The following is a 106,155-nucleotide window of genomic DNA, read 5'->3' as shown; positions in this document are numbered from 1 at the left end:
TTCCTGCGCCTTGCCTCCTCGCACTGAACAAAATCGCTTCAAACCTCGATCGCGCAATCAATGGGTCCTGACCCTAATATCCGCCGCGCAGCAATTGGTCGCTGACCATCTCGCAGCGCGGGGCGAGGGTTGCGCCTGGGCCATGTCGATAATCGGTTTTCCGCAACCGGTCAGACATTCGGAAATCAAAACCGTCACTGCCCTTTTGGCGGCACAGACTGTGCCCCTTCTTCGCCGGATTTGAGAAGGATTTTCCGTCTATTTCCAGTCTCTCAAGACCGAATTGGAGCCACGATATCACCGTAACCCGCGGGAAGGTGAGTGGCAACTTCTTGCCACTAAGTTATTGTTTTTAAATGTAGAAATTTCTGGAGGCCCGAGCCGGAATCGAACCGGCGTGCGCGGATTTGCAGTCCGCTGCGTCACCACTCCGCCATCGGGCCTCATGCCAAATTGCCGCATCCCTTGCGGGACGGGCCGGGTGTTGGACGGACCGCGCTAGTGATGGGCTTTGCTGCCCTTGTCAAGGATTCGCCGATGCGGACTTGGCGGCGGCGGCCGGGGCAGCTATGCGCGGCGCTGCAGACGTTCATGCTGTATTAGCATTGCAATACAGCATGGCTTGGGCTAGAGCGGGCTGCAATAAGGGTCACTCCAGGAATCGGACAGCGCGGATGGCGAGCAGATTGAACGAGGTAAGTGCCGCGGAGATGCGGGCTGCGATGATCGACAGCCAGCTTCGCACCAACGACGTGATCGACCCCGCGGTGGTCGGCGCGATGGGCGCCGTGCCGCGCGAGGCGCATGTGCCGCCCGCACTGACCAGCGTCGCCTATATGGACCGTGCGATCCCGCTCGGAAACGGGCGCGCACTCAATGCGCCGCTGGTCACGGGGCGCCTGCTCGTCGCGGCGATGATCCGCCCCGGCATGCGCGTGCTGCTCGTCGGCGCCGCGACCGGCTACACCGCCGCCTGCCTCGCGCTGCTCGGCGCCGAGGTCGAGGCGCTCGAGGAAGAGACCGGCCTCATCGAAATGGCGAAGCGCGCCGCGACCAACCCCGCGATCCGCTGGACCGAGGGTCCGCTCGCCGCGGGCACGCCCGGCAAGGGGCTGTTCGACCGCATCGTCGTCGAGGGCGCGATCGAGGCGCTGCCCGCCGCGCTCGCCGACCAGCTCGTCGAGGGCGGCCGGATCGTCGCGGCGCTGCGCGACGGCAGCGTCAGCCGCCTCGTCCAGGGGGTGAAGACCGGCGGAACGATCGCGCTCCGCCCCTTCGCCGACATGGACGTCGCGCCGCTCCCGGGTTTCGCGGTCCCCAAGGGTTTCCAGTTCTAACCGGCTCCTCCCCAGTTTTCAGGCTGATCATGACGATGCTCGATACCAACAAGAAACAGCCCCGCGCCCGCTGGCTTACCGGCCTCGCGCTCGGCGCGCTGACGCTGTCGTCGGCGGCGCAGGCCGAAACGCTGCAGGGGGCGCTCGCCAAGGCCTATGAGAACAACCCGACGCTGACCGCGGCGCGCGCCGGACAGCGCGCGAACGACGAGAATGTGCCGATCCGCAAGGCCGACGGGCTGCCCTCGGTCGGCACCAGCGTCGACTATCAGGAAAATATCGTCATCCCCGGCAACAGTTTTTCGTCGCCGGGCCGCGTGCTCAGCGTGAACGGCCAGTTGTCGGTTCCCATCTATCAGGGCGGCGCGGTCAAGAACGCCGTGAAGGCCGCGAAATATCGCGTCGAAGCCGGCCAGGCCGATTTGCGTGCGACCGAGGCGAGCATTTTTTCGCAGACCGTCGGCGCCTATATGGACGTGATCCGCGACCAGGCGATCGTGCAGTTGAACCAGAAAAATGTTTCGGTGCTTCGCACCAATTTGCAGGCGACGAGCGACCGTTTCGAGATCGGCGACCTGACACGCACCGACGTCGCCCAGTCGCAGGCGCGCCTCGCGCTCGCCGAGGGCGACCTGCGCACCGCCGAATCGAACCTGATCGCCAGCCGCGAAGCCTATATCCGGCTCGTCGGCGACGCGCCCGTCGATCTCGAACAGCCGCCGGTGCTGCCCAATTTGCCGGCGACCGCCGAGGAAGCCGTCGCGATCGCGCTCAACAGCAACCCCGACATCGAGGCGGCGAACGAGCTCGTCAACGCCAGTCGCGCCGATATCGGCGTCGCGCGTGCCGCACGCATGCCGAAGCTGTCGGGCACGGTCGGCGGCGGCTATAATGACTTCCTTGGCTCGATCCGCGGCACCGACCAGGATGGCAACCGCTTCGCGCAAACGACGACGAGCGCTCAGGCGGGCCTGTCGATCACCCTGCCGATCTTCCAGGGCGGGCGCCCCGCGGCGCAGGTCCGCCAGGCACAGGCGCGCACCAGCCAGGCAATCGAAACCTATGTCGAGACCGAGCGCGGGGTCATCGCGCAGACGCGCGGCGCCTATGCCGCGTGGCAGGCCAACGAACGGATCATCGCCGCGACCCAGCAGGCGGTCAGCGCCAATGCGCTCTCGCTCGAGGGCGTTCGCGCCGAGAACAGCGTCGGCACGCGCTCGATCCTCGATATATTGAACGCCGAGCAGGAATATCTGAACACCCAGGTCCAGCTCGTTTCGGCGCGGCGCAACAGCTACGTCGCGGCCTTCTCGGTGCTCGCGGCGATGGGCAAGGCCGAGGCGCGCGACCTCGGGATCGAGGGCGGCGCGCTCTACGACCCCGAGGTCAATTATCGCCGCGTGAAGGGCAAGATCTTCGACTGGGACGACGATCCGAAGCCCCAGCAGGTCGCGACCGACACGCGCGCCGTGCCCGCCGCCGACGCCAGCGTCCCCGCCGGCGATCCGCTGAGCCCGCAATAAGAACTTGTTAACCATCGCCCGGTACCGGTAAGGAGATGGTTAATCGTCCGCTTTCCGGATGATTCACAGGGGGCCATATGGGCGACATGTCGCGTGAACCGTCGATGGAAGACATACTGTCGTCGATCCGGCGCGTCATCGCGCGCGACGAAGCCCCCGGCGCGCGCGAAATCCGCGAGCCCGCGCGCGAGGATGTGCTCGAACTGAGCGACGCCGAAGACGACTACGGAGCCGAAGACGCGCCCGAGTCAGGCGCTGCCGAGGAACTGGTCTCGGCCGCCAGCGCCGACGCGACGCGCCAGTCGCTCGAGGCGCTGACCGCCGCGGTCGCGCCCGCGGTCGCCGCCGCGGTGACCGTCCCGGCCGCGGGCCGGTCGCTCGAGGACGTGGTGCTCGACGCGCTGCGCCCGATGCTCAAGGACTGGCTCGACACCAACCTGCCCCCGCTGGTCGAGGCGATGGTGGCCAAGGAAATCAGTCGGATTACCGGACGGCGGCTCTAATAATCCTCCCTGTCGCGAAGCGATGGGGAGGGGGACCGCTCGCGAAGCGAGTGGTGGAGGGGTGATTGACGCCCGGCCACGAACCGAACCAGATGGTCTACTACAGCTTCGACATCCTCCATTACTTCGCGCGCAGGAAGCCTCACCACGGCGACGCCTCGCTCGACAAGCCATGCTTCACGCATGGCATCCCGTGTGGGCATATTTCCGATGTCGTGCACCGCGCCGTCGATCTCGATCGCAAGCTTTGCGGACGCTACGTAAAAGTCGAGCACATAGGCGCCTATGGGGTGCTGTCGCCGAAACTTGACCCCGCCGGGCCGCGTTCGCAGGCGCTGCCAGAGCTTGGCTTCCGGTGCAGTCATCATCCGCCGCAATCGGCGCGCTCTCGCTATTGTCTCTTTTGAAGTCCGGCGCTGCATGACCCCTCCACCATGCTTTGCATGGTCCCCCTCCCCATCGCTTCGCGACAGGGAGGATTAGGGTAGCCGCATCGCTAGCGGTTTGGCGGCAAGATGGCGCCAAATCGGACCATCTTAATCCTCCCTGCGGCGAAGCCGTGGGGAGGGACCGCCCGCAAAGCGGGTGGTGGAGGGGGACGAAGGCAAAAACCAAGGCCCTCCGTCAGCGCTTTGCGCTGCCAGCTCCCCATCGCTACGCGACGTGGAGAATTACGACCCCGCCCAATCCTCCAGCAAGTACCGCGCGATCGCCAGCGGCGGCGGGGCCATGAACGGCGCGCCCATGTCGCCCGCGAGCGCGGCGCGGACCTCGGCGCGGTCGACCCACATCGCCGCTTCGATCTCGGTCGTGTCGAGCGTCAGCGCGGGGTCGCTCGTCACCGCGCGCGCGCCGATCATCAGCGACGAGGGGAAGGGCCAGGGCTGGCTCGCCACATAAGTGACGTCCGACACGCGGATCCCCGCCTCCTCGAACAATTCGCGCGCCACTGCTTCCTCGAGCGATTCGCCGGGCTCGACGAACCCCGCGAGCGCCGAAAAGAAGCCCGGCGGGAAGCCGGGCTGGCGCCCGACGAGCACGCGGCCCTCGCATTCGGCGAGCATGATCACCACCGGGTCGACGCGCGGAAAATGTTCGGCGTTGCAGCTGCCGCATTGGCGGCCCCAGCCGCCGCGGAACAGCGCGCTCGGGCTGCCGCACACCGCGCAGAAGCGATGCCGCGCGTGCCAGTCGACCAGGCTGCGCGCGCCGCCATAAAGCGCCGCCTCTTCGCCCGACAGCAAGGGCAGCAGCCGCATCACGGTGCGCGAGCGCGCATCGATCCGCTGGCTCGCTACAGGCTCGCGCACGAAATGCGGCACGCCGGCCTCGTCGAGGCCGAGCAGCATCGCCGCGCGGTCGTCGGCGGGGTCGAAGGGCTCCCAGCATAGCCCGCCACCCTCGCCCGGCACGAAGTCGATCCCGTCGAGGACGAGGCACAGCGCGCGCGAATCGGCGGACGCCGCCGCGAAGGCGGCCGCATCTGTGCGGACCTGGTCGGCGCGGTCGAGCCGCGCGCCGGTAAAGCCGAGCGGCAGCGGCATCAGCCGATCACATCCTTGAGCACGGTCTCGCCGAACTTCGCCTGGAAGGGCACGGTTTCCGACGGCATGATCTGCGTATAGCCGCCGACGCGATAGCCGAGCCCCCGGTGCACGAAACCGATCGTTCCCGCGGCGCCCGCCCAGCCGAACAGCCCCTCGCCGCCCGGCGAGGTCGGCAGCGACACGCGCCCGCCCGCGCCGAAGCCCTGGCCGTCGACGAAAGTCCCCTTGCGGTCGACGCTGTCGCCCAGCAGGTTCGACATCGCGAGCCGCGCGGTCTCGGCCTCCATGATCCTCTTGCCGCCGGTCTCACCCTCGCCCAGCAGCATCGCGAGGAAACGGTCGTAGTCGCGCGCGCTCGACACGAGACCGCCGCCGCCGAACGGATAGGGCGGCTTGTCGAGATAGATCGAGCTGGTCGCCGGGTCGAAGGGGATCAGCGCGCCGGCATAGGCCGCATAATTGCTCGTGAAGCGCCCGACATCCTTCTTGTCGACCATGAATCCCGTGCTCGCCATGCCGAGCGGGTCGAACAGCCGTGCCTTCAGGAAGGCGTCGAAAGCCTGCCCCGACACGACCTCGATCACCCGTCCCAAGAGGTCGAGCCCGATCGAATAACTCCATTTCGTCCCGGGTTCGTAGACGAGCGGCAGCGCGGCGAGCCGGTCGGCCATGACCGCGAGGCTCGGCGCGGGGGTGACCGGCGGAAAACCCGGGATCGGCAATTTGCTTGCCTGCCCGCCGACGATCCCGGCATCGTCATAGGCCTTCTTGATCGGCCCCTTCTGGATGATGTTGTAACCGAGCCCGGCGGTGTGGGTGAGCAGGTGGCGCACCGTGATTTGCGTCTTCGCCGGACGCACGTCGGTGATCGAGCCGTCGGGGGTGTTCTGCACCTTCATATTCGCGAAGGCGGGCAGGAAATCGGCGATCGGCTGGTCGAGCTTCATCTTGCCGTCTTCGATCAGCAGCATCGCCGCGATGCCGGTGACCGGCTTGGTCATCGAATAGAGCCGCCACAAGGTGTCGGGGCCGACCGGCACGCCGTCGCTGATCGACTGCACCCCGGCGCCGAAGAAGCTCGCTTCCGCCTGCCCCTTGCCGATCGCGGCGAGCGTACCCGCCAGTTCGCGGCGGTCGACGAAACCTTTGATGAAGGCGTGCGTCGCGGGATAGAGCTGTGCCCCGCCTTCCTTGAAGGCCCAGGCCGTATGGGGCAGCAGCAGCCCGGTTCCGCCCAGCGCCAGCCCGCCGAGCATCGCGCGGCGCGAAACCATCATGTTCATCTTACTCTCTCCAGCATCTTGTCGATCAGTTTCCGGTAGAGCGTCGGCAGGCCCGCCGCGTCAAGCTCGGTGATCGGCCACCACGCGCCTTCCGCTGCGGCATCTTGGGATTTGCGGCGGACCAATGTCAGCGTCAGGTCGAAATGGGTGAAGCCATGGTCGACCGACACGATCCCCGACTCGCGCGGCGGCGTATCGGTCCAGTCGCCCCCGGGCAGCGCGCGCATCCCGCCGAGCATGCCCTTGTCGGGGCGCCGCACCAGCCAGACCCGGCCGTCCTGCTCGATCCAGTAAGCGAGGCCGTGGCGATGCGGCTTCGTCTTTTTGGGCGGCTTGACCGGCAGCCGCTCGATATCGGCACGCCCGCGCGCGCGGCAGTCGGCCATCACCGGGCAGATGCCGCACGCCGGGCTGCGCACCGTGCAGATCGTCGCGCCGAGGTCCATCAGCGCCTGCGCGAAGTCGCCCGGGCGATCCGCCGGGACCAGCGGCGCCAATGCCGCCTTGATCTCGCGTTTCGCCGCGGGCAACGGGATCTCGATCAGCCGGTGGCGCGCGATCACGCGCTCGATATTGGCGTCGACCACGATCGATGGCCGCCCGAAGGCGATCGCCGCCACCGCCGCCGCGGTATAGTCGCCCACCCCCGGCAAGGCGCGCAGCTTCGCATCGCTGTCGGGAAATGTGCCGCCATGATCCGCCACCACCGCACGCGCGCAGGCGAGCAGGTTGCGCGCGCGGGCATAATAGCCGAGCCCGGCCCATGCCGCCATGACGTCGGCATCGTCGGCCGCCGCGAGGTCGGCCACTGTCGGCCAGCGCGCCGTGAAGCGCTCGAAATAGCCCGCGACCGCGGCGACCGTCGTCTGCTGCAGCATGACCTCGGCCATCCACACGCGATAGGGGTCGGGCACCGCGCCGCTCCCCGGCGGCACGCGCCACGGCAGCACGCGCGCGGCACGGTCGTACCAGCCGAGCAGGCGCGCGGCGAAGCCTTCAACGATGTCGGAAGTCTGGACGCTCACCCCCCGCCTATGGCATGGCGCCTCCAATGGCGAAAGAGACGCGAGAGGATGGCCCGGCCGCCAAGCCGAAAGCCAGGGCAAAGGCGAAATCCGCCAAGCCCGCCGCGCGTCCTTACGAGCGCCCGCGCGGCGGCGAGGCGCGCGCTATTTCGGACCTCGTCCCCGAAATCGGCCGCACCGCCTTTCGCAAATTCGGCTTCATCCAGTCGTCGGTGGTCAGCCGCTGGCGCGAGATCGTCGGCGACCGCCTCGCCGACGTCACCCAGCCCGCGATGATCCGCTTTCCCGCCGGACAGAAAGCTGGCGGCACGCTGCACCTCACGATCAGCGGCGCGCATGCGCCGATGCTCCAGCATGTCGCCCCCGACCTGATCGCCGCGGTCAATCGCTTCTTCGGCTATGCCGCGATCGCAAGCGTGCGCATGACCCACGGGCAGGTGACCCCCGCCCCCGCCGTTCAGCCGCCAGCAATGCTCAAACCCGTACCCGCCGAACTGGGGGACAGTTTGCGCGATATCGGCGACCCCGAGCTTCGGACCGTCCTCGAGCGGATGGCCGCCGGGCTCGCGACGCCGCCCAAGCTCCCCCGCATCAGTTGAGGAAGACCCGGCCCCGATGAAGCCATTCCGCCCGCGTTCGATCGCCCTTGCCGCCACCGCCGCGCTCGGCGTCCTCGCGCTCTCGGCCGTCCACGCCGCCCCCGCCAAGAAGGCGGCCGCCGCGCCGCGCTGGTCGTCGACCGTCACCGCGAGCAGCATCGGCGCCTATAGCGTCGGCAATCCCGCCGCGAAGGTCCGGCTGGTCGAATATTTCAGCTATACCTGCCACGTCTGCGGCGATTTCGCCAAGGCGGCGGGGGTGCCGCTCAAGACGCTCTACGTCGACAAGGGCCTCGTCCTTTTCGAATATCGCAACCTCGTGCGCGATCCGATCGACATGACCGCCGCGCTGCTCGCGCGCTGCGGCGGGCCCAAGGCCTTTGCGGGCAATCACGCCGCGATCTTCGCCGGCCAGCCCGCGCTGCTCGACAGGATCACCAAGGCGAGCGACGCCCAGAAGGCGAGCTGGTTCGAGGGCACCACCGGCCAGCGCGCGCGCAAGATCGCCGCCGACACCGGGCTGACCGCGCTGATGAGCGCGCGCGGCTATACGCTCGCGCAGCAGAACGCCTGCCTCGACAACGAGGTCGCGCAGGCCGAGCTCACCGGCATGACCAACATCGGCCGCAACGCCGACCGCGTCGGCGGCACCCCAGCCTTTTTCGTCAACGGCCGCCGCCTCGACGGCGTCGCCTGGCCGGCGGTGAAATCGCAACTCGACCTTGCGCTCAAGGCTTCGTAAAAGCCCGTCCTTCCCCGATTAGTGGAGACAAGACATATGACCCTGCTGCGTACCGCCCTTTTGACCTCGATGGGCGCGCTCGCCCTCGCCGCGTGCGGCGACAGCAAGACCGATCCCGCCAAGGAACAGGCGGCGATCGCCAAGGTCGCGGCGCCCGCGGGCAAGAGCTGGTCGCAGACCGTCGCCGTCACCCCCGAGGGCGGCTATGTGATGGGCAACCCCGATGCGCCGATCAAGGTGCTCGAATATGCCTCGCTCACCTGCTCGCACTGCGCCGATTTCTCGAATAGCAGCCACGAGGAGCTGAAACGCGATTTCGTCGACACCGGCCGCGTGAGCTTCGAAATCCGCAACTATGTCCGCGACCCGATCGACATCACCGCCGCCGCGGTGATCCAGTGCGCGCCGAAGGAACGCTATTTCGCGCTGATGGAAAACACGATGGCCGCGCAGGCCGAAATCTTCAAAAACGCCCAGGGGAACCAGGCGGGTTACGAGGCGGCGATGGCGCTGCCCCCCGCGCAGCGCTTCCCCGCGCTCGCCAAGGCGATCCAGCTCGACACCTTCTTCCAGTCGCGCGGGATGACCGCCGAGCAGATCAACGCCTGCCTCGGCAATGTCGCCAATCTCGAAAAGCTTGAAAAGGGCGTCAACGCCGCGAACGAGGCCTATCCGATCCCCGGGACCCCGGCCTTCATCGTCAACGGCCAGCTGGCCGAGGGCATCGGCACCTGGCCGGTGCTGCGCGACCGCCTGAAAACGCTGGGCGCGCGCTGAGCGCACGTTTGGCCCTCCCCTTCAGGGGAGGGCAGCGAGACTTGGCAGCTTGCTGCCTGGTCGCAGCGGGTGGGGTCTAGCGACCTTGCGCAACACCGACAGACCCCACCCCAACCCCTCCCCTGAAGGGGAGGGGCTTATACCATCCCAACCCCCTTGCGACTCCCCGGCCCGCGCGGCATGACGGGAGCCAAGGGGGATATGTGACAAGCAGGTTGCATCATCTGCGATTCGGTCGACTGCACGGGATGCGCCCGTGCAGATAAAACGCTTGCGCCTGACCGGTTTCAAAAGCTTCGTCGAACCCACCGAACTGCGCATCGAACCCGGGCTGACCGGCGTCGTCGGCCCCAATGGCTGCGGCAAGTCGAACCTGCTCGAGGCGATCCGCTGGGTGATGGGCGAATCCAGCCCCAAGTCGATGCGCGGCGGCGGCATGGAGGACGTCATCTTCGCGGGCACCACGCAGCGCCCGCCACGCGACTTCGCCGAGGTCGCGCTCCATTGCGACAGCGAGGGCGACATCGTCGCGGGCCTGTCCGACGCCAGTGACGGCCATGAGCTCGAGATCATCCGCCGCATCGAACGCGGCGCGGGCAGCGCCTATCGCGCCAACGGCCGCGACGTGCGCGCCAAGGACGTCGCGCTGATCTTCGCCGACGCCGCGACGGGCGCGCACAGCCCGGCGCTGGTCAGCCAGGGCAAGATCGCGGGCGTCATCTCGGCCAAGCCCACCGACCGCCGCGCGATGCTCGAGGAAGCCGCGGGCATCGCGGGGCTGCACGTGCGCCGCAAGGACGCCGAGCAGAAGCTGCGCGCGACCGAGACCAACCTCGGCCGCCTGTCCGAGATCGTCGCCGACATGGAGGTGCGCGCCAATGCGCTGCGCCGTCAGGCACGCGCCGCCGAACGCTACAAGAAATTGAGCGACGAGATCCGCGTCGCGGAAGGCCGGCTGATCTACGCGCGCTGGCGCGATGCCGCCGCCGCCGCCGACCAGGCGCGGCGCGACGCCGACGCCGCCGAGGCGGCGGTGAAGGCCGCGCAGGAAAAGCTCGACACGCTCGCCAGGGCGCAGACCGAGGTCGCGACCCGCGTCGCCGAGGCGCGCAGCGCAGCGCAGGCGCAGCGCGACGCGCTTGCCGAAGCGACCGCGACGCAGGTCCGCCTTGCGGGCGAGGAACGCGCCGCACGCCAGCGGCAGGACGACCTCGCGGTGCAGCAAGCGCGCCTCGCCGACGACCGGAACCGCGAAGGCGAGTTCGCGCGCGAAGCCCATGGCGCGCTCACCGACCTCGATGCCGAGGCCAGGGCGCTAGCCCAGCAACTCGCGACGCACGAGGCCGGCAAGGCCGCGCTCGTCGAGGCGAGCCAAGCGGCGCAGGCTTTGCTCCGCGATGCCGAGGTCGCGCTCGCGCAGGCGCGCGCGCAGGCCGCGAGCGAGGCCGCCGACCGCCGCATCGCCGTCTCGGCGCGCGACAGCGCCGAGGGCGCCGTCCGCCGCCTGACCAACGACAGCGCACGCGTCGAGGCCGAAGTTACCGCGCTCGGCGACAGCGCCGCGCTATCGCAGCGGCAAGCCGAGGCCGCGACCGCCGCCGCCGAGGCCGAAGGCGCAATCGGGGCCGCCGAGGAAGCCCTGCAGGGCGCCGAGGCCGACCGCGAGACCGGTGCCGCGAGCCTAGCCGAAATCGAGGCGGGCCTCGCCGAGGCCCGCGCCGCCTTCGCCGCCTTGGAAGGCGAGGCCGCGACGCTCGCGCGCGCGCTCGCCGCTGCCAAATCCGACGCCAACCCCGTGCTCGACCAGCTCCGCGTCATCCCCGGCTATGAAGCCGCGCTCGCCGCCGCGCTCGGCGACGATCTCGACGCGGGCACCGATGCCGAAGCGCAGCGCAGCTGGCGCGGCGCCGACAGGCACGCGAACGACCCCGCCCTCCCCGCGGGCACGACCGCGGTCGCCGATGTCGTCCAGGCCCCCGCCGCGCTGCTCCGCCGGCTGGCGCAGGTCGCGGTCGCCGACACCGACAGCGGCCAGCCGCTCGCGGTCGGCCAGCGCCTCGTCACCAAGGACGGCGTGATGCGCCGCTGGGACGGTTTTGTCGCGCGCGGCGACGGCGCCACCGCGACCGAGCGCCTCGTCCGCCAGAACCGCCTCGAAGAGCTCGCCGCGCAGCGCCCGCAGGTCGAACTCGGCGTCATGCAGCTCGGCGATCGCCGCGACGCTGCAAGCGCATCGCTGGCCGAGGCCACCGCCGCCGTGTCGGCCACGCGCCGCGCGCTCGCCGACGCCGACGAGCGCCGCCGCACGATGCTGCGCGCCGCCGACCAGGCGCAGGCCGCGCTCGACCGGCACAAGGATGCCGCGAGCCTCTTCGACCGCCGCCGCGACGAACTCGCCGCCGCGACCGCCGAGGCGGCGAAGGACCTCGCCGACCGCGAGGCCGCGCTTGCCGCGCTGCCCGACGACAACATCGCGCGCGACGCGCTCGGCGCGCAGGAGGCCGCCGCCGAGCGCGCCCGCAGCGACGCAAACGCCGCGCGCGACGCGCAGGCCGCGCACGAACGCGCTTTCGCCGCGCTCAGCGAACGCCAGGCCGTGGTCAGCGCCGAGATCAAGAGCTGGAAGGCGCGCGCCGGCGAGGCGGCGCGCCGCGTCACCGAAATGGACAAGCGCGCCGAAGCGCTCGCCGCCGAGGCGGCCAAGCTCGCCGACCTCCCCGAGAGGCTCGCGCAGCAGCGCGTCGAGGCCGAAGCGAAGCAGGCGAGCCTGCGCGATCAGGTTGCCGCCGCCGAGGCGCACGAGCGCGAAGCGGAAACCGCGCTGCGCGAGGCCGAGGCCGCACTCGGCACCATCCGCGAGACGCTCGCCAGCGCGCGCGAGACCCGCGCCGGCGCGGTCGCGCGCTCCGAGAACGCCGAGCTCCGCCGCGTCGAAATGGGCCGCCTGTCGGGCGAGCGCTTCGAATGCCCGCCGCCGCTGCTGCCGCAAAAGGCCGGGTTCGAAAGCGCGAGCGTCGGCGATGCCAATGCCGAATCGGCGCAGCACGACCGGCTGATCGCCGACCGCGAGCGGCTCGGCCCGGTCAACCTCGTCGCCGCCGACGAACTCGCCGAACTCGATTTGGAGCGCGAGAAGAGCGCCGCCGAGATCGAGGAGCTGACGCAGGCGGTGCACCGCCTCCGCGGCTCGATCGGCAATCTGAACCGCGAGGGCCGCGTCCGCCTGCTCGCCGCCTTCGAGACGGTGAACACCCATTTCCAGCGCCTGTTCACGACGCTCTTCAACGGCGGCCAGGCGCATCTCGAGCTCGTCGACTCTGACGATCCGCTCGAGGCCGGGCTCGAAATCATGGCGCAGCCGCCGGGCAAGCGCCTCGGCACGCTCACCCTCCTCTCGGGCGGCGAACAGGCGCTGACCGCGATCGCGCTGATCTTCGGCCTGTTCCTCACCAATCCCGCGCCGATCTGCGTCCTCGACGAAGTCGACGCGCCGCTCGACGACGCCAATATCGAGCGTTTCTGCGACCTGCTCGACCGCATGACGCGCGAGACCAACACCCGCTATCTGATCGTCACCCACAATGCGGTGACGATGGCACGCATGCACCGCCTGTTCGGGGTGACGATGATCGAAAAGGGCGTCAGCCGCCTCGTCTCGGTCGACCTCGGCGGCGCCGAGGAACTGCTCGCGGCGGAATAAGGTTGACTATTTTTGTAACTACGATAAATGAGATGACGCCAACTCCTGAAAATTCGCATCGTCGGCCTCCATTCGCCGAGCGTGCTTAAAGGATGTGGCCATGGAAATTGGTTATGATGAAGCAAAGCGTCAGAGGACTCTTCGTGAACGCGGGCTGGATTTTGCCGATGCCGCTAAACTTTTCGCGGGAGACTATCTCGAATTTGTCGATGATCGGCGCGACTATGGCGAAGATCGCTACATCGTTTACGGCGAGTTGGATGGGCGCGCAGTAGCCGTCGTCTGGACGCCGCGCGAAGATACCCGCCGCATCATTTCGATGAGACATGTGCATGACGAAGAACTCGAAGCCCGCCGAACAGCCCTGGATTGATCCGGATGACGCGCCAGAATGGACGGAGGACCATTTCCGCCGCGCCGCCGTTTACAAAGGCGGCAAGCTGGTCAAACCCGCCGATGGCACTTGGACCAAGCCCGGTCGTCCCAAATCGGCCGACCCCAAGCAGCAGGTGACGCTCCGCCTCGACAGCATCGTGCTCGAAAAATTCCGCGCCACTGGTGCCGGCTGGCAAAGCCGCATCAACGCTGAATTGCGCAAGGTGCTCGGCCTTTAGGGCGCGTTGCCCACCACCAGCATCGCCGCGAAGATCAACAGCCCCGCGAAGCGGTTGCTGCGGAATTTCGCCAGCGCATCCTCGCCCTTCGCGAGGTCGAGCGTCACCACCTGCCCCGCGAAATGCAACGCTGTGGGCAGCAGCGCGACGAACACCAGCGGGTCGGGCCGCACCTGCCACAAGGCGCCCGCCCAGCAGCCCAGCGCGACGCCATAGCAGAGGCCGACTCCCGGCTTCACATGCCGCCCCATCGCGCGCGCGCTCGACTTCACCCCGACCAGCGCATCGTCCTCGATATCCTGCAGCGCATAGATGGTGTCGTAGCCGATCACCCAGGCAATGCAGCCGGCATAGAGCAGGGGCAGCGCGAGCCCCGGCGGGTTCGTCCCCACCGCGGCCCAGCCGACAAGCGCGCCCCAGCTGAAGACGAGGCCCAGCCACGCCTGCGGCCACCAGGTGATGCGCTTCATGAAGGGATAGGCCGCGACCAAAGTCAGGCTGAGCAAGGCGATCAGCTGCGCGCGCAGCGGCAATTGCACGAGCACGAGCAGCCCGACGAGCGACAGCAATATCGTCCACAGCCAGGCATTCCGCAGCGACACCGCGCCGCTCGCCACCGGCCGCGACGCGGTGCGCGCGACCTTGGCGTCGAGGTCGCGGTCGACGATGTCATTATAGACGCAGCCCGCGCCGCGCATCGCGATCGCGCCGAGCAGCATCCACAGGAACAGCGGCCAGCGGCTCGCCGCGCCGCCGGCGAGCGCGAGCCCGAAAGTGCACGGCCAGTAAAGCAGCCACCAGCCGATCGGCCGGTCGAAGCGCGCGAGCAGCGCATAGGGCCGCGCCGCGGCGGGCAGCAGCGCGACGAAGCCGGTGAGTTGGCTGTCGGGAGGAGGAACGGCGGTCATCGGCGCCCGCGCGATAGCAGCGGCCGCGTCCGCGATAAATGATAATTGTCCAGCCGCGCGACGCCGCGGTTCAGCAGGTCGACTTGGTTGCCGTCGGCGCGGGGTTGTAGACACCGTCGCTGTCGGCCGTCGGTCCCTGCAGGTCGCGCGCCTCGCGGATATTGAAAGCCGCGGTCGAGCGGATCGTCCGCGCACCGAGCCATTTGCCGTAGAGCAGGGGCTGATAGCTATAGGTGATCTCAACGAACATGACGGCGGTCCCCTGCGATGCGGCGACCTGGCGGCCCACCGGGCCCATGCCGGCAAGCGCGGTTCCGGTCCTGCCGGCGTCTTGCACGCCGTAACTCGACGGCGCGTTGAGCGTGCCATAGCAGCGCTGCCAGTGAATCCATTGCCCGCCATCGGCGTTGCGTTCGAGGCTCGAGAGGATGATGCGGCCATTGTTGCGGAAATCGAGTCCGCGCGCCTGTTCCTCGACCCCGGTGAACACCGAGTTGATATCGAGCTCGCGCACGCGCGGCAGCGAGAGATTATTGCCATAGGCGATGCGCGACGCATTGTCGGCGGCGCTCAGCGCGATCTGGCTGATCCGCGTGTTGGCGAGCGTCAGATTGGCGATCTCGAGTCCGGCAAAGCCGATCAGGATCAGGAAGGGCAAGGTAAAGGCCATTTCGACCATGATCGTCGCGCGGCTATCGCGCGCGAACCGAAGCAGCCCGGAACCGATTTTGCGGAATGCCGGACGGATCATGTGCAGATGACCGTGTTCGTCGCCGTCGCCGCGGCATAGGGCTGGTTGCGCAAGACGGTCGTCGCGCTGATCGTAGTGTTCTGCGACTGGCCCAGCATCCTCCAGACCGGCAGTATCCGGGTCACTTCCATGTTCGCCGTATAGAGGACGACATCTTCGGCGCCGCCATTGTTCGTCTGGCCGCGGTCGGCGTCCCAGCTGTTGTTGCCGTTGACGTCCTGATAACATTCGCCGGTGTCGTAGCCGCCGTTATTGTTGCTGTCGGTATAATTTTCCGGATCGCCGATTTCGTCGTAGCTTTCATAGGCCTTGCGCGTGAAGGTCACGTTCGCATCCTTGAAGACCTGCTTGACCTGCGTGCGCACCGCCGTGTCGAGTGCCGTCTGGCTGCTCGCATTGCCCTCCAGCGTCGCGGCGCGCGCGGCATGGGCCACCGAACCAGACAGAACCTGCTTCGCGTACATCTGCCACGAATAATCGAAAATCCCCGTGAGGACGAGCAGGAACAACGGCGCCGTCAGTGCGAATTCGGTGACCGCCGTGCCGCGATCGTCGCGGCGCAGCGCACGGACAAGGCGATTGAGTCCGATCATTGCGACAGCCTCAGCTTGGAAATCTGTCGCGCGATCGCCTGGAAATTCTGGTTAAGCTGCGCCGAGTTCGCGGCGGCAAAGGCGTTGCCCGCGGTGGCGCATGTCGTCATCTGGGTGTTGAGCGCCAGGCCAAAGCTCACCACCCAGACGGTGATATTCTTCGCCTTGGCCTTTTCGCACAGCTGCAGGAAGCGGTTGTTGTGGCGCGCAGTCTGCGTGCTGTCGCTGGTTCCGCCGATACGCTGGGTCAGCCACTCATAGCCCTGGAAGGTCAAATTGCCCATGTTCGCAGACATTTCGCCGTCGGTCATGAAGATGATGTGGCGGCTGATCGGCCGGTTGTTCGGCGCGGTCGCATTTTCGTCGGCGAACAGGCCGTCGGGCGACAGCAGGCGGATGCCCCACACCATGCCCGAGTCATGATAGGTGCCGCCGACCGGCTGCAACGACTGGACATAAGTGTTGAAGGTCCCACGATCCGCCGTGGTCTGCGTCGTCAGCTTCATCGCCGCCGCGGGGCACACGCCCCAGCCGTTGCTCCAATATTTGGAGTAACGCTGCCAGCTGCCATTGGTGCTGCTGTCGCTCGTCACGCTGCTGCTGTTCACCTCGATCGCGCCCGTGCTCGATGGCGCATACGAAGGATGGCTCGCCCGTGCGAAGGCGATTTCGGGGATCAGCACCTGCCACTTGGTGGCATCGTCGGTGGTCGGCGCGCTGTCGACATCCATGTCGAGCGCGTCCGACGGCGCGGTCTCGGTCGGCCCGAAGGGCTCCGTCTCGCGCTCCATGACGCAGCCGCCCCAGCTATAGCTGACGTTCGCGCCCGAATCGCCGGTGTCGGTGACGATCGCGGTCGTCCCGTTCTTTACCGCGCTGACGTCGAAGGTGCGGTCCTCGTAGCGATATTTATTGTCGAACGTCTGGGTCGGCGTCTCGGTCACTGTCGTGGTCGAGGTGCGCGTGAAGGTCGCGACCCGGCGCTGTTGCCGGCAGCGATTGGTCTTGCCGCTCGTGTCCCAATAATAGCGGTAGTTGTAGTAGGTATAGGTCTGGCTGTTGTTATAGGTGGTGATGCGATTGCCGTCGCCGTCGACATATTGCCCCGTCTGGTTCGTCGTCGGCGTTCCCGACGCCGAAGGCGAGGTATCGGCGGGCGGCACGGTCGCCGGGCAGGTCGTGGCATTCTTGCCGCTGATCGTGTCGACATTCGACCACGAACCATAGGTCGTCGTGCCGTCGGTGCTCGGCCCCGTCTCGGTCTCGGCATTGCCCCAGGTCACGCGATAGATCGGGGTGCGCGAGGGCAGCAGCACCGAATCGCGGAGCCAGGCGGGATTCTTGGCATTGAGGATCGCGCCGACATTCGCCGCCGAGCTGTAGGGAACGACGCCGAAGCGCAGCCGCCCGTCGCCGGTGTCGGCGGCGGTCAGCGTGTCGAAGAAGGACATGGTCGCGGCCTTCAGGCCCACCATGCGGTTGGCCGAGTCCCCCGGATTGACCGTCGTCATCGAGCCGGTGACGTCGAGCACCATCATCACGTCGACGTTGGAGATTTCGAGCTTCGCGCTGCAGGCCACCGAAAGGTTGAAGACGTCGAAACCGAAAATCTGCATCAGCGCCGTGGGCAGGGTCGCGGTGGCGGTTCCGGTGACCGTCGAGACGCCCTGCGCCGCCGAGTTGAAGGTGACACCGCTGCTGCCATATTGGGTGCTGGGGTAGTTGAAGTTGAACATCTTGTTCGCCTCGGCCTGCGCCGCGGTGGTATAGGTCGTGCCGCTCATTGCGCGGCGGCCCGCGAGCACGCCCGCGTCGCACGCCTGCTGCAGGCGCAACTCGGCCATATAAGCGCGCCCGATATCGACGCCCGAACCCACGATACCGATGATCGGCACGACGGCGGCGGCGGTCAGGAACATGGTGTTGCCGCGCCGGTCGCGCGCGAGCTTGCGGATAGCGCGCCAGATATCGCGGATCGAGGTCCCTCGCATGGTCACAAACCCCTCTTGGCCGCGCAGTTCGCCCCAACGGATGCGTGGCTGGTATCCTGCACCTAGGGCGAGACTGCTTACCAAAACGCTAATCGGGCGAAGCCGCGCCATGGCCGACGGGCCAATTCTGACCCGGACCGGGACAGAATCGCGAATTGCCGCGCGGGATGTGCAAATTTTGTGCGTCTGCTATCGCGGACCCATGCCTGCCGTCCCCGCCTGGCCGCCCGCCAGCACCCCGCGCCTGTTCGTCGAAACCCCGCTCGAGGCGGGTACGAGCGCGGTCATCGATGGCGGCGCGGCGCATTATCTGCTCCATGTCATGCGGACGAAGCCCGGCGATCCGCTGCTGCTCTGCGACAACCGCAGCGGCGAATGGCTCGGCATCGTGGCCGATGTCGCCAAGCGCGCGCTGACCGTGACGATCGAGCGCCGGACGCGGCCACTGGAGGCCGTGCCCGACCTCTGGCTCTGCTTCGCGCCGGTCAAGAAGGCGCGGCTCGACTGGATCATCGAGAAGGCGACCGAACTCGGCGTCGCGCGGCTGCAGCCGGTGATCACCGAACGCACGATCGTCGAGCGCCTCAAGGAGGAGCGCATCCGCGCGCAGATCGTCGAGGCGTGCGAGCAATGCGGCCGCACCACGCTCCCCGAACTCGCCGAACCGGTGAAGCTCCCGGCGCTGCTGAGGGACTGGCCAGCCGACCGCGCGCTGCTCTTCGCCGACGAGGCGGGCGGGGAGCCGATGGCCGAGCTCGCGGCGCCCGCGCCGGCCGCGATCCTGACCGGGCCCGAGGGCGGCTTCACCGACCGCGAGCGCGAGCTGCTGCTCGCCGCCCCCGCCGTTCGCCGCATGGCGCTCGGCCCGCGCATCCTGCGCGCCGAAACCGCGGCGATCGCGGCGACCGCGTTGTGGATGGCGCATTATGGGGATTGGGGCGGATAGGGCTCGGACAGCAGCCTGGGTGGGTTCCAGACCTAAAACCCCTCCTCTTCAGAGGAGGGGCAGTGAGACTTGGTCCGGCGTAGCCGGGCCTTAGTCGAGCGGGGTGGTGGTCGAAGGAGCACGCCCAGCCGAGAGCACCACCCCGCTGCGACTAACGAACAAGTTCGTAAGTCTCGCTGCCCCTCCTCTGAAGAGGAGGGGCGGGGGAACGATTGCTCCCGCCCAAAACCCCGCCGAGCCACCCCATTCTTCTGTCCCCATCCGGCACAACTACGGCCGGAATTCGCCATCCTTAACCCGATGTTAGCCACAGGCGCGCCATAGCGGCGCGATGCAACGGCGGGACCAGAGCCGAAATTGCCGGGGTGGGGCCCGGCGAGCGCAGCTTCTGCGGGCGCTGATGGCGCTCGTCCTGCTGGCGTTTGCGGCGCTCGCCGCGCCGGCGCGCGCGCAGACCAGCACGACCTACAGCAACACGACCACCGGCGCGATCAATGAGACCGCGACGCCGTGCACCGCGCCGCTGACGCGCAATTTCACCGTCGCGGCCAATGCCCAGGTCACCAATGTGACGATCGGCGTCCAGCTGACCCACAGCTATCGCGGCGATCTGCGCGCGACCCTGGTGTCGCCGACCGGCACCGTCGTCAACCTGATCACCAATATCGCGACGAACCCCGACAATCTGAACGTGTTGTTCGACGACGATGCCGCCGCGAGCATCACGACGCACACCAGCAACAATGATTCGACCACCGCCGCGCCCCCCTATCAGCGCACCTTCCGGCCGCAGGGTTCGCTTGCCGATTTCGACGGCGAGGGGTCGGCCGGCACCTGGCAGCTGACGATCTGCGACTCGCTGAACAACGACAGCGGCAATTTCACCCGCGCGGACCTCACGCTCACCACCGTCCCGATCGCGCCGTCCGCCGACCTGTCGCTGACCAAGACGGTCAGCGCCGCTTCGCCTGCCTTCGGCGCCAGCATCAGCTATACCCTCGCCGTCACCAACGCGGGCGGCTCGGCGCTGACCGCGACCGGCGTCACGGTGCAGGATATGCTCCCCGCCGGCTTCACCTTCACCGGCGCATCGGGCTTCGGCAGCTATGATGCGGGAACCGGCGTCTGGACCGTCGGCAGCATCCCGCCCGGCACGACGCGCACGCTGACGATCAGCGGTACCGTCGCGGCGACATCGGGTGCCACCGTCGTCAATGCGGCGGAGGTCAGCGCATCCTCGGCGTTCGACTTCGACTCCACCCCCGGCAATGGCGCGGCGGGCGAAGACGATTATGCCTCGGCCAGTTTCACCGTCTCGGGCACGCGCACCGCAGGCATGCCGCCGGTCTTGCTCTGCCCGGTCGGCGTCACGACCCATGACTGGGACAGCATCACCTGGTCCGCCGGCACCACCAGCGGCAGCTATGCGCTCGCCAATATCGGCACGATGAACTTCAATATCGCGATCAGCGGCGGCAGCTTCCTCAACAATGCGACCTATGGCGGCCAGTCGCCGACGCGGCAGAATGTCGTCACCGGCGGCTTTTCGCCCGCGCAATATTCGATCTTCGAACTGGTCGACATGACCAGCCAGTCGGGCAGCGCGACCAGCACGATCGCTTTGCCCACCGCGGTCCCCGGCGCGCAGTTCCGCCTGTTCGACATCGACTATAACGCGGGCCAGTTCGCCGACCGGGTAACCGTGACCGGCAGCTATAACGGCACGGCGGTCACCCCGACGCTGACCAACGGCGTCAGCAACTATGTCATCGGCAACAGCGCCTATGGCGATGCGACCGCCGCCGACACCAGCATCAACGGCAATGTCGTGGTCACCTTCGCCTCGCCGGTCGACACGATCGTCATCAATTACGGCAACCACAGCGCCGCGCCGGCCGACCCGGGGCAACAGGCGATCGCGATCCACGACATTAGCTTCTGCCGCCCGACCACCAACCTCGTCTTCGCCAAGACCAGCAGCATCGTCAGCGATCCGACGAACGGCACCACCAACCCCAAGGCGATCCCCGGCGCGGTGATCCGCTACTGCCTGCTCGTCACCAACAATGGCAGCGGCACCGCGACGAGCATCAATATCGGCGACGCGATCCCCGCGACGATGACCTATACCCCCGCCTCGCTGCGCAGCGGCACCAGCTGCGCCGGCGCGACGATGGTCGAGGACGATAATGCGGCCGGCGCCGACGAGAGCGATCCCTTCGGCGCGGCCTTCGCGGGCACCACCATGACCGCGACGACCGCCAGCCTCGCGCCGACCGCGGCGATGGCGATCGCCTTCACCGTCACGATGAACTGATCCGACGGCGCGGGCACGCTTTCTCCCGGCGTTGCTCGCAGCGGGATCGAGCCTCACGATCAACCTTGGAGCGATGGTCGAATAGCCCCGATTGCATTCTGTACCGGATAGTCTAGATGGCGCAGCATGAGCACGCGCACCGCTTCCGACAGCAACGATCCCATCGTCGAAAACCGCGACCAACTCGCGGCCCCCATGATCAAGGGCGAAAAGCCCAAGGACCGCTGGCGCATCGGCACCGAGCACGAAAAATTCGTCTATCGCACCGCCGACCACCGTGCGCCCAGCTACGACGAACCCGGCGGCATCCACGACCTCTTGATGGCGCTCACGCGCTTCGGCTGGGAACCGGTGATCGAGGGCGGCAAGGTCATCGCGCTCGCGGGCAGCGACGGCACCGTCAGCCTCGAACCCGCGGGCCAGCTCGAACTGTCGGGTGCGCCGCTCGAAAATCTCCACCAGACCTGCGCCGAAACCGGCCGGCATTTGAAGCAGGTCAAGGAAGTCGGCGCCGAACTCGGGCTCGGTTTCCTGGGGGTCGGCATGTGGCCCGACAAGACGCGCGCCGAGTTGCCGATCATGCCCAAGGGGCGCTACAAGATCATGCTCGAGCATATGCCGCGCGTCGGCACGATGGGGCTCGACATGATGCTGCGCACCTGTACCATCCAGACCAACCTCGACTATATGTCCGAGGCCGACATGGTGCAGAAATTCCGCGTATCGCTGGCGCTGCAGCCGTTCGCCACCGCGCTCTTCGCCAGCTCGCCCTTCACCGAGGGCAAGCCCAACACCTATATGTCGTACCGCAGCCATATCTGGACCGACACCGACCCCGCGCGCACCGGCATGCTGCCCTTCGTGTTCGAGGACGGGTTCGGCTACGACCGCTATGTCGATTACATGCTCGACGTGCCGATGTATTTCGTCTTCCGCGACGGAAAATATATCGACGCCGCGGGGCTCAGCTTCCGCGATTTCATGCGCGGCGAGCTGTCGGTCCTTCCCGGCGAGCTGCCGCGCCTCTCCGACTGGAACGACCATCTTTCGACCGCCTTCCCCGAAGTGCGTTTGAAGAGTTTCCTCGAAATGCGCGGCGCCGACGGCGGTCCGTGGAACCGCATCTGCGCGCTCCCCGCGCTCTGGGTCGGCCTGCTCTACGACCAGGGCGCGCTCGATGCGGCGTGGGACCTGGTCAAGGGCTGGAGCATCGAGGAGCAGCAGGCGCTGCGCGATGCCGTGCCGCGCGACGGCCTTTGCGCGCGCGCGCCTGGCGGCGGCACCGTCGGCGAGCTTGCGCACCGCGTGCTCGACATCGCGGCGGCGGGGCTCGCGGCGCGCGGCGAGGTCAATTCGATGGGTGACAACGAGGTCGGCTTCCTCGAACCGCTGCGCCGCATCGCCAAGAGCGGCAAGTCGCCCGCGCACGACCTGCTCGACCGCTACGCAGGCCCATGGAACCACGACCTGTCGAAGATCTACGACGAACTCAGCTTCTAAGGCCAGCGGCGGCACGCTTTGCGACGCCGGATTTTCGTGATATTATCGGCGCCTAGCCCTTTCAGGGAGCCGATGATGTCGCATCTCAAAGCCTGTCTTCTCGCGATCGCCTTGCTGCCCGCCGCCGCCGCGGCGCAGACAGTCAATTCGGCCGCCGATATCGGTGCCGCCTTCTCGGCCAACTATTATGTCGCCGCGGGCCTTACGCTCCCCGACCGCGCCGCACAGCGGAAGCAGATACTGAAGCGACTCGACGAAGTCTGCGCCAGCAAGCTGCGCTCCGATCAGCGCCGCTGCGACCGCGCCTGGCGCATCATCGCCGACGGCTATGCCGAGCTCCAGGCCCGGCGCGCCGCCGCAGCCGCCGCGGGCGAGGGTGTCGCGACGCCCTGACGCGCCGGCCGGCACCGCCGGCTGTCACAAACTGCAGCAATTCGGCAACAGTGCTGACACGAACGTCAGCGCGGCGTCCGCGCGCGATTGACCGCGCGCGCGGTGCGCGCCAACGACGGGGCCGGATTTTTCTGCCGCCTCTCCCATATCACCCCGTTTCAGGAAGCTTGCCATGCGCCACTTTCCTTCCGCTACCGCTATAACCCTCGTTCTCGCCTCGGCCGGTTGGGCAGCGCCCGCCGCCGCGCAGGATGCACCCGCCGCCGAAGACACCGGCGGGCTGACCGAAATCATCGTCACCGCGCAGCGCCGCGAAGAGAATTTGCAGGACGTGCCGATTTCGATCACCGCAGTGTCGGGCGACAAGCTCGACGCGATCGGCGCGGGCGGCCAGGACGTCCGCGCGCTGTCGGCGCGCGTGCCCAGCCTTGTGGTCGAAAGCTCGTTCGGCCGCACCTTCCCGCGCTTCTACATCCGCGGCCTCGGCAACACCGATTTCGACTTCAATGCGTCGCAGCCGGTCAGTCTGGTCTATGACGACGTCGTGCTCGAAAACCCGATCCTGAAGGGCTTTCCGGTGTTCGACATCGACCGCGTCGAAGTGCTGCGCGGGCCGCAGGGTACCTTGTTCGGGCGCAACACCCCCGCGGGTATCGTCAAATTCGATTCGGTGAAACCCGGCGACGAGTTCGGCGGCTATGGCCGCATCTCCTACGGCCGCTTCAACGCCGTCAACGCGCAAGGCGCGGTCGGCGGGCCGCTCGGCGAACAGGTCGCGCTGCGCCTGTCGGCGATGTACCAGCGCCAGGACAATTATGTCGACAATGTCCTGCCGTCGGGAACGACGAAGGACGCGCTCGAAGGCTTCAATGAATTCGCGCTGCGCCTGCAGGGGCTGATCAAGCCGACCGACACGCTCGACATCCTGCTCACCGGCCAGGTCCGCCGCCTCAACGGCACCGCGCGCCTGTTCCGCGCCAATGTCTTCACCCGCGGCCAGGAGGGGCTCAACGCCAATTTCGATCGCTATCGCGTCTCGACCGACGGCAAGAACCAGCAGCGCGTCAACACCGGCAACGCCTCGGCGCGCATCACCTGGGACGCCGGACCGGTCTCGCTGATTTCGGTGACCAGCTATTGGGACGGCGACGCGACCTCGGTCGGCGACGTCGACGGCGGCTTTGGCGCCAATTTCCTGCCGCCGAACCTCTATGGCCCGGGCGAGATTCCCTTCACCGCCGAAACGCGTGACAGCGTGCCGCACCTGACGCAATTCACCCAGGAACTGCGCCTCGAAAGCAATGGCGACGGGCCGCTCAGCTATCAGGCCGGCTTCTTCTATTTCGACGAAGACCTCGACATCGTCAGCGAGAATTATTCGACGCTGGGCGATCCCAACAATGCCGTGGGCGGCGTCAACATCGTCGTGTCGCAGAGCCAGCAGAGCAAGGCCTATGGCGTGTTCGGCTCGCTGACCTATGAGCTCACCGACCAGCTCAGCGTCACCGGCGGCGTCCGCTACAACGACGACAAGCGCCGCTATCAGGTGATCCGCAGCAAGGACACGCAATTCCCGAACTTCCTGCAGAACCCGCTCGGCACGGTGAACCGCCGCGTCAGCGACAATAATGTCACCTGGGATGCAAACATCGCCTACGCCGCGACCGACGACATCAACCTCTATGCCCGCGTCGCGCGCGGCTATCGCGCGCCGAGCATCCAGGGCCGCATCCTCTTCCCGCCGGCCACCGCGACGCCGCTGGAGTCGGGGGTGACGATCGGCGACAGCGAAACGATCACCTCCTATGAGGCGGGGATCAAATCGACCGTTTGGGACGGCCGGGCGCGCTTCAACCTGTCGGGCTTCCTCTACGATCTCGACGATGCGCAGCTCACCGCGGTCGGCGGCGGCGTCAACGCCAACCGGCTGATCAACGCGAAGAATGTGCGCGGCTATGGCTTCGAACTCGACGCCGAAATCGCGCCGGTCGACCGGCTGCTGCTCACCGCCGGGCTCAGCTACAACCATACCGAGATCCGCGATCCGGGCCTGACCACCGCGGCGTGCGGCGCGACGCGCGTCGATACCTTCCCCAATGTGTCGCTGTGCACGATCCTCGATCCGATCGTCGTCGCGGCGGCGCCCTTCTCGGCGGCGATCGTCAACATCGACGGCAACAGCCTGCCGCAATCGCCGCGCTGGATCGCCAACTGGACCGCCAAATATGGCGTCCCCGTCGGCGATGGCGAAGTCTATGTCTTCACCGACTGGTCGTACCGGTCGAAGATCAACTTCTTCCTCTATGAATCGGTCGAGTTCCAGGACAAGCGCCAGCTCGAAGGGGGCGTGCGCGTCGGCTACAAGACCGACAGCTATGATTTCGCCGCCTTCGTCCGCAACCTCACCAACGATACCTCGGCGGTCGGCGGCATCGACTTCAACAATCTGACCGGCTTCGTCAACGAACCCCGCATCTGGGGCGTCGAGGCGGGCTTCAAATTCTAGAGGCTTCAGATCCTCCCCACTTGTGGGGAGGTGGCAGCCGCATAGCGGCTGACGGAGGGGGGTCGCGTCTTCAAGCAGCGTCGCCGAAGGACGCCCACCCCCTCCACCACCCTTCGGGTGTCCCCCTCCCCGCAAGCGGGGAGGTTTTTCTTACGCCACCGGCCCGATCCGCTCGTCGGGCTCCAGCCGGATCAGCGGGCGCGCCCAGCCGCTGAGCTTTGCGAACAACCGCGGCACCACCGCATTCTCCTGCGCCCAGTTCCAATAGGCCTGATAGGCGGGGTCGGCGAGGAGATGCTTTTCCTCGGTCTTGGCACGCCAGTAATAGACGCCGCTGACCATCGCCAGCAGCACGGTGTTGCGCAGCCCCTCGGTCCAGCCGCCGCTGGTGACGAGGAAAGGCATCGCGCCGATCCACCAGCTCAGATTCTTCGAGAGGTACGCGGGGTGACGCGTATATTTATACGGCCCATGCGTCAGCACGCCGCGGTGCGTGAGGTTCGAGAAGCGGATGCCGAACGCCATCGTCGCCCAGCTGTAGATCGCGGTCAGCGAGACCAGCGCGACCGCCCAGACGATCATGATGCTGTCGTGCCCCTCGAGCCAGTAGCCCCAGTCCGATCCGTTCACCTGATAGTCGAGCGGGCCGCCGTTCATCAGGATGAAGGGCGGGTAGCAGACCAGCGCCGCGACCCACGCCATGCCATAGGGATTGGCGGTGCGGATGTGCGAATCGAGCGGCTTCAGCGTCAATATATAGCCGACGGTCGCGATATGGACGTCGACCAGATAGAGCAGATTGATCGCCCACAGCCCGGTCATATAGGGGTTGGCCAGCACCTCGGTCATCGACACCGTCACCAGCGCCGAAAAATTGCCGGGGACGATCGACAGCATGAAGGCGGTGAAGAAGCCCTTGACCGCCCAGGCGCGGAAATGATGGCCGATCGCGCGCCCGTCGACCGGCTGGCCCCCACCCGTTTTTTGGCTTGCGACGAGCCAGCGGCCGAACTGCCAGCAGCCATCGCGCGGCTCGACCATCCGTCGGTCGAGCCACAGCATATAGGGCACCGAGATCAGCAGCAGCCAGGGCGCGACACGCTCGAGCAGGTTCATCGAGAAAGCGTAATTGCCCTCCCAATAATAGCGCATCAGCGCATAGCTCAGCGCGATCAACCCCCAGGTCGTCCAGAGCCCGGCGAGCTTGGTCAGGCTGATGTCGATGGTCTCGCGCCACGGACGGCGCAGCGACCAGTCGATGCCGGTCGAGGGATTGCGGTGCACCTTGTCGACGAAGACCGACCACAGCACCATCGGGATCGCGCAGGCGAGCACGCTGGCGATCGCCGAATTGGGACCGCTGAGCGGCCCGTGATTGCCCCAGTCGACGCCGAGAAACGCCGCGATCTCGGGCGCGTAGCGGGCGACGAGCAGGTAGGAGAAGAGGCCGATCAGCCCGACGATGCCGACCCCCGCGCTGACCGCCGAACGCGGGCGCGCGGTGGATTTCGCGGGGGCTTCCACGGCCGATTCGGCGCCCGCGGGCACGGTCATTTTGGGCATGTGCGTCACGGTCTTCGCCCTAAGCGAAAATGGTAAGCAAGCCGTCAATATTACCGCATGATTCGCAGCGAAACCCCGCCAGAATGGCAGCTTTGGCGACCTTTGACACCGTTCACCGCACGCCCCTTTCGACTCGGCGCGAGTCACCGGGGAATGATTCGCGAGTCGCTGACACTGCTGATAAGGCGCGCATCATTCGGGGCGGAGGGCTCCACATAATAACAAGATGGGGTCGCCACTTGTCATCGAAATCGACGGGCCTGCGCCATTGGCGCCAGCGCTTCAATGCGCTGTTTCAGGACCATGAAATCTTCGTCCGAACGCACGGAAATGTGCGTTTCCTTCGCATCAGCGCCAAATTGCAGAAGCGCGTCGCCTTGATCGCCGCCGCAGTTCTGCTCGCCTGGGCCGGCGCGACCCTGGCGGTGCTCGTCAACCAGCTGCTCACCGCCGACGAACGCGCCGCGGTCGCGCAGCAGCAGGCCGCCGCCACCGCTTCCGAAAAGCGCATCGCGCAATATCGCGACCGCGTCGCCGAAACCGCCGCCGACCTCGAAGAGCGCCAGGCGCTGCTCGAAAATGTCGCGGAAAGTCATTTCGGTATCGATGCCGACGCGATGGCCGCCGAACCGGCCGCCGAAGGCGCAACGGCAGCGGCCAAGCCGCTCGAGACGACCGCGATCGACCCGAAGCTGCCCCCCGAGGCGCAGGCGCTCGCGCGGATCGAGGCGCGGCAGGAAAGTTTTGCGACCCGGCTGCTCACCGCGGTCAACACCCGCGCGGCCAATGCCGAAATGGCGGTCGCCAAGCTCGGTCTCGATCCCAAGGCGCTCGTCCGCAACGCCGCGGCCGGCCGCGGTGGTCCCTTCATCCCCTACAAGGGCCGGATGGGCCCAGCCAAGGCGCTCGGCCCGTCGTTCGCCGCGCTCGAAGGCGCGCTGTTCCGCATGGAAGTGCTCGAACGCACGCTCGTCGCCGTCCCCTCGGGCAACCCCGCCGACGTGCTGATGATGTCGTCGGGCTTCGGCTATCGCAGCGATCCCTTTACCGGCGCGGGCGCGATGCACGCGGGCCTCGACTTCCGCGGTCCGATCGGCACCCCGATCCTCGCCGCCGCGCCGGGCCGGATCGTGTTCGTCGGCCAGAAGTCGGGTTACGGCAATGTCGTCGAGGTCGACCATGGTCAGGGGATCTTAACCCGCTATGCCCACTTGTCGGGGTTCACCACCAGGGTGGGAACGCAGGTCGCCGCCGGAGAGCAGATCGCCAAGATGGGATCGACCGGCCGCTCGACCGGTAGCCACCTGCATTTCGAAGTTCGTTTGAACGGCGTCGCGGTCAACCCCCGCCGGTTTCTGGAGGCCAAAGCCGATGTTCTCGAAGTCAAAGACGACGCCCGACAGCGAGTCGGTTCCGTCGCCAGTGCTGCCCGCTAAGATGGCGACCGGCGCGCGTCATACGACCTTTTCGATCCTCGGGTCGGACGTGGTCGTCACCGGCAATGTCTCGGCCAGCGTCGACCTGCACGTCGACGGCAAGATCGACGGCGACCTGAAATGCGCCAACCTCGTCCAGGGCGAGGCGAGCGAGATCAAGGGCGCGGTCGTCGCCGAGACCGCGAAGATCGCGGGCCTCGTCGACGGATCGATCGAGGCCAAGACGCTGATCGTCCACGCCACCGCGCGGATCACCGGCGACGTCGTCTACGAGACGATCACGATCGAGAATGGCGGCAAGGTCGACGGCAAGCTGGCGCACCGCCGCCACGGCGCCGGTGCGGCCAAGGCGCCGCCGCCGCTCGAAGTCGTCGAGAACAAGTCGGCGTCGCTGGGTATCTGACCGCGCCGGCCGGCTCAGCTCGACAGCGCGCTTTCGCGGCTGGGGCCTTCGTCGGGCCGCGCCGCGATGCCCGTGCTGCGCTGGATGACCACGCAGTCGCGTCCGCCGCGCTTCGCATCGTAGAGCGCCTCGTCGGCGAGGCGGTAGAGCTGCTGGAAGTCGCTCGCGGGGCGCACCTCGGCGACCCCGACGCTGGCGGTGACGATGCGCTCGCCGATCGCCGCGCGATGGTCGCAGGCGGCGATGCCCCGCCGGACGCTTTCGGCGAAGCGCGCGAGCACCATGCCTTCCATGCCGACGGTCAGCAGCCCGAACTCCTCGCCGCCCAGCCGCGCGACGGTGCACATCGGCCCCTCCCAGCGCGCGATCCGCCGTCCGACCTCGCACAGCACTTCGTCGCCCGCGTCGTGGCCGTGGATGTCGTTGATCGATTTGAAGCGGTCGATGTCGACGAGCAGCAGCGCCGCGGGCAGCGCGTCGGCGCGCGCGCGTTCGAGCAGCGGCGTCACGCTGTCGACGAAGCCGCGCCGGTTGGGTAGCCCGGTCAGCGGATCGCGCCGCGCCAGCTGCTGCGCCAGCGCCTCCGACGCGCGCGCGCTGTCGCGTTCGACGCGCAGCTTGGCGAGCCGCCGTGTGGCGGAGGCCGAAAGCCACAAAGCCTGCCACGTCGCCGCCGCGAGCACGAGCAGCTTCGACCCGCCGCCCCACACGCTGTCGTCGACGTCGACGATATGGATGAAGGCGAGCACCGCCATCGGCAGGCACCAGGCGGCGAGGAAGTCGCGCGCCTCGACCGACCCGCGGCGCCACGCCCAGCCGAGGCATAGCGCCACCGCGACCAGATCGGCGACGACGATCAGCCCCAACAGCTCGCCCCAGCCGGCGAGGCTTTCGCTGCGGATCAGCGCGAGCGGCACCCCGATCGCGCCGACGATGGCGCCGAGCAGCAGCGCGCCGCTGCACAGCCAGCGCGGCACGACGCTGCGCTCGATCGCCAGCACCGCGCTGGCGGTGGCGATCGCGATGGCGAGGCAGGCGAGCAAGGTCGCGAGCTGCGCCGACACCGTGCCGGCGAGCCCGGGGAAGAGCGCGAGATGCGCCTGCGACCAGAGCGCGCCCCAGATCAGCATCGTTCCCGACCAGGCGGCCTGCCAGGCGAGATATTGGCGGCGCACCGCGACCGCGAGGGACAGGCTGTAGATGCCGCTGACGAGCAGCAGGGTCAGCGCCGCGCCGACGCCGACCGCCATGCCGGTCGACTGGACCACCGCCGCGTCCTTCGGCAGCAGCCGGGCGCGCATCAAGCCATAACTCGCGAGCCGGTCGAAGCGCATCGTCACCGAGCTGAGCTTCACGCCGCGCTCGGGCGCCTCGAACAGAATCTGGCCGCCGGCGCGCCAGTGTGATCCATAGTCGCCCTGCCGCACCTCTTGCCAGCGCGTCTGGCCGTCGGCGTAAGTGAAGGCGACCGCCAGCCGGTCGAAGCGCGTCTGGTGGACGAGCAAGGCGAGGTCGCCGCGCGCGATCGACAGCCGCGCCGGATCGGTGCGCAGCCAGAGGCTGGCGCGATGATAGTCCGCGGGCGTGCCCGTGCACGAGAAGCGCAGCGCCGCGAGGCTCTGGTCGGGGACGTCGGTGCCGCTGATGATGTGGCAGAGCTTGCCCTCGCCGTTCAATGTCACCGCCTTCGCCGGCACCGCCGCGAAGGCGAACACAAGCAGCGCGAGGCCGAGCAGCAGCCGGCCGCAGAGCTTCGCCAAGGGATCGCCCGCCACGGTCATCGCTATGCTATCGCACCAATAGGTTGGAAAATCTCTACCATCGCAGCGCGCGCTTTTCCGTCTCAGTCCCGGCCCGGGCGGCCGACGCGCATCGCGACGTGCACGCGATCGCCGAGCCCGACCCCTTCGGCCTTCTGCACCGCGACCTTGACCGGCAGCAGATAAGTGCCGCCGCGCGGGAAAAGCGAGGTCGCGAATATGGTCGCGCCGATCGTCGCGATCACCGGGACGACGCCCCAGCCATAGCTTTCGGAGAGCGCGGCATAGCGGATCCCGGCGACATGGTCGTCGGGGACGGGCGCGAAGAGGAAGGGCGCTGGGCCGCGCCATTCGACGATCACGGTGTCGAAAACGATCTCGTGCATCAGCTGCGCGGCGCCTGGCGCCGATAGCTCAAGGCCTCGGCAATATGGATGCGCCCGATGCTCGTCGCGCCGGCAAGGTCGGCGATGGTCCGCGCGACGCGCAGGATGCGCGTATAGCCGCGCGCCGAGAGGCGCATCGCCTCCGCCGCCTGCGCGAGCAACTGGCGCCCGGGATCGTCGGGGGTCGCGACCGCTTCGAGCAACTCCCCGTCGATCTCGGCGTTGGTGCGCGCCCGGTGCCCCGCATAGCGCGCCGTCTGGACTTCGCGCGCCGCGGCGACACGCGCGGCGACCTCGGCGCTGCCCTCGGCGGGGGGCGGCAGGACGAGGTCGGCGGCGCGCACCGCCTCGACCTCGACATGCAGGTCGATGCGGTCGAGCAGCGGCCCCGACAATTTCGCCTGATAGTCGGCGGCGCAGCGCGGCGCGCGGCTGCACGCGAGCGCGGGGTCGCCGAGATGGCCGCAGCGGCACGGGTTCATCGCCGCGACCAGCTGGACGCGCGCCGGAAAGGTGACATGGGCGTTGGCGCGCGCGACGCTGACCTCGCCCGTCTCGAGCGGCTGGCGGAGCGAATCGAGCACCGCGCGCTGGAACTCGGGCAATTCGTCGAGGAAGAGCACGCCCAGATGCGCGAGGCTGACCTCGCCCGGACGCACGCGCAGCCCGCCGCCGACGAGCGCGGGCATCGAGGCCGAGTGGTGCGGGGAGCGGAAGGGCCGCGCGCGGACGAGCCGCCCGCCCTCGAGCGTGCCCGCGACCGAGGCGATCATCGACACTTCGAGCGCCTCGGCGGGGGTCAGGTCGGGGAGGATGCCGGGCATGCACGCCGCCATCAGCGACTTGCCCGCGCCCGGCGGCCCCGACATCATCAGATTATGCGCGCCCGCGGCGGCGATTTCGAGCGCACGCTTGGCGGTCTCCTGTCCCTTGACCTGCGCCAGGTCGGCGCCGCGCACCGGCGCCTCGACCTCGCCCGGGACCGGCGCGGCGAGCAGCGCGCTGCCGCGGAAATGGTTGAGCAGCGAGAGGAGGTCGGGCGCGCCGAGCACCTCGACCTGCCCCGCCCACGCCGCCTCGGGCCCCTGCGCGGCGGGGCAGACGAGCCCGCGCTCGACGCTGGCGGCGTGGATCGCGGCGAGCAGCACCCCGGGCGAGGGCGCGACGCGGCCGTCGAGCCCGAGCTCGCCGACCACCACATAGGAGGCGAGAGTCTCGGGATCGATCACCCCCATCGCGCCGAGCAGCGCGAGCGCGATCGGCAGGTCGTAGTGCGAGCCTTCCTTGGGCAGGTCGGCGGGCGACAGGTTGACGGTGATGACCTTGGGCGGGAGCGACAGGCCGATCGCGGCGATCGCGGCGCGCACACGCTCGCGGCTTTCGCCGACCGCCTTGTCGGGCAGCCCGACGACGACGAAGCGCGGCACGCCGGGGGTGATCTGGCACTGCACCTCGACCCCGCGCGCGTCGATGCCGAGATAGGCGACGGTGGAAACGATCGCGACCATGATACCCCCTGAAGCAAGCCCCGGTCCCCGACCGATGTGCCTGCTTTGTTCCCCATGCCTTTTTACGGCAAGCGGCGGGAAGGTCGAGTCTTTTTCGGCATTTGTATCGACTGCCTGTAGATTGGTGTCGGCTTTGGGGTGGAGAGCGGACGCTTGGCAGCGCGCTCAACAAGCGTTCTTCGAGGCTGATGGGGCGTGATTCTTGTTTCGCACAAAGACACAAAGACACGAAGATGACAGTTCGCGGCCGAAAGGCCGCCTTCTCCTCGACGTCGATCCTTCAACGAGATCGAAGGAGTAAAGCCGCTTCGCGACAGGCACGACATCTTCGTGTCTTTGTGTCTTTGTGCGAGATCAAACTCACCAACGTCAGCGCACGTCGCCTTCGTTGCTGTGTCCGCAATCGCCCGAAAACCGTCATTCCGGCGCGGCGCCCGCGACCGATATCATCACCTCGTCGCCAGCCCGCGGAGACACAGCGCAGCGTGAGGTTCTTGCATGCCCGATTTCGCATTTGACAACATACCAACTAGTCGGTATGTTGATTCGCATGACGACGACACCCACCCCTCCCGTTCCGCTGCCGATGGGCCGGCCGGCCCGCGGCAACGCCCGCGCCAAGCTGATCGCCGCGGCGCACAGCACGGTGCGCAAGCAGGGCTATGCGGCGACGAGCGTCGACGAGATCTGCGCCGCCGCGGGCGTGACAAAAGGGGCCTTCTTCCACCATTTCGCGTCGAAGGAAGCGCTGGCGGTCGCGGCGGCCGAGGGCTGGACCGAGCGCGCGCGGCCGATGTTCGAACTGGCGCCGCACAACCGCCTCGACGACCCGCTCGACCGGCTGCTCGGCCATATCGATTTCCGCCTGGCGATGCTCGACGGGCCCACCGAAGATTACACCTGCTTCGTCGGCACGATGGTGCAGGAGGCCTATTCGACGAACGATCGCATCCGCGCCGCGTGCGAGGCGAGCATCAACGCCTATTGCCAGGCGCTGGCCCCCGACATCCAGGCCGCGATCGATGCCTATGGCACGCCCGAGGACATCAGCGCGATCGGGCTCGCCCAGCATGTCCAGTCGGTGCTGCAGGGCGCCTTCGTCCTGGCCAAAACGACGAACGACCCGGCGATTGCCCGCGGCACCGTCACCCATCTGAAGCGTTATGTCCGGATGCTGTTCGGACGCGGCTGAAGAGATTTGAAGAACGATTTTCAACGAGAGGAGTGCCCACGGATGTCCGATACCCCCAAGATGATCTTCGTGAGCCTGCCGGTCGCGGACCTCGCCAGGTCGAGGGCCTTCTACGAGGCGCTGGGCTTCACCAACGAGCCCCGTTTCAGCGACCACACCGGCGCCGCCATGATGTGGTCGGACACGATCGTCGTGATGATCCTGACCCACGAAAAGTGGAAGGGCTTCACCGACCGCCCGATCCCCGATCGCGGCTCGAGCGAGGTGTCGCTTGCACTCGCATTGGGCAGCAAGGAAGCCGTCGATGCGATGCTCGAGGCCGGCGCCGCAAATGGCGGCACCGCCGACATCAATCCGGTCCAGGATCATGGCTTCATGTACGGCCGCGACCTTCTGGACCCCGACGGCCACGTCTGGGGCCCCTTCTGGATGGACCCCGCGGTCGCCAATGGCGAGACCCCCGTTCCGGAAGTCAGCGCCTGACCACCCCACCACCCCCCAAAGGAGAAAGACGATGCCCCAGATGATTTTCGTGAACCTGCCGGTCACCGACCTCGACAAGTCGAAGGCCTTCTACGAGGCGGTCGGCGCGGCCAACAACCCCGCCTTCACCGACGAGACCGCCGCGTGCATGGTGGTCGAGGAAGGATCGATCCACGTCATGCTGCTGACGCATGAAAAATGGGCGACCTTCACCTCGAAGACGATCCCCGATGCCCACACGACGGCGCAGGTGCTGATCTGCGTCTCGGCCGACAGCCGCGAGGCGGTCGACGGGCAGGTCGACAAGGCGGTCGCGGCGGGCGGCAAGGCCGACCCGACCCCGACGCAGGACTTCGGCGGCTTCATGTACGGCCGCAGCTTCGAGGATCCCGACGGCCATATCTGGGAAGTGATGTGGATGGACCCGACCGCGATCCCCGCCGGCGAACCCGCCGAAGCCGAAGCCTGACAAAGCCAAAGGGAGGAGGAAGAGCATGACCGATGCAGTCCCCACCAAGGGTCAGTCGATCACGGGCCGCGTCTTGAGCGGCGTGGTGATCCTCTTCCTCCTCTTCGACGCCGGGCTCAAGCTCGCGTCGCCCGAAACCGCGATCAAATACAGCCCGCCGGGCCTCGGCTGGCCGCTCGAGGTGGGCACCATGCATCTGCTCGGTACGCTGCTGCTGATCCCGACCTTGCTCCATATCTGGCCGCGCACGAGCATCCTCGGCGCGATCCTGATCACCGGCTATCTCGGCGGCGCGATCGCGACGCATGTCCGCATCAACAGCCCGCTGTTCAGCCACAGCCTGTTCGGGGTCTATCTGGGCCTGATGCTGTGGGGCGGGCTGTGGCTGCGCGATCCGCGCGTCCGCGCGCTGATCCCCTTTTCGAAAGGGCCCGCGGCATGAGCTTCCAGGCCTATATGGACAATATCGAGGCCAAGACCGGCAAGTCCCCCGACGCGCTCACGGCCATCGCGATCGAAAAGGGCTTCGCCGACGACGCGGGCCTCGCCCCCGGGGTCAAGGCAGGCGCGGTGATCGACTGGCTGAAGACCGATTTCGGCCTGGGCCACGGCCACGCGATGGGGCTCGTCGCCTATCTCAAAGGCAAGCGGAGCTAGACTCCGTCAAGCAATCAAGAGGACAGTCTTATGACCTATCGCTCTTCCCCTCCGTACCTGACCCCGGCACTCGCGCTGCTCGCGACCGCCAGCGCCTTCGCCATGCTGCCTGCGCCGGCAGCGGCCGCGACTGCGGCACCGCCCGCCGCATCCGCTCCCGCCGCAGCGCAAAGCGGGTACGCCGATGTGAACGGCACAAAAATCCATTATCAGGTGCAGGGCGACCTCAAATCGGGCCGGACCCCGCTGCTGGTGCTGCACGGCGCCTTCATGTCCGCCGACGCGATGAAGCCGCTCAGCGAACCGTTCGTGGCGAGCCGCCCGGTGATCGCGATCGACGCGCGCGGCCATGGCCGCTCGGGCGGGGTCGACGGCAAGCTCAGCTATGACCTGATGGCCGACGATGCCGCCGCGGTGCTCGCGAAGCTCGGCGTCGGGAAAGCCGACGTGTTCGGCTATTCGATGGGCGCATCGACCGCGATCGCGCTCGCGGTGCGCCACCCCGATCGCGTCGGCAAGCAGGTGATCCTGTCGGGCACCGCGCGGCTCGACGGCTGGTATCCCGAGGTGCTGGCAGGGATTTCCCAGCTGACCCCCGAGATCTTCGCGGGCAGCCCGATCGAGAGCGGTTACAAGAGCCTGTCGCCGACGCCCGAGAAATTCCCGCAGCTGGTCGCCAATATCAAGGCGATCGACGCGACGGACTTTGCCTATTCGGACGAGCAACTGCGCGCGATCCCGGGCAAGACGATGGTGATCATCGGCGACGCCGACGGCGTCACCCTCGACCATGCGATCCATCTGTTCAAGCAACGCGGCGGCGGCGATATCGCCGCGGCGACACAGGGTTTTATGACCACGGCGCCCAGGGCGCGGCTGGCGATCCTGCCCGCGACCTCGCACATCGGCATCATGGCCGAAGCCCCCGCGATCGCGGCGATGGTCACCGCCTTCCTCGACGACAAGGCGCCGCCCCCGCCATCGTTCTGACGCGGTTCCCGTTTCATCGTCATCCCGGCGAAGGCCGAGATCTCGACGGAGCCGAAGGAAGCAAGGATGAGATCCCGGCCTGCGCCGGGATGACGAAAGAGAAAGAAGCGAAAGGAGACCAGGATGTCCGTCAACCCCAATGCCAATATCGAAGTCACCGCCTTCGACTGGGTCCCCGATTTCGCGCGCGGCTTCGTCCGCGACCTCCGCCCGCGCTGGGCGTGCGAGGAGATCGGGCTCGATTATGCCGAGCATCTGATCAGCGCGATCAACCGCCCCGCCGACCATTTCCTGTTCCAGCCCTGGGGCCAGGTGCCGGTGCTCAACGACGGCGGCATCCGCCTGTTCGAGAGCGGCGCGATCCTGCTCCACCTCGCCGAAAAGGACGAACGGCTGATGCCGCGCGATCCCCAGGCGCGTGCGAACACGCTCGCCTGGCTGTTCGCCGCCTATAACAGCGTCGAACCGATGCTGTTCGAGCTGGGCAATGTCGACATCTTTGCCAAGGACGAGGAATGGGCGCAGCTGCGCCGCCCCAGCCTGATCGAGTTCATCCAGGGCCGGCTCGGCCGCCTGAACGATGCGATGGGCGACAAGCACTATCTGGCCGGCGAGTTCACCGTCGCCGATATCGCGATGGCGACGGTGCTGCGCGAGGCGGTCGAGGCCGGGCTGATCGCCGAGCAGCCGCGGCTGCAGGCCTATCTCGACCGCTGCTTGGCGCGGCCAGCGTTCCAGCGCGCGCTCGACGCGCAGCTTTCCGCCTTCAGCGAAGAAGCGGGACCGCCCGCCTGACGAGAAAAGCCCCTCCTCTTCAGAGGAGGGGGGTGTCGGGCCGGTCGTGCCCCCAGCACGACCTGAACAGTCCGGGGGACTGTTCACCCGACGCCGGTGGTGCACGCCGCTGAAGGAGCACCACCCCGCTGCGACTAGCGAGCAAGCTCGCAAGTCTCGCTGCCCCTCCTCTTCAGAGGAGGGGATGTAGAGGGGGCAGAAGGAGAGAGAAGATGACCTATGTAGAAGGATTTGTCGCCGCGGTGCCCACCGCCAACAAGGACGTTTATTACAAGCATGCCGCCGACGCAGCGCCGCTGTTCAAGGAATTTGGCGTGAGCCGCATGGTAGAATGCTGGGGCGACGACGTCCCCGACGGCAAGGTCAACGACCTGAAAGGCGCGGTGCAGGCGAAACCCGACGAGACCGTCGTGTTCAGCTGGTTCGAATATCCCGACAAGGCGACGCGCGACGCCGCCAACCAGAAGATGATGAGCGACCCCCGGATGCAGAGCATGGGCACGGACATGCCGTTCGACGCGAAGCGGATGATCATCGGCGGCTTCGATTCGATCGTCGACGACCGGGCCGAGGGTGAGACCGGTTATGTCGACGGCTATGTCGTGCCCGTCCCCGACGGCAACAAGGAAGCCTATCGCAAGCTGGCGCAGAAGGCATCCGAAGTGTTCCGCGACTATGGCGCGACCCGCGTCGTCGAGGCGTGGGCCGACGATGTCCCCGACGGCAAGGTCACCGACTATGCCCGCGCCGCGCACAAGAAGGACGGCGAGACCGTGGTCTACAGCTGGGTCGAATGGCCCGACAAGGAAACGCGCACCGCCGGCTGGGAAAAGATGATGAAGGACGAGCGGATGCAGCCTGATCCGAACGACCAGACCTTCGACGGCAAGCGCATGATCTACGGCGGCTTCGAGCCGATCGTGATGGCGTGAGCCGTTTCCTCCCCATCGACTTGCGATGGGGAGGATAGAAAGGAAACCCGATGACCGGCAAGCATCCCACCGAAAGGCGCCTCGCGTCGTGCCGCTGCGGCACGGTGACGCTGGAGCTGACCGGCGCGCCGATCGTCGCGGCGACCTGTTATTGCCACAGCTGCCAGGCGGCCGGGGCGGCGTTCGATGCGCTCCCCGGTGCGCGCGCCGACGCGCCGGGCACGCTCGGCGCCGACGGCGGCACGCCCTATCTCTTGATGCGCAAGGACCGTGTGGCCTGGCTGTCGGGGTCGGGCGAGCTGGAGGAACATCGGCTCAAGCCCGATTCGCCGACGCGGCGCTTCGTCGCGCGCTGCTGCCAGTCGCCGGTCGCGCTCGAGTTCACCAAGGGCCATTGGCTGAGCGTCTATGCGGCGCGGATCCCCGAGGCGGGACGCCCGCCCGTCGAGATGCGGACGATGGTCAAGGAACGGCCCGAAGGGGTCGAACTGCCAAGCGATGCGCTGAATTACGACGGGCATTCGGGCCGCTTCATGTGGCGGCTGCTGACCGCGTGGGCGGCGATGGGATTCCGCGCGCCGCCGGTCGAGGCGATGAAGGGATATGGCCGATGAGCACCGAGCGCATCGAGATCGAGAATATCGCGAGCCCCGGGCATGTGATGCGCGTCGACAAGGCCAAATATAACGCGATGAAGGACGCGCTGCTCGCGGTGGTGCCGGACGCCGCACCCGGGATGACCGTCGCCGAGATCAAGGCCGGCGTGCTGCCGCACCTGCCCGAGGCGCTGTTTCCCGGCGGCGCCAAGGCGGGCTGGTGGCTCAAGGCCGCGCAGCTCGACCTCGAGGCGAAGCGCGTGATCGCGCGCGCGAACACCAAGCCGCTGCGGCTGCACAAGATGTGACGAAGGACGTTCGAGCTTTGCGAGGAGAGAGACGATGACCGACGCATCCAATTTCATCTGGTACGAACTGATGACCACCGACCCCGAAGGCGCGGCGCGCTTTTACGGACCCGTCGTCGGCTGGACGATCCCCGACACCGGCGAGCAGACCGCGGGCGGCGTCGACTACCGCATGATCGTCCGCAGCGACGGCGGCAACGCCGGCGGCGTGCTGACGCTGAGCGCCGACATGCTCGCCGGCGGCGCGCGGCCCTTCTGGATCGGCTATCTCCACGTCGCCGACGTCGATGCCGAAATCGACGCGATCAGGGCCGACGGCGGCAGCGTCCAGATGGGCCCGATGGACATCCCCGTCGGGCGCATCGCGATGGTCACCGACCCGCAGGGCGCGCCCTTCTATATCATGGACCCGACCCCGCCGCCGGGATCGGAGGGCATGGAGAGCGACGTCTTTTCGGTCACCGAGGCGCAGCATATGCGCTGGAACGAACTCGCCACCAGCGACCCCGACGCCGCGATCGCCTTCTACACGAAGCATTTCGGCTGGGGCCAGGAGGGCGAGATGGATATGGGTCCGATCGGCGCCTACCGCTTCCTCCAGCGCGGCGATATCGGCCTCGGCGCGGTGATGCCGCTGATGGAAGGCTATCCGGTGCCGGCGTGGAATTTCTACATCGGCGTCGAGGATATCGACCGCGCGCGCGCCGCGGTCGCCGCGAACGGCGGCACGATCACCAACGAACCGGTGGAAATCCCCGGCGGCGAATATGCGATGAACGCGATCGACCCGCAGGGCGCGCCCGTCGGCTTCGTCGGCCCGCGCAAATGATCTAGCCCCTCCCCTTCAGGGGAGGGGTTGGGGTGGGGTCTGTCGGCGTAGCGCAAGGCTGCAAAACCCCACCCGCTGCGACCAGGCAGCAAGCTGCCAAGTCTCGCTGCCCTCCTCTGAAGGGGAGGGCGAGAAAAGAGGAGAGAGACGATGACCAAGACCCCGATGACCCTGTGCCTGTGGTACGAAGGCGACGCCGAGGAAGCGGCGGCCTTTTATGCCGAAACCTTTGCCGACAGCAAAGTCGGCGCGATCAACCGCGCGCCGGCGGATTCGCCGGGCGGCAAGGAAGGCGATGTCCAGACGGTCGAGTTCACCCTGCTCGGCACGCCGTGCGTCGGCCTCAACGGCCCGCCGATCTTCAAGCATAATGAATCCTTCTCGTTCCAGGTACACACCGATACGCAGGAGGAAACCGACCGGCTGTGGAACGCGATCGTGGGTAACGGCGGGCAGGAAAGCGTGTGCGGCTGGTGCAAGGACAAATGGGGTCTGTCGTGGCAGATCACCCCGCGCGCCCTGCTCGACGCGACGACCGGCAGCGACCGCGCCGCCGCGAAGCGCGCCTTCGAGGCGATGATGCGGATGAAGAAGATCGACATCGCGGCGGTCGAGGCCGCGGTGCGCGGCGAAGCGGTCGCCTAGACCGCATAGTCAAAGAGGAAGAGAGACGATGGAAGGCCAAAAGAACCAGGGGCCGACGAGCGGCCTGACCCCGCATATCGCGATCGCCGACAAGCGCGGCGCCGAGGCGATCGACTTTTACGTCAAGGCGTTCGGCGCGACCGAACAGATGCGCATGCCCGCACAGGACGGCGTGCGGCTGATGCACGCGCATCTGACGGTCAACGGCGCCTCGCTGATGATGCACGACGATTTCCCCGAATATACGGGACACGCAATGGGCGCGCCGACGGGGGTGACGATGCACCTGCACGTCGACGACACCGACACATGGTATAACCGCGCGATCGCCGCCGGCGCGACGTCGACGCTCGAACCGCACGATGCTTTCTGGGGGGACCGCTATGCCCAGGTGAAAGATCCGTTCGGCCATCTCTGGTCGATCGGCGGGCCCATCAAAGGAGGGACGAAATGAGCAACGGAACCGAAGCCGTGACCATGTGCCTGTGGTACGACAAGGACGCCGAGGCCGCGGCGAAATTCTATGCCGCGACCTTCCCGAACAGCGAATTCATCGCCGCGACGCGCGCGCCGAGCGATTTCCCCGACGGCAAGGAAGGCGATGTGCTGACGGTCGAGTTCACCGTGATGGGCATCCCCTTCATCGCGATCAACGGCGGCCCGGCGTTCAAGCAGGATGAAGCGTTCTCCATTGTCATCAACACCGACACGCAGGAAGAGACCGACCGTTACTGGAACGCGATCGTCGATAATGGCGGCGCCGAGAGCATGTGCGGCTGGTGCAAGGACAAATGGGGGGTCAATTGGCAGATCACCCCGCGCGTGCTGACGCAGGCGATGACCAACCCCGATCGCGCCGCGGCGAAGCGCGCAATGGACGCGATGATGGGGATGAAGAAGATCGACATCGCCGCGATCACCGCCGCGCTGAAGGGCGAAACCGTTGGCGCGGCGTAGCCCGGCGCTCTTCGCCTGGGCCCTCTGCGGCACGCTCGACATCGTCTATGCGGCGGTGTCGAGCGTGGTGCAGGGCGGCACCGTCTCGTCGATGCTCCACGCGGTCGCGAGCGGGCCGTTCGGGGACGGCGCGCGGCAATGGGGCGTGGCCGGCGACATCGCGGGGCTGGCGACGCATTTCGCGATCATGGGCGCGATGGTCGCGGCCTGGTTCTTCGTCGCACGGCGCTGGCCGGCGCTCACGGCATGGCCCTGGTGGCTGACCGGCACGCTCTATGGGCTGCTGCTCTACGTCATCATGAACGGCGTGGTGCTGCCGCTGCGCTTCGGCTCGCCCTTTCCGCCGGCCGACCTCGTCAAGGGCGCGATCGCGCTGTTTCCGCACATTTTCTTCGTCGGCTGGCCGCTCGCCTGGCTGACGCGCAGGGAAAACCGCTGATGCTGATCTTCTATGGCCACCCCTTCTCTTCCTACACCTGGAAGGCGCTGATCGCGCTCTACGAGAAGGATATCGCCTTCGACTATCGCTCGGTCGATCCCGCTTTTCCCGACCATATGCCCGAGCTCAGGGCGCATTGGCCCGTCGGGCAATTCCCGCTGATCGTCCACGACGGCGTGCCCTGGTTCGAATCGTCGATCATCATCGAATATCTCGACCGGCTGGTCGCCGAACCGCGGATGATCCCCGAGGATCCCGACGCGGCGCTGAAGGTGCGGCTGTTCGACCGCATCTTCGACCATCATGTGATGGGCCGGATGCAGGCGGTGGTCGCCGACGCGATCCGCGGACCCGACCATCATTCCCCGATGATCGTCGACCAGGCGAAGGCCGCGCTCGGGACGATCTACGCCTGGCTCGACAAGGAGCTGGCGGGGGGCGGCTGGGCGACGCCTTATGGCTTCACCCTCGCCGATTGCGCCGCGGCGCCGTCGCTTTTCTACGCCGACTGGGTGCACCGGATTCCCGAGCAATTTGAGAATCTCCGCGCCTATCGCGCGCGCCTGCTCGCGCATCCGACGGTCGCGCGCTGCGTCGAGGAGGCGCGGCCGTATCGCGCCTATTTCCCGCTCGGCGCGCCGGATCGGGATTAAGTCCGGCCTATATTTTGATCGTCATCCCGGCGAAGGCCGGGATCTCGCCGGCGCAGCATGACGATAGGGTGAGATCCCGGCCTCCGCCGGGATGACAATCCAGTTAAGAAACGCCATAACCCGCCGTCCCGAAATGGCACGCCAGCCCCCTGGTTAATGAACCGCTGACATTGCCGCTTTGCCAATTGGCAAGCGCGCACGCGCGAAGGCGGGGACATGATTTCGGTCTCGGCCCTCGTCCGCACGCTGATCGTCGCGATGTTCGCGTCGGTGCTGGCGTTCGCGCCGGCGCGCGCGCAGCAGGCGGGCTTCACCACGGTCACCACGACGGTGACGTGGAGCTATTCCGACGGCGACGGCGACAGCGATTTCATCGACGAGGATGCGGCGCTGCTCGACGACGAAGCGCTCGCGAGCGACGACGATGCTGAGGCTTCTGATGGCGCGACGCGGCGCTATGCGCCGTCGGCGCATCTCGCGACGCTCGGCCGCGCGAAAGCGGTCTACGGCCCCTTCTCGGTGATCGACGGTACGACGGTGCGCATGGCGGGCGACGTCGACGGCGCGACTCCGCGCCAGTTCGCCGCGATGCTCGCCGCGCATCCGGGGCTGAAGCGGCTCGAGATGATCGACTGCCCCGGCAGCCTCGACGAGGACGCGAACCTGATCCTCGCCCGCGCGATCCGTCGTGCCGGCATGGAGACGGTGGTGCCCGCGGGCGGCTCGGTGCGCTCGGGCGCGGTCGAGCTGTGGATGGCGGGGGTCAGGCGCAGCGCCGCCCCCGACGCCGAGTTCGGCGTACACAGCTGGGCCGACGAATATGGCCGCGAGGCGCGCGACTATCCCGCGAACGATCCGGTGCACGCCGAATATCTGGGTTACTATCGCGAGATGGGCCTCGACGACGCCAAGGCGCGCGCCTTTTACGCGATGACCAACGCCACGCCGTTCGACGACGTCACCTACCTCACGCGCGACGACATGGCGCGCTATGTGGCCTTGAACTGAGAAATTAGTGGCCCGCCCAATCCTCCCCACTTGTGGGGAGGTGGCAGCGCGCAGCGCTGACGGAGGGGGCTCGCGTCCTTGCGCAGCGCCGCTTCAGGCAGCTAACCCCCTCCACCACCTTCGGTGGTCCCCCTCCCCGCAAGCGGGGAGGATCTTGTCGGCAATGGGACTCTCCCACCGTCCTATCCTTGTAACACGCCAACCCCCTCCCCACATCGCCCGGCATGGCGAAGCGGAGCCTCTACCAGCGGATGCGGACCAATGCGCAGGTGCGCACCGCGCTGTTCGCGCTCGGCATCGTGCTGATGATCGTCGCCGTCGTCATCGGGCCGCTGCCCGGCCCCGGCTTCCTGATCGTCTTTCCCGTCGGGCTGATGCTGTGCCTGCAGAACAGCGCCTGGGCGAAGCGCGTCTATGTCCGTTTCAAGCGGCGGCACCCGCGCTACGCCGGCTGGACCGACCGCGTGATGCGGCGCACGAGCGCGGCGCGGCGACGCGCGCGCGAAGCGCTGGAGACCGAGGTTAAAGCCGCCGTGCCCGACCGCCGCGATGACAATTGACTTTCGCCCGAATCCTGCTTATTCGCGCCCCCATCAGTGGCCGCCCACGTTTGGCGGCCCTTTTCTGTTAAAGCCTTTGACGAGAATTAGGGACAACCGCGATGAAGCGTACCTTTCAACCGAGCAACCTCGTGCGCGCCCGTCGCCACGGTTTCCGCGCCCGCAAGGCAACGGTTGGCGGCCGCAAGGTTCTCGCGAACCGTCGCGCCCAGGGCCGCAAGAAGCTGTCGGCCTGATCGCTGACGCTTCTGCGCCAGTTTTGCTGGTGCGAACGCTTTCAAAACGCAGCGAATTCCTGGCCGCCAACCGCGGCCTTCGCTTCCCCATGCCCGGCTTCGTGCTGCTCGTCCGCGTACGCGACGACAACGATGATGCGATGGGCATCGGCTATACCGTCAGCAAGAAGGTCGGCAATGCCGTCACGCGCAACCGGATGAAGCGCCGGCTGCGCGCACTTTGCCGCGCCGCGCTGCCCGAATCGGGGATCGCGGGCGCCGACCATGTGCTGATCGGGCGGCCGGGCGGCAACGACATCGTCTTTGCCGAGCTGGGCGAGCAGCTTACCAATGCGCTGATGCGCGCCGCGAAGAAGCTGGCCCGGGGAACCCGCGAATGAACGGCGCCCGATTCCAGTGTGAAGTTGCGCGGATTCCCGCGGATTTTCGATTCGCCCTCTCCCCTTCAGGGAAGAGGATAGCGCCGCTTGCTCCGTCAGGAGCTAGCGAAGCTTGGAGAGGGGAACGACGGCCGATGTCGCAAGCCCTACTCCAACTCCGGCTGGGCGCTCCGCGCCAAGCCTCCATATCCTCTCCCCTGAAGGGGAGAGGGCATTGGCGGTCAACCCGAATCGCGAATGAAGTTGCGCGGTTTTCCGGGCTTTCCATATGATCGCCCGGCTGCTCATCCTGATCGCGCGCGGCTGGCAATTGGGTCCGTCGCGCCTCCTGCCGCCGACGTGCCGCTACGCCCCCTCGTGCAGCGCCTATGCCATCACCGCGCTTGGGCGCTATGGTGCGATCAAGGGTGGCTGGCTCGCGACAAAGCGGCTATTGCGCTGCCACCCATGGGGCGGTCATGGCCATGACCCGGTTCCCTGAAACAGCATTTTCCCGACATCAGATGATAAGAGAGACCGAAGAGCGTGGACGACAAGCGTAACTGGATCACGGCCTTGCTGCTGTCGGCGGCCATCTTGTTCGGCTGGGGCTATGTGTCGGATAAATTCTTCCCGACCCCCGCCAAGCCCGACGTGACCAGGACGGTCGCGGGCACGAACGGCGCCCCGGCGGCCGGCACCGCCCCCGCCGCCGCGCCCGACGGCGTTCCTCCCGCGGCCCCGGGCACGGTTGCCGCGCCGGGCGCGCCTGCCGCCTCCGCGGCGCCGGCGACCCGCCCGGTCGAAGCCGTGCTCGCCGAGGGTCCGCGCCTCGCGATCGAGACGCCGACGATCAACGGGTCGATCAACCTGGTCGGCGCGCGGATCGACGACATCACGCTCACCAAATATCGCCAGACGATCAAGAAGAACGCCCCCGCGGTGCGCCTGTTCGCCCCGGCGGGGACCAAGGGTGCCTATTTCGCGACAACCGGCTGGTCGGCGCAGGGCATCGCGGTGCCGACCGCGACGACGCTGTGGACCGCGAACGGTACCCGCCTGACCCCGACGACCCCGGTCTCGCTGAGCTGGGCGAACACCACAGGCCAGACTTTCCGCATCGATTACAGCATCGACAATGCTTATCTGATCACCGCGAAGCAGACTGTGATCAACGCCGGCGGCGCGCCGATCGTCGTGCGCAGCGGCACCTATATCGACCGCACCGGCATCCCGACCGATCCGCACGAGGTCGACAGCTGGACGATCCATGTCGGCCCGACCGGCTATCTCGACGCCAAGTCGAACTTCACCAACTATGGCGAGCTGGACGATGCGCCGAATCGTACCGTGTCCTATTCGTCGGCCGGCTGGCTGGGCTTCACCGACAAATATTGGCTCGCGGCGGTCATCCCGGCAAAGGGCGAGAAGGTGTCGGCGGCGTTCAACGCGCTCGGCAACACCAGCTACCGCGCGGCCTTTGCCAGCGAACTGACACAGCTCGCCCCCGGCCGCCAGATCGCGATGACCAGCCGCATCTTCGCCGGCGCGAAGGAGGTCGCGACGCTCGAACGCTATCAGGACGACCTCGGCATCACGCGCCTGTCGAACGCGATCGACTGGGGCTGGTTCGAATTTTTCGCGGTGCCGATCTTCAAGCTACTCGACTGGCTGTTCCGCCAGCTCGGCAATTTCGGCGTGGCGATCATGGTGCTGACCCTGATCATCCGCCTGCTGATGTTCCCGATCGCCAACAAGCAGTTCGCGTCGATGGCGCAGATGCGCGTCGTCCAGCCCAAGATGAAGGCGCTGCAGGACCGCTATAAGGACGACAAGCCGAAGATGCAGCAGGAGCTGATGAAGCTCTACAAGGACGAGAAGATCAACCCGCTCGCGGGCTGCCTGCCGATCCTGATCCAGATTCCGATCTTCTATGCCCTCTACAAGGTGCTGATGCTGACGATCGAGATGCGGCACCAGCCGTTCATCCTGTGGATCAAGGATCTGTCGGCGCAGGATCCGGCGATGATCCTGAACCTGTTCGGTTACCTGAAGTTCACCCCGCCGTCGCTGCTCAGCATCGGCGTGATGGCGGTGATCCTGGGCGTCACCATGTGGCTGCAGTTCCGCCTGAACCCGCCGCCGACCGACCCGGTGCAGGCGCAGGTGTTCAAGATCATGCCGTGGATGTTCATGTTCATCATGGCGCCCTTCGCCGCGGGGCTGCTGCTCTACTGGATCACCAACAATATCCTGTCGATCGCGCAGCAACAGTGGATGTACCGCAAATTCCCGGCGCTGAAGGCGGCGACGGCGAAGTGAGCGACGAACAGCCCGCACCGGGAGCCGACCCCGAGCGCCCCGAGCGAGCGCGCAAGCTGTTTTCGGGGCCGATCGCCTTCCTGAAATCGGCGCCGGCGCTCGAGCATCTGCCGGCGCCGTCGATGCCCGAGATCGCGTTCGCGGGCCGGTCGAACGTCGGCAAGTCGTCGCTGCTCAACGCGCTGACCAACCGCAACGGGCTGGCGCGCACCTCGGTGACGCCGGGGCGGACGCAGGAGCTCAACTATTTCGACGTCGGATCGCCCCTGGTGTTCCGGCTGGTCGACATGCCCGGCTATGGCTTCGCCAAGGCGCCCAAGGACGTCGTCAGGAAATGGCGCTTCCTGATCAACGATTACCTCCGCGGGCGGCAGGTGCTCAAGCGCACCTTGGTGCTGATCGACAGCCGCCACGGGATCAAGGACGTCGACCGCGACGTGCTCGAGATGCTGGACACCGCGGCGGTGAGCTATCGCATCGTGCTGACCAAGGCCGACAAGGTGAAGGCGACCGAACTGGCGCGCGTGCTCGGCGAGACCGAAGCCGAGGCGCGCAAGCACCCCGCGGCGCACCCCGAGGTGATCGTGACGAGCAGCGAAAAAGGCATGGGCATCGCCGAACTGCGCACCGCGGTGCTGGAGGCGGTGGAGAGTTAGTTATCCTCTCCCCTTGCGGGAGAGGATAGTGCAGGTTGCGGACCCTGTCCGCTACCGGAACTTGGAGAGGGGTTGCGGCCCGACGGGCCGCGCGAGCCACGGCTCGCATCACCCTCTCCCAGCTTCGACTAGCCAGCGAGCTGGCAAGTCTACACAACCCTCCCCCGTCAAGGGGGAGGGAGGAGAGTTTGGATGAAACTGTTCATCGGCAATAAGGCCTATTCGAGCTGGAGCCTGCGCGGCTGGCTGGCGGCCAAGCATAGCGGGCTGCCCTTCGAGGAGGTCACCGTGCCGCTCTACGACGAAGACTGGTCGAACCGCCGCGAGGGCGACGAGTTCGCACCGTCGGGGGGCAAGGTGCCGATATTGTGGGACGGCGACGATATCGTCGTGTGGGACAGCCTCGCGATCATCGACTATCTCAACGAAAAGACCGGCGGCACGCGCGGTTACTGGCCCGAGGATCTGGCGGCGCGCGCGATGGCGCGGTCGATGGCGGCCGAGATGCACAGCAGCTTCGCGGCGCTCCGCCGCAACCACAGCATGAACATCCGCCGAATCTATCCCGCGACCGAGCTGCTGCCCGAGGTGCAGGCCGATGTCGTGCGCATCGTCCAGATCTGGGCCGAGGCCCGCGCGCGCTTCGGCGGCGAGGGCGATTATCTGTTCGGCGACTGGTCGGCGGCCGACATGATGTTCGCGCCGGTGGTGACACGCTTCATCACTTACTCGATCCCGCTGCCGCGCTTTGCCGTCCCCTATTGCCAAGCGGTGATCAGCCATCCGTGCATGCAGGAATGGATCGGCGGCGCGCAGGCCGAGGATTGGGTGATCGAGCAGTTCGAAAAAGCCGATAGCTGAGGTGTCGCCGCGATGAACGCGGCGTTCAGCCAGGGCTGCCCCGCAGGCGGTAAGAAGGCGGCATGAAGAAGATCCTTCTCGCCTCCGCCCTCGCGCTCGGCGCGGCCGTCGTGACCGCCGCTGCGGCGCCTGCGGGTCAGTGGGAAATCGGCCCGGTCATCCGCGGCAAAAACTACTCCGTCGGCATGCCGCTGGCACCGCGGCCCGAGCGCGGCGGCTGGTCGTTCGACTTCCCGGTCGGCAGCAAGGCCGCGGGGCATGTCCACTATGTGACCTTCCGCCCCGGATCGCTCGCGGGCAAGTCGCGGATCGTGGTGCGCTACCGCGTCGATGCCAAGGCCGGCACGCGCTTCGTGCCGCAGGCCAACCCCGACCGCGCGGGCACGGTCTCGCTCTACCTCCAGCGGCGCGGCGACAATTGGAACGCGCGCGGCCGCTATCAATATTATCGCTGGTACGCGCCCGCCGCGAGCGTGCGCGAACTGGCGCCGGGCGTGGGCGAGATCAGCGTCGGCCTCGACGATCCGCAGTGGATTTCGGTGCTCGGCCAGCCCGCGGCGAACAGCCCCGAGGCACTCGCCGACGCGCTGGCCGACGTCGAACGCATCGGGCTGGTGTTCGGGTCGTCGAACGCGCGCGGCCACGGCGTCTATGCGACGGCGCCGGCGACGTTCGTGATGACGGGATTCCGGATCGACTAGGGAATCCGCTTGGTCGGATAGGGCGTGCCGTCCTTGTGGAAATAGCCGTCGGGCGTGAAGAGCATGTCGATGTCCGAATAGCCGCCGCCAGTGTCGTATTTCTTGCCACCACCGAGCGCGACGAGCACGCAGTCGCTGCCCGATTCGTTGACCAGATGATGGCCGTTGGTGCTGCCCTTGGGCCACACCGCGATGTCGCCGGGGCGCATCGGCCAGCGCCCGTCGTCCTCGACCAGCACGGCTTCGCCGGCGATCATGATCACCATCTCGTCCTCGCCGTCGTGCCAGTGGCGCTGCGACGACATCGCGCCGGGTTTGAGCACGACATGGCTCGCGGCAAAATCGCTGATGCCGGTGAGAGGCGCAAGGCGGCGGTACCAGCGACCCTGCACCGCCGTATCATAGGGCGCGGGATAGCCGGTGGCGTTGGTTTGCGGGATGGCGTCGAGATCGAGTTTGGGCATGGGGCAGTCCTCTTGCGGCGCGCGTCGAAGCGCCATCGTGTCGATTTGTTTCGCACAAAGCCACGAAGCCACAAAGGGGGATGCTCATCCATGACGGGCACGCAGTCACGCGAAGCGCTTTCCAATGATTGCCTGCGACGGCACGCTGACCGGGCAGCCGAGCGCGGCCTCCTTGTGGCTTCGTGGCTTTGTGCGAGATATTTTCTCCGTCTCGACTAAACACCGCGCCAGAGCGTATGGCGCGACCATGAGCATCGACCCCGTAGTCCTCGCCAAGGCGCTGATCGCCGCCCCTTCCGTCACCCCGGCTACGGGCGCGGTGTTCGATGTGCTCGAGGCGGCGCTGACCCCGCTCGGCTTTACCGTCGAGCGCTTCATCGACGGGATCGAGCCCGACGGGCCGGTCGAGAATCTGCTCGCGGTGCGCACCGGCAAGGGCCCGCGGCATTTCGGTTTTGCCGGGCACCTCGACGTCGTGCCGCCGGGGGTGGGCTGGACGGGCGATGCCTTTGCGCCGGAGGTTCGCGGCGAGTTGCTCTATGGGCGCGGCGCGGTCGACATGAAGGGATCGATCGCAGCGTTCGTCGCCGCGGCCGCCGCGACTCCGGTCGAGGCCGGGACGATCAGCCTGATCATCACCGGCGACGAGGAGGGTCCCGCGATCTTCGGCACCCGCGCGCTGATGGAGCATATGGCGGGGCGCGGGGTCGCGCCCGACATGATCGTCGTCGGCGAGCCGACCTCGGTGAACAGGCTCGGCGACATGGTGAAGATCGGGCGGCGCGGGTCGGTCAATATCTGGATCGACGTGCCCGGAACGCAGGGACATGTCGCCTATCCGCACCTCGCCGACAACCCGATCCCCAAGCTGGTGAAGATATTGGCGGCGATCGACGCGGTGGTGCTGGACGAAGGGAATGACTGGTTCCAGCCGTCGAACATCGAATTCACCGACATCGAGGTCGGCAACGGCGCGACCAACGTCATCCCCGCCTCGGCGCGCGCGCGGCTGTCGATCCGCTTCAACGATGCGCACCGGGGCACCGACCTGGTCGCGATGATCGAGCGCATCGCGCACGAAGTCGAACCCAAGGCCAAGGTTCTCGGCAAGATTTCGGGCGAAGCGTTCCTGACCCCGCCGGGCGACCTGTCGGGGCTGGTCGCCGAGGCGATCCACGCCGAGACCGACATCGTGCCCGAAATGTCGACGACCGGCGGCACGTCGGATGCGCGCTTCCTGCATGCGCTGTGCCCGGTGGTCGAATTCGGGCTGACCAATGCGACGATGCACAAGCTCGACGAAGCCGTGGCGGTCGCGGATCTGCACAGGCTGGCGGCGATCTATCGCGGGATATTGGTGCGCGCGTTGGCGGGCTGAAAATATCTCACGCAAAGGCGCGAAGAAGATAAGAAAAAAGTTTCTCACACAAAGACACAAAGGGGGCAGCCTTCGCCAGCTCTGCCGCTTCAGGGCCGCGCGAAGCGCCTTTTAGAAGGTCGCCTGCGGCGACGGGCGACCTCCGCCATGTGGCGCGCCCTCTTTGTGTCTTTGTGTGAGACTATTCCTCGCGCCCCCGTCGCAGGATGACATAGACCGCCCCTGCCCCGCCATGGCTGATATGCGCCGGTCGGAGTGCGACGATCTGGTCGGCGTAAGGCGAATAGGCAAGCCAGTCGGGAAGCGAGGCGCGGATCGCGCCGCGCGGGCGGGGGTCGCCGTGCATCGTCGGCAGCCGGTCGGCGCCGGGGCGCAGCCGCCCCGCGACGACGAGCAGCACGCGCGCGCCGCGGATGAGCGCTCGGTGGATGCTCTCGTCGAGCAAGGCCTGCGCCGAGGCGAGGCTGTGGCCGTGGAGGTCGATGCTCATGTCGGGGCGGACGAGTCCCTTGCGCAGCCGGCGGTCCCAATGGCCATCGAGCGTGGCCTGACTATGTGTGCGGCGCGGCGGCGGGAGCGGCGACGGCGGACGCGCGGCCGGCGGCGCGGCGACGCGCGGCTGCGCCTTGGGCGGCTTGACCGTCGGTGGGGCGGCGGGGGCAAGCGGGGCGGAGGTCTTGGCCAACGGCTTCACCGTAGCCGCGACCTTCCGCCAGAGCGCCGACTCGTCGGGGGCGAGCCGACGGGCCATCGTCAGCGCCGGATCAGCCGCGCGATGCTGGTGCGCGGGAGGAGGAGCAGCGCCGAGCCGCGCCCCGACATGCCGCCGGCGATCGCGCGCGCGTCGTTGCCCGCGCCCCAGAAGCTGTCAAAGCGGTTGGCGCCCTTGATCGCGCCACCGGTGTCTTGCGCGATCCACAGCCCATTGGGCTCGGCGCGGTCGAGCGAGAGGAAGACGGGGGCGCCGAGCGGGGTATATTTGGGATCGGCGGCGACGCTGGCACGGCCGGTGACTGGCACGCCGAGCGCGCCCAAGGGACCCGGCCCGGTGATCTCGCGGAAGAAAACCCAGCTCGGATTCTCGTTCATCACCGCAGCGCCCCGCGCCGGGTCGGCGCGCAGATAATCGAGGATGCCCTGCATCGAGGTCTGGCCGGGCTTCAATTCGCCGCGGTCGGCGAGCAATTTGCCGATGCCGACATAGTCGCGGCCGTTCTGCGTATCGTAACCGATGCGCATCACCTCGCCGTCGGGAAGGCGCAGGCGGCCCGAGCCCTGGATCTGGAGGAAGAAGAATTCGGCGGCGTCCGCGGCCCAGGCGATTTCGAGCCCGCGGCCTTCCAAGGCGCCGCGTTCGATCGCCGCGCGGTCGTAATAGCGCACCAGGTTGCTGCCATCGACACGCCCGCGGATCTTCTTGCCTTTGAGGTCGTCGGAGAATTGGCCGAGGTCGACATCGACCAGGTCGGCCGGGCGGCGATAGATAGGGACGTCGTAACCCGCGCGCTTGGTCCGCGATCCGGCGATCTCGGGTTCGTAATAGCCGGTGACGAAGGCAGTGCCGGCGCCGACCTGCACCGTGCCGAAATAGCGCTGGAAAAAGGCCGATGCGTCCGTGTCGCGCCAGTCCTTCGCGGCGTTGCAGCTTTCGGCCCAGTCGGCGTTCTGGGTGAGCCCGCTGACGTCGGCGCGGCGCGTCACCGAGGGGCAGCTGAGGCGATAGGCGGCAAGCGCGGCGCTCGCCTGCGACGCCGTGACGCCCAGCGTGTCGAACTCGGGCCCGGCGACCACCCCCGCCTCGGCGGCGGTGGTGGCACCCGTTGGCACCGGCGAGGCGGCGAGCGTCGGATTGGGCGTCGCCGGGATCGGCTTCGCCGCGGCGCTGCCGCTTTCGGAGGGGCGCGGGGTGTAGGGCCGCGCCGGGCCGGTCGGCGCGGTGGAAGTCGGCGTCGGCGCAGGGACCGGACGCGGCGCGGTCTCGACGCGCCCGCCGCCCGCGTCGGGGATCACCGACGAACAGGCCGACAGCGCGGGCAGGCTGGCGAGGAGGGCGAATCCCAGCGCCCGGGTGGAGACGGGGCCGGGCATCGAGGTCAGGCGGATTCGGCTTCGTCGAGTTGCCAGTTGGGATCGCCGCTGCCGATCCGGCGGCGGAAGGTCCACAGGTCGTTGGTCTCGGTCGCGTCGATCATCGAGCCCGCGATCATATTGCCCTCGGCATCGCGGGTGACCGCGCTGATGTCGGCGCGATAGCGGACGGTGACGCGCGCTTCGCCGCCCGACAGCTCGACCGCGGTGATGCGGGCCGAATCGATCCGCACAAGACGGTTGTCGAGCCGCTCGCCGCGCGCCTCGCGCGCGTCGATCGCGTCGGCGAAGGCCTGATAGCTGTCGGCGTCGCACAGGTCGCGCAGCGTGTCGCGGTCGCCCGCCCAATAGGCCTCGAGGATCATGCGATACGCCGCCTCGGCGCCCTCCATGAAGCGCCCGGCGTCGAACTGGCGGTCGGCCGCGAGCAGCTGGCGCAGCCCAGCCTCGGCCGCAGGTTCGTAGACAAGCCCCGAGGTGTCGGCGCTGCCGCCCTGCGGCGACGGCGGCGCTTCGGGATCGTCGATGCGGACCGGCGCGGGCGCGGCGCGCTCGTCGCGGCGCGGCAGCACGGGCTCCTGCTCGTGCCCCGTGCGCTTGCCGAGCACCGAATAGAGCCGCATGCCGAGGAAGGCGGCGATCATGGCGAGCAGGACGATAGCAATAGATGTCACAGGCTGGAGTCCAATGCGGTCTTCGGGAAAGTCTTGGCCGATACATAGGCTATCGGCGGCCATGTTTCAAATCTCCATGACCGCAGCCTTGCGTCAGGTCAACGTCCGGCGCGCGGGGACGGTTGCCTTGCGCCGCCCCAGCGCGCCCATTGTGCTGGCCGCGCGGCGCTGCTAAGCGCCGCGGCAACCGCCCGCGCCGCCGGATCGGGCCGATCCGGAAGCGCGGGCCCTTTTCATTCGATACAGGGAAAGCATCACAGTCATGGCCGACGAAACGACGCCCGAATTCACCCCCGAAACGCTGAGCAACGGCGAGGACAACAGCCCCGCGATCGGCCTGATCTCGCAATATGTGAAGGATCTGTCGTTCGAGAATCCGAACGCGCCCGCGATCTACCAGGTGCAGGAAGCGCCGCAGATCGACGTCCAGTTCAACATCGGCGCCGACAATGTCGGCGACAATCTGTTCGAAGTGTCGCTGAAGATCGACATCACCTCGAAGTCGGGCGACCTGACCGCCTTCGTCGTCGACCTGAAATATGCCGGGCTGTTCGGCGTGCGCAACGTCCCCGAAGACCAGCTGCAGCCCTTCTTCCTCGCCGAAGCGCCGCGCATCCTGTTCCCCTTCGCGCGCCGCGTCGTCGCCGACGTCGTGCGCGACGGCGGTTTCCCGCCGCTGCTGCTCGAGCCGATCGATTTCCATAGCCTGTTCCAGCAACAGGCGCAGCAGATCGCCGCCGAACAGGCCGGCGACGCCCTGCCGGTCGGACAGGCGTAAAGCGAATTTTGGGGGGAAGCGCTGCATCCCCCCTCCTCTTCAGAGGAGGGGCAGCGAGACTTGGTCCGGCGCAGCCGGGCCTAGTCGCAGCGGGGTGGTGCTTCACCGCCCCGGTCCATTCAGCCATCCACCACCCCGCTGCGACTAGCGAACAAGTTCGCAAGTCTCGCTACCAGTGTCGGGTGAATAGTCCCCCGGACTATTCAGGGCATGCCGGGGGCATGACCGACCCGACACTCTCTGAAGAGGAGGGGTTCAAGGCCCTCGGGGTGCGCGCTGCATGAGCAGCCTGATCAAGAGCGTCGGGACGATCGGCGGGCTGACCCTGGTCAGCCGCATCTTCGGTTTCGCGCGCGACATGCTGCTCGCGCGCGTGCTCGGCGCGGGGCTGGCGGCCGATGCCTTCCAGCTCGCCTTCACCCTGCCCAACACCTTCCGCCGGCTGTTCGCCGAGGGCGCCTTCTCGGTCGCCTTCGTGCCGATGTACAGCCGCGCGCTGCACGGGGAGGAGGGCGAGGCCGCCGCGGCGAAATTCGCCGACGATGTGCTCGGCGTCTTCCTGTGGGTGCTGCTCGTCTTCTCCGCCGTCGCGATGACTCTGATGCCGGGCATCGTCTGGCTGCTCGCGCGCGAATATCAGGCGGTGCCGGGCAAGTTCGAGCTGGCGGTGTATCTGAGCCGCATCACCTTTCCCTATCTGGGGCTGATCAGCTTGGTCGCGATGCTGTCGGGGCTGCTCAACGCGCGCTCGCGCTTCGCGCCGGGCGCGGCGGCGCCGGTGCTGCTCAATATCGTGCTGATCGCGGGCATCTTGATCGGTGCCGAGATGCGCGGTCCGGGCGGCGACGACCGCATCGTCGCGGTCGCGCTGGCGCTGTCGGTGTCGCTCGCGGGGGTGCTGCAGCTCGCATACCTCTGGTGGGCGGTGCGCCGCGCGGGGCTGAAGCTCCATATGCGGCTGCCCAAGCTGACCCCCGAGGTCAAGAAGCTCGGCATGCTGATCCTGCCCGCGACCTTCGGCGCCGGCATCTACCAGATCAGCCAGTTCGTCGACACTTTCTTCGCCACCAGCCTGCCGCAGGGGTCGCTGACCCTGCTCAAGCTCGCCGACCGGCTCAACCAGTTGCCGCTCGGCATCGTCGGCATCGCGCTCGGCACCGCGATCCTGCCGATGCTGGCGCGGCATATCCACAGCGGCGACGGCGCCGAGGCGCAGCGGCTGCAGGCGAACGCGTTCGAGATCGCGACGCTGCTGACGCTGCCCGCCGCGGTCGCGCTGGCGATCTGCGCCCCGGCGTTCACCGCCGCCTTCTTCGTCGGGGGCAAGTTCACGCCCGAGGACGGCGCGCTGATGGCGCATATCGTCGTCGCGCTCGTCGCCGGGCTGCCCGCCTATGTGATCGTGAAGATTTTGAACCCCGGTTTCTTCGCGCGCGAGGACACCAAGACGCCGGTGTGGACCGCGCTCGCCTCGCTGATCGTCAACATCGGGATCAACCTCTATGTCGTCGAGCGCTACGGCATCGTCGGGCTGGCGGGGGCGACCGCGGTGTCGGCATCGCTGAATTGCCTCCTGCTCTACATCATCCTGCACCGGCGCGGCTGGTTCCATTTCACCACGCGGCTCGGCGGGCGGATCCTGCGCCAGCTGGTCGCGGTCGGCGTCATGGCGGCGCTGCTCTGGTGGCTGATGCCGCGGCTCGCGCCCTATTATGGCGGCGGCGTGTTCGAGCGCGTCTGGTCGCTGTCGGCGCTGTGCGCAGCGGGGGGCGTGGCCTTTTTCGGCGCGGCTTTCCTCGTCGGCGCGCTTGACAAGGAGTTGCTGGCCATGTTGACGCGGCGGCGCGTTAAACCGGCGCCAACAGAGGAATAGATCATGCGGACGCTGTCGGGCATCCAGCCCACCGGAAACTTGCACCTCGGCAATTATCTGGGCGCGATCCGCAACTGGGTGCGCATGCAGGACGAGATGCCGGGCGAGAAGCTCTATTTCCTCGCCGACCTGCACGCGATCACCGTCTATAACGACCCCGCCGAGCTGACCGCGAACACGCGCGAGATGGCCGCAGCGCTGATCGCCGCGGGGATCGACCCCGATAAGGCCATTCTCTTTAATCAGGCGCGCGTCCCCGCGCATGCCGAGCTGGCCTGGCTCCTGTTCTGCACCGCGCGGATCGGCTGGCTCAACCGCATGACGCAGTTCAAGGAAAAGTCGGGCAAGAACCGCGAGGGCGCGAGCGTCGGGCTTTACGCCTATCCGGTGCTGCAGGCGGCCGATGTGCTGCTGTACCAGACGACGCACGTCCCCGTCGGCGACGACCAGAAGCAGCATCTGGAGCTGGCGCGCGACATCGCGACCAAGTTCAACCTCGACACCGGGACCGAGACCTTCACTTTGCCCGAGCCGACGATCCCGCCCGCCGCGGCGCGGATCATGAGCCTGCGCGACGGATCGGCGAAAATGTCGAAATCGGACCCGAGCGACGCGAGCCGGATCAACCTGGTCGACGACCGCGACACGATCATGGCGAAGATCCGCAAGGCCAAGACCGACCCCGAACCGCTGCCGGCGGAGGCCGCGGGGCTGGAAGGCCGGCCCGAGGCGAAGAATCTGGTCGCGATCTATGCCGCCATGGCCGACGAGAGCATCGACCAAGTGCTGGCGCGCTTTGCGGGGCAGGGGTTCGGCGCGTTCAAGCCTGCGCTCGGCGAATTGCTCGTCGAGACGCTGGCGCCGATCGCCGAGCGGCTGAACGCGCTCAAGGCCGACACCGCGGCGATCGACGCCGCGCTCGAAAAGGGCGCCGCGCGCGCCAAGGCGCTCGCGCAGCCGACGCTCGATGCGGCCTATGCCGCGCTGGGTCTCTGCCGCTGAGCCGGATGGCGAACCGTCTGTCGCAACAGCGAAATTCTTGTTTTCATCGCCCCGCCGCCCCATATCGGATGGCGGAACCGGTTGCGGCAAGGCGAGTTCAACCAAGGTTAAGTCGCATCGGCGTAGTCATGCTATAAAGAGCGGCGTGCATGCGCGCCGACTCACGGAGCGAAGACGATGATGAAGAACCTGACTTTCCGCCGGCTGAGCTTGGCCGCGCTGACCGCCGCGACGCTGGCGATCGCCGGCTGCGCCACCCCTTTCCGCGCCGATGTCGCGCGGTTCCAGACCCAGCTGCCCGCCCCGCAGGGGCAGAGCTTCACCGTCGAGGCGGGCGACCCCCGGCTGGCGGGCGGGATCGAGTTCGGCCAGTACGCCAATCTGGTGTCGGGCGAGCTGACGCGCTTCGGTTACCGCCCCGTGGCGCCTGGCGAGCGCCCCGACATGGTCGTGCGCATGGGTTATGACATCGACAAGGGCCGCGAGCGCGTGCGCAGCACCCCGGGCTTCGGCGACCCCTGGTACGGCGGCTATTACGGCCGCGGCTTCTATCGCCCGGTGATCGTCAGCGGCCGCGGCGGGCGCCGCTTCGTCTATGGCTATCGCGACCCCTTCCTGTGGGGCGGCTTCGGCCCGGGCTTCGGCTATAACGACGTCGAAAGCTTCACGGTTTATACCAGCGGGCTCGACCTCTCGATCAGCCGCGCCGCGGACGGTTATCGCCTGTTCGAAGGCCGCGCCGAAGCACAGTCGCGCGACAACAACCTCCAGGCGATCGTCCCGAACCTGGTCGAGGCGATGTTTACCGGCTTCCCCGGCAATTCGGGCGAGAAGGTGCGGATCACGGTAGCGCCGCCCGAAAAGAGCTGAGCCGTCATCCAACGGCCAACAAAAGGCCCGCCTTCCTTTAGGACGGCGGGCCTTTTTGTTTGTGGATGAAACCGGGGATAAGTCCGGGATAACCCTGTGGATCAGCTGTTGAGGCTGCGGCGGATCGCGGCGATTTCGGCGTCGAGCTCGCTGTCGCTGACGCGCAGCGCCTCGACCGTGCGCACCGCGTGGATCACCGTCGAATGGTCGCGCCCGCCGAAGCGGCGGCCGATTTCGGGATAGGAGCGCGGGGTCAGTTCCTTCGCCAGATACATCGCGACCTGACGCGGACGCGCGATCGCGCGAACGCGGCGCTTCGACGCCATCTCGCTCTTGTCGAGCTTGTAATGCGCGCAGACCGCGCGCTGGATCTCGTCGATCGTGATCCGCGGGCGCGCGCTGCGGACATTTTCGGCCAGCCGGTCCTCGGCGAGCGCGAGGTCGAGCCGCGCGCCGGTAAGCGCGGCATAAGCAAGCAATTTGTTGAGCGCGCCCTCGAGCTCGCGGATGTTGCGCGTGAAATGCTTGACCAGATAGGCGACGACGTCGCCCGGCACCTCGACCATCGGCATCGCGGCGAGCCGCTGGCGGATGATGCGTTCGCGCAAATCATCCTCGGGCGCCTCGATATCGGCGACCAGCCCGCCCGACAGCCTCGACAACAGCCGCGCCTCGACCCCGTCGAGCATCGCGGGCGGGCGGTCGGCGGTGACGACCAGGCGCTTGCCCGCGGTCATCAGATCGTCGATCGTGTGGAGCAGTTCCTCCTGCGTCGAATTCTTGCCGATCACGAACTGCAAATCGTCGAGCAGCAGCAGGTCGGCGGCGCGCAGGCGCGACTTGAACGCCATCATGTCGCCGCCGCGCATCGCGCCGACGAATTCGAGCATGAACTTCTCGGCCGACATCAGGATGATCGTCGCGGTCGGGTGCGCCGCGGCATAATCCTGCGCGATTGCCTGGAGGAGGTGCGTCTTGCCCTGGCCGGTGCCCGAGCAGAGGTAGAGCGGGTTGAATTGCGGCGCCTCGACCATCGCCATGCGGCGCGCGGCGTTGGCGGCGAGGATGTTCGAGCGCGCGACGACGAAACGGTCGAACGACAGGCGCGGATCGAAACCGAGCAGCGCCGGATTCGCGGCGGGCGCCGGCGGCGCCTCGAAAGCGGGCAGCGGCGGCTGAGCGAGGATCGCGGCGCGATCGCTCGCCGTGCTGGCGCCGCGCACACTGACGCTGCGCACCGCGGGGAGGAGCTGGCGCCAAGCGAGTTCGAGCCGGTCGCCGAAGCGTTCGTTGATCCAGTTCGCCGAGAAGCGGCTCGTCGCCTCGAGCGTGACGACGCCCGACAGGCTGCAATAGTCGGCAAAGCGCACCGGCTTCAGCCAATGGTCGAAGGTGCGTGCGCCGAGATCGCGGCGGAGCCCTTCGGCCACGCGCGGCCACAGCGTCGCGGCGTCGCCGCTCATCGCCGTTTCTCCGCCACGCTGGCCATAAGTCTCCCCGTCTGAAATCACGCCTGTCCCCCGCCTCGCTCGGTCACCGGTACGCCCCCCGGCATCGCCGCTGGCCGCACAGCACCTCCCACGCCCTGATTGCAGGACGCAGTTTCCCGTTCCGCGCAAGCAGCGAAGGACGGCGAATCATGTGATGTGGCGGCCAGCGGCGAAGGCCGATGACCCCCCTGTCTAGGCAGGGGCGAGCGAGTCGATCAAGACCGGAGGATGTAAAAATACTGAAATAAAAATCTTGACTCCCCGGGCGCCCCGGAATCGCGCGAAAGGGTCATTTTATCCAATATTATCAGCTATTTATTTATGACAACCGACGTCACAGAAAACGAATCGCCGTAAATCCGCGACTTACCGCGCTGCAACACTATTGCCATCGCGCCGTAACAAAGCCGCGGGTCGTCCCATCCCGAAACGGGCACAAAAAAGGACCCGCGGGCGATGCGCCGGCGGGTCCTTTTTGATGCGCGATCGGCAAAAGCCGAATCGGACGCCGATCACGCGATCGCGTTGACGCTTTTGGTCAGGCGCGAATATTTGCGCGCGACGGTGTTCTTGTGGAGCACGCCCTTGGCGACGCCGCGGGCCATTTCGGGCTGTGCGGCCTTCAGCGCGGCGGCGGCGGCGTCCTTGTCACCGGCGGCGACGGCATTTTCGACCTTCTTGACCAGCGTGCGGATGCGCGAGACGCGATTCTTGTTCACGACGGTGCGCGCGGTGTTGCGGCGGATGCGCTTTTTTGCCTGGGGCGTATTGGCCATAAAATCCTCGGTTTTCAAACGGTCAAAGTCGGTCGGAGCACAGCGTCACCGGAGCAGCCGAATCGCGCGAAACGAGCGAATCAATGTCCGGATACGGCCGGTTCCGGAACACCGGACCCTGCTCGAAGGGTGCGCCCATAGCCAGCAAGGCCGTCTCGGTCAATGGTTTTTGCGGCACAAATGCTGCATCACCGCTGGCATTGGGGGCAGTAGAAGGTCGAGCGGCCCGACTGGACGATGCGGACGATCGTGCCGCCGCATTCGCAGGCCTCGCCCTCGCGGCCATAGACGCGCCAGTCCTTGGCGAAATAGCCGAGGTCGCCTTCGGGGCTGAGGAAATCGCGCAAGGTCGATCCGCCCGCGGCAATCGCCGCCGTGAGCACAGCCTTGATCGCCGGGACCAGCGCCGCAAGCTTGGCTTTCGACACGTCGGCGGCGGGCTTTGCCGGGTGGATGCGCGCCATGTTGAGCGCCTCGCACACATAGATGTTGCCGAGCCCCGCGACGACGGTCTGGTCGAGCAGCATCGCCTTGATCGGGGCGCGGCGGCCCGCGAGTGCCGTGGCGAGACAGGCCGCGTCGAAGGCGTCCGACAGCGGTTCGGGGCCGAGCGTGACGAAGGCCGGGAAGGCGGTCAGCGGATCGCCGGCGACGAGGTCGACCGAGCCGAAGCGGCGCGGATCGTGGAGGAACAATCGATGCCCCGCCCCGGTTTCAAGCAGCAGATGATCGTGCTTGCCCGCTTCGCCGCCCTCGGTGCGCCAGCGCCCCGACATGCCGAGGTGGAAGATCATATGATCGTCGCGGTCGGTCGACACGATGCCATATTTGGCGCGCCGCGATAGCGCGGTGACCGTCGCGCCGGTGAGCCGCTGCGCAAGGTCGGCCGGGAAGGCGCGGCGCAGGTCGGGGCGGAAGGTAATGACCGAGGTCAGGCGCTGCCCTTCGAGAAAGGGGGCAAGGCCGCGGACGGTGGTTTCGACTTCGGGGAGTTCGGGCATATCGCCGTTCGCGCTACGCGCCATTTGCGCGGGCGGCAAGGCCCCGCTAAAGGCCGGGGCGACTTCGTTTCTCCCCGCAAAGGCGCACATATCATGGCCACTCCCGACACCGTCAGCTTCGGCTATGAACAGGTCCCCGCGGGCGAGAAGACCGCGATGGTCGGCGAGGTGTTCAGCCGCGTCGCGCGCAAATACGACATCATGAACGACGCGATGTCGGGGGGCATGCACCGCCTGTGGAAGGACCGCTTCGTGCGCCGCGTGAAGCCGCGCGCGGGCGAGGCGATCCTCGACATGGCGGGGGGCACCGGCGACATCGCCTTTCGCATGGAGCCGTCGGGCGCCAGCATCACCGTCGCCGACATCAACCCCGACATGCTCGGCGTCGGCGTCGAACGCGCGGCGGAGCGCGGCATCGACAGCCTGGTCTGGTCCGAGCAGAATGCCGAGAAGCTGAACTTTCCGGGCCAGTTCTTCGACGCCTATACGATCGCCTTCGGCATCCGCAACGTCACCGACATTCCGGCGGCGCTCCAGGAAGCGCATCGCGTGCTGCGCTACGGCGGGCGTTTCTTCTGCCTCGAATTTTCGACCAACGAATGGCCGGGTTTCGCGCAGGCCTATGACGCCTATTCGCACCATCTGGTGCCGAGGCTCGGCAAGCTGATCGCCGACGACGAGGACAGCTATCGCTACCTGATCGAATCGATCCGCCGCTTCCCGCCGATGCCCGAATTCGCGAAAATGATCCGTGCGGCGGGCTTTACGTCGGTGAAGGTCGAGCCGATCATGGGCGGGCTGGTCGCGATCCACAGCGGGTGGAAGGCTTGACCCGTCCCGTCATCCATATTGCCCGCCTGCTGAAATGGGGCCGCATCCTCGCACGCCACGGGGCGCTGCGCGGGATCGAGACTGCACCCCAGACGCCGCCGGGGGTCAAGCGGCTGTGCCGCATCGCGCGCTTCGGCACCTCGCAGCCGACGGTGCCCGACTATGCCGCCGCCTTCCAGGCGATCGGCCCCGCCGCGGTCAAGCTCGGCCAGACGCTCGCGACGCGCCCCGACCTGGTCGGCGAGGAGGCGGCGCGCAACCTGCTGACGCTGCAGGACGCGCTCGCGCCGGTGCCGTTCGAACGCATTCGCCAGGAAATCGAGCTGACCTTCGAGGCGCCGCTCGAAAGCCTCTACAGCGCGTTCGACCCCGTCCCCGTCGGCTCGGCGTCGATCGCGCAGGTCCACCGCGCGGTGACCACCGACGGGCAAACGGTGGCGGTCAAGGTCCGCCGTCCGGGCATCGACAAGCAGTTCGCGCGCGACATCGACACCTATGAATGGGCGGCCGCGCATCTCGAAGCCTTCGGCGGCGAGGCGACGCGGCTGCGTCCGCGCGAAGTGATCGCGAATTTCCGCCGCTGGACCTTACGCGAACTCGACCTCCGGCGCGAAGCGGCGTCGGCGTCCGAACTCGCCGATGCGATGACCGGCGTGCCGACCTATGAGATCCCCGCGATCGACTGGGATCGCACCGCGAGCCGCGTGATGACGATGAGCTGGATCGACGGCATCAAGATCTCGCACCGCGACCGGCTGATCGCCGCGGGGCACGACATGGAGGCGCTGTCGGCGAACCTCGTCAACGCCTTCCTGCGCCAGGCGATCGCCGAGGGTTTCTTCCACGCCGACATGCACCAGGGCAATTTGTTCGTGAAGGCCGACGGCACGATCGCCGCGGTCGATTTCGGGATCATGGGGCGGATCAACCGGCAGGCGCGCTACTGGCTCGCCGAAATCCTCTATGGCCTGACCACGGGCAATTACCGCCGCGTCGCCGAAATCCATTTCGAGGCGCAATATGTTCCCGACTATCACAATGTCGAGGAGTTCGCGACGGCGCTGCGCGCGGTCGGCGAGCCGATGCGCGGCAAGCCGGTGAGCGAACTCAGCGTCGGGCAGATGCTCGACGGGCTGTTCGCGATCACGCGCGATTTCGACATGCAGACCCAGCCGCACCTGCTGCTCCTCCAGAAGACGATGGTGATGGTCGAGGGCGTCGCGACGATGCTGAACCCGAAGATCAACATGTGGGACGTGTCGGGGCCCTTCGTCCGCGAATGGATCCGCGACGAACTGGGGCCCGAGGCCGCGCTCGCCGACGGCCTCCGCGAACAGGGCAAGACGCTGGCGCTGATCCCCGACATCATCCGCCGCCTCGACGCGCAGCTGCCGCGCAAGGGCGCCGCCCCGCCCGCACCGCCGCTGCCCGAGATTCCGCTGATGTGGGATCGCGGCGAAAAACGCGTCTGGTGGCGTTATGCGCTAACGGCTATCCTTGCCGCCTCGGCGGGAGCAGCGGCGGTATGGATTTGGGCCTGAAGTCAGCACGAGCCGGAACCGTCGTGGCGGCAGCGCTGGCGCTCGGCGGCTGCCCCAGCAACACCAGCACACATCTCGTCAGCCTCAGCGCGCCGCCGGCCTGGGCCATCGAATATCGGCACGGCACGATCGTCGGGAGCCCGACGACCTTCATCCAGTCGACCTATCGTGTCCGCAGCGGCGAACAGATCATGTGGCAGATCGACCTCGCCGCCGAAGATCCCGCCTGCGACGCATTCGCGCCCGAGCCGCGCGACAAGAAATTCCCCGCCGAACTCCGCTACGGCGAAACCCCGAGCTGCTACCGGCAGTCCGTCGCACCGCGGCCGCTCGAAGTGGGGCGCGGCTATCGGTTCGAAAGCGACGATGTCCGCTACAACCACAGCCTGCACGTCATCGGCCAATATTTCATGGTCGAAGCGGGGCGGGTGAAGCCGATATCGGAGAAGCGCTACCGCGAGGCGACGGGGGCCACGTGATCGGCGGGCTGCTTGCAATGCTGATCCCATGCGCATAACCTATGCGCAAGGAGAATGGCGATGAACCGACCTGCGCGATTCGAAGGGCCCAAGAAGGCCGCGCCCAAAAAGCCCACCAACGTGTCGCTGAGCATCGCACTGGTCGATGAAGCCAAAAAGCTTGGCATCAACGTCAGCGAAGCGTGCCAGGCGGGACTCGCCGCCAAGGTCAAAAAGGCGCGGGAAACGGCATGGCAGGAAGAGAATCGCGCCGCGATCGAAGCCTCGAACGAATATGTGCGCAAGCACGGGCTGCCGCTCGCCAGATACCGGCTGTTCTGATGGCGCAGTTCGACGTCCGGCGTACGTCGGAAGGGGCACTCGTCATCGATTGTCAGTCGAATCTGTTGCGGCACCTGAACACCCGGCTGGTCGTACCGCTCTTGCCTGCGGACGAATTTGAAGTGGTGGCCCGGCGGCTCAATCCGCTCTTCACCATCGAAGGAACGGATTACGTCATGTACACGCAATTTGCCGCCACCCTTGCGGTCAGCCAGCTTGGCGAGGTGATGATGAATCTGGATGACGACAGCCTGACCATCGTCGGCGCGCTCGACGTGCTGGTGACGGGGGTTTGACGATGGCCGCGAAACGCATCCTGCTCATCATCGGCGGCGGCATCGCCGCGTACAAGAGCATCGAACTCGTCCGGCTGCTGCGCAAATCGGGCCATGTCGTGCGCTGCGTCATCACGCGCGCAGGGGAACAGTTCGTCACACCGCTGACGCTCGCGGCGCTCAGCGAGAACAAGGTCTATACCAATCTCTTCGACCTCAAGGACGAGGTCGAGATGGGGCATATCCAGCTCAGCCGCGAGGCCGACCTGGTCGTCGTCGCGCCCGCGACTGCCGATTTGCTGGCGAAGATGGCGGCGGGCATCGCCGACGATCTCGCCACCACCTTGCTGCTCGCGACCGACAAGCCGGTGCTCGCGGCGCCGGCGATGAATGTGCGGATGTGGCTGCACGCGGCGACACAGCGCAATGTCGCGACGCTGCGCGGCGACGGGGTGACGGTGATGGAGCCCGACGAGGGCGAGATGGCGTGCGGCGAATATGGGCCGGGGCGACTGCCCGAGCCGGCGGCGATCTTCGACGCGATCCAGGCAGCGCTCGCCAGCGCGCCAGCACCCTCGCTGCTGACCGGCCAGCCCGACTTCGCGCCCGCCAACCATCGCCCGCTCCATGGCCGCCGCATCCTGATCACCGCGGGGCCGACGCACGAGCCGATCGACCCGGTGCGCTATATCGCCAACCGCTCGAGCGGGAAGCAGGGCTTCGCCATAGCCGCCGCCGCCGCCGAAGCCGGGGCGGAGGTGCTGCTGATCGCCGGACCGGTACCGCTGCCCACGCCGCCCGGGGTGATCCGCGTCGATGTCGAGACCGCGCGCGAAATGGCGGCCGAGGTCGAGGCGGGCCTGCCGGTCGATGCCGCGATCATGGTCGCCGCGGTCGCCGACTGGCGCGCCGCCGACACCTCGGCGCAGAAGATCAAGAAGGACGGCAGCGGCCAAGTGCCGCCGCTCGCGCTCGCCGAAAATCCCGACATTCTCGCAGGGCTGGCGAAGAGCGTGCAGCGCCCGCCCTTGCTGATCGGTTTCGCCGCCGAGACCAATGACGTGCTGGCGCATGCGCAGGCGAAGCTGGGTCGCAAGGGCTGCGACTGGATCGTCGCCAACGACGTCGCCGCCGACCCGATGGGGGGCGAGACGAATCGGGTGCATATCGTTAGCAAAAGCGGCGTAGACAGCTGGGAGCGGCTGCCCAAGGATGCCGTCGCCCGCAAATTGATGGAAAAGATCGCCGATGAGCTCGATGCGCGTGTCCCACTTGAGTCCGATTGAGATCCGGATCCAGCGCCTGCCCAACGGCGGCGGCCTGCCCCTGCCCGCCTATGCCAGCGACGGCGCGGCGGGGATGGATGTCGTCGCGGCCGAATCGCTGACGATCCGCCCCGGCACGCGCCACGCGGTCGCGACGGGCTTCGCGATGGCGATCCCCGCGGGGTACGAGGTGCAGGTGCGCCCGCGCTCGGGGCTCGCGCTCAAGCATGGCATCACCTGCCTCAACACGCCGGGGACGATCGACAGCGACTATCGCGGCGAGGTGAAGGTGATCCTCGCGAACCTCGGCGACGAGCCGTTCGAGATCAAGCGCGGCGACCGCATCGCGCAGCTGGTGCCCGCGCCGGTGCAGCGCGCGAGCTTTGCCGAGGTCGAGACGCTCGACGAGACCGCGCGCGGCGCGGGCGGCTTCGGCTCGACCGGCGTCGCGAGCGACAGTGAGAGCAGCGATAGCGAGGAAGAGCCGATCGACGACAGCATCCCCGACAATGTCGGCTCGCTGTCGGAGATCAAGCTGCGGCGCCCGGAGTAGCTGTCTTGTTTCTCTCTTTCCGTTCGTGCTGAGCTTGTCGAAGCACCGTTCTTCCTTTTTCAACGTTCGAAAGAAAGAACGGCCCTTCGACAAGCTCAGGGCGAACGGCTTTTCTAGGACGCCCTGATTGCTCTCCGACGCCGAACTCGACCGCTACGCCCGCCAGATCATCCTGCCGCAGTTCGGGGGGGCGGGGCAGGCGCGGCTGAAGGCGGCGCATGTCGTCGTCATCGGCGCGGGCGGGATCGGCTGTCCGGCGATCACCTATCTGGCGGCGGCGGGCGTGGGCAAGCTGACGATCGTCGACCATGACGATGTCGAGCTGTCGAACCTGCAGCGCCAGCCCCTGTTCACCGATGCCGATATCGGCGCGTCCAAGGCCAAAGTAGCGGCCGATGCCGCGCGGCTGATCAATCCGCATGTCGAGGCGGTCGCGGTCGCCCGGCGCCTCGACGCGACCAACGCCGAGGCGCTGCTCGCGGGCGCGAGCCTGGTCCTCGACGGATGCGACAATTTCGACACGCGGCTCGCGGTCAACCGCGCCGCAGTGGCGCTGCATATCCCGCTGCTGTCGGCGGCGATCGGGGCGTTCGAGGGGCAGGTTGCGCTCTACGAGGGCTGGCAGGACGACGCGCCCTGCTACCAGTGCCTCGTCGGCAGCGATCCCGATCGCGAGGGGATCAATTGCGCCGAGACCGGGGTGATGGGCGCGCTCGCCGGCATGGTCGGGACGACGGCGGCGCTCGAAGCGGTGCGCGCGCTGACCGGCTGGGGATCGCCGCTTGCCGGGCGCCTCGCCATCGTCGATATGCTCGAGCGGCGCTGGCGCGAGGTCGGCGTCGCCAAGGATCCGGGGTGCCCGGCATGTCGAACCTGAACATCATCGTCGCGGTCGCCGAGGGGCGGCGGTTCTATGCGGCGCTCGAAGCCGCGATGGCGTCGGCGGCGCTCGGGCGGCCGGCGCGCGTCTTCCTGCAGGGCGAGGCGGCAGCGCTGCTGCGCGACCCCGTGAGCTTCGCAGGCGACGCGGCGCGGCGCGCGGTGGGCCAGCCCGAGCTCGCGTGGATGGTCGAGGAGGCGATCGCGATGGAGGTCGGCCTGTTCGTCTGCCAGTCGGGCATGGCGCTGGTCGGCGTCGCGGCGACCGAGCTGGTGCCGCACGTCAAGGCGGCGGGGCTGGTGAGCTTCATGGCCGACGTCGGACCGGACGATCGGCTGGTGGTTTATTGAAATATCGATCCTCCCCACGCGAAGCGATGGGGAGGATCGAAGGATCACGGATTGTCGCACACCTTGATGTCCTCGGGCCGCGGCCGCTTGCCGTCGGGGACGAAGCGCGCGAGATAGCCGCCGGCGTGCTGCTTGTCGTCATAGGAGACGAGCTTGTACCCCACCGCCTCGAACTCGCAGACGAGCAGGCGGAAGGGGGTGCCATGGTCGGCGATCGGGCGATCGCCGTCGACGACGAGGATCTGCCCGCCCTGGCGCAGCGCGGGGCGCAGCCGCCAGAGGAAGGCATAGGGCTCGCCGATCTCGTGATACATATGGACCATGAAGACGCGGTCGAAGCTGGCGGCGGGGAGGCGCGGATCGTCAACCGCGCCCAATTTGATCGAGACATTGTCGAGCCGCTCGCGCGCGACGCGGTCGGCAAGCCGCTCGATCACCTCGGGCATGATGTCCTGCGCGAGCACGCGCCCGCCCGCGCCGACGCGCTGCGCGAGGCGCACGGTATAATAGCCGTCGCCCGCGCCGATGTCGGCGACGGTCATGCCGGGGCGGACGTCGGCCGAGTCCATCACATCCTCGGCCTCGTTGAGCCGGTCGCGCGCCTCCTCGGTCGACCATTTGGTCGAGACGGTCGGTGCGACGGGGCGGTCGGCGGGCGGAAAGTCGCGCGCGGTCGCGGCGCGGTCGCCGTCCTGGTCCCATGGCGCGTCGCAGCCGGCAAGCAGCGGCAGCGCCGCGAGCGCGGCGAGGACGGCGCCGCGGAGCATCAGTCGATATCCTCGACGTCGACCTTTTCGCCGGTGACCTTCTGCGACAGCGCGGCGGCCATGAAGGGGTCGAGCGCGCCGTCGAGAACGTCGCCGGGCGCGGTCGAGGTCACGCCGGTTCTGAGGTCCTTCACCAGCTGATAGGGCTGGAGGACATAGGAGCGGATCTGGTGGCCCCAGCCGATCTCGGTCTTCGCCTGATATTCGCCCGAGGCAGCCGCCTCGCGCTTCTGCAGTTCGGCCTCGTACATCCGCGCCTTCAGCATCCCCATCGCGGTCGCGCGGTTCTTGTGCTGCGAGCGGTCGTTCTGCGACGCGACGACGATGCCCGTCGGGATGTGGGTGATGCGCACCGCCGAATCGGTGGTGTTGACGTGCTGGCCGCCGGCGCCCGAGGCGCGATAGGTGTCGATCTTGAGGTCGCCTTCGTTGATCTCGATCTCGATATTGTCGTCGATCACCGGATAGACCCAGACCGAGGAAAAGCTGGTGTGGCGCCGCGCCGAGCTGTCGTAGGGCGAGATGCGGACGAGGCGATGGACGCCGCTTTCGGTCTTCGAATAGCCATAGGCATTCTCGCCCTTGACCAGCATCGTCGCCGACTTGATGCCCGCCTGCTCGCCCGCCTGATATTCGACCAGCTCGACCTTGAAGCCGCGCTTTTCGGCCCAGCGGCTGTACATGCGCTGGAGCATTTCGGCCCAGTCCTGGCTCTCGGTGCCGCCGGCACCGGCGTGGACCTCGATATAGGCGTCGTTGGCGTCGGCTTCGCCGGCCAGAAGCGCCTTGATCTTGTCTTCCTCGGCGCGCGCGGCGAGCGCGGCCAGACCCGCAACGGCCTCGTCGACCATCGCCTCGTCGCCTTCCATCTCGGCGAGCTCGATCAGCTCGGCGGTGTCGGCGCATTCGGTCTCGATCGCGCGCGTCGCGGTGATCGCCTCGTCGAGGCGGCGGCGTTCGCGCATGACCTCCTGCGCCGCCTTCGCGTCGTTCCACAGCGTGGGATCCTCGACCTTGGCGTTCAGCTCGTCGAGCCGCCGCACCGCGCGGTCCCAGTCGAGGAAACGCCGCAGCAGCGCCAGCGCGGCGCCGATCTTGTCGATATGATCCTGCGCTTCGGCGCGCATGTCGTTGCTCCTGAAAAAATGTCGAACCGCCCTTAGAGCCTGCCCGGCCCCAAGGAAAGACGGCTAGGAAGAAGCTCGCGGAAGGTCAGATGATGCCGCCGCGATCCTCGAGGAAGTCGCTGTCGCTGCGGCGGCCGTTGCCTTGCTGGACCGGCGCGTCCTGACGCGCGGCGGCCTTGGCGGGCTTGATCTCGGCCTCGCGGATCGTCCGGCGGGGTTCGCTTTCGGGCTTGAACGCCTCCCAGATGATCGACGCCTTGGGATCGGTGCCCGGCCAGCTGCCATAGACGCGGCGGCCCGACTGGCGGTCGATGCGCACCATGCGGATGCCCTTGGGCGCGCTGAACGGGATCGGCTGGCGGTCGTCGAGCCCGACGAGCGCAAAATCCTTGAAGATCGGCGCCGCGAGGCTGCCGCCCTGCGCATAGCCGCCCATCGAGCGCGGCTGGTCGAAACCGATATACATGCCGGCGACGACGTCGGGGGTGCCGCCGACGAACCACACGTCGTTCGGGCCAGAGGTCGTCCCCGTCTTGCCGAAGATCGGCACGCCCAGGTCGCGCAGGCGCACCGCGGTGCCGCGCTGGACCACGCCTTCGAGCATATGGACGACCTGATAGGCGGTAAGCGGATCCATCAGCTGCTTGCCCGACTTGGCGAAGCGCGGCATCGGGCGGCCGTCCCAATCCTTCTTGTTGCAGCCGACGCAGGGTTTCCAGCCCACCGGAAAGATCACCTTGCCGCGGCGGTCCTGGACATAGTCGATCACGCGCGGTTTGAGCTCGCGGCCGTGGTTGGCGAGCATCGCGTAAGCATTGGTGATTTTTTCGACCGTGGTCGAGCCCGCGCCGAGCGCGGTCGAGAGATAGGGTTCGTGCTCGCCGATGCCCATGGTGCGAATCGTGTCGACGACCGGTTCCATGCCGACCTGGCTTGCCGCGCGCACGGTCATCAGGTTGCGCGACTGTTCGAGGCCCCAGCGCATCGTATGTTCGCCGCTGCCCCCCGCGCCGCCGAAGTTGCGGAAGCATTTGTTGCCGAAGCGCGCGCCCTGATAGACGCAGAAGCTGCCGTCGACGATCATCGTCGCGGGGGTCATGCCATTGTCGAGCGCGGCGGCATAGACGAAGGGCTTGATCGTCGAACCCGGCTGGCGTTCGGCCTGCGTCGCGCGGTTGAAGGGCGACAGGCGAACGTCGAAACCGCCCTGCATCGCGAAGATGCGGCCCGAATGCGGGCTTTCGGCGACGAAGCCGCCCGACACCTCGGGAATGTTGCGCAGCGCATAGCTGCCGCCGCCGCTCGCCTTGACCGCGATCAGGTCGCCCGGGCGCATCGCCGAGAAGGCGCTGCCGCCGGTCTTGCGATAGCCTTGGGTCGCGGCGCTCGCGGGCAGGCGGCCGGTGTCGCCGTTGGCGAAGCCGATGCGCGCCTCGCCGGCGTTTTTCGAGATCACCGCGGCGATCCGCCAGCCGTCGTAGTCGATGCCGATGAAGCTCGACGCGAGGCGGCTCTGCCACTGGTCGTCGGCCTCGATCGTCGCGATCGGCCCCGACCAGCCCTTGCCCGCGTCGTAGCGGAGCAGGCCCTTGCGCAGCGCACTGGTCGCCGCCGCCTGCATCTTGCCGTCATAGGGCGTGCGCACCCAGAGGCCCCCGGCATAGGCGCTGTGGGGGCCGTCCTCGGCGGTTTCGCCGAACTGGCCGATCAGCTGGCGCCGCACCTCTTCCATATAATAGCCGCCGACCTGCGCGACCGCGGTGTTGCCGCTGCTGGTGAGGCCGAGCGGCATCGCGCGCGCGGCGTCGCGCTGCGCGGGGGTGATCCAGCCATTGTCCTCCATCGAACCGAGCACGAAATTGCGGCGCGCGACCGCCTCGGCCTCGTTGCGCGCGCGGCCGTATTTCTCGGGCGCCTTGGGCAGGATCGCGAGGAAGGCCATTTCGTGGAGCTGGAGCTGGTCGACATCCTTGTCGAAATAGGCGCGGCTCGCGGCCTGGACGCCGAAGCTGCGGCGGCCGAGCGGGATTTCATTGAGATACAGCTCGAGGATCTGTTCCTTGGTCAGCGCATCCTCGATGCGCATCGCCAGGATCGCCTCGCGCACCTTGCGGCGATAGCTGAGCTCGTTGGTGAGCAGCAGGTTCTTGGCGACCTGCTGAGTGATCGTCGAGGCGCCGACGGGACGGCCGCTGCTGCTGAGGTTGGTGACGATCGCCGACGCGATGCCCGGATAGTCGATGCCGCCATGGCTGAAGAAGGTCTTGTCCTCGGCGGCGAGGAAGCTGCGCACCAAGAGCTGCGGATATTCGCTATATTCGAGCTGGACGCGGCGTTCGCGCGCATAGGCATGCACCGGCTTGCCCTCGGCATCGCGGACCATCGTCGGCAGCGGCGGCTCATAATCGCGCAGCTGCTCGACCGAGGGCAGGTCGCGCGCGAAGATCAGCCAGATCAGGAACAGGCCAAGGAGGCCGGTGAGGACGAGATAGCCGAGCCAGCGAAACCAGCGGCGCGTCCACATCGAACGAAACCAGCCGACGACGGCATTGCTGTCGCGGCGCAGACGATAGCGGAAGTGGGACGTGGTCTCGGCGGCCATATCGGCAAGCCTCTATCGCCTGTGCGGGTGAAAGGGAAGTATGGTTGCGGTGGGGAGATTCTCCCCTCCCTGCAAGGGAGGGGCCGGGGGTGGGTCGCGACGCCGGAGGCGGCGCTACGCCCTATCTAGATGGAGCAAAGCTCGCTTCGCTCGCACCCACCCCTAACCCCTCCCTTGCAGGGAGGGGAATTATCTGGCCCGGCCTCGCGCACTCACCGGCCAGATGGCGATCAGCGTCTCGCCCTCGACGACATGATATTGATCGTAGAGGTTCACGGTGGGGTCGCAGTGCGGGACGGTGAGCGTCACCGCGTCGCCGGGGGCGAGCGTCTCGCCGATGCCGGGCGAAATCAGCGCGGCATGTTCGTCGCCCATGAAGGCGAAGAAGGCGCTCTCAGGCGCGCCGCGCCGCACGACCGCGACGCCGCCGTCGGTCGAGAGCGACTTGAACCCCGCGTCGATCGTGACGAGGCCGCTGTGGTTGGCGCTTACGACGCGCGCGTCGACCCCGAGCGAGGTTTCGAACGGAACCGCATCGTCGCCGGTGAGGTCGCAGTCGAGATATTGCTTGTCCATGAAGACATAAGAGCCCGTCTGCAGCTCGGTGAAGACGCCGAGGCCAAGGTCGATGCGGTGGGTGCCGGTGCCCGAGCCGGTGACGATCGCAGGCGGGTGGCCCGCGTCGGCCAGCGCGGCGATCACGGTCTGGAGATAGGCCGTGCGCTCCTCGATCGCGGCGCGGCGGTCGGCATAGGCCTCGATATGCTGCTGCGAGCCGCAGTAGAACTGGACGCCGCGGTAGTTGAGGTTCGGCAGCGCCGCGATCGCTTCGGCGAGTGCGACCGCGGATTGCGCCGAGGCAACGCCGGTGCGTGCGATGCCGGGGTCGATGTCGATGATCACGTCGAGCTTGGTTTCCAGCGCGGCGTCGATGCGCGCGGCGACTGCGGAGTGATCGACGACCGCCATCAGCCCTTCGGCTTGGCCCGCCAGCGCCGCGAGCCGTTCGATCGCGCGCGGCGCGGCGACGGGCGAGGTGATGAGGATGCCGGTGATGCCTCCTTCGGCGAGCACCTCGGCCTCGCCGATCTTGGCGCAGCAGACCCCCGCTGCACCCGCGGCGAGCTGGCGCCGGGCGATGTCGACGCTCTTGTGCGTCTTGGCGTGCGGGCGCAGGCCGACGCCATGCGACGCGACCAGCGCCGCCATCGCGGCGATATTGCGGTCGAGCGCTTCGACGTCGAGCACCAGCACCGGCGTGTTGAGGTCGGCGCGGCTGCCCTGCCGGCCGACCAGATGGGCGTGCAGTGTCAAATCGTCGGTCATGAAAATAGCGCCTCGACATGGGGGTTGAGGAATTTGCCGTCCGGATCGGCGGCGCGGCGGACGCTGCGGTAGCGTTCGGCCATCGGATAGAGCGCGTCGATATCAGCGCGGGCCAGCGTGTGGCGCTTGGCCCAGTGCGGGCGACCGCCATGGGCGCGGAAGATTGCCTCGGCATCCGCGAAAAGGTCCTGCCAGGGCATCTTGGCATATTGGTGCATCGAGATCGCGGCGACCGGCCCCGCGTTCATCGGGCTCATCCAGATATCGTCGGCGGCGACGGTACGATATTCGAAAGGGAAGGTCACGGCCAAGCGTTTCTTCCTGATCCAGCCGACCACCTCGGCCAGCGTGTCGAGCCCGGCGGCGCGCGGCATTTCATATTCCATTTCCTCGAAGCGGATCGTGCGGTCCGACGGGAAGATCGCGTGCGCGGGACCGAGGCGGCGGCCGTTCATATTGGTCTTCATCATCCCGCGCTGGAGCATGGGGGTCAGGAAGGGCAGCTTCGCTGCAATATCCAAAACGCGGCGGAACGCCGTCTCCTCCATGTCGGTGGTGCTCGGCGGCGGGTCGCAGGGGTCGCAAGGGTCGAGCGTCTTCAGGATCACATGATCGGCATGGGGGAAGAACCAGAACTCGATATGGCGATGCTGCGCCGCGAGCGCGTCATAGCTTTCGCGGATTTCATCCCAGCGGCGCTTTTCGATGCGTTCGGAAAGGTGGAAGGCGGGAACGAGTGACACCTCAATCTCGGTCGCGATGCCGAACATGCCGAGCGACAGCCGCTGCGCCTGATAGAGGTCGGGTTCGGTCCCGGTGTCGCACCAGCGCGCCGCGCCGTCGGCACCGATCAGGCGGAAGCCCCGCGCCATTGTGGCGAGGCTGCCGAGGTCGACTCCGGTACCGTGGGTCCCCGTCGCCATCGCACCCGCGAGCGACTGCGGGTTGACGTCGCCCTGGTTGGCGAGCGCGAGGCCTTCGTCCCACAGCGCGGCGGTGAGCCGCTTGATGCTCCAGCCCGCGGGGATGCGTGCGGTGCGGCGGTCGGGGGCGACGGTGATGCTGCCCGGGAGCGCGTCGAGACCGAGGATCATTTCGTGCGATTCGCACAAGGGCATGAAGCTGTGCCCGGCGCCGGTTGCGCGTACTTTCGTGGCATTGCGGACGCGATCGGCGAGTTCGTCCTCGCTCGTGGGGCGGGTGACGGCGACGGGCGCGGCGACGCTGCCCGACCAGTTACTCCAGCCCATTCCGCTCTCCCTCGTCATCCCGGACCTGATCCGGGATTCGCCTTTTCCTTCAGGAAGGCAGGCCCCGGGTCAAGCCCGGGGTGACGGCAGCGGATTGGAGGGAGGTCAGTTCGACGCGATCTGCCGCGCGAAGTGGACCTGCACCGCCTGGCGCACGCCGCGCGCGATCTTTTTCTGGCCGTCGGCCGAGGCGAGGAAATCGGCGTCGCTTTCGTTCGAGATGAAGCCGGTTTCGAACAACACCGACGGCGTGTCGGGCGCCTTCAGCACCACGAAGGAGGCGAAGCGGTGCGCGGTGGTGCGGAATTTGACGTCGTCCGACGCCTCGCGCTGGAGCAGCCGCGCGAAATCCGACGCGACGTTCATCGTCTCGCGTTGCGTCAGGTCGAGCAGGATCGACGACACGTCGCTGCTGTGCGCGCCGAGATCGACGCCGTTGATGATGTTCGCCTTGTTCTCGCGCGCCGCGAGCCGCGCGGCTTCGCGGTCGGAGGCCACCTCGGACAATGTGTAGATCGACGCGCCGCTCGCCTGCTGGTTCTCGGCCGCGTCGGCGTGGACCGAGATGAACAGGTCGGCCTTCAGCCGCCGCGCGATGCCATAGCGTTCCTCGAGCACCAGATAGCGGTCGTCGCCGCGCGTCAGCGCGACGCGGACGCGGCCCGACGCGACGAGATCGTCGCGGATCGCTCGCGCCAGCGCCAGCGTGATGTCCTTTTCGCGCTTGCCGCTGTGCGGGCTGATCGCGCCCGGATCGTGCCCGCCATGGCCGGCGTCGATGACGACGAGCGGCAGGCTCGGATTGTTCGGCCCCTCGATCCTGGGCAGCGCGACCGCGGGCTTCGGCTTGCCGATCGGGACGGTCACCGAATAGCGCTTCTCGGGCGGCTTGGCACGAAACTGTGCCGGCGGCTGGAGTTCGAGGCGCGGGCCGCGCGAGGCACGGCGGAATTCGTCGGCCGACACCGGATCGAGCTTGAACGACAGGCTGCGCCCGTCGGCGGCGAAGCGCGCGTTCGAGACGAGCGCGGGCGCCGCGAGGTCGAGCACGACGCGCGCGGTGCCCGGACCCTGCTGGCCCTGGCGCACGCTGCGCACCAGCCCCGCGCCCTGCGGCGAATGCCCCGCCTCGGCCCCCGAAATGTCGAGCGCGATGCGGTCGGGACCCGCGAGCAGCAGCGTCGAGGCACCCGCGACCAGATCGTCGAAGCGCACCGTCACCTCGCCCTCACCGATCTCGATCGCGCCGATATTGCCCGCGAGCACCGCGGGCGTCGCAAGCAGCGTCGAGAGGAAGAGCGGGAGGAGCAGCATGGCGCGTTTATGCCGCGAGCGGCGGCGGTCGGTCCAGTCTTTATCCGAGAACATCCAAGGCCACCTGCGGGTCATCACGATAAACCGGTCATTAGGGATGCCCCGTCAAGTCGCGGTGAACCGGCAGGGTTAACCGGCAATTCAGCACGATTCGGCCGCGCGCGGCCCCGCGCCCCCACCGGCGCCCCTTGCCGACGCCTTGTCGCCACACCATTTTTTGGGTCGGGCGGTTGCCGTTGGCGAGCACCGATGCTAGCACCGCCCACGCTGACGGTGTCATTCCTGACCCGCCGGGCCTTATGCGGGGAACGCGCCCGTCCGCAGCGGACGGCAGCCATCCCCCGGCGCCCGGCAAAACAGGCATGGCGACCTGCCGTCGGCCCACCCCGGATGCACGGGGCAGCGAAAGAAGATCGGACATCTGGTCGATTCGCGCTGACCGGGCATCCCCGAACAGGTTGATGCCGCATGAGGCTTGCCATGCCCTCTTTCGATCGCGACGCCGGCGCTTTTGCGTCCGCTGCCGCGTCGGGAGACCGCATGCGCGTCCAGAACCGGACGCGGGCCGCACAAGGCAATAACGTCTTTTTCCGTTTGAACCCTATCGACCGCAGCCGTTCCGCAAGGACGGCCGCGGCCTTTTTTGTTGGCGCGCCACGGCGCGCCTGGAGTGATAATAATGACCACGCGCATGTTGATCGACGCGCGGCACCGGGAAGAAACCCGTGTCGCCGTCACCAAGGGAAACCGCATCGAGGAGTTTGATTTCGAGTCCGCCGAGCACAAGCAGCTCAAGGGCAATATCTATCTGGCCAAGGTTACCCGTGTAGAACCGTCGCTGCAGGCGGCCTTCGTCGAATATGGCGGCAATCGCCACGGCTTCCTCGCCTTCAGCGAAATCCATCCCGACTATTACCAGATCCCGAAGGAAGATCGCGAAGCCCTGCTCCGCGAAGAGGCCGAGCATGCCGCCGCCGCGGCGCAGCGCGCCGAAGAGGATCTCGACGAGCTGGAAGGCGATGTCGCCGAGGTCGAACGCCACGACGAGGACGATAATGGCGACGCGCCGCGCCCCGAAACCGTCGGCGAGGATGCCGAGGGCGACGAGGACCATGGCGATGACGACCATGGCGACGCCGAAGACAATGGCGACGCCGAGGACGGCAATGGCGAGGCCAGGGACAATCGCGGCGACCGCAAGGGCCGCGGGCGCGGACAGGGCGGCCGCAAGGGCGGCCGGGGCCGCGGGCGCCGCCGCGACGAGGACGAGGACGGCGAAAGCCGCATGTCGCTCCGCCGCCGCTACAAGATCCAGGACGTCATCCGCCGCCGTCAGGTGATGCTGGTGCAGGTCGTCAAGGAAGAGCGCGGCAACAAGGGCGCGGCGCTGACCACCTATCTGTCGCTCGCCGGCCGCTATTGCGTGCTGATGCCGAACACGATGCACGGCGGCGGGATCAGCCGCAAGATTTCGAATGGCGCCGATCGCCGCAAGCTCAAAGCCATGATCGACGAGCTCAACCTGCCGCCGACGATGGGCTGCATCGTGCGCACCGCGGGGATGAGCCGCACCAAGGTCGAGATCAAGCGCGACTTCGACTATCTCGCGCGCGTCTGGGACGAGATTCGCGAGAATACGCTGGGGTCGAGCGCGCCGGCGCTGATCCATTCGGACAGCGATCTGGTGAAGCGCGCGATCCGCGACATCTATCACAAGGACATCGAGGAAGTGCTCGTCGAGGGCGACGAGGGCTATAAGGCGGCGAAGCAGTTCATGAAGCTGCTGATGCCGAGCCACGCGCGGCGCGTGAAGCAATATGCCGACCCGGTCTCACTCTACCAGCGTTACGGCGTCGAGGACCAGCTCGCGGGCATGCTCAACCCCGTCGTCCAGCTGAAATCGGGCGGTTATCTGGTGATCAACCCGACCGAGGCTTTGGTGTCGATCGACATCAACTCGGGCCGGTCGACGCGCGAGCATAATATCGAGCAGACCGCGCTCAACACCAACCTCGAGGCCGCGCACGAGATCGCGCGCCAGCTGCGCCTGCGCGACATGGCCGGGCTGATCGTGATCGACTTCATCGACATGGATCATGGCTCGAACGTCCGCAAGGTCGAGCGCGCGATGAAGGATGCGCTGAAGAACGACCGCGCGCGCATCCAGATCGGCCGCATCTCGGGCTTCGGGCTGATGGAGATGAGCCGCCAGCGGCTGCGCACCGGCGTGCTCGAAGCGTCGACGCGTCCCTGCCCGCATTGCGAAGGCACCGGGCTGGTCCGCACCGCTTCGTCGGCGGGCCTCAGCGCGCTGCGCATGATCGAAGAGGAAGCCGCGCGCGGCAAGGGCAGCAAGATCATCCTGCGCGCGAGCCAGGAAGCGACCTTCTACCTGCTCAACGAAAAGCGCCGCGAACTGCGCGAGATCGAGGAGCTGTACGGCGTCAGCGTCGAAATCCTGCCCGACGGCGAGACCGAGGGCGCGCGCATGGCGATCGAGGTCGGCGGTCCGCCGCCCATCCAGCGCCGCAGCTTCGCCCCGATCGTCGAGATCGAGGAAGAGGACGACGAAGAAATCTTCGACGAAGAGGAAGAAGAAGAAGGCGAGGAAGCCGAGGCCGAGCGTCCGCGCGAACGCCAGAGCGAGCGCGAGCGCGAGCGTGACGGCGAGGAAGGCGAAGGCGACGGTCGCAAGCGCCGCCGCCGCCGCCGCCGCGGTCGCCGCGGTCGCCGCGACGAAGAGGGCAATGAAATCCCCGAAGGCGAAGCCGCGAACGACGACGAGCCCGAAGCCGAAGGCGGCAACGATGAGGCGGTAGCCGAGGAAGCGCCCGCCGAGACCGTCGAAGTCGAGGCAGGTGCCGAAGCCAAGCCCCGCCGCCGCCGTGGCGGACGCGGACGCAAGGTGAAGGACGAGGCCGTCGAAGCCGAGGCCGTCGAAGCCGAAGAACCCGCGGTCGAAACCGCCCCCGAGCCGGTCGCCGAGGAAGCGCCCGCCGCCGAGGAGAAGCCGAAGCGCAAGCCGCGCCGGACCAAGGCGCAGATCGCCGCCGAGGAAGCCGCCGCAGCGGCCGCCGTCGAGCCGGTGGTCGAAGCCGAGCCGGTGATCGAGGCCGAGCCGGCTGTCGAGGCCGAAGCCGAACCCGCCAAGCCCGCGCCGAAGAAGCGAGCGCCGCGCAAGGCCAAGGCCGCGGCGTCCGCTGCCGCGGAGGAAGCTGCGACCACATCCGACGTGGCCGAGGCCGGCGAAACACTTGCTGCAGGGGCCGAAGAGGGCCCTGAAGGCGAGCCGCGCCGCGGCTGGTGGCAGCGCACGTTCGGCAACTGATTGGCGGCAACTGATCGGCGGCAACCGGTCGTATCGTCGTGATCGACCTTGCGTCCGGGCGCGCTGAACCCCACAAGGCCTCCATGGCTTCAGTCGAGGTTCAGGCGCCCGGCGCAAGGACGCATCCCATGAATTTCTCCGCACCGCGGCATTTCCTGCGCGCCGGCGTCTGGCGCGCGTTCGTCCGGCTGCTGGTGACGGCGATCGTGCTCGTCGCGGTCGCGGTGCGCCCGGTGGCGGCGCAGTCGATCCTGCGCGATGCCGAGACCGAAGCGCTGCTGCAGGACATGATGGACCCGCTGCTCGTCGCCGCGGGGCTGCAGCCGGGGCAGGTGCGCGTCCACCTGCTCGGCGAGCGCAGCATCAACGCCTTCGTCGCGGGCAGCCAGGACATCTACGTCTTTTCCGGCCTGATCGAGGCCGCGGGCAGCGCCGAAGAGGTGCAGGGCGTGCTCGCGCACGAGCTCGGCCATGTCATGGGCGGCCACGCGATCCGGATCAACGACGGCGCCAAGGCAGCAACGGGCATCTCGCTCCTCAGCCTGCTCCTCGGTGCCGCGGCGATCGCCGCGGGCGGCGGCGAAGCGGGCATGGGAATCCTGATGGCGGGGCAGCAGGCCGCGCTCGGCAAGTTCCTCGCCTTCAGCCGCGTGCAGGAATCGACCGCCGACGCCGCCGGCGCGCAATATCTGTCGACAGCCGGGATCAGCGGGCGCGGCAGCCTCGCCTTCTTCAAGCGGCTCCAGAATCTCGAATTCCGCTATGCGGTGAAGCAGGACGACGACCAGGCCTATGGCCGCACCCACCCTTTGTCGGGCGACCGCATCCAGGCGCTGCGCGAAAGCTATATGGTCGACCCCGCGTGGGAAAAGCCCGCCGACCCCGAGATCGAGAAGCGCTTCCAGCGCGTGAAGGCCAAGCTCGAAGGCTATATCGCCGAGCCCGAACGGACGCTGCGCAAATTTCCCGAAAGCAACACGAGCGTGCCGGCGCGTTATGCGCGCGCCTATGCCTGGCACAAGAGCGCCTATCCGCAAAAGGCGCTCGCCGAGACCGAGGCGCTGCTCAAGACCGACCCGAACGACCCCTATTTCCTCGAGCTCGAGGGGCAGGTGCTGCTCGAATCGGGACGGCCGAAGGAGGCGATCGCGCCGCTCCGCAAGGCGGTCGCGGGGTCGCGCTCGCAGCCGCTGATCGCCGGGACACTCGGCCATGCGCTGATCGCCACCGAGGAGCCCGCGAATTTCGCCGAGGCCGAGGAGGTGCTCAAGACCGCGGTCGCACTGGACAACCAGAATCCCTTCGCCTGGTACCAACTCGGCATCGTCTATGCGAACAAGGGCGATCAGGCGCGCGCCGCGCTCGCCTCGGCGGAACGCTACAGCCTCGAGGGTGGACAGGCGATGCTCGCGCTGCGTAACGCCGACCTTGCGATGCAGGGCCTGCCCGAGGGGTCGCCCGACTGGATTCGTGCACAGGATATTTCGCTGGTGTCGCGCGCCGAGGTGGAACGCGAGCGCAAACGGCGCTAGATTCGGGCGAGCGAATTGGGGAATGCGTCGCACCGGCGATGCATAAGGGCAACAAGTGACTGATAGAAAAGACGATTATTACCAGCCGTGGCTGCGCGACCCGGCGCCGTCGGCGGCGCCCGCGCCGGCAGAACCGCTGCGCGCCGCGCCCGACGCCGGTCCCGATGGGGGCCTCGCCAAGCCACGCGAGGTGCCGCCCATCGGCCTCGACGTGTCGCGCTATCCCGCCGAGGAACCTATGCCCAAGGCACCGGTGGTCGACACCGACCGGCTGAAGGCCGGCGCAAGCGGGCTGTGGAAGGCGATCAAGGGCCGCAGCGGCGCCTTTGCCGACTGGACGATCCGCGTCGGCGAACGCGCCGACATCCCTGCGCGCGTCGAAGCGATGGAAATCCCGCGCCGCTCGCGCGAACTCGCCGGGCGCGCCGCCGATAGCGCCGCGCGCGCCGCCAAGGCGGCCGGGCGGGGCACCGCGCGCGGCAGCGCCGCCGCCGCGGCGGCTAGCGCCAAGGCGTGGGACAAGATGGCGCTCGGCGAGAAGGTCGGCAAATTGTCGAGCGGCGCGCAGCGCGGGCTGGGCGAGGTCGCGGGCAAAGCCGGCGACGCGCTGGGCCAGGCCGCGAAAGCCGGCAAGGAAAGCCTGGGCGAAGCCGCGACCAAGCTGCGCCCCGCACCGCGCGAAGATGCCGCGCCGCCACCCTCGGGGCTCGAACAATTGCTCGCGCGCGAGGAAGCCGAGGCAGCGGCGAGCGCTGTGGCGGCCAGGCCCGCCGCGCCCGACCTGCCGCTGTTCGCGGGCGAGCCGGGGATCGAGCTCGCCGCGCCGAAACCGGCGGCGGCGAAGCCCGCCAAGGCCGCGAGCTCGACCCCGCCGCCTTCGATTTCGGCGCCTGCCGCCGACGACCGGACCCCGCATCGCGCGCGCCCGGGGGGCGGCAATGGCGGGGGCAGCGGTGCCAGCGGCTTTGCCCTTCCCGCACCCGGCTGGGCCCTCGCGCTCGGCGCCGTCCTGCTGCTCGGCGCGACCTTCTGGCTCGGCGGCCGCTTCGGTGGCGGGCTGTCGAAGAGCGAGGTCGAGACGGTCGTCGCCGACTATATCAAGGCGCACCCAGAGATCATTCCCGAGGCGCTGGAGGCGCAGCGCGACCGCGAGATGGCGAAGGCGATCGACGCGATTCGTCCAGCGCTCGAAAAGCCCTATGCCGGCGCCTGGGCGGGCAATGCCGACGGCGATGTGACGCTGACCGTGTTCACCGACTATGCCTGCGGTTTCTGCCGCGCCAGCCTGCCCGACATCGACCGGCTGGTGCGCAGCGACCGCCGCGTGAAGGTGGTGTTCCGCGAACTGCCGATCATCTCGCCGCAGAGCCGCGACGCCGCGATCATGGCGCTCGCCGCCGCGCGGCAGGGCAAATATGACGCCTTCCACCACGCGATGTTCAAGGCGCCCTCGCTCGACGCCGGCGCGATCGCCGCGGCGGCGGCGAAGGCGGGCGTGGTCACCGACGGCAGCGCCGACGCGACCGCAAATGAAGCGCTGTTCCAACGCGAGCTCGACAGCAACCTCGCGATCGCCAGCCAGCTGCAGCTGAACGCGACCCCGACCTGGGTGATCGGCGACCAGTTGCTGCAGGGCCAGATCGGCTACGACGGGCTGCGCGACGCGGTCGCCAAGGCGCGGGCGAAAGGCTGACGCGATGAGCGCCGGACCTGCGCACGTCTCCATCACCAGGGCGGTCCGCAACCCCGAGCTGATGGAAGCCGCGCTCGCGCTCTACGAGGGGCGGCTGCACGACGCCGAGCCCGTGCTGAAGGCGCATCTGAAGCGCGACCCGTTCGACGTCGCCGCGATCCGCATGCTCGCCGAGCTGGCGGCGCGGATCGAGCGCTACCGCGATGCCGAGACACTGCTCCGCCGCGCGCTCGAACTCGCGCCCGAATTCCTCGCCGCGCGCTCGAATCTCGCGACCATACTCCACCGCCAGGGCCGGTCGGGCGAAGCGGTCGAAGAGCTGGAACGTCTGCAACAGCTCGACCCCGACAACCCCACCAACACCAATCTGAAGGCCGCGGCGCTGGGCCGCGTCGGCGAGTTCGACGAGGCGCTCGAGCTCTACGAACAGGTGCTCCAGAGTTTCGGCAAGCAGCCGAAGATCTGGATGTCCTATGGCCATATGCTCAAGACGGTGGGGCGACAGGCCGACGCGGTCGCCGCCTATCGCATGGCGCTGGAGCTGAAACCGACGCTCGGCGAAATATGGTGGAGCCTTGCAAACCTCAAGACGCTGAAGTTCGAGGACGAGGATATCGCGGCGATGCGCGCCGCGCTCGATACGGACGATATCGGCGCGCAGGACCGCTTCCACCTGCATTTCGCGCTCGGCAAGGCGCACGAGGACCGCGGGCAGGCCGCCGCGGCGTTCGATCATTATGCGACCGGCAATGCGCTGCGGAAGGAATTGCTGCCCTATGATGCCGAACAGACGCGCGCCGCCGTCGATCATGCGATCGCGCTCTACACCCCCGAATTTTTCGAAGCGCGCCGCGGGCATGGCGCCGCATCGGGTGACCCGATCTTCATCGTCGGCATGCCGCGCGCCGGATCGACGCTGATCGAGCAGATATTGTCGAGCCATTCGATGGTCGAGGGCACGATGGAATTGCCCGACATCCCCAAGCTTTATGGCCAGGCGCGCGGCATGGGCGGCGTCGCCAAGCTGTCGGCGGACGACGCGCGTGCGCTCGGCGAGCAATATCTGCACGACACATGGGTCCAGCGGAAGAGCGACAAGCCCTTCTACATCGACAAGCTGCCCAACAACTGGCTCCATGCCGGTTTCATCCGGCTGATCCTGCCGAACGCGAAGATCGTCGACGCGCGGCGCCACCCGATGGATTGCTGCTTTTCGAACTTCAAGCAACATTATGCCCGCGGGCAGGCGTTCAGTTACAGCCTGTCCGACATGGGCCGCTATTATGCCGACTATGCCCTGCTGATGGATCATTTCGACCGCGCGATGCCCGGCCATGTCCACCGGGTGTTCCACGAGCGGCTGATCGACGACCTGGAGGGCGAGGTGCGCGCGCTGCTCGCCTATCTGGACCTGCCGTTCGAGGCCGCGTGCCTCGATTTCCACACCAACGAGCGCGCGGTGCGCACCGCCAGTTCGGAACAGGTGCGGCGGCCGATCAACCGCGACGGCGTCGGCCAGTGGCGCGCGATGGAAGAATGGCTGGATCCGCTGGTCGACGCGCTGGGACCGGCGCTGACGCAATATCCGGCAACCCCCTAAGGCGATTGTTGCAATTTTGTCATAGTGGCTGCGAAACGGCGATCGCGGATGACCATTTCGCGGGCGCGCGATTGACGGCGCGGTGAAACTGTTCAAGCTTCGCTTTCCGCCGCAGCAACGGCGATCGCACATATGAGGGGGGTCTTTTATGCGGGTCCAATTTTCGCGCCGCGCGCTGCTTCTGGCATCGCTGTCCGGCACGGTCCTGTCGGCCACGCCGGCGCTGGCACAGGACGCCGCCGCCGCCGACACCGGCAATGACGACGAGATCGTCGTCACGGCGCAGAAGCGCGAAGAAAATCTGCAGGATGTCCCGATCAGCATCCAGGCGCTCGGCACGCGCAAGCTCGACCAGCTGAACGTCGCCAATTTCGAGGATTTCTCGAAGCTGCTGCCCAGCGTCTCGTTCCAGTCGAGCCAGCCGGGCGTGACCACCGTCTATATGCGCGGCGTCGCGAGCGGCGGCGACGGCAACCATTCGGGCTCGCTGCCCAGCGTCGGCGTCTATCTCGACGAACAACCGGTGACGACGATCGGCGGCACGCTCGACGTCCATGTCTATGACATCGCGCGCATCGAATCGCTCGCGGGTCCGCAGGGCACGCTCTACGGCGCCTCGTCGCAGGCGGGCACGATCCGCATCATCACCAATAAACCGAGCACCAGCGGCTTCGAAGGCCGCGTCGACGGCGAGCTCAACAGCGTCAAGAGCGGCGGCGTCGGCGGCAAGGTCGAGGGCATGATCAACGCCCCGATCAGCGAGATGGCGGCGGTGCGCGTCGTCGGCTGGTACCAGCGCGATTCGGGTTACATCGACAATGTCCCCGGCACGCGCAGCTTCCTGCCGACCCCGGGCGGCATCACGGTCAACAACGCCGCCTTCGTCGAAAAGGATTTCAACGACGCCGAAATCTATGGCGGCCGCGCCGCGCTGAAGGTCGACCTCGACGACAATTGGACGGTGACCCCGACCGTCCTCTACCAGAAGCAGACGAGCAGCGGTGTCTTCGTCCAGGATCCGCTCGTCGGCGACCTGCAGGTCCAGCGTTTCTATCCCGACCAGCGGAGCGACAAGTTCATCCAGGCGGCGCTGACGATCGAGGGCAAGATCGGCAATTTCGACCTGACCTATGCCGGCGCCTATCTCGACCGCAAGACATACCAGATCAACGACTATACCGATTATGCCGAGGCCTATGACGCACTCTATGCCGATTATGGCGGCCTTGCCGGCTATTTCTATCTGGAGGACAATGGCGGCAACGACATCGACCCGCGCCAGTTCATCATCGGGACGGACCATTTCCGCAAGATGAGCCAGGAAGTGCGCGTGTCGTCGCCGCAGGACGAGCGGTTCCGCGTCGTTGCCGGGCTGTTCTACCAGCGCCAGAGCAACGAGATCCACCAGGACTATATCGTCCCCGGGCTCGCGAGCGCGCTGTCGGTCAACGGCCGCCCGGGCACGCTCTGGCTCACCGAGCAGAAGCGCGTCGACAAGGATTATGCGGCGTTCGGCGAAGCGAGCTTCGACATCACCCCGACGATCACGCTCACCGGCGGCGGGCGCTATTATAAATATGACAACAGCCTGATCGGCTTCTTCGGCTTTGGCCGCAATCCCAACGGCCCGCCGTTCAACGGCGCGGGCAGCTCGCGGACCGGCGTCGCCGGCTGCTATACGACGACGGGCGCGATCCTGCGCGACAATCCCGGGGGCACGCTGCTCCCCGCCGCGGTGCCGGGCGGACCCTGTACCAACCTCGCCGATTTCGTGAACGGCGGCCTGATCCCGAAACGCACCAAGGACACGGGTTTCACCCACCGCGTCAACCTGACGTGGAAGCCCAGCGAAGATGTGATGACCTATGCGACCTGGTCGCGCGGCTTCCGTCCGGGCGGCATCAACCGGCGCGGGACGATCGCGCCTTATGACGCCGATTTCCTGACCAATTACGAGCTGGGCATCAAGACGACGCTGGCCGACGGCAGGGTCCGCCTGAACGCGGCCATCTATATGCAGGACTGGAAGCGCTTCCAATTCTCGTTCCTGGGCGAGAACAGCTTTACCGAGATCCACAATGGTCCGAACGCGCGGATCAAGGGGATCGAGGCGGATATCAACATCCGGGCGACCGACGGCCTGACCTTCACGGCGGCCGCCTCCTATACCGACGCCAAGACGCGCAACAATCTGTGCGATATCGACGATCCGACCTATCAATGTACCGATCCCGGCAATTCGATCGCCGCGATCAAGGGAACGCGCCTGCCCGTGACGCCGAAGTTCAACGGCAATGCGACGGTGCGGTACCAGTTCCCGGTCGGGCCGGGCGAGATGCATTTCCAGTCGGTGATTGCGCATCGCAGCTCGGCCACCCCCGACATCCGTGTCGCCACCGCAACCGCGCTGGGCCGGATCGAGGGATCGACGACGGTCGACTTCGCCGCCGGGTTCGAATGGAGTTCGTACAGCTTCGAGCTGTTCCTGCAGAATGCGTTCGACGAGCGCGCCCAGCTGGCGCGCTTCTCGAACTGCGGCCAGTGCGACGGGCGCGTGCAGGTGTTGGTGAACCAGCCTCGGACGATCGGGGCGCGATTGGGCGCCAAGTTCTGATCGGGTGACCGAACCGCAAACAAACAACGAAAGGCCGAGCCAAAAGCTCGGCCTTTTGATGTGCGTCGCGCTCGGCATGGGCAATATGATCGGGTCGGGGGTGTTCCTGCTCCCGCGCGACCTAGCGCCCTTGGGATGGAATGCGATCATCGGCTGGGGGGTCTCGATCGCGGGGACTTTGTGCCTCGCGGTCGCCTTCGCGCGGCTCGCCAAAAGACTGCCGACCGGCTGCGCGACCTATACCTATGCCGCCGCCGCCTTTGGTCCGGGCACTGGCTTCATCGTCGCCTGGAGCTATTGGATCAGCTGCTGGACCGTCGTCGCGACGCTCGCGGTCGCGGCAATCAGCAATTTTTCGATCCTTTTCCCGTCGCTGGCCAAGGGCGGGGCAATGACCGCGCTGATCGCGATCGGATTCATCTGGCTGTTCACGCTGATCAACCTGATGGGGGTACGCCGGGCCGGCGGGGCGCAGCTCGTAACCCTCGGCCTCAAGCTGATCCCCGTCGTCGGGGCGGTCGTCGTTGCGCTGTGGCTCTATGCGTCCGGCGACGCGCCGACCCCGACGATGGATGGCACGCAGCCGGTCAGCCTCGACAATATCGGCGGCGCCGCGACCTTGACGCTGTTCGCGCTGCTCGGCTTCGAAAGCGCCTGCGTCGTCGGCGACCGGGTGCGCGATCCCGAGCGCACGATCCCGCGCGCGACGGTGATCGCGGCTGCCGCGACCGGGCTGCTGTATCTCCTGTCCTGCACGACGGTCACCCTACTCCTCCCGCTCGAAACGCTCGAAGCATCGAATGCTGCCTATGCCACGTTTTTCGGGACGCTGGTGACCCCCTCGGCGGGGCAAGCGGTGGCGCTGTTCGCGGCGATCGCCGCGCTCGGCGCGCTCAACGGTTTCGTGCTGCTACAGGGCGAAATTCCGCGCGATCTTGCGCATCGCGGCCTGCTTCCCCCCGTCTTCGCGCAGGACAATCGATTCGCGGTGCCGTGGGTGACGCAGATCGTGTCGAGCACGCTCGCCAGCGTCGTCGTCTATGCCAATTATTCGCGCGGGCTGGCGGAATTGTTCAAATTCATGGTGCTGGTGACGACCTCGACCGCGATTATCTTCTACATCGTCGGAGCGCTCGCGGCACTGAAGCTCGAACGCAGCGGCGAGATCAGGGCCTCGCCGGTCTTTGTCGGGCTGACGCTGCTCGGTTTTCTTTACAGCTGCTGGGCCTTTTACGGTGCCGGGTGGGATGCGAGCCTGTGGAGCATCGGCCTGACCGCCGCGGGGCTGCCCATCTATCTTGCGATGCGCCGGGCGCGGCCCGCTACGGCCTGAAAACTTGCCTCGGCATGCAAAATCGCCTATCGGCGCGGTCCCACTGGCCCGGATTCGGGCTTTTTTGGAGACGTGACGTGTCGGACCGCCGAAACATTCAGGGTTTGAATCCCTGCGGCATCCGCTCGCTGTCGTAGCGCGTTTTTCCTGACGCGGTGCGCCCCGGGCGCTGCCGCAATTTTCCAACCCGCGATCATCACTTCTGCCGCCGGGCGCCGTGCGTCCGCCGGCCGCAGGCAGGACTTTATGTTGTACGACAGCCATTGGGCGCGTGCGCTGGCGCGCGCCATCGCCGCGGATCATCCGGGCAAGACCAAGACCGGCCGGGCGCTGCTCGGCTGGGCCCGCGCGCGCGCCGACGCGCTCGGGCTCGACGAGAAAAATATCGCGCGCGCCGCGCTGCTGGCGGAGCCTACGGTTCCGCCCGCGGATGCGCGCGAGGATGAGGGCCTGGTGCAGGCCAGCCGGCTGGCAGACGCGCTCGAGCTGCCCGGCGCCGAACGCGCGTTGCTGCTGCTCGCGACGGCGCTCGACCGCGCCCCGCTGACCCGCAGCCTCGAGCAGCTGATCGGGACCGAGAAGCTCGACATGGAGGCGCTGGCGGGCGCGGTCACCGGGATCGCACCGCACGCGCTGCGCCGCACCGAGGTGGTGCGGCTCGACCTCGTCGGGCGCTGGACCGACAAGAGCGGCGGGGTCGAGTTCGGCCTCTGCTGGGCGTTCGAGCGGCTGCTCGACGCGCCGCCGGGGCGCCACGAAAGCCTGCTCGACGGCCTGCTCGGCGCACGGCAGGTCGCGCGCCACGCGCTCGAGGATTTCCCGGCACAGCGCGGCGACGCCGAGCTCGCGACCCGGCTGCTGCGCGGGGCGATCGACCGCGGCGCGCGCGGGATCAACATCCTGATCCACGGCCCGCCGGGCACGGGCAAGACCGAGCTGGCGCGCACGCTGGCCGACGCGGTCGGCGAACCGCTGCACGGCGTCGGCGAGGCCGACAGCGACGGCGACGAGCCCAGCCGCTCCGACCGGGTCGCCGCGCTGCGGCTGGCACTACGCACGCTCGAGAAGCGCGGGCGTGCGCTGCTGCTGTTCGACGAGATGGAGGATCTGCTCGGCAATGCGCAGATCGAGCAGGACGGCCGCGTGCGCCAGCGCGCGGGGTCGAAGCTGTTCGTCAACCGCATGCTCGAAGAGAATGTCGTGCCGGTGATCTGGACCTCGAACGCGGTCGCCGACGTCGATCCGGCGATCCTGCGGCGCTTCAGCCTGTCGATCCGCATGGACTTCCCCGGCGCCGCGCACAGCCCGGCGATGCTCGAACGGGTGAGCGCCGAGGAGAGCGTCGCGGTCGATCCCGCGCTCCAGGCGCTGGCGGCCACCGCGCCCGAAACCGCGTCGCTGTTCCGCGTCGCGGCGCGTGCGGCCGCGCTGGCTGGCGACGCCGCCAGCGCCAGCCGCTTCGCGGGGTCGGTGCTCGGCACGCTGCGCGGCGAGACGGTCGAACCGCGGCTGCCGGGCGCATTCGACGAGACGCTGCTCGCCGCCGACACCGACCTGCCCGCGCTGTTCGGCGCGCTGGCCCGCGCCGACGCGCCCGCCGATTTCTCGCTGCTGCTCACCGGGCCACCGGGGACCGGCAAGACCGAGGCGGTGCAGGCGCTCGCGCGGCGGCTGGGCCGGCCGCTGCACGTCAAGCGCGCGTCGGACCTGATGTCGAAATGGGTCGGCGAGACCGAGAAGGCGGTCGCCCGCGCCTTTGCCGAGGCGAAGCGGCAGAGCGCGATGCTGTTCTTCGACGAGGTCGATTCGCTGCTCGCCGACCGGCAGGGTGCGTCGCAGAGCTGGGAGGTCAGCCAGGTCAACGAGCTCTTGACCTGGATGGAGGATCATCCCCTGCCCTTCGCCGCGGCGACCAACCATGGTGCGAAGCTCGACCCCGCCTCGGCGCGGCGCTTCGTGTTCAAGGTCGAGATGCGGGCGCTTGACGCCGGGCGCGCGCGGCGCGCATTCGTCCATTTCTTCGGCCGCGAAGCGCCGGCAGCGCTCGACCGGGTCGGCGAGCTGACGCTCGGCGACTTCGCGGTCGTCGCGCGGCAGGCCCGCTTTACCGGGTCGATCGAGGATTCCGCGCTAGTCGAACGGTTGCGGCGCGAGCGCGCGGCGCGCCCGGCGATGCCACAGCCCATCGGTTTCGGGTCAGACGCGCCACTTCGGCGCGAAGAAACCCCGATCGCGTAGCACCACCTCGGCGGCATTATGGCCCGGCGCACCGGTCACGCCGCCGCCGGGATGGGCGCCCGCGCCGCACATATAGAGGTTCCGAACCGGGCCGCGATAACCGCCGTTGCCGAGCACCGGGCGCGCGGCCCACAGCTGGTCGAGCGTCATATTGCCGTGCATGATGTCGCCGCCGATCAGCCCGAACTTGCGCTCGAGGCCCTTGGGGCTGAGGCGGGTCTGGCCGACGATGCTGGCGCGGAAGCCCGGCGCGTGGGCTTCGACGGTGTCGATGATCGCATCGGCGGCGGCTTCTTCTTCGTCGTCCCAGTCGCGACCGTCGGGCAGCTCGGGGGCGAATTGCTGGCAGAAGAGGCTGGCGACATGCTGGCCCGGCGGCGCGAGACCGTCGTCGACGGTCGAGGGAATCAGCATCTCGACGATCGGCTTCTTCGACCAGCCATATTGTTTGGCATCGAGGAAGGCGCGGTCCATATAGTCGAGCGTCGGGGCGAGGATGATGCCCGACTGGTGATGTTCGCCGGGCCCGTCCTTTTCGTTATGCGGGAGGCAAGTGAATTTGGGCAGCTCGCTGAGCGCGACATTCATGCGGAAGGTACCGCTGCCCGCCTTGAAGCCGCGGATGCGGCGCTGGAAGTCGCCCGGCAGGTCGGACGCATCCATCAGCCGTTCGTAGAGCAGTTTCGGGCCGACATTGGCGATCACGCGCGCCGCGGCGATTTCCTCGCCGCCGACGAGCTTGACCCCGACCGCCTTGTCGCCGTCGACCAGCACCTTCTCGACCGGGCTTTCGAGGCTGATCTCGACGCCGAGGTCGCGGCAGACCTTGGCCATGATCTCGGTGATCTTGCCCATGCCGCCGACGCTGTGGCCCCACGCGCCCTTCTTGCCGTTCACCTCGCCGAAGACATGGTGGAGGAGCACATAAGCGCTACCCGGCGTGTCGGGGCTGGCATAATTGCCGACGACGGCGTCGAAGCCGAAGGCGGCCTTCACCGCTTCGCTTTCGAACCAGGCATCGAGCATCGTGCGCGCCGACTTGGTGAAGAGGTCGAGCACGTCGCGCTGCTGCTCGAGATTGAGGCCGGCGAAGCGCCGCCCCTGCCGCGCGCCGTCGATCAGCGTGCGAAAGCCTTCGCCGACGTTGGGGGGCACGCGCAGCGCGAGGTCGCGGAGCAGTTCGGCGACATTTTCGAGCGCGTCATAATATTGGGGCAGCACATCGGCGTCGTGGTTCGAGAATTTGCGGAATTCGGCCTGGGTGCGTTCGAGCCCACCGCCGAGCTTGAGATAACCGCCATCCTCCTGCGGCAGGAAATTGCTGATCGGCCGCTCGATCACGCGATAGCCGTGATCGGCGAGCCTCATGTCGGCGATCACCTTGGGCTGGAGCAGGCTGACGGTGTAGCTCGCGACCGAGTTGCGGAAGCCCGGCGCGAATTCCTCGGTCACCGCGGCGCCGCCGACGACGTCGCGCGCCTCGACGATGCGCACCTTCAGCCCCGCCTTCGCGAGATAGAAGGCACAAACGAGGCCGTTGTGGCCGGCGCCGATGATCAGCGCGTCATAGGCTTTGGTCATGAAAATTCTTTCGCAAGCGGGGATTGGACATGCTGGCGGCCGAAACCGAGGCCGAGAATGCGGCCCGGAATGCGGCGCAGAAGCGGGATGCGGTCGAGCAGGCGGACGGCGAGCGGCACGCGCGTGATCTGGCCGCGCAGCATCGGTTCGATCACGCGCTGGTGCGCGAACCGCTGGATCGCCTGCATCCGCATCGTGGGTTTCCAGCGGCGCTCCTGCACCTTGGCAAGCAGCGGATCGGGATCGGCGCCGGCGGCGAGCGGGGCGGCGAGAATATTGGCGGTCGCAACCGCATCCTGCACCGCGAGGTTGATGCCGACCCCGCCGACCGGCGACATCGCATGCGCCGCATCGCCGATCGCGAGCAGGCCGGGGCGCGACCAGCGGGTCAGCCGGTCGAGTGCGACGGTGAGCAGTTTGACGTCGTCGAAGCTCTGGATCGCATCGATCCCGGCGGCAAGGCCGGGGGCGATGTCGACGATCTTGTCGCGAAAGGCCGCGATGCCGCGCGCCTCGATCGGGGCGAAGCCGCCCTTTTCGATGATCTGCGCGCATTGCCAATAATCGCCGCGCGAGATGGCCACGACCATGCCGCCCTTGTCGATCGTGCCGAGCGCGACCTCCGCCATGTCCATGCCCGCGGGAACGGGAATGCGGAACCACAGCACGTCCATCGGCGCGCCAAGGTCCTCCAGCGGCAGGTCGGCGGCGTCGCGCAGCACCGAGCGGCGCCCGTCGGCGGCAATGACGAGCCGCGCGGGCAAGATTGCGCCGCTCGCGAGCATCACGCCGCTGACGCGGTTCGCGGCATCATAGGTGAGCCCGGTCGCCTCGGTCGACATGCGCAGGTCGAAGGTCGGGTATTTCCGCCCCTGCCCCGCAATGAAATCGAGCAGATCCCATTGCGGCATCATCGCGACGAAACGCGCGGCGACGGGCAGATGCTTCATGGTGGCGATCGTATAGCGCCCGCCGAGGAGGTTGAGCGTCATCGTGTCGATCGCGGCGTGCGGTTCCTTGAGCAACTCTTCGAGCAGACCGATTTCGTGGAACAGCTCAAGCGTCGAGGGGTGGACCGTGTCGCCGCGGAAATCGCGGAGGAAATCGGCGTGCTTTTCGAGGATGGTGACGAGCACGCCCGCGCGCGCGAACAACAGGCCCGCGACCATGCCCGCGGGACCGCCGCCGACGATGATGACCGGATCGCTCATACTCCCCTCCTCCCGTGCGTTGCGACTAGCGGCTCCACCCCGGCGGCGGAGCCTGTTCCTGCCGCGCCTCGGGGATCAGCTCGCGCATCCGCGAACAGAAATGTTTGAGGCACACTTCCTTGTCGCTGAGCGGGCCCATGGTGAAGCTTTGCGACGCCATCCCCTGCTGGACGCGGGTGATCAGCTCGGTGTCCTCGGCATTGACCTGGCGGTTGATGCGCCAGTTCAAATATCGGGCCGCCTTCATCTCGCGGCGCTGATCGGGAAGGACGTAGCTGATCTCGCGGATCAGGCACGTCGTCGGGCCGGTCGGCAGCCACTGCATGAAATCGACCTGGTCGGGATAGATGTCGAAGGCGACATTGGGCCAGAGCTTGAAATAGAGCCAGTGGCGCTGCTTGTCCGCGGGCAGGTGCGGCACCGGCGGCAGCAGCCGCTGGTACATGCGCTCGGACCAGTTGGCCGACGGGCGGTCGATCAAGTCGCCCCACATGCGGTCGACATTGGCCTCGGCCTCGACGCCATAGCTTTTGCCGAACAGGCGGGTGAGGCCGGGGTGTGCGACGGGGATGTGGAGGCCGTCCGAATAATTGTCGCCGACATTCTTCCAGTTCACGTCGCGCGGGCGGAGCGTGACGCGGCCGAGCGCGCCCAGTTCCTCGAAGCGATAAGGCTCCACCATGCCCTCATAGGGCGCCATCATCGAGGCGACCGCCGGGCCGCCGTCATCGTCGAGCCGGACGAACCAGAAGCCGCGCCATTGTTCGAGGCCGACGGCGACGAGCCCCGCCCTGCCCTTGTCGAGCGTGGGGTAGCTCGCCGAATCGGGCACGCCGGTGAGGCGGCCGTCGAGCTCGTAGGTCCAGGCGTGATAGGGGCAGACGAGCTTCTTCGCGCAGCCCGCGGCGCCGTCGAGGAGCCGCGAGCCGCGGTGGCGGCAGACGTTGGTGAAAGCGCGCACGACGCGGTCGGCGCCGCGCACGACGATCACGCTCTCGCCGCAATAGTCGATGCTGTGCCAGTCGCCCGCGTTCGGGATGTCGCTGTCGTGGCATACGACCTGCCAGCTGGGGCGGAAGATGCGCTCCAGCTCGATGCCATGGAATTCGGGGTCGCTGTAGGTCCAGGCGGGGAGCGACCAGCCGTCGAGCGGGTCGACGGTCCGGACGTTGTCTAAAGTGTCGCGCAGCGTTGCCATGAGTCGATCCTTGTTGTACAAGCGTATAACAATATGCAGCCCGTTCGCCAAGCCTTTACGCGCGAAAGCGCCGATGCCCGGAGGGCCGACCTGATCGAGGCGACCGCCGCGTGCCTCGCCGAACTTGGCCTCGCGGGGACGAATGTGCGCGCGATCTGCGCAAGGGCGGGGGTGTCGCCCGGGCTTTTGCGCCATTATTTCGGCGGAATCGACGATCTGGTCGCGGCAACTTATGAGACGACGAGCGACCGGATGGACGCGATCTTCGCCGCGGCGGTCGCGGGCGCGGGACCCGACCCCCGCGCGCGGCTGAACGCGTACCTCACCGCGAGCTTCCGCCCGCCGGTGACCGATCCCGAGCTGCTCGGCGCGTGGACCGCCTTTTGGGCTTTGGCCAGAAGCGACGCGCGCATGGCCGACATCCATGCGGCAAGTTACGCCGGCTATCGCGCGCGGCTGGCCGAACTGCTCGCCGCCTGCGACGCGCAGGGCGCCGAGCGGCTGGCGATCATGCTGACCGCGATGGTCGACGGGCTGTGGCTTGAACTGTCGCTCGACTCGACGAGCTTCGGGGCAGAAGCTGCCGTGCAGATGGTCGAGCGCGCCGTGGGGGCACTCGTGTAGCCGTCGCCCCCGCGCAGGCGGGGGCCGCAGTCGGTCTTACACTTCGCCGCGGCTTAGTGCCTCTAGCGGCCCCCGCCTTCGCGGGGGCGACGAGCTACTACTTCGACAAATCCCTGAGCAGGCTGTCCCAGTGCGCGAGCGCCGGGGCGATCGCGGCGACGGGAACGCGCTCGTTCAGCCCGTGCGCGAAGCTGTCGCTCGCCTTGCTGAACAGCCCCGCGACACCGTAGCTCGGCACGCCCTGCGCGCGGAAATGATAGCTGTCGGTCGCGCCCGCGCTCATCGACGGGATGATCGGTAGGCCCGGGGCGCGCGCATGGACCGCCTTCTTCACCGCCGCCATCACGTCGGGGCGCAGCGGCGAGGCGTCGCTGGCGCTGGCGTCGGGATCGGGGTTCACCTTGACCGCGGGGTCGGCGATCACCTTCTCCAGCTCGGCGCGCACCGTTTCGACCGGCACGCCGGGGAAGATGCGGCAGTTGATATTCGCGGTCGCGCGCTGGGGCAGCGCATTTTCGGCATGGCCGCCCTTGACCAAGGTCGGCACGCAGGTGGTGCCGATCTGGCCGACATATTCGGGGTCGGCGCGGATCGCGGCGATGGCTTTGGCGTCGGCCGGGTTCGCGGCGAAGGCCTTGAGCGCCGCTCCGATGGCGCCCCCGACCTGGTCGGCGACGATCGGCATGCCGATCCTGGTCAACTCGTTCTGCTGCGGCGTGAAGCGATAGGCACCAACCTTCGCCAGCGCGTTCGACAACTGCACGATCGCGTTGGTATCCGACGGACGCGAGCTGTGCCCGCCCGGATTGGTGACCTCGAGCGTGAAGTCGGCATAGGTCTTTTCGCCCGCCTGCAGTCCGTAATATTGCGGCTTGCCGTCCTCGGCGATCAGCCCGCCGCCGCCGTCGCCGTTGAGCGCGAATTCGGCGTCCTTGTATTTGGCCGCGAGTGCGCGCGTGGTCGTCATCGACGTCTCCTCGTCGCCCGAGAGCAGGAGGATGATACTGCGGTTGGGCTTGAAGCCTTCCTTCTTGAGCTGCGCCATCGCGGCGACCATCATCGAGACGTCGAACTTGTTATCCTCCGACCCGCGGCCGAAGATATAGCCATTCTCCTCGACCGGCACGAAGGGGTCGCGCGTCCAGTCCTTCGCATCGGCCTCGACGACGTCCATATGGCCGAGCAGCACGATCGGCTTTGCCTGCGTCGTGCCGCGAAGCGTCGCGGCGAAGGTCGCGGTCTCGCCGATCGGGGTGATCTCGATATCGGCGTCGGCATAGCCCGCGGCCTTGAGCACGCCAGCGTAATAAGCGGCGAGTTCGGGCACCTTGCCGCGGCCCATGACGGTCGGGATCGCGATGCTGTCCTTGAGGATCTTCTTCGCCACCTCGGCATCGGCGGGCTTGGCATGGACGGGCGCGGCGGCGAGCAGGGCGGCGGCGAGGGCGAGCGGGGCGGTAAGGTTGCGCATGGCAACGGGTTATGGCGCGGCTTTGCGGCAGCGCAAGAGCGGCGATTGGCATGCCCCCCGCGAACGACGGGGTATCGGGCGGTCGCGGACGTCCCCGAGCCCCTCCTCTTCAGAGGAGGGGGTGCGAGACTTACGAACTTGTTCGTTAGTCGCAGCGGGGTGGTGCTCCCGGCTAGGCGTGCTCCTTCGACCACCACCCCGTTCGACTAAAGGCCCGGCTGCGCCGGACCAAGTCTCTCTGCCCCTCCTCTGAAGAGGAGGGGTTTAATGTCCTAAATCCACTCCCAAAACGACCGTTCGCGGCCGACGCGGTGGTCAAGCCGCCTTCTTCGCCTTCGGCGCCGGGGTCTTGGGCTTGAACCGGCACAAATCCTCGACCGGGCAGCGCCAGCATTCGGGGGTGCGCGCCTTGCAGATGTAGCGGCCGTGGAGGATCAGCCAGTGGTGCGCGCCGACGCGGAACGGCTGCGGCGTGTCCTTTTCGAGCTTCTTTTCGACCGCGAGCACGGTCTTGCCAGGGGCGAGGCCGGTGCGGTTGCCGACGCGGAAGATGTGCGTGTCGACCGCGAAGGTCTCCGCCCCGAAAGCGCAATTCATCACGACATTGGCGGTCTTGCGGCCGACACCGGGCAGCTCGACGAGCGTGTCGCGGTCGGCGGGCACTTCGCCGTGAAACGCGCGGACGAGGATTTCGGACAGCGCGATGACATTCTTCGCCTTGGCGTTGAACAGCCCGATCGTCTTGATGTGCTGCTTGAGGCCTTCCTCGCCGAGGTCGACCATCTGCTGCGGGGTCTTCACCTCCTCGAACAGCAGCCGCGTCGCTTTGTTCACCCCGACGTCGGTCGCCTGCGCCGACAGCACCACCGCGACGAGCAGCTGATAGGTGTTGCCGAACTGGAGCTCGGTCTCCGGACTGGGGTTCAGCTCGGCGAGGCGGCGGTAGAATTCGAAGATGTCGGCTTTTTTCATTTCGGTGCGGGCGGCGTTCCGGCGGGGTGCGCCGCCTTCCACTCCATCGCGGCGCGGACGCGGCGTTCGACCGAGGGGTGCGAATAGAAGAGGAACTCCTCGACCGCGTTCGGCCGCGGGTTGCGATATTCGGCGGTCTTGACGAGCGCGCTCGCCATCGCGTCGGGCAGGTTCACGGTCTGCACCGAATAAAGATCCGCCTCACTCTCGCCCTTGCGCACGACCCAATTCTGGACCGGCTGCGCGAGCAGGCCGAACAGCGAGACGATGAACATCAGCACGGGGAAACCGCGCGCGTCGGAGATGGTCGCGTCGCTGCCGAACGCCTTGGCGAAGCGGGCGAACAGCCGGTCGGCGAGGAAGAAGAGCAGCACCGCAAGTAGCGAAAAGACGGTGACGAGCCACCAGATCTGGCCGAGGACATAATGGCCGATCTCGTGCCCGGTGACCGCCTGCACCTCGTCGAGCGAGGCGCCTTTCAGCGCGACGTCGGAGATGGCGATGCGCGCCGAATGGCCGAGCCCCGAAACATTGGCGGTGAAATTGTTCGACTGGCGCGAGCCGTCGAAGACGAAGATGCGATCGGGTTCGATGCCCGCCTGTTTCGCCTGCCCCTCGAGCGCGTCGCGCACCGGGCCGGCGGGAAGCGGCTTATAATCGTTGAACATCGGCTCGATCACGATCGGCGACAGCAGCAACAGGCCGAGGATCGCGGTCGCGGCGAGCCCGCCCGACCAGATCCACCAGCGCTTTCCGGCGCGGCGGATCAGCGCGTAGATGCCGAGGAAGAAGAGCGCGCCGAACAAGGTGCCGATGGCGAGCGCGATCGCCGACTGGCCGAGATAGTCGCCGAGCGGCTGGCTGGTGCGGCCATAGGCGGTTTCGCGCCACCAGCTCGCATAAATGTCCCACGGCAGGGTGAGCAGCGCCGAGAGCAGCAGGAAAACCGCGCAGATCAGGAAGGTGCGGAGCGCCCAGCCGCGACGTCCGAGCCGCGCTTCGAGCCGGTCGAGGATGCGCAGGCGGACGAAGATCCAGGTGACGACCGCGGCGACGACGACGTTCCAGAGCAGCAACCATTCGCTGCCGGTGGTATAGGCCGCGGCCCTGGCGAGCGCGGCGGGGCCGAGCCCGTCGATAGTGGCGGCGGTGGCGGTGGCGGGGTCGAAGGTCATCAGCGGCTCCCTGGCGGACGGATCAGCGCAGCCAGCGGCTGAGCGACGGAAAGGCGGGCTTGCCCTCGGCGAGCGCGGTGCGCAGGTCGGCGGTCATGCCATAGAGGCCGAGCATCGGCGCGCCGATATAATGGCCGGTGGCAAAGCTGGTCCTGAGCTTCACCGAATCGCCGCGATAGCCGCCGTCGTGGAACAATTGGCGCAGCGGCAGGTCGCACGGCAGCGACGCGGCATAGGACCAGGCGATCGCGACCATCTCGTCGGTCGCATCGACCTCGAGCGGGCCGAGGGTGGGGCGATCCTCGGGCGCGACCGCGGCGATATGACCCGCCTCGTGGAGCAGGTCGCCCGGCCAGACCGGCGTGTCGGGATCGACGAGGATGCGGCCGCCCACGATCGCGAGGCCGTCGAGGAGTTGCTCCTTCGCGTCGCCGATCCAGTCGACTTCGATGCCGATCTCGTCGAGAAAGGGCAGGATGCGCGCCGCGGCCGCCTCGCCGCCGCCCTCGTCGCGCCATTTGCAGGCCGATGCGGTAACTTTGGTCAAAGCCCCAGCACCTGCGGCATCGTGTAGCGCCCCGCCTTCTGGTGGATCAGCCATAGCGCGGCTTTGACGGCGCCGCGTGCGAAGATCATGCGGTTTTCGGCGCGGTGCGACAGCGTGATCATTTCCTCATTGCCCGCGAAGACGACGTCATGGTCGCCCGCGACGGTGCCGCCGCGTAAGGCAGCGAAGCCGATCTTGCCGTGGCCGCGCGCGCCGGTGACGCCGTCGCGGCCGCGTTCGGAGCAGCGGCCGAGGTCGATGCCGCGGCCGTCGGCGGCGGCCTGGCCGAGGAGCAGCGCGGTGCCGCTGGGGGCGTCGACCTTCATCCGGTGGTGCATCTCGACCACCTCGATGTCCCAGTCGGCGTCGAGGCGGCTCGCGGCCTCCTTGACCAGATGCGCGAGCAAGGTGACGCCGAGCGAGGTGTTGCCCGTCTGGAGCACCGCGATGTCGTTTGCCGCATCGTCGATCAGCCAGTGGTGGCGCTCCTCGAGCCCGGTGGTACCGATGACGATCGGGGTCTTTGCCGCGATGCAGGCGCCCAGCGTCGCTTCCAGTGCGGCGGGCGAGGAGAAATCGACGAGGACGTCGGCGTCCTGCGCCAGTTTGGCGATGTCGCCGCCCTTGTCGATGCCGCAATGGCGCGCGCCCGCCTCGGCCGCCGCGGCGGCGAGCACGACGCCCATCCGGCCCTGGCTGCCGACGATGCCGATGCTGGTCATGATGTGTCCCCTGAAATACGCTTCCCTTTAACCGTTCGTGTCGAGCGAAGTCGAGACACGTTGGCGCTATCGTTCGCGTGTCTCGACTTCCACCCTTGGTGGAAGTTTATCCTGAGCACCTGCTAAGGCGGTCGAAGGGCTCGACACGAACGGATAAGAGGGGCGCATGACCGACATACAGAATATCGTGATCCTGACCGGCGCCGGGGTGTCGGCCGAGAGCGGGATCGAGACCTTCCGCGACGGCGGCGGCCTGTGGGAGCAGCACCGCGTCGAGGATGTCGCGACCCCCGAGGCCTTTGCGCGCGACGCCGACCTGGTACACCGTTTCTACGACGCGCGGCGCGCGGCGATCCAGACCAGGCAGCCCAATGCGGCGCATGCGGCGCTGGCGCGGCTCGATGCGGGGTGGCGGGGCGAACTGCTGATCGTGACCCAGAATGTCGACGATTTGCACGAGCGCGCCGGGGCGAAGCGGCTGATCCATATGCATGGCGAGCATCTCAAAGCCTGGTGCACCGGGTGCGACGCGCGCAGCGAATGGACGGGGACCTTGCTCGACCGCCCGGCGTGCCCGGTATGCGGGGTGGCGGGATACCTCCGCCCCGACGTCGTGTGGTTCGGCGAGATGCCTTATGCGATGGACGCGATCTACCGCGCGCTGAACCGGGCCGACCTGTTCGTGTCGATCGGGACCTCGGGCGCGGTCTATCCCGCGGCGGGCTTCGTGCGCGAAGCCCGCGCGAGCGGGGCGCGGACACTGGAGCTCAACATGGAACCGAGCCAGGGATCGCACTGGTTCGACGAAGCGCGGCATGGCCCGGCGGGCGTGCTGGTGCCGGCGTGGGTGGAGGAAATGCTGGGCGGCTAGCGCCGCTCGGCAAAAAACGCCCTGAGCAGCCCCGCGGCCTCCCCTGCCCCGATACCGTCGTAGATCTCGGGCCGGTGGTGGACCGTCGGCTGCGAAAAGGTTCGCGGGCCGTGGACCACCGCGCCGCCCTTGGGATCGTCGGCGCCGTAATAGAGCCTGGCGATGCGGGCGTGGGCGATGGCGCCGGCGCACATCGCGCAGGGTTCGAGCGTGACGTAGAGGTCGCAGCCATCGAGGCGCTCGTTGCCAAGCTTTGCCGCCGCGGCGCGAATCGCGACGATTTCGGCGTGCGCAGTCGGGTCGTGCGATTCGCGGGGGCGGTTGTGGCCCTCGGCGATGATCGCGCCATCCTTGACCACCACCGCGCCGACCGGCACTTCGCCCCATTCGGCGGCGATCCGCGCGAGATCGAGCGCGCGGCGCATCGGTTCGGGAAGCGGGAAATGGGCAGTCATTGTCGGTTCCTGCTGCGCAGGAACGCCCGGCACCGGCCCGCTCCCCCACCCGGCCTCCCCGACGATAGTAAACTATGGGAGGCCGGGTGGGGGAGCGGGCCGGTGCCGGGTCCACGCAGTGAAACCGCCCTATGCGCTTGACGAATCTCCTGCAAGCCGATAAGCGCGCGCCTTTCCCGGCCCACCCGGTCCCTTATGTGCCTTGCGGCACGACCGGCACGCCGCCCATTGATTCGAGGAAGAAGACCATGTCGCGCATCTGCGAACTCACCGGCAAGGGCCGCCAGGTTGGCCACAATGTGAGCCACGCCAACAACAAGACCAAGCGCACCTTCCTGCCCAATCTGCAGAATGTGACGTTGCTGTCGGACGCCCTGGGCAAGGGCGTGAAGCTGCGCGTGTCGACCCACGGCCTGCGTTCGGTCGAGCACAACGGCGGTCTGGACAACTGGCTGCTGAAGGCCGGCGACGACCAGCTGTCGGCGACCGCCCGCAAGCTGAAGAAGGAAGTGGCGAAGAAGCTGGCCGAAAAAGCCGCCTGAGCCCTTCACGCTTTCGAATCGCGACAAGGCCGCCGGTTTACCGCGCGGCCTTTTTGCTGTCCGGCAGGTCGACCAGCTCGAACTGGAGCAGCAGGCTGCGCTGCCAGCTGTTGAAATTATCGTCGGAGACGAGCCAGAGGTACGTGCGGCCGTCCGCGACCGACACCGCGGCACCCTCGTAATTTTCGCGTAAGGCTTCGGGGACCGTGCCGATCGTAACCGAGCGGACGACGCCGTTCTCCCCGATGTCGGCGGGATCGACGATCGCCAGCGTCGTCGTGAACAGCGGCGACAGGCCTAGTGCACGGTGGACGACCAGCACGCGGCCGTCGGGGAGCGGCGCAGCGTCGCTGACCTGGCCCTTGCCCTGGGCATCGTAGAAGAAGCGCATCCCGCGCTTGCCCTGTTTCGCGGGATCGCCGGTGAAGAGCAGGGCCTCGCGCCCGCGGGCGTCGTCGTCGGCATCCTCCGAAAAGACGATGGTGCGCCCGTCGGCCAGCCGCGCCATCGCCTCGGCGCCGCGATTCGCGGGCCAGCGCGCGAGCTGCGCCGATTTGTTGCGCGATTCGATAAGGGTGAGCGCGGGGTCGAGCCGCCAGATCTGGTCGATCCCCTCGAGCGCGACCCGGATCCTGCCCGTCGCGGGATCGACCGCGACGGCCTCGGTATCGGTGAAGGCCTTGCTGCCCGGATTGCGCGGCGGCAGCGGCAGCGCGGCGATCGCCACCGCCTCGACCCCGCCCTCGCCGAGCGTCAGCTGCACAAAATGGCCATTGTCGCCGAGCAGCAGGAAGCGCCCGGGGCCGAGCCGCGCCAGCGCCGAGAAGCCGCCGAAGAAGCTGTTGGGGCTGGAGAGCCGCCAGCCGCGCACGAAGCGCAGTGTGCCGCTGGTCCCCGCCGGATGGATCAGCGCCCGCGCACTCGCGGCCTGGCTGCGGTCGACGACGGGGTAGCGATACGGCGTCCCGGGCACCGGCCCGAGCGTCAGGAAGATCAGGGCGGCGGGGAGCAGGCGGCGCATCGCCGCGGGCGTAGAGCGAAGCGCGAACAAAGGAAAGCGCGCGAAAGCGTGGGCGAAGCTGAACCTCGGGCAACCAAGGCTGAACGCCAGCCAACAGCCGCGTTCAGGCTCGGCTCAAAGCGAATCGCCTAGAACCCCTTTCATCGACAACGCCCAAGAGGGGCTGAGACGACGAAAAGGAGAATGACGATGAAAAAGATGGTGACTCTCTCGATCGCCGCCCTGATGTCCACCGCGACGCTGGGCGTGGCGACCCCCGCCGCGGCGCAGAACGGCTATTACGACCGCGACGGCTATTCGAGCTATTACAGCGGTTATGACCGCGACGACCGCCGCTATGACCGTCGTTACGATCGCCGCGACAACCGCCGCGATTACCGGGGCGACCGCCGTTACAACCAGCAGCGCTACAACCAGCGCTATCGCGGCCAGCGCTGTGACAATGGCACCGGCGGCACGATCATCGGCGCGATCGCCGGCGGCCTCGCCGGACACGAAATCGCCGGTCGCGGCGACCGCACGGTCGGCACGATCATCGGCGGCGCCGTCGGCGCCATCGCCGGCCGCGCGATCGACAAGGGGAATGACGGCTGCCGCTAAGGGCTGACCCGACCCCCAATATCTCTCTCCCCCTTTGCCCCCGTCCGGTTTCATGCCGGGCGGGGTTTTTTTTGGGGCGATCCTCCCCCGCAGGGGGAGGGGGACCACCCGAAGGGTGGTGGAGGGGTACGGGCAGTCGGGCACCGCGCCAGACAGCACGTGCCCCTCCACCATGGCATGGTCCCCCTCCCCGTTCCGGGGAGGATCGGCATGTCCGCTCCCACCCCCAAACCGCCGTCCCCACCCCCCGGGGTTGCCATCGCTCCCCCGCACGCCTAGTCTTGGCCCCAAGTGCACGTCCGGTCTTCGGGCGCGTGAGAAACAGGTAAGAATAGCCATGCGGCAAATGGCAGCGCCCGACGGGCGGTCGCCGCGGCCCGGGGCGGCAGCGGCGCAGAATCGGAAGCCGGTCGGCGGCCAGGACCGGCCCGCACCCTTTACGCGGCCCAAAAGCTATGCCGCGATCGACCTGGGCACCAACAATTGCCGGCTGCTGATCGCGCGGCCGCAGGATGGCGAGCTGGTCGTCATCGACGCCTTTTCGCGCATCGTCCGGCTGGGCGAGGGCCTGCACGGCAGCGGGCGGATCAGCGAGGCGGCGATGGACCGCGCGGTCGCGGCGCTGTCGATCTGCGCCGACAAACTCCGCCGCCGCCACGTCAGCCTGTCGCGCGCGGTCGCGACCGAGGCGTGCCGCCGCGCGAGCAACGGGCAGGAACTGGCCGACCGCGTGAAGCGCGAGACCGGCATCGTGCTCGACATCATCTCGCCCGCCGAGGAGGCACGGCTCGCCGTCCTGGGGTGCCACAATCTGATGGAACCCGGCGAGGGGCCGGCGCTGATCTTCGACATCGGCGGCGGGTCGACCGAGCTGATGCACGTCGAGGGCAGCGGCAACGACGTCGCGATCCGCGACTGGGTGAGCGTGCCGTGGGGCGTGGTGTCGCTGACCGAACATGCGACGGGCGCCGAGGCGAGCGGCGGCGCGACGATGGCCGACCGCCAGGCGAGCTACGCGCATATGCGCGAGACGACGCGCGAGGCCTTTGCCGCCTTTGCCGCGCGCGCCGAACGCCATGCGGGCCAGAAGCTGCGCCTCTTGGGCACCAGCGGCACGGTGACGACGCTCGCCAGCGTGTTCCTCGACCTGCCGCGCTACGACCGGCGCGCGGTCGACGGGCTGGTCGTGCCGTGCGACGCGATGCGTGACATCAGCCGGAGACTGGCCGAAGCGAGCATCGCCGACCGCGCCGAGATCGGCTGCATCGGGCGCGAGCGCGCCGACCTGGTCGTCGCGGGCTGCGCGATCCTGGAGAGCATCATCGACCTGTGGCCCGCCGCGCGCGTCGGGGTCGCCGACCGCGGCATCCGCGAAGGCATCCTCCGCACGCTGGCGATGCAGGGGCGCGACGTGCCCGTGACGCGGCGCGAGTTTCGCAAATGAGCGGCGGTCAGGGCAAAGGCGGCGGCGGCAAGGGCGGGAACCCAAGCGGACGAGGGGGCGGCCTGCACGTCCGCGTCAAGACCGCGAAGAAACGCAGCGTGTCGTCGACGCGCTGGCTGCAGCGGCAGCTCAACGACCCCTATGTCCGCCGCGCGCAGGCCGAGGGCTATCGCTCGCGCGCGGCGTACAAGCTGATCGAACTCGACGAGAAATTCGCCTTCGTCAAAAAGGCACGCGCGGTGGTCGACCTGGGGATCACGCCGGGCGGCTGGTCGCAGGTGGTGCGCAAGACCAACCCGCGCGCGAAAATCGCGGGGATCGACCTGCTCGAATGCGAGCCGATCGAGGGGGTCGAAATCCTGCAGATGGACTTCATGGACGATGCCGCGCCCGATGCGTTGATCGAAGCCTTGGGCACCGCGCCCGATCTGGTGATGTCGGACATGGCGGCGAACACCGTCGGCCATCCGCAGACCGATCATTTGCGCACCATCGGGCTCGCCGAGACCGCCGCCGATTTCGCGGTGCGCACCTTGCTGCCCGGCGGGACCTTCGTCGCCAAGGTGTTCGCGGGCGGCGCCGACCACAGCCTGCTGACGCTGCTCAAGCAGAATTTCGCGACGGTGAAACACGCCAAGCCGCCGGCCAGCCGCAAGGGATCGCCCGAATTGTTCGTGGTCGCGCAGGGATTCAAGGGGCGGAAGGACGCGGCGGAGGATTAGGCCGGCGGCAGGTGTCGAGCGGTTTCGGTCAAAGCCGATCCTCCCCCCACGGGGGAGGGGGACCACCCGAAGGGTGGTGGAGGGGTACGGGCAGTCGGGCGCGGCGCATGACCTCCCGTACCCCTCC

General features: G+C 67.6%; 104 protein-coding genes, 1 tRNA gene and 1 pseudogene. 69 read left to right on the top strand and 37 right to left on the bottom strand.

All coding sequences use genetic code 11. The features are described 5' to 3' along the window. The coding region (locus AC1RNQ_RS21095) for a hypothetical protein (protein ID WP_493174408.1) at positions 1–244 on the top strand (244 nt) is incomplete at its 5' end. Between the two features lie 125 nt (positions 245–369). On the opposite strand, the gene AC1RNQ_RS21090 is transcribed toward AC1RNQ_RS21095, so the two are convergent. Further along, positions 370–443 (bottom strand) — tRNA-Cys (locus AC1RNQ_RS21090). A gap of 279 nt (positions 444–722) precedes the next feature. Here AC1RNQ_RS21090 and AC1RNQ_RS21085 point away from each other — a divergent pair. From AC1RNQ_RS21085 to AC1RNQ_RS21075, 3 genes are all read left to right on the top strand, one after another. Next, entirely contained in the window at positions 723–1,337 is a 615-nt protein-coding gene (locus AC1RNQ_RS21085; RefSeq protein WP_493174406.1) for a protein-L-isoaspartate O-methyltransferase family protein, read from the top strand. A 35-nt stretch (positions 1,338–1,372) separates the two neighbouring features. Then, the gene (locus tag AC1RNQ_RS21080) at positions 1,373–2,860 is read left to right on the top strand and encodes a TolC family outer membrane protein (protein WP_493174424.1); all 1,488 of its coding nucleotides are present in this window, start codon (positions 1,373–1,375) and stop codon (positions 2,858–2,860) included. Between the two features lie 77 nt (positions 2,861–2,937). After that, positions 2,938–3,363, top strand: a complete 426-nt coding sequence (locus AC1RNQ_RS21075; RefSeq protein WP_493174405.1) for a DUF2497 domain-containing protein — start codon at positions 2,938–2,940, stop codon at positions 3,361–3,363. Here the strand turns inward: AC1RNQ_RS21075 and AC1RNQ_RS21070 are convergent. From AC1RNQ_RS21070 to AC1RNQ_RS21055, 4 genes are all read right to left on the bottom strand, one after another. Next, positions 3,360–3,728: an endonuclease domain-containing protein gene (locus AC1RNQ_RS21070; protein WP_493174422.1), complete on the bottom strand. Its 369-nt coding sequence runs from the start codon at positions 3,726–3,728 to the stop codon at positions 3,360–3,362. The two genes, AC1RNQ_RS21075 and AC1RNQ_RS21070, sit on opposite strands and share 4 nt — an antisense overlap. Before the next feature lie 306 nt (positions 3,729–4,034). Next, positions 4,035–4,907 carry an NAD(+) diphosphatase gene (gene nudC, locus AC1RNQ_RS21065; protein WP_493174404.1) on the bottom strand — a complete coding sequence of 291 codons (873 nt, stop codon included), beginning with the start codon at positions 4,905–4,907 and terminating at the stop codon, positions 4,035–4,037. After that, on the bottom strand, positions 4,907–6,193 hold the full coding sequence (locus AC1RNQ_RS21060; protein WP_493174402.1) for a serine hydrolase domain-containing protein: 1,287 nt from the start codon (positions 6,191–6,193) through the stop codon (positions 4,907–4,909). Before AC1RNQ_RS21060 ends, nudC begins: the two co-directional genes overlap by 1 nt. Next, entirely contained in the window at positions 6,190–7,218 is a 1,029-nt protein-coding gene (locus AC1RNQ_RS21055) for an A/G-specific adenine glycosylase (protein ID WP_493174401.1), read from the bottom strand. Before AC1RNQ_RS21055 ends, AC1RNQ_RS21060 begins: the two co-directional genes overlap by 4 nt. A gap of 26 nt (positions 7,219–7,244) precedes the next feature. On the opposite strand from AC1RNQ_RS21055, the gene AC1RNQ_RS21050 reads away from it, so the two are divergent. The 6 genes from AC1RNQ_RS21050 (at position 7,245) to AC1RNQ_RS21025 (ending at position 13,650) form a co-directional block, all read left to right on the top strand. Next, positions 7,245–7,817: a DUF721 domain-containing protein gene (locus AC1RNQ_RS21050; RefSeq protein ID WP_493174399.1), complete on the top strand. Its 573-nt coding sequence runs from the start codon at positions 7,245–7,247 to the stop codon at positions 7,815–7,817. Between the two features lie 16 nt (positions 7,818–7,833). Then, positions 7,834–8,559: a thioredoxin domain-containing protein gene (locus AC1RNQ_RS21045; protein WP_493174397.1), complete on the top strand. Its 726-nt coding sequence runs from the start codon at positions 7,834–7,836 to the stop codon at positions 8,557–8,559. 36 nt (positions 8,560–8,595) lie between these two features. Next, entirely contained in the window at positions 8,596–9,336 is a 741-nt protein-coding gene (locus tag AC1RNQ_RS21040) for a thioredoxin domain-containing protein (protein WP_493174395.1), read from the top strand. Positions 9,337–9,592: 256 nt separating this feature from the next. Next, complete coding sequence (smc, locus tag AC1RNQ_RS21035) at positions 9,593–13,036, top strand: chromosome segregation protein SMC (RefSeq protein ID WP_493174393.1); 3,444 nt, start codon at positions 9,593–9,595, stop codon at positions 13,034–13,036. 100 nt (positions 13,037–13,136) lie between these two features. Beyond that, on the top strand, positions 13,137–13,409 hold the full coding sequence (locus AC1RNQ_RS21030) for a BrnT family toxin (RefSeq protein WP_493174391.1): 273 nt from the start codon (positions 13,137–13,139) through the stop codon (positions 13,407–13,409). Beyond that, positions 13,369–13,650 carry a BrnA antitoxin family protein gene (locus AC1RNQ_RS21025; RefSeq protein WP_493174389.1) on the top strand — a complete coding sequence of 94 codons (282 nt, stop codon included), beginning with the start codon at positions 13,369–13,371 and terminating at the stop codon, positions 13,648–13,650. The genes AC1RNQ_RS21030 and AC1RNQ_RS21025 overlap by 41 nt, the downstream gene beginning before the upstream one ends. Here AC1RNQ_RS21025 and ubiA read toward each other — a convergent pair. The 4 genes from ubiA to AC1RNQ_RS21005 all read right to left on the bottom strand — a co-directional run bounded on the left by ubiA (position 13,647) and on the right by AC1RNQ_RS21005 (position 17,893). Beyond that, positions 13,647–14,558, bottom strand: a complete 912-nt coding sequence (gene ubiA / locus AC1RNQ_RS21020) for a 4-hydroxybenzoate octaprenyltransferase (RefSeq protein ID WP_493174387.1) — start codon at positions 14,556–14,558, stop codon at positions 13,647–13,649. The genes AC1RNQ_RS21025 and ubiA overlap by 4 nt on opposite strands. A 70-nt stretch (positions 14,559–14,628) precedes the next feature. After that, positions 14,629–15,309: a TadE/TadG family type IV pilus assembly protein gene (locus AC1RNQ_RS21015; RefSeq protein WP_493174385.1), complete on the bottom strand. Its 681-nt coding sequence runs from the start codon at positions 15,307–15,309 to the stop codon at positions 14,629–14,631. Continuing rightward, positions 15,306–15,902, bottom strand: a complete 597-nt coding sequence (locus tag AC1RNQ_RS21010) for a TadE/TadG family type IV pilus assembly protein (RefSeq protein WP_493174383.1) — start codon at positions 15,900–15,902, stop codon at positions 15,306–15,308. Before AC1RNQ_RS21010 ends, AC1RNQ_RS21015 begins: the two co-directional genes overlap by 4 nt. Continuing rightward, on the bottom strand, positions 15,899–17,893 hold the full coding sequence (locus AC1RNQ_RS21005; protein WP_493174420.1) for a TadE/TadG family type IV pilus assembly protein: 1,995 nt from the start codon (positions 17,891–17,893) through the stop codon (positions 15,899–15,901). The genes AC1RNQ_RS21010 and AC1RNQ_RS21005 overlap by 4 nt, the downstream gene beginning before the upstream one ends. A 202-nt stretch (positions 17,894–18,095) precedes the next feature. Between AC1RNQ_RS21005 and AC1RNQ_RS21000 the strand changes: the two genes are divergently transcribed. The 4 genes from AC1RNQ_RS21000 (at position 18,096) to AC1RNQ_RS20985 (ending at position 23,049) form a co-directional block, all read left to right on the top strand. Further along, positions 18,096–18,839, top strand: a complete 744-nt coding sequence (locus AC1RNQ_RS21000) for a 16S rRNA (uracil(1498)-N(3))-methyltransferase (protein ID WP_493174381.1) — start codon at positions 18,096–18,098, stop codon at positions 18,837–18,839. Between the two features lie 400 nt (positions 18,840–19,239). After that, on the top strand, positions 19,240–21,156 hold the full coding sequence (locus AC1RNQ_RS20995; protein ID WP_493174379.1) for a proprotein convertase P-domain-containing protein: 1,917 nt from the start codon (positions 19,240–19,242) through the stop codon (positions 21,154–21,156). 126 nt (positions 21,157–21,282) lie between these two features. After that, positions 21,283–22,656 (top strand): glutamate--cysteine ligase, encoded by a 1,374-nt coding sequence (locus AC1RNQ_RS20990; protein ID WP_493174377.1) that lies wholly within the window; start codon positions 21,283–21,285, stop codon positions 22,654–22,656. A gap of 75 nt (positions 22,657–22,731) precedes the next feature. After that, positions 22,732–23,049, top strand: coding sequence for a hypothetical protein (locus tag AC1RNQ_RS20985; RefSeq protein WP_493174376.1), 318 nt, complete (start codon positions 22,732–22,734; stop codon positions 23,047–23,049). Positions 23,050–23,073: 24 nt separating this feature from the next. On the opposite strand, the gene AC1RNQ_RS20980 is transcribed toward AC1RNQ_RS20985, so the two are convergent. Then, positions 23,074–23,223, bottom strand: a complete 150-nt coding sequence (locus AC1RNQ_RS20980; RefSeq protein ID WP_493174374.1) for a hypothetical protein — start codon at positions 23,221–23,223, stop codon at positions 23,074–23,076. Here AC1RNQ_RS20980 and AC1RNQ_RS20975 point away from each other — a divergent pair. Beyond that, on the top strand, positions 23,222–25,555 hold the full coding sequence (locus tag AC1RNQ_RS20975; RefSeq protein ID WP_493174372.1) for a TonB-dependent receptor: 2,334 nt from the start codon (positions 23,222–23,224) through the stop codon (positions 25,553–25,555). The two genes, AC1RNQ_RS20980 and AC1RNQ_RS20975, sit on opposite strands and share 2 nt — an antisense overlap. A 150-nt stretch (positions 25,556–25,705) precedes the next feature. On the opposite strand, the gene AC1RNQ_RS20970 is transcribed toward AC1RNQ_RS20975, so the two are convergent. After that, the gene (locus AC1RNQ_RS20970) at positions 25,706–27,109 is read right to left on the bottom strand and encodes a methyltransferase family protein (protein WP_493174418.1); all 1,404 of its coding nucleotides are present in this window, start codon (positions 27,107–27,109) and stop codon (positions 25,706–25,708) included. Positions 27,110–27,450: 341 nt separating this feature from the next. Between AC1RNQ_RS20970 and AC1RNQ_RS20965 the strand changes: the two genes are divergently transcribed. After that, positions 27,451–28,554, top strand: coding sequence for a M23 family metallopeptidase (locus tag AC1RNQ_RS20965; protein ID WP_493174370.1), 1,104 nt, complete (start codon positions 27,451–27,453; stop codon positions 28,552–28,554). A 1-nt stretch (position 28,555) separates the two neighbouring features. Further along, positions 28,556–28,957: a bactofilin family protein gene (locus AC1RNQ_RS20960; RefSeq protein WP_493174416.1), complete on the top strand. Its 402-nt coding sequence runs from the start codon at positions 28,556–28,558 to the stop codon at positions 28,955–28,957. 14 nt (positions 28,958–28,971) lie between these two features. Here AC1RNQ_RS20960 and AC1RNQ_RS20955 read toward each other — a convergent pair whose 3' ends face one another. The 3 genes from AC1RNQ_RS20955 to AC1RNQ_RS20945 form a co-directional block, all read right to left on the bottom strand. Continuing rightward, positions 28,972–30,738 carry a sensor domain-containing diguanylate cyclase gene (locus AC1RNQ_RS20955; protein WP_493174368.1) on the bottom strand — a complete coding sequence of 589 codons (1,767 nt, stop codon included), beginning with the start codon at positions 30,736–30,738 and terminating at the stop codon, positions 28,972–28,974. A 62-nt stretch (positions 30,739–30,800) separates the two neighbouring features. Next, on the bottom strand, positions 30,801–31,103 hold the full coding sequence (locus AC1RNQ_RS20950) for a DUF1905 domain-containing protein (protein ID WP_493174366.1): 303 nt from the start codon (positions 31,101–31,103) through the stop codon (positions 30,801–30,803). Continuing rightward, positions 31,103–32,611 carry a YifB family Mg chelatase-like AAA ATPase gene (locus AC1RNQ_RS20945; RefSeq protein WP_493174364.1) on the bottom strand — a complete coding sequence of 503 codons (1,509 nt, stop codon included), beginning with the start codon at positions 32,609–32,611 and terminating at the stop codon, positions 31,103–31,105. The genes AC1RNQ_RS20950 and AC1RNQ_RS20945 overlap by 1 nt, the downstream gene beginning before the upstream one ends. Before the next feature lie 550 nt (positions 32,612–33,161). On the opposite strand from AC1RNQ_RS20945, the gene AC1RNQ_RS20940 reads away from it, so the two are divergent. The 25 genes from AC1RNQ_RS20940 (at position 33,162) to AC1RNQ_RS20820 (ending at position 49,259) form a co-directional block, all read left to right on the top strand. Next, a complete protein-coding gene (locus AC1RNQ_RS20940) occupies positions 33,162–33,803 on the top strand; it encodes a TetR/AcrR family transcriptional regulator (protein WP_493174362.1) in 642 nt (213 codons plus the stop codon). Between the two features lie 42 nt (positions 33,804–33,845). After that, a complete protein-coding gene (locus AC1RNQ_RS20935; protein ID WP_493174360.1) occupies positions 33,846–34,286 on the top strand; it encodes a VOC family protein in 441 nt (146 codons plus the stop codon). 31 nt (positions 34,287–34,317) lie between these two features. After that, on the top strand, positions 34,318–34,755 hold the full coding sequence (locus AC1RNQ_RS20930; RefSeq protein WP_493174358.1) for a VOC family protein: 438 nt from the start codon (positions 34,318–34,320) through the stop codon (positions 34,753–34,755). Positions 34,756–34,780: 25 nt separating this feature from the next. Next, positions 34,781–35,197, top strand: a complete 417-nt coding sequence (locus AC1RNQ_RS20925) for a DoxX family protein (protein WP_493174356.1) — start codon at positions 34,781–34,783, stop codon at positions 35,195–35,197. Then, a complete protein-coding gene (locus AC1RNQ_RS20920) occupies positions 35,194–35,412 on the top strand; it encodes a DUF4287 domain-containing protein (RefSeq protein ID WP_493174354.1) in 219 nt (72 codons plus the stop codon). Before AC1RNQ_RS20925 ends, AC1RNQ_RS20920 begins: the two co-directional genes overlap by 4 nt. 30 nt (positions 35,413–35,442) lie before the next feature. Further along, positions 35,443–36,402: an alpha/beta fold hydrolase gene (locus tag AC1RNQ_RS20915; protein WP_493174352.1), complete on the top strand. Its 960-nt coding sequence runs from the start codon at positions 35,443–35,445 to the stop codon at positions 36,400–36,402. A gap of 123 nt (positions 36,403–36,525) precedes the next feature. Beyond that, positions 36,526–37,197 carry a glutathione S-transferase family protein gene (locus AC1RNQ_RS20910; RefSeq protein WP_493174350.1) on the top strand — a complete coding sequence of 224 codons (672 nt, stop codon included), beginning with the start codon at positions 36,526–36,528 and terminating at the stop codon, positions 37,195–37,197. Between the two features lie 212 nt (positions 37,198–37,409). After that, positions 37,410–38,129: a DUF1428 domain-containing protein gene (locus tag AC1RNQ_RS20905; protein ID WP_493174348.1), complete on the top strand. Its 720-nt coding sequence runs from the start codon at positions 37,410–37,412 to the stop codon at positions 38,127–38,129. A 50-nt stretch (positions 38,130–38,179) separates the two neighbouring features. Further along, a complete protein-coding gene (locus AC1RNQ_RS20900) occupies positions 38,180–38,743 on the top strand; it encodes a GFA family protein (RefSeq protein WP_493174346.1) in 564 nt (187 codons plus the stop codon). Beyond that, complete coding sequence (locus AC1RNQ_RS20895; RefSeq protein WP_493174344.1) at positions 38,740–39,033, top strand: DUF6958 family protein; 294 nt, start codon at positions 38,740–38,742, stop codon at positions 39,031–39,033. The genes AC1RNQ_RS20900 and AC1RNQ_RS20895 overlap by 4 nt, the downstream gene beginning before the upstream one ends. A gap of 34 nt (positions 39,034–39,067) precedes the next feature. Beyond that, on the top strand, positions 39,068–39,862 hold the full coding sequence (locus AC1RNQ_RS20890; RefSeq protein WP_493174342.1) for a VOC family protein: 795 nt from the start codon (positions 39,068–39,070) through the stop codon (positions 39,860–39,862). Positions 39,863–40,012: 150 nt separating this feature from the next. Next, entirely contained in the window at positions 40,013–40,507 is a 495-nt protein-coding gene (locus tag AC1RNQ_RS20885) for a VOC family protein (protein ID WP_493174340.1), read from the top strand. Between the two features lie 28 nt (positions 40,508–40,535). Further along, complete coding sequence (locus AC1RNQ_RS20880; protein WP_493174338.1) at positions 40,536–40,961, top strand: VOC family protein; 426 nt, start codon at positions 40,536–40,538, stop codon at positions 40,959–40,961. Next, positions 40,958–41,464 carry a VOC family protein gene (locus AC1RNQ_RS20875; protein ID WP_493174336.1) on the top strand — a complete coding sequence of 169 codons (507 nt, stop codon included), beginning with the start codon at positions 40,958–40,960 and terminating at the stop codon, positions 41,462–41,464. Before AC1RNQ_RS20880 ends, AC1RNQ_RS20875 begins: the two co-directional genes overlap by 4 nt. Further along, positions 41,451–41,903, top strand: a complete 453-nt coding sequence (locus tag AC1RNQ_RS20870) for a hypothetical protein (protein ID WP_493174334.1) — start codon at positions 41,451–41,453, stop codon at positions 41,901–41,903. The genes AC1RNQ_RS20875 and AC1RNQ_RS20870 overlap by 14 nt, the downstream gene beginning before the upstream one ends. Further along, entirely contained in the window at positions 41,903–42,556 is a 654-nt protein-coding gene (locus AC1RNQ_RS20865) for a glutathione S-transferase family protein (RefSeq protein WP_493174332.1), read from the top strand. Before AC1RNQ_RS20870 ends, AC1RNQ_RS20865 begins: the two co-directional genes overlap by 1 nt. Before the next feature lie 216 nt (positions 42,557–42,772). Beyond that, entirely contained in the window at positions 42,773–43,564 is a 792-nt protein-coding gene (locus AC1RNQ_RS20860; protein ID WP_493174330.1) for an alpha/beta hydrolase, read from the top strand. Positions 43,565–43,788: 224 nt separating this feature from the next. Continuing rightward, complete coding sequence (locus tag AC1RNQ_RS20855; RefSeq protein WP_493174328.1) at positions 43,789–44,124, top strand: PGPGW domain-containing protein; 336 nt, start codon at positions 43,789–43,791, stop codon at positions 44,122–44,124. A gap of 101 nt (positions 44,125–44,225) precedes the next feature. Continuing rightward, a complete protein-coding gene (gene rpmH, locus AC1RNQ_RS20850) occupies positions 44,226–44,360 on the top strand; it encodes a 50S ribosomal protein L34 (RefSeq protein WP_037517054.1) in 135 nt (44 codons plus the stop codon). Between the two features lie 29 nt (positions 44,361–44,389). Continuing rightward, positions 44,390–44,740 (top strand): ribonuclease P protein component, encoded by a 351-nt coding sequence (gene rnpA, locus AC1RNQ_RS20845; RefSeq protein WP_493174325.1) that lies wholly within the window; start codon positions 44,390–44,392, stop codon positions 44,738–44,740. Positions 44,741–45,008: 268 nt separating this feature from the next. Next, positions 45,009–45,221: a membrane protein insertion efficiency factor YidD gene (gene yidD, locus AC1RNQ_RS20840; protein ID WP_493174323.1), complete on the top strand. Its 213-nt coding sequence runs from the start codon at positions 45,009–45,011 to the stop codon at positions 45,219–45,221. Positions 45,222–45,265: 44 nt separating this feature from the next. Then, positions 45,266–47,041, top strand: coding sequence for a membrane protein insertase YidC (gene yidC / locus AC1RNQ_RS20835; protein ID WP_493174321.1), 1,776 nt, complete (start codon positions 45,266–45,268; stop codon positions 47,039–47,041). Beyond that, positions 47,038–47,697 (top strand): ribosome biogenesis GTP-binding protein YihA/YsxC, encoded by a 660-nt coding sequence (gene yihA, locus AC1RNQ_RS20830; protein ID WP_493174319.1) that lies wholly within the window; start codon positions 47,038–47,040, stop codon positions 47,695–47,697. Before yidC ends, yihA begins: the two co-directional genes overlap by 4 nt. 192 nt (positions 47,698–47,889) lie before the next feature. Next, complete coding sequence (locus tag AC1RNQ_RS20825) at positions 47,890–48,558, top strand: glutathione S-transferase family protein (protein ID WP_493174317.1); 669 nt, start codon at positions 47,890–47,892, stop codon at positions 48,556–48,558. 62 nt (positions 48,559–48,620) lie between these two features. After that, positions 48,621–49,259, top strand: a complete 639-nt coding sequence (locus tag AC1RNQ_RS20820; protein WP_493174315.1) for a hypothetical protein — start codon at positions 48,621–48,623, stop codon at positions 49,257–49,259. Here AC1RNQ_RS20820 and AC1RNQ_RS20815 read toward each other — a convergent pair. After that, on the bottom strand, positions 49,256–49,723 hold the full coding sequence (locus tag AC1RNQ_RS20815; protein WP_493174313.1) for a cupin domain-containing protein: 468 nt from the start codon (positions 49,721–49,723) through the stop codon (positions 49,256–49,258). The genes AC1RNQ_RS20820 and AC1RNQ_RS20815 overlap by 4 nt on opposite strands. Before the next feature lie 247 nt (positions 49,724–49,970). Here AC1RNQ_RS20815 and dapE point away from each other — a divergent pair, with 247 nt between their 5' ends. Beyond that, positions 49,971–51,101, top strand: coding sequence for a succinyl-diaminopimelate desuccinylase (gene dapE, locus AC1RNQ_RS20810; RefSeq protein WP_493174311.1), 1,131 nt, complete (start codon positions 49,971–49,973; stop codon positions 51,099–51,101). Between the two features lie 181 nt (positions 51,102–51,282). Here dapE and AC1RNQ_RS20805 read toward each other — a convergent pair whose 3' ends face one another. The 3 genes from AC1RNQ_RS20805 to AC1RNQ_RS20795 are packed head-to-tail and all read right to left on the bottom strand — an operon-like array spanning position 51,283 to position 53,833. Next, positions 51,283–51,852 carry a Smr/MutS family protein gene (locus AC1RNQ_RS20805; RefSeq protein WP_493174309.1) on the bottom strand — a complete coding sequence of 190 codons (570 nt, stop codon included), beginning with the start codon at positions 51,850–51,852 and terminating at the stop codon, positions 51,283–51,285. Between the two features lie 2 nt (positions 51,853–51,854). Next, positions 51,855–53,189, bottom strand: coding sequence for a murein transglycosylase A (mltA, locus tag AC1RNQ_RS20800; RefSeq protein ID WP_493174307.1), 1,335 nt, complete (start codon positions 53,187–53,189; stop codon positions 51,855–51,857). A 5-nt stretch (positions 53,190–53,194) separates the two neighbouring features. Next, entirely contained in the window at positions 53,195–53,833 is a 639-nt protein-coding gene (locus tag AC1RNQ_RS20795) for a Tim44/TimA family putative adaptor protein (protein ID WP_493174414.1), read from the bottom strand. 292 nt (positions 53,834–54,125) lie between these two features. Here AC1RNQ_RS20795 and secB point away from each other — a divergent pair, with 292 nt between their 5' ends. The 4 genes from secB (at position 54,126) to AC1RNQ_RS20775 (ending at position 58,386) form a co-directional block, all read left to right on the top strand. Further along, positions 54,126–54,641, top strand: a complete 516-nt coding sequence (secB, locus tag AC1RNQ_RS20790; protein WP_493174305.1) for a protein-export chaperone SecB — start codon at positions 54,126–54,128, stop codon at positions 54,639–54,641. A gap of 280 nt (positions 54,642–54,921) precedes the next feature. Then, entirely contained in the window at positions 54,922–56,514 is a 1,593-nt protein-coding gene (murJ, locus tag AC1RNQ_RS20785) for a murein biosynthesis integral membrane protein MurJ (RefSeq protein WP_493174303.1), read from the top strand. Between the two features lie 3 nt (positions 56,515–56,517). Continuing rightward, positions 56,518–57,516: a tryptophan--tRNA ligase gene (gene trpS / locus AC1RNQ_RS20780; RefSeq protein ID WP_493174301.1), complete on the top strand. Its 999-nt coding sequence runs from the start codon at positions 56,518–56,520 to the stop codon at positions 57,514–57,516. Positions 57,517–57,696: 180 nt separating this feature from the next. Continuing rightward, positions 57,697–58,386, top strand: coding sequence for a DUF4136 domain-containing protein (locus AC1RNQ_RS20775; RefSeq protein WP_493174412.1), 690 nt, complete (start codon positions 57,697–57,699; stop codon positions 58,384–58,386). A 101-nt stretch (positions 58,387–58,487) separates the two neighbouring features. Here AC1RNQ_RS20775 and dnaA read toward each other — a convergent pair whose 3' ends face one another. The 3 genes from dnaA to mutM form a co-directional block, all read right to left on the bottom strand. After that, positions 58,488–59,849: a chromosomal replication initiator protein DnaA gene (gene dnaA / locus AC1RNQ_RS20770; protein ID WP_493174299.1), complete on the bottom strand. Its 1,362-nt coding sequence runs from the start codon at positions 59,847–59,849 to the stop codon at positions 58,488–58,490. A 539-nt stretch (positions 59,850–60,388) separates the two neighbouring features. Next, the gene (gene rpsT / locus AC1RNQ_RS20765; RefSeq protein ID WP_054590504.1) at positions 60,389–60,652 is read right to left on the bottom strand and encodes a 30S ribosomal protein S20; all 264 of its coding nucleotides are present in this window, start codon (positions 60,650–60,652) and stop codon (positions 60,389–60,391) included. 188 nt (positions 60,653–60,840) lie between these two features. Further along, positions 60,841–61,653, bottom strand: a complete 813-nt coding sequence (gene mutM, locus AC1RNQ_RS20760; protein ID WP_493174410.1) for a bifunctional DNA-formamidopyrimidine glycosylase/DNA-(apurinic or apyrimidinic site) lyase — start codon at positions 61,651–61,653, stop codon at positions 60,841–60,843. A gap of 93 nt (positions 61,654–61,746) precedes the next feature. Here mutM and AC1RNQ_RS20755 point away from each other — a divergent pair, with 93 nt between their 5' ends. From AC1RNQ_RS20755 to AC1RNQ_RS20715, 9 genes and pseudogenes are all read left to right on the top strand, one after another. Then, positions 61,747–62,484: a class I SAM-dependent methyltransferase gene (locus AC1RNQ_RS20755; protein ID WP_493174296.1), complete on the top strand. Its 738-nt coding sequence runs from the start codon at positions 61,747–61,749 to the stop codon at positions 62,482–62,484. Continuing rightward, entirely contained in the window at positions 62,481–64,025 is a 1,545-nt protein-coding gene (gene ubiB / locus AC1RNQ_RS20750; protein WP_493174294.1) for a 2-polyprenylphenol 6-hydroxylase, read from the top strand. Before AC1RNQ_RS20755 ends, ubiB begins: the two co-directional genes overlap by 4 nt. Positions 64,026–64,048: 23 nt before the next feature. Beyond that, the gene (locus tag AC1RNQ_RS20745) at positions 64,049–64,504 is read left to right on the top strand and encodes a hypothetical protein (protein WP_493174292.1); all 456 of its coding nucleotides are present in this window, start codon (positions 64,049–64,051) and stop codon (positions 64,502–64,504) included. A 60-nt stretch (positions 64,505–64,564) separates the two neighbouring features. After that, entirely contained in the window at positions 64,565–64,825 is a 261-nt protein-coding gene (locus AC1RNQ_RS20740; protein ID WP_493174290.1) for a type II toxin-antitoxin system CcdA family antitoxin, read from the top strand. Further along, on the top strand, positions 64,825–65,121 hold the full coding sequence (locus AC1RNQ_RS20735; protein WP_077147800.1) for a CcdB family protein: 297 nt from the start codon (positions 64,825–64,827) through the stop codon (positions 65,119–65,121). The genes AC1RNQ_RS20740 and AC1RNQ_RS20735 overlap by 1 nt, the downstream gene beginning before the upstream one ends. A gap of 2 nt (positions 65,122–65,123) precedes the next feature. Further along, a complete protein-coding gene (gene coaBC, locus AC1RNQ_RS20730; RefSeq protein ID WP_493174288.1) occupies positions 65,124–66,386 on the top strand; it encodes a bifunctional phosphopantothenoylcysteine decarboxylase/phosphopantothenate--cysteine ligase CoaBC in 1,263 nt (420 codons plus the stop codon). Further along, a pseudogene (gene dut / locus AC1RNQ_RS20725) lies at positions 66,358–66,810 on the top strand (dUTP diphosphatase); the annotation flags it as partial. The gene coaBC and the pseudogene dut, both read left to right, overlap by 29 nt. Before the next feature lie 235 nt (positions 66,811–67,045). Continuing rightward, positions 67,046–67,795, top strand: coding sequence for a HesA/MoeB/ThiF family protein (locus tag AC1RNQ_RS20720; RefSeq protein ID WP_493174286.1), 750 nt, complete (start codon positions 67,046–67,048; stop codon positions 67,793–67,795). Beyond that, entirely contained in the window at positions 67,783–68,148 is a 366-nt protein-coding gene (locus AC1RNQ_RS20715) for a DsrE family protein (protein ID WP_493174285.1), read from the top strand. Before AC1RNQ_RS20720 ends, AC1RNQ_RS20715 begins: the two co-directional genes overlap by 13 nt. Before the next feature lie 44 nt (positions 68,149–68,192). On the opposite strand, the gene AC1RNQ_RS20710 is transcribed toward AC1RNQ_RS20715, so the two are convergent. From AC1RNQ_RS20710 to AC1RNQ_RS20685, 6 genes are all read right to left on the bottom strand, one after another. Then, positions 68,193–68,915 (bottom strand): class I SAM-dependent methyltransferase, encoded by a 723-nt coding sequence (locus tag AC1RNQ_RS20710; RefSeq protein WP_493174283.1) that lies wholly within the window; start codon positions 68,913–68,915, stop codon positions 68,193–68,195. Beyond that, the gene (prfB, locus tag AC1RNQ_RS20705) at positions 68,915–70,042 is read right to left on the bottom strand and encodes a peptide chain release factor 2 (protein ID WP_493174281.1); all 1,128 of its coding nucleotides are present in this window, start codon (positions 70,040–70,042) and stop codon (positions 68,915–68,917) included. The genes AC1RNQ_RS20710 and prfB overlap by 1 nt, the downstream gene beginning before the upstream one ends. An 85-nt stretch (positions 70,043–70,127) precedes the next feature. Next, the gene (locus AC1RNQ_RS20700) at positions 70,128–72,644 is read right to left on the bottom strand and encodes a penicillin-binding protein 1A (protein ID WP_493174279.1); all 2,517 of its coding nucleotides are present in this window, start codon (positions 72,642–72,644) and stop codon (positions 70,128–70,130) included. Positions 72,645–72,833: 189 nt separating this feature from the next. Beyond that, the gene (locus AC1RNQ_RS20695; RefSeq protein WP_493174278.1) at positions 72,834–73,970 is read right to left on the bottom strand and encodes a DSD1 family PLP-dependent enzyme; all 1,137 of its coding nucleotides are present in this window, start codon (positions 73,968–73,970) and stop codon (positions 72,834–72,836) included. Next, a complete protein-coding gene (locus tag AC1RNQ_RS20690; RefSeq protein ID WP_493174276.1) occupies positions 73,967–75,220 on the bottom strand; it encodes a D-arabinono-1,4-lactone oxidase in 1,254 nt (417 codons plus the stop codon). Before AC1RNQ_RS20690 ends, AC1RNQ_RS20695 begins: the two co-directional genes overlap by 4 nt. A gap of 105 nt (positions 75,221–75,325) precedes the next feature. After that, the gene (locus tag AC1RNQ_RS20685; RefSeq protein WP_493174275.1) at positions 75,326–76,588 is read right to left on the bottom strand and encodes an N-acetylmuramoyl-L-alanine amidase; all 1,263 of its coding nucleotides are present in this window, start codon (positions 76,586–76,588) and stop codon (positions 75,326–75,328) included. Between the two features lie 625 nt (positions 76,589–77,213). Here AC1RNQ_RS20685 and AC1RNQ_RS20680 point away from each other — a divergent pair. The 7 genes from AC1RNQ_RS20680 to AC1RNQ_RS20650 all read left to right on the top strand — a co-directional run bounded on the left by AC1RNQ_RS20680 (position 77,214) and on the right by AC1RNQ_RS20650 (position 90,872). Continuing rightward, positions 77,214–79,862 carry an Rne/Rng family ribonuclease gene (locus AC1RNQ_RS20680; RefSeq protein ID WP_493174273.1) on the top strand — a complete coding sequence of 883 codons (2,649 nt, stop codon included), beginning with the start codon at positions 77,214–77,216 and terminating at the stop codon, positions 79,860–79,862. Positions 79,863–79,990: 128 nt separating this feature from the next. Next, positions 79,991–81,394 (top strand): M48 family metalloprotease, encoded by a 1,404-nt coding sequence (locus AC1RNQ_RS20675; RefSeq protein WP_493174272.1) that lies wholly within the window; start codon positions 79,991–79,993, stop codon positions 81,392–81,394. Positions 81,395–81,449: 55 nt separating this feature from the next. Continuing rightward, entirely contained in the window at positions 81,450–83,087 is a 1,638-nt protein-coding gene (locus AC1RNQ_RS20670) for a DsbA family protein (protein WP_493174270.1), read from the top strand. A gap of 4 nt (positions 83,088–83,091) precedes the next feature. Then, on the top strand, positions 83,092–84,687 hold the full coding sequence (locus AC1RNQ_RS20665; protein ID WP_493174267.1) for a tetratricopeptide repeat-containing sulfotransferase family protein: 1,596 nt from the start codon (positions 83,092–83,094) through the stop codon (positions 84,685–84,687). 148 nt (positions 84,688–84,835) lie between these two features. Continuing rightward, entirely contained in the window at positions 84,836–87,301 is a 2,466-nt protein-coding gene (locus AC1RNQ_RS20660; RefSeq protein WP_493174265.1) for a TonB-dependent receptor, read from the top strand. A gap of 58 nt (positions 87,302–87,359) precedes the next feature. After that, positions 87,360–88,634: an APC family permease gene (locus tag AC1RNQ_RS20655; protein WP_493174263.1), complete on the top strand. Its 1,275-nt coding sequence runs from the start codon at positions 87,360–87,362 to the stop codon at positions 88,632–88,634. Positions 88,635–88,880: 246 nt separating this feature from the next. Continuing rightward, entirely contained in the window at positions 88,881–90,872 is a 1,992-nt protein-coding gene (locus AC1RNQ_RS20650) for an AAA family ATPase (protein ID WP_493174261.1), read from the top strand. On the opposite strand, the gene AC1RNQ_RS20645 is transcribed toward AC1RNQ_RS20650, so the two are convergent. From AC1RNQ_RS20645 to AC1RNQ_RS20635, 3 genes are read right to left on the bottom strand one after another with little or no spacing between them, the layout of a single operon-like run. Continuing rightward, on the bottom strand, positions 90,831–92,453 hold the full coding sequence (locus tag AC1RNQ_RS20645; protein ID WP_493174259.1) for a phytoene desaturase family protein: 1,623 nt from the start codon (positions 92,451–92,453) through the stop codon (positions 90,831–90,833). The genes AC1RNQ_RS20650 and AC1RNQ_RS20645 overlap by 42 nt on opposite strands. Continuing rightward, positions 92,450–93,664 (bottom strand): FAD-dependent oxidoreductase, encoded by a 1,215-nt coding sequence (locus AC1RNQ_RS20640; protein WP_493174257.1) that lies wholly within the window; start codon positions 93,662–93,664, stop codon positions 92,450–92,452. The genes AC1RNQ_RS20645 and AC1RNQ_RS20640 overlap by 4 nt, the downstream gene beginning before the upstream one ends. Before the next feature lie 25 nt (positions 93,665–93,689). Next, positions 93,690–94,862, bottom strand: coding sequence for an aromatic ring-hydroxylating oxygenase subunit alpha (locus AC1RNQ_RS20635; RefSeq protein WP_493174255.1), 1,173 nt, complete (start codon positions 94,860–94,862; stop codon positions 93,690–93,692). Between the two features lie 33 nt (positions 94,863–94,895). On the opposite strand from AC1RNQ_RS20635, the gene AC1RNQ_RS20630 reads away from it, so the two are divergent. Continuing rightward, positions 94,896–95,486, top strand: coding sequence for a TetR/AcrR family transcriptional regulator (locus tag AC1RNQ_RS20630; protein ID WP_493174253.1), 591 nt, complete (start codon positions 94,896–94,898; stop codon positions 95,484–95,486). Positions 95,487–95,583: 97 nt separating this feature from the next. Here the strand turns inward: AC1RNQ_RS20630 and AC1RNQ_RS20625 are convergent, their stop codons facing one another. The 5 genes from AC1RNQ_RS20625 to dapB all read right to left on the bottom strand — a co-directional run bounded on the left by AC1RNQ_RS20625 (position 95,584) and on the right by dapB (position 100,373). Beyond that, a complete protein-coding gene (locus AC1RNQ_RS20625; RefSeq protein WP_493174251.1) occupies positions 95,584–96,957 on the bottom strand; it encodes a M20/M25/M40 family metallo-hydrolase in 1,374 nt (457 codons plus the stop codon). 315 nt (positions 96,958–97,272) lie between these two features. Beyond that, the gene (nth, locus tag AC1RNQ_RS20620; protein ID WP_493174250.1) at positions 97,273–97,929 is read right to left on the bottom strand and encodes an endonuclease III; all 657 of its coding nucleotides are present in this window, start codon (positions 97,927–97,929) and stop codon (positions 97,273–97,275) included. Then, positions 97,926–99,104, bottom strand: a complete 1,179-nt coding sequence (locus tag AC1RNQ_RS20615; protein ID WP_493174248.1) for a M48 family metalloprotease — start codon at positions 99,102–99,104, stop codon at positions 97,926–97,928. The genes nth and AC1RNQ_RS20615 overlap by 4 nt, the downstream gene beginning before the upstream one ends. Before the next feature lie 22 nt (positions 99,105–99,126). Next, entirely contained in the window at positions 99,127–99,651 is a 525-nt protein-coding gene (locus tag AC1RNQ_RS20610) for a hypothetical protein (protein ID WP_493174246.1), read from the bottom strand. Continuing rightward, positions 99,648–100,373, bottom strand: coding sequence for a 4-hydroxy-tetrahydrodipicolinate reductase (gene dapB / locus AC1RNQ_RS20605; protein WP_493174244.1), 726 nt, complete (start codon positions 100,371–100,373; stop codon positions 99,648–99,650). The genes AC1RNQ_RS20610 and dapB overlap by 4 nt, the downstream gene beginning before the upstream one ends. A gap of 166 nt (positions 100,374–100,539) precedes the next feature. On the opposite strand from dapB, the gene AC1RNQ_RS20600 reads away from it, so the two are divergent. Continuing rightward, positions 100,540–101,244 (top strand): NAD-dependent deacylase, encoded by a 705-nt coding sequence (locus AC1RNQ_RS20600; RefSeq protein ID WP_493174242.1) that lies wholly within the window; start codon positions 100,540–100,542, stop codon positions 101,242–101,244. Here the strand turns inward: AC1RNQ_RS20600 and tadA are convergent. Next, a complete protein-coding gene (tadA, locus tag AC1RNQ_RS20595; RefSeq protein ID WP_493174240.1) occupies positions 101,241–101,699 on the bottom strand; it encodes a tRNA adenosine(34) deaminase TadA in 459 nt (152 codons plus the stop codon). The genes AC1RNQ_RS20600 and tadA overlap by 4 nt on opposite strands. Before the next feature lie 248 nt (positions 101,700–101,947). Between tadA and rpmB the strand changes: the two genes are divergently transcribed. Then, positions 101,948–102,241, top strand: coding sequence for a 50S ribosomal protein L28 (gene rpmB / locus AC1RNQ_RS20590; protein WP_493174238.1), 294 nt, complete (start codon positions 101,948–101,950; stop codon positions 102,239–102,241). 37 nt (positions 102,242–102,278) lie between these two features. On the opposite strand, the gene AC1RNQ_RS20585 is transcribed toward rpmB, so the two are convergent. Further along, complete coding sequence (locus AC1RNQ_RS20585) at positions 102,279–103,262, bottom strand: esterase-like activity of phytase family protein (protein ID WP_493174236.1); 984 nt, start codon at positions 103,260–103,262, stop codon at positions 102,279–102,281. Positions 103,263–103,451: 189 nt separating this feature from the next. Here AC1RNQ_RS20585 and AC1RNQ_RS20580 point away from each other — a divergent pair, with 189 nt between their 5' ends. The 3 genes from AC1RNQ_RS20580 (at position 103,452) to AC1RNQ_RS20570 (ending at position 106,028) form a co-directional block, all read left to right on the top strand. Then, on the top strand, positions 103,452–103,862 hold the full coding sequence (locus tag AC1RNQ_RS20580; protein WP_493174234.1) for a glycine zipper 2TM domain-containing protein: 411 nt from the start codon (positions 103,452–103,454) through the stop codon (positions 103,860–103,862). A 337-nt stretch (positions 103,863–104,199) separates the two neighbouring features. Beyond that, complete coding sequence (locus AC1RNQ_RS20575) at positions 104,200–105,306, top strand: Ppx/GppA phosphatase family protein (RefSeq protein ID WP_493174232.1); 1,107 nt, start codon at positions 104,200–104,202, stop codon at positions 105,304–105,306. Next, the gene (locus AC1RNQ_RS20570; protein WP_493174230.1) at positions 105,303–106,028 is read left to right on the top strand and encodes an RlmE family RNA methyltransferase; all 726 of its coding nucleotides are present in this window, start codon (positions 105,303–105,305) and stop codon (positions 106,026–106,028) included. Before AC1RNQ_RS20575 ends, AC1RNQ_RS20570 begins: the two co-directional genes overlap by 4 nt. Positions 106,029–106,155: the final 127 nt, after the last annotated feature.

This window comes from Sphingopyxis sp. GW821-FHT12F08, from assembly GCF_058806755.1.
Note: the sequence above shows the minus strand (reverse complement) of the source record. Positions and strands in the feature narration are given on the sequence as shown.

Coding starts and splice junctions, on each gene's coding strand:
- AC1RNQ_RS21085 (WP_493174406.1), top strand. CDS start 723: ATGATCGACAGCCAGCTTCGCACCAACGACGTGATCGACCCCGCGGTG.
- AC1RNQ_RS21080 (WP_493174424.1), top strand. CDS start 1,373: ATGCTCGATACCAACAAGAAACAGCCCCGCGCCCGCTGGCTTACCGGC.
- AC1RNQ_RS21075 (WP_493174405.1), top strand. CDS start 2,938: ATGGGCGACATGTCGCGTGAACCGTCGATGGAAGACATACTGTCGTCG.
- AC1RNQ_RS21070 (WP_493174422.1), bottom strand. CDS start 3,728: ATGACTGCACCGGAAGCCAAGCTCTGGCAGCGCCTGCGAACGCGGCCC.
- nudC (WP_493174404.1), bottom strand. CDS start 4,907: ATGCCGCTGCCGCTCGGCTTTACCGGCGCGCGGCTCGACCGCGCCGAC.
- AC1RNQ_RS21060 (WP_493174402.1), bottom strand. CDS start 6,193: ATGAACATGATGGTTTCGCGCCGCGCGATGCTCGGCGGGCTGGCGCTG.
- AC1RNQ_RS21050 (WP_493174399.1), top strand. CDS start 7,245: ATGGCGAAAGAGACGCGAGAGGATGGCCCGGCCGCCAAGCCGAAAGCC.
- AC1RNQ_RS21045 (WP_493174397.1), top strand. CDS start 7,834: ATGAAGCCATTCCGCCCGCGTTCGATCGCCCTTGCCGCCACCGCCGCG.
- AC1RNQ_RS21040 (WP_493174395.1), top strand. CDS start 8,596: ATGACCCTGCTGCGTACCGCCCTTTTGACCTCGATGGGCGCGCTCGCC.
- AC1RNQ_RS21030 (WP_493174391.1), top strand. CDS start 13,137: ATGGAAATTGGTTATGATGAAGCAAAGCGTCAGAGGACTCTTCGTGAA.
- AC1RNQ_RS21025 (WP_493174389.1), top strand. CDS start 13,369: ATGACGAAGAACTCGAAGCCCGCCGAACAGCCCTGGATTGATCCGGAT.
- ubiA (WP_493174387.1), bottom strand. CDS start 14,558: ATGACCGCCGTTCCTCCTCCCGACAGCCAACTCACCGGCTTCGTCGCG.
- AC1RNQ_RS21015 (WP_493174385.1), bottom strand. CDS start 15,309: ATGATCCGTCCGGCATTCCGCAAAATCGGTTCCGGGCTGCTTCGGTTC.
- AC1RNQ_RS21010 (WP_493174383.1), bottom strand. CDS start 15,902: ATGATCGGACTCAATCGCCTTGTCCGTGCGCTGCGCCGCGACGATCGC.
- AC1RNQ_RS21005 (WP_493174420.1), bottom strand. CDS start 17,893: ATGCGAGGGACCTCGATCCGCGATATCTGGCGCGCTATCCGCAAGCTC.
- AC1RNQ_RS21000 (WP_493174381.1), top strand. CDS start 18,096: ATGCCTGCCGTCCCCGCCTGGCCGCCCGCCAGCACCCCGCGCCTGTTC.
- AC1RNQ_RS20995 (WP_493174379.1), top strand. CDS start 19,240: ATGGCGCTCGTCCTGCTGGCGTTTGCGGCGCTCGCCGCGCCGGCGCGC.
- AC1RNQ_RS20990 (WP_493174377.1), top strand. CDS start 21,283: ATGAGCACGCGCACCGCTTCCGACAGCAACGATCCCATCGTCGAAAAC.
- AC1RNQ_RS20985 (WP_493174376.1), top strand. CDS start 22,732: ATGTCGCATCTCAAAGCCTGTCTTCTCGCGATCGCCTTGCTGCCCGCC.
- AC1RNQ_RS20975 (WP_493174372.1), top strand. CDS start 23,222: ATGCGCCACTTTCCTTCCGCTACCGCTATAACCCTCGTTCTCGCCTCG.
- AC1RNQ_RS20980 (WP_493174374.1), bottom strand. CDS start 23,223: ATGGCAAGCTTCCTGAAACGGGGTGATATGGGAGAGGCGGCAGAAAAA.
- AC1RNQ_RS20970 (WP_493174418.1), bottom strand. CDS start 27,109: ATGACCGTGCCCGCGGGCGCCGAATCGGCCGTGGAAGCCCCCGCGAAA.
- AC1RNQ_RS20960 (WP_493174416.1), top strand. CDS start 28,556: ATGGCGACCGGCGCGCGTCATACGACCTTTTCGATCCTCGGGTCGGAC.
- AC1RNQ_RS20955 (WP_493174368.1), bottom strand. CDS start 30,738: ATGACCGTGGCGGGCGATCCCTTGGCGAAGCTCTGCGGCCGGCTGCTG.
- AC1RNQ_RS20950 (WP_493174366.1), bottom strand. CDS start 31,103: ATGCACGAGATCGTTTTCGACACCGTGATCGTCGAATGGCGCGGCCCA.
- AC1RNQ_RS20945 (WP_493174364.1), bottom strand. CDS start 32,611: ATGGTCGCGATCGTTTCCACCGTCGCCTATCTCGGCATCGACGCGCGC.
- AC1RNQ_RS20940 (WP_493174362.1), top strand. CDS start 33,162: ATGACGACGACACCCACCCCTCCCGTTCCGCTGCCGATGGGCCGGCCG.
- AC1RNQ_RS20935 (WP_493174360.1), top strand. CDS start 33,846: ATGTCCGATACCCCCAAGATGATCTTCGTGAGCCTGCCGGTCGCGGAC.
- AC1RNQ_RS20930 (WP_493174358.1), top strand. CDS start 34,318: ATGCCCCAGATGATTTTCGTGAACCTGCCGGTCACCGACCTCGACAAG.
- AC1RNQ_RS20925 (WP_493174356.1), top strand. CDS start 34,781: ATGACCGATGCAGTCCCCACCAAGGGTCAGTCGATCACGGGCCGCGTC.
- AC1RNQ_RS20920 (WP_493174354.1), top strand. CDS start 35,194: ATGAGCTTCCAGGCCTATATGGACAATATCGAGGCCAAGACCGGCAAG.
- AC1RNQ_RS20915 (WP_493174352.1), top strand. CDS start 35,443: ATGACCTATCGCTCTTCCCCTCCGTACCTGACCCCGGCACTCGCGCTG.
- AC1RNQ_RS20910 (WP_493174350.1), top strand. CDS start 36,526: ATGTCCGTCAACCCCAATGCCAATATCGAAGTCACCGCCTTCGACTGG.
- AC1RNQ_RS20905 (WP_493174348.1), top strand. CDS start 37,410: ATGACCTATGTAGAAGGATTTGTCGCCGCGGTGCCCACCGCCAACAAG.
- AC1RNQ_RS20900 (WP_493174346.1), top strand. CDS start 38,180: ATGACCGGCAAGCATCCCACCGAAAGGCGCCTCGCGTCGTGCCGCTGC.
- AC1RNQ_RS20895 (WP_493174344.1), top strand. CDS start 38,740: ATGAGCACCGAGCGCATCGAGATCGAGAATATCGCGAGCCCCGGGCAT.
- AC1RNQ_RS20890 (WP_493174342.1), top strand. CDS start 39,068: ATGACCGACGCATCCAATTTCATCTGGTACGAACTGATGACCACCGAC.
- AC1RNQ_RS20885 (WP_493174340.1), top strand. CDS start 40,013: ATGACCAAGACCCCGATGACCCTGTGCCTGTGGTACGAAGGCGACGCC.
- AC1RNQ_RS20880 (WP_493174338.1), top strand. CDS start 40,536: ATGGAAGGCCAAAAGAACCAGGGGCCGACGAGCGGCCTGACCCCGCAT.
- AC1RNQ_RS20875 (WP_493174336.1), top strand. CDS start 40,958: ATGAGCAACGGAACCGAAGCCGTGACCATGTGCCTGTGGTACGACAAG.
- AC1RNQ_RS20865 (WP_493174332.1), top strand. CDS start 41,903: ATGCTGATCTTCTATGGCCACCCCTTCTCTTCCTACACCTGGAAGGCG.
- AC1RNQ_RS20860 (WP_493174330.1), top strand. CDS start 42,773: ATGATTTCGGTCTCGGCCCTCGTCCGCACGCTGATCGTCGCGATGTTC.
- AC1RNQ_RS20855 (WP_493174328.1), top strand. CDS start 43,789: ATGGCGAAGCGGAGCCTCTACCAGCGGATGCGGACCAATGCGCAGGTG.
- rpmH (WP_037517054.1), top strand. CDS start 44,226: ATGAAGCGTACCTTTCAACCGAGCAACCTCGTGCGCGCCCGTCGCCAC.
- yidD (WP_493174323.1), top strand. CDS start 45,009: ATGATCGCCCGGCTGCTCATCCTGATCGCGCGCGGCTGGCAATTGGGT.
- AC1RNQ_RS20825 (WP_493174317.1), top strand. CDS start 47,890: ATGAAACTGTTCATCGGCAATAAGGCCTATTCGAGCTGGAGCCTGCGC.
- AC1RNQ_RS20820 (WP_493174315.1), top strand. CDS start 48,621: ATGAAGAAGATCCTTCTCGCCTCCGCCCTCGCGCTCGGCGCGGCCGTC.
- AC1RNQ_RS20815 (WP_493174313.1), bottom strand. CDS start 49,723: ATGCCCAAACTCGATCTCGACGCCATCCCGCAAACCAACGCCACCGGC.
- dapE (WP_493174311.1), top strand. CDS start 49,971: ATGAGCATCGACCCCGTAGTCCTCGCCAAGGCGCTGATCGCCGCCCCT.
- AC1RNQ_RS20805 (WP_493174309.1), bottom strand. CDS start 51,852: ATGGCCCGTCGGCTCGCCCCCGACGAGTCGGCGCTCTGGCGGAAGGTC.
- mltA (WP_493174307.1), bottom strand. CDS start 53,189: ATGCCCGGCCCCGTCTCCACCCGGGCGCTGGGATTCGCCCTCCTCGCC.
- AC1RNQ_RS20795 (WP_493174414.1), bottom strand. CDS start 53,833: ATGATCGCCGCCTTCCTCGGCATGCGGCTCTATTCGGTGCTCGGCAAG.
- secB (WP_493174305.1), top strand. CDS start 54,126: ATGGCCGACGAAACGACGCCCGAATTCACCCCCGAAACGCTGAGCAAC.
- murJ (WP_493174303.1), top strand. CDS start 54,922: ATGAGCAGCCTGATCAAGAGCGTCGGGACGATCGGCGGGCTGACCCTG.
- trpS (WP_493174301.1), top strand. CDS start 56,518: ATGCGGACGCTGTCGGGCATCCAGCCCACCGGAAACTTGCACCTCGGC.
- AC1RNQ_RS20775 (WP_493174412.1), top strand. CDS start 57,697: ATGAAGAACCTGACTTTCCGCCGGCTGAGCTTGGCCGCGCTGACCGCC.
- dnaA (WP_493174299.1), bottom strand. CDS start 59,849: ATGAGCGGCGACGCCGCGACGCTGTGGCCGCGCGTGGCCGAAGGGCTC.
- rpsT (WP_054590504.1), bottom strand. CDS start 60,652: ATGGCCAATACGCCCCAGGCAAAAAAGCGCATCCGCCGCAACACCGCG.
- mutM (WP_493174410.1), bottom strand. CDS start 61,653: ATGCCCGAACTCCCCGAAGTCGAAACCACCGTCCGCGGCCTTGCCCCC.
- AC1RNQ_RS20755 (WP_493174296.1), top strand. CDS start 61,747: ATGGCCACTCCCGACACCGTCAGCTTCGGCTATGAACAGGTCCCCGCG.
- AC1RNQ_RS20740 (WP_493174290.1), top strand. CDS start 64,565: ATGAACCGACCTGCGCGATTCGAAGGGCCCAAGAAGGCCGCGCCCAAA.
- AC1RNQ_RS20735 (WP_077147800.1), top strand. CDS start 64,825: ATGGCGCAGTTCGACGTCCGGCGTACGTCGGAAGGGGCACTCGTCATC.
- coaBC (WP_493174288.1), top strand. CDS start 65,124: ATGGCCGCGAAACGCATCCTGCTCATCATCGGCGGCGGCATCGCCGCG.
- AC1RNQ_RS20715 (WP_493174285.1), top strand. CDS start 67,783: ATGTCGAACCTGAACATCATCGTCGCGGTCGCCGAGGGGCGGCGGTTC.
- AC1RNQ_RS20710 (WP_493174283.1), bottom strand. CDS start 68,915: ATGCTCCGCGGCGCCGTCCTCGCCGCGCTCGCGGCGCTGCCGCTGCTT.
- prfB (WP_493174281.1), bottom strand. CDS start 70,042: ATGCGCGCCGAAGCGCAGGATCATATCGACAAGATCGGCGCCGCGCTG.
- AC1RNQ_RS20700 (WP_493174279.1), bottom strand. CDS start 72,644: ATGGCCGCCGAGACCACGTCCCACTTCCGCTATCGTCTGCGCCGCGAC.
- AC1RNQ_RS20695 (WP_493174278.1), bottom strand. CDS start 73,970: ATGACCGACGATTTGACACTGCACGCCCATCTGGTCGGCCGGCAGGGC.
- AC1RNQ_RS20690 (WP_493174276.1), bottom strand. CDS start 75,220: ATGGGCTGGAGTAACTGGTCGGGCAGCGTCGCCGCGCCCGTCGCCGTC.
- AC1RNQ_RS20685 (WP_493174275.1), bottom strand. CDS start 76,588: ATGTTCTCGGATAAAGACTGGACCGACCGCCGCCGCTCGCGGCATAAA.
- AC1RNQ_RS20680 (WP_493174273.1), top strand. CDS start 77,214: ATGACCACGCGCATGTTGATCGACGCGCGGCACCGGGAAGAAACCCGT.
- AC1RNQ_RS20675 (WP_493174272.1), top strand. CDS start 79,991: ATGAATTTCTCCGCACCGCGGCATTTCCTGCGCGCCGGCGTCTGGCGC.
- AC1RNQ_RS20665 (WP_493174267.1), top strand. CDS start 83,092: ATGAGCGCCGGACCTGCGCACGTCTCCATCACCAGGGCGGTCCGCAAC.
- AC1RNQ_RS20660 (WP_493174265.1), top strand. CDS start 84,836: ATGCGGGTCCAATTTTCGCGCCGCGCGCTGCTTCTGGCATCGCTGTCC.
- AC1RNQ_RS20655 (WP_493174263.1), top strand. CDS start 87,360: ATGTGCGTCGCGCTCGGCATGGGCAATATGATCGGGTCGGGGGTGTTC.
- AC1RNQ_RS20650 (WP_493174261.1), top strand. CDS start 88,881: ATGTTGTACGACAGCCATTGGGCGCGTGCGCTGGCGCGCGCCATCGCC.
- AC1RNQ_RS20645 (WP_493174259.1), bottom strand. CDS start 92,453: ATGACCAAAGCCTATGACGCGCTGATCATCGGCGCCGGCCACAACGGC.
- AC1RNQ_RS20640 (WP_493174257.1), bottom strand. CDS start 93,664: ATGAGCGATCCGGTCATCATCGTCGGCGGCGGTCCCGCGGGCATGGTC.
- AC1RNQ_RS20635 (WP_493174255.1), bottom strand. CDS start 94,862: ATGGCAACGCTGCGCGACACTTTAGACAACGTCCGGACCGTCGACCCG.
- AC1RNQ_RS20630 (WP_493174253.1), top strand. CDS start 94,896: ATGCAGCCCGTTCGCCAAGCCTTTACGCGCGAAAGCGCCGATGCCCGG.
- AC1RNQ_RS20625 (WP_493174251.1), bottom strand. CDS start 96,957: ATGCGCAACCTTACCGCCCCGCTCGCCCTCGCCGCCGCCCTGCTCGCC.
- nth (WP_493174250.1), bottom strand. CDS start 97,929: ATGAAAAAAGCCGACATCTTCGAATTCTACCGCCGCCTCGCCGAGCTG.
- AC1RNQ_RS20615 (WP_493174248.1), bottom strand. CDS start 99,104: ATGACCTTCGACCCCGCCACCGCCACCGCCGCCACTATCGACGGGCTC.
- dapB (WP_493174244.1), bottom strand. CDS start 100,373: ATGACCAGCATCGGCATCGTCGGCAGCCAGGGCCGGATGGGCGTCGTG.
- AC1RNQ_RS20600 (WP_493174242.1), top strand. CDS start 100,540: ATGACCGACATACAGAATATCGTGATCCTGACCGGCGCCGGGGTGTCG.
- tadA (WP_493174240.1), bottom strand. CDS start 101,699: ATGACTGCCCATTTCCCGCTTCCCGAACCGATGCGCCGCGCGCTCGAT.
- rpmB (WP_493174238.1), top strand. CDS start 101,948: ATGTCGCGCATCTGCGAACTCACCGGCAAGGGCCGCCAGGTTGGCCAC.
- AC1RNQ_RS20585 (WP_493174236.1), bottom strand. CDS start 103,262: ATGCGCCGCCTGCTCCCCGCCGCCCTGATCTTCCTGACGCTCGGGCCG.
- AC1RNQ_RS20580 (WP_493174234.1), top strand. CDS start 103,452: ATGAAAAAGATGGTGACTCTCTCGATCGCCGCCCTGATGTCCACCGCG.
- AC1RNQ_RS20575 (WP_493174232.1), top strand. CDS start 104,200: ATGCGGCAAATGGCAGCGCCCGACGGGCGGTCGCCGCGGCCCGGGGCG.
- AC1RNQ_RS20570 (WP_493174230.1), top strand. CDS start 105,303: ATGAGCGGCGGTCAGGGCAAAGGCGGCGGCGGCAAGGGCGGGAACCCA.